Here is a 115,343-nt window from a genome sequence, read left to right as displayed (position 1 = left end):
TCGAGCTGGTCCTTGGTCAGGCCGGCCTGTTTGAGCGCCTTGGGGATCGCCGCGATCGGGCCGATACCCATCACTTCCGGACGCACGCCGGCCACCGAGAAGCTGACGAAACGCGCCAGTGGGGTCAGGCCGTAATCCTTGATCGCCTGTTCCGAGGCCAGCAGCACCGCACCGGCGCCATCGCTCATCTGCGAGGAATTGCCGGCGGTGACGCTGCCGCCGAACTGGCCATTGCGGAACACCGGGCGCAGCTTGGCCAGGCCTTCGAGCGAGCTGTCCGGGCGCGGGCCTTCATCGGTGTCGACCAGGCGCTTGCGCAGTGCGATGACATTGCCGGCTAGGTCGGGCTGGTGCGAGAGGATCTCGTACGGAGTGATCTCGTCGCGGAACTCGCCGGCGGCAATGGCGGCAATCGCCTTCTGGTGCGAAGCGAGTGCAAACGCATCCTGATCCTCGCGCGAGACCTTCCATTCCTCGGCGACCTTCTCGGCGGTGATGCCCATGCCGTAGGCGATGGCGACATGGTCGTCGGCGAACACGTTTGGCGACATGGCGACCTTGTTGCCCATCATCGGCACCATCGACATCGACTCGGTACCGCCGGCCAGCATCAGGTCGGCATTGCCCAGGCGGATCTGGTCGGCGGCCATCGCCACCGCCTGGATACCGGACGAGCAGAAGCGATTGATGGTCTGGCCGGCCACGGTGTTGGGCAGGCCGGCGAGCAACACGCCGATGCGCGCCACGTTCATGCCTTGCTCGCCCTCGGGCATTGCGCAGCCGATGATGGCGTCGTCGATGCGCGACAGGTCGATGCCCGGCGCCTGCGCCACCACTGCGCGCAAGACGTGCGCCAGCATGTCGTCGGGACGGGTATTGCGGAACACGCCCTTGGGCGCCTTGCCCACCGGCGTACGCGTGGCGGCGACGATGTAGGCTTCTTGAATCTGCTTGCTCATGGCTATCTCCGATAGCCGGGATTGGGGATTCGGGATTGGGGATTCGCAACTGCGGATCCTGATTCCTGAAGGTTCCTGCCCGGCGGATGAATTTGGTGGAAGCGAGAAGGTTGGAGGGCAGGGGAGCCGCTGTTGCGAATCCCCAATCCCGAATCCCGATTCTCAGTTCCTGAGTGGCTTACCCGTCTTGAGCATGTGCCCAATCCGTGCCTGGGTCTTTTCCTGCTGGGCCAGTTCGACGAAGTGCTTGCGCTCCAGCTTGAGCAGCCATTCTTCGTCGACCAGCGCGCCGCGATCGACCTCGCCGCCGCACATCACCGTGGCGATGCGGGTGGCGATTTCATAGTCGTATTCGCTGATGAAACGGCCTTCCAGCATGTTGACCAGCAGCATCTTGAAGGTGGCGATGCCGACGTCGCCGGCGACCTGGATGCGGCGTGCCGGCAGCGGAGCGCGGTAGCCGCCCTCGGCCAGTGCGCGCGCTTCGGCCTTGGCGATGTGCAAGGCCTCGAAGCCGTTGAACACCACCTTGTCGGTGGCGCGCAGCAGGCCCAGCTCCTTGGCATTGACCGCCGAATTGGAGACCTTGGCCATCGCGATGGTTTCGAAGGTCTTCTTCAGCTCGGCGAACACGTCGCCGCCCGGACCTGCCGCCACCGAGGCGCGCGCGGCGATTTCCTTCAGCCCGCCGCCGGCCGGCAGCAGGCCGACGCCGGCTTCGACCAGGCCGATGTAGCTTTCCAGCGAGGCCACGGTCTTGGCGCTATGCATCTGGAACTCGCAGCCGCCGCCCAGCGCCAGCCCGCGCACCGCCGAAATCACCGGCACCTGCGCATACTTGATGCGCTGGCTGGTGGCCTGGAAGTTGGCGACCAGCGCTTCGAACGCATCGACCTTGCCTGCCTGCAGCAGACCCAGCGCACCGGCCAGATCGGCGCCGGCGGAGAAGGGCTCCTTCTGCTGCCAGATCACCAGCCCGGCGAAGTCCTTCTCGGCGCGGCCGACGACCTCCTGCAGACCATTGAGCACGTGATCGGAGACGGTGTTCATCTTGGTCTTGAAGCTGACCACGGCGATGTCGTCACCGTCGTGCCACATGCGCACGCCGTCGTTTTCGAATACCGTCTCGCCCGGCGAGAACTGCTCGCCCAGCAACGGGTCGGGGAAGCGCTGGCGCTTGTATACCGGCAACGCCGAACGCGGCAGCTTGGCATCGCGTGCCGGGCTGTACGAGCCCTCGGCTGCATGCACGCCGTCGCGGCCGTCGAACACCCAGTTCGGCAGCGGTGCGCTGCTCATGCTCTTGCCGTTGGAGATGTCTTCGGCAATCCACTGCGCCACCTGCTTCCAGCCGGCGGCCTGCCAGGTCTCGAACGGCCCGAGCGACCAGCCGTAGCCCCAGCGGATCGCCAGGTCCACGTCGCGCGCGGTCTCGGCAATATCGGCCAGGTGGTAGGCGCTGTAGTGGAACAGGTCGCGGAACGTGGCCCACAGGAACTGCGCCTGCGGGTGCTGGCTCTCGCGCAATTTGGCGAACTTCTCGGCCGGGTTCTTGATCTTGAGGATCTCGACCACTTCCGGCGCGGCGCTGCGGTCGGCGGTCCTGTAATCCTGCTTCTGCAGGTCCAGCACCACGATGTCCTTGCCGACCTTGCGGAAGATGCCGGCGCCCACCTTCTGACCGAGCGCGCCCTTGCCGATCAGCGCATCCAGCCACTTGGGCGATTTGAAATATTGATGCCACGGATCGTCGGGCAGGGTGTCGCCCATGGTCTTGATCACGTGCGCCATGGTGTCCAGGCCGACCACGTCCGAGGTGCGGTAGGTCGCCGACTTCGGGCGCCCGACCAGCGGGCCGGTCAGCGCATCGACTTCGTCGAAGCCCAGACCGAACTCGGCGGTGTGGTGGATGGTGGACAGGATCGAGAACACGCCGATGCGGTTACCGATGAAGTTCGGGGTGTCCTTCGCATACACCACGCCCTTACCCAGCGTGGTGACCAGGAAACTCTCCAGGCCTTCCAGCACGGCCTTATCGGTGCCCTTTGCGGGAATCAGTTCGGCCAGGTGCATGTAGCGCGGCGGATTGAAGAAGTGCACGCCGCAGAAGCGGTGACGCAACTGCTCGGGCAGCACGTCGGAGAGCTTGTTGATGCCCAGGCCCGAGGTATTGGAGGCCAGCACGGCGTGCTCAGCCACGAACGGGGCGATCTTCTTGTACAGGTCCTGCTTCCAGTCCATGCGCTCGGCGATGGCCTCGATGATCAGGTCGCAATCGCGCAACTGCTCCAGGCCGCTCTCGTAGTTGGCCGGGGTGATCGCCTCGGCCAGCGCCTTGCTGGCGAGCGGGGCAGGGCTGAGCTTGCCGAGGTTGGCGATGGCCTTGAGCACGATGCCGTCGGCAGGACCCTCCTTGGCAGGCAGGTCGAACAGCACGGTGTCGACACCGGCGTTGGTGAGATGCGCGGCGATCTGCGCGCCCATGACGCCGGCACCGAGCACGGCAGCACGACGGACTAGCAACGGATTGGACATAGCGATGAGCCTTTGGTGTGAGCGACTACGGTGTGGAATGGGTACGGAAACCCGGTTCTGCAAAACGAATCAGTTCGCGCGCGGCGCGCGCGCGGTGGTCGGCCTCGCTGACGCCGGCCGGCCGCTTGATGAGGCCGAAATCGGCCATGGCATAGGTGAGCGCACCGGCGAGGAAATCCAGGCGCCAGTAAAGCTCCTCCTTGCTCAGGCCCGGCACGCAGGCAGCGATGGCCTTGCCGAATTCGCGCAGCACATGCCCGTAGTGGTCGGACAGGAACTTGCGCAGGTTGTCGTTCTTTTCGGCGTAGGCGCGCGCAATCACGCGCACGAACGCGCCGCCGCTCTGGCGGTCCTGGGCCATCGCCAGGGCCGGCTCGACGAAGGCCGCGAGCACCGCGGTGAGCTCGCCCGGCTGTGACTTGCTGGCCGCCTCCAGTTGCTGCAGGCGCGCTGCGGTCATCTCGTCCATGCGGCGGCGGAACACCTCGTTGACCAGGTTTTCCTTGGAACCGAAGTGGTAGTTGACCGCGGCGATATTGACGTCGGCCTGGGTGGTCAGCTGGCGCAGCGAGGTCCCGGCGAAGCCATGCTGGGCGAACAGCTCCTCGGCCGCGCCGAGGATGCGGTCCTTGGTGGAGAAGTGGGCGGGCTTGGGCATGCGCGGGAGGAAACTCAATCAAACGATTGTTTGAGTCTACGGGCTGGCCGCCGCGCCGGTCATGCGGCAGCGCAGCACGATTCAGGGGGCGGTGTGCAAACGCAGCGACGAAGAGATAGAATTGACCATCGCAAAGAAGCCTAAGCCCGCGTTTTGACGCGGGTTTTTTTCATGATAATCTCGGGCCTTCAGTGGCCCGCCCAACGGAGATCTTCCCATGGCGCTGGAGCGCACCCTGTCCATCATCAAGCCCGACGCCGTTGCCAAGAACGTCATCGGCGAAATCTACAGCCGTTTCGAAAAGGCCGGCCTGAAGATCGTGGCATCCAAGTACAAGCAGCTGTCGCGTCGCGAAGCCGAAGGCTTCTATGCCGTGCACCGCGAGCGTCCGTTCTTCAACGCGCTGGTCGAGTTCATGATCTCCGGCCCGGTGATGATCCAGGCGCTGGAAGGCGAGAACGCCGTTGCCGCACACCGTGACCTGCTGGGCGCGACCAATCCCAAGGACGCCGCGCCGGGCACAATCCGCGCCGACTTCGCCGACTCGATCGATGCCAACGCCGCCCACGGCTCGGATTCGGTCGAGAACGCTGCCAACGAAGTCGCGTATTTCTTTGCCGCCACCGAAGTGGTCTCGCGCTGAGGCCGAGAGAGTCGAATCGTGAATGAGGTCGTGATCCCCTCCGTGCTGCAGGACGTTCCCGTCCGTGCCCCGGAACTGCGCAAGCAGAACCTGCTCGACCTCGACCGCGAGGGACTGGAGCGCTTCTTCGCCGACACGCTCGGCGAAGCGCGCTACCGTGCCCATCAGGTGATGAAGTGGATCCACCATCGCTACGTCACCGATTTCGACCAGATGACGGACCTCGGCAAGGCGCTGCGTGCGAAGTTGCACCAGCATGCCGAGGTCCTCGTCCCGAATGTCGTGTTCGACAAGCCGTCCACCGACGGGACCCACAAATGGCTGCTGGCCATGGGCACCGACGGCAAGAACGCGATCGAAACCGTCTACATCCCCGACAAGGGGCGCGGCACGCTATGCGTGTCGTCCCAGGTCGGCTGCGGCCTGAACTGCACCTTCTGTTCGACCGCCACCCAGGGCTTCAACCGCAACCTCACCACTGCCGAGATCGTCGGGCAGGTGTGGGTGGCGGCGCGCCATCTGGGCAACGTGCCGCACCAGCAGCGCCGCCTCACCAATGTGGTGATGATGGGCATGGGCGAGCCGCTGATGAATTTCGACAACGTCGTGCGCGCGATGAGCGTGATGCGCGACGACCTGGGCTACGGCCTGGCCAGCAAGCGGGTGACGCTGTCGACCTCGGGCCTGGTGCCGATGATCGACCGGCTCTCGACCGAAAGCGATGTCTCGCTGGCGGTCTCCTTGCATGCCGCCAACGACACGCTGCGCGAAAGCCTGGTGCCGTTGAACAAGAAGTACCCGATCGCCGAGCTGATGGAGTCGTGCGCGCGCTATCTGCGCGGCAACAAGAAGCGCGATTCGGTCACCTTCGAGTACACGTTGATGAAGGGCATCAACGACCAGCCCGAGCATGCGCGCCAGCTGGCCCGGTTGATGCGGCAGTTCGACAATGCGGTGCAGTCCAAGGACGCCGGCAAGGTCAACCTGATCCCGTTTAATCCATTCCCGGGCACGCGTTATGAGCGCTCGGGCGAGACCGAGATCCGCGCCTTCCAGAAGATCCTGCTCGATGCGCAAGTGCTGACGATGGTGCGCCGTACCCGCGGTGACGACATCGACGCCGCCTGTGGGCAGCTCAAGGGGCAGGTCATGGACCGTACCCGTCGGCAGGCGGACTTCCTGCGCACCCTGGAAGGGCAGGCCGGTCGAGATGCGGCAGCGTGATCTTGCCGTCATGGCGGCCGCGGCGATCGCGCTGAGCGTGGTCGGCTGCGGTGGTCGCAATGCCAAGGCGGGCTCGGTCCAGACGGTCGAGGAGGTCGCGCAGGTGCACTCGTTCCGCGACAGCAACGCAACCAAGAATCGTCTGGCGGTGCAGGAAAAGCTCGGTCTGGCCAATAACCGGCTGCAGATAGGCGACTATGCCGCTGCCGAGGAACAGGTCCGTGCAGCCTTGAAGAAAGATCCCCAATCGGTGGATGCCATTGGGTTGCTCGCGCTGATTCAGGGTGCCAAGGGCGATGTTTCCGGCTCCGGTGCCTCTTACCGCCGGGCTGCGGAACTTGCACCCCAGCGTGGCGATGTCTTGAACAATTACGGCGCATGGTTGTGCGCGAACGGCTCGCCGGCCGAAGCCTTGCTCTGGTTCGATCGCGCCCTGACCGACAGAAACTACGCATCGCCCGCCTCTGCATTGGGCAATGCAGGCGGTTGCGCGCTCAAGGCCGGGCAGCCGGAACGTGCAGCCAGTGACTTGCGGAAAGCGCTGGAACTGGATCCAGTCAATCCGTACGCACTCGAGTCGATGGCGCGTTCGGAAGCGACACGTCGCAATTATTTCGAAGCGCGCGCCTTTATCGAACGACGGCTTGCGGCTGCACCGGCAACCGCTTCCGTGTTACAACTCGCCATTCAGATTGAGCAAGGGCTGGGCGACAAGGTAGCTGCCAGCCGTTACCAACAGCGGTTGGTCAGGGAATTTCCTGACGCAGCGACCGCCAACTCCGGGGCCAATGCATTGTGATCAGTGATTCCAATCCGAACCCTTTCGAGCAGGAAAAGGGCTGCGGACAGCATTTGCGCGACGCGCGCGAAGCGGCAGGTCTGAGCGTGGATGAAGTCGCCGGCAAGCTGCGCATGCCGGCGCATGTGGTGCGCTCGCTGGAGCAGGAAGAATGGCAGCGCCTGGGCGCGCCGGTCTTTGTGCGTGGTCAGTTGCGCAGCTATGCGCGCCTGCTGCATGTGGACCTGGAGCCATTGCTGAAGCAGGCCACCATTGCGCCGATCGAGCCGGTCAAGCTGGTCAGTCATACGCATACGCCGCGGGCGCGGCGCATCCTGGAAAGTACGGCGCGCAAGGCGATGTATGTGGTGATCACCGGCGTGTTCGCGGTGCCGGTGTGGTATGCGACCCGCTCGCACCTGGATGGCACGGTGCCCAGCACGGTGTCGCTGGACAGCATGCCCGAAACGCCCAGGGCCGGTACCCCGGCCAACGCTGCAACACAGCCGGCCGGCGCGCCGCGCGAGCAGCCGGCCCCGTACATCGCCTCGATGACGCCAGTGCCGCGCGCCACGCCCGAGGTCGAGACGCCTGCAGCGGCGTCCGCCACTGGCGGCAGTCTGTCGTTGAGCTTCAGTGGCGACAGCTGGGTGCAGATTCTGGCGCCCGATGGCAGCGCGGTCGAAAAAGCACTGGTGCGTGCCGGCGAGCGTCGCAGTTATTCGCCCGGGCAGGTGGGCCGGGTCGTGCTGGGCAACGCGTCGGCGGTAGAGGTTCAGCAAGGCGGCAGTATCGTCGACGTGAGACCGTTCCAGCGCGCTAACGTCGCCCGTTTTGCGGTATCCTCCGACGGCTCCGTGGTACCTGCTTCCGAGTGAAGCGGACTGCGGTTTTTCATTTTTCCCTATTGATGTTCCGCGCCTCCGGGATGACGGAGCGAGAGTACGCATGGCGATCGACGATCTGCTGGACGAACACGAACAAGGCGAACGCGTTCGTTCCTGGTTGAGAAAGAATGGCGCAGGGCTGATTGGCGGCGTCGTACTGGGCCTGGCCCTGATCCTGGGCTGGCAGTGGTGGCAGAAGCACACCGCCACTCAATCGGTGGAAGCCAATACCCGTTACGAGGCGGTGGTGAAGTCCATCCAGGGCAAGGACCTGGACAAGGCGGCCAAGGACATCGTGGCGCTTGATGACGGCAAGGGTGGAATCTACGCCGAGCTGGCTGCATTGCGTCTGGCCAAGGCCCAGGTGGATGCCGGCAAGCATGCCGAGGCGATCAAGACCTTGCGCGACGTGCCCGCCGAAGGCGAGCTCAAGCAGATCGTGCAGCAGCGCCTGGCGCGCGTGCTGACCGAAAGTGGCAAGCCGGACGAAGCGATCACGCTGCTGGCCGATGCGCAGGATCACACCAGCCTAGAGATCCGCGCCGATGCGCTGGTGGTGCAGGGCAAGCCGGATCAAGCACGTGCGCTCTACGCCAAGGCCCTGACCACGGTGGACGTGGCCTCGCCGCAGCGCCGTTTGCTGGAAACCAAGCTGATGGATGTGGGCGGCAAGGTGCCCGATCCGGCGGAGCCGATTTGATGAAGCAGGTTGATATGTACAAGCGCATTGCATTGATCGCCCTGATGGGCGTGTCGCTGGCCGGTTGCAGCACCGTCAAGGGCTGGTTTGCCGGGAAGGACGCTGCCGCCAAGAAGGCGCAGGAACCTGCCGAGCTGGTCAAGTTCGAGCCGTCGGTCAAGGTCGACAAGATCTGGTCTACCGGCGTGGGCAAGGGCGAAGGCCATATCGGCGTGCGCCAGCGTCCGGCGGTGGCCGATGGCAAGGTGTACGCCTCGGCGATCACCGGGGGCGTGCAGGCACTGGACCTGCAGACTGGCAAGCGCGTGTGGGAATACAAGCCCAAGAAGGAAGAGCGCAACGATCGCAAGTTCAAGCAGCGCCTGTCCGGCGGCCCCGGCGTCGGCGAAGGCCTGGTGGTGATCGGCACGCTGTCTGGCGACGTGATTGCGTTGAACCAGGCCGATGGCACCGAAAAGTGGCGTGCCAAGGTGCCGAACGAAGTCATCGCTGCACCGGCCATTGCACAGAACCTGGTGTTGGTGCGCAGCAACGATGGTCGCGTCACTGCCTTCGACGCAGCCACCGGCGAGCGTCGCTGGTTCCATGCCGAAGAAGGCCCGACCCTGTCGGTGCGCGGCAATGCACCGATCGTGACCGGCCCGGGTGTGCTGTTCGTCGGTAACGATAGCGGCACCTTGAGCGCGCTGGCGTTGCAGGACGGCCGCCCGTTGTGGGAACAGGCAATTGGTGTGCCGGAAGGCCGCACCGAGCTGGAGCGCATGTCCGATGTGGACGGCGCGCCGGTGCTCGACGGCACCACGCTGTATGCGACCAGCTTCAAGAACGAGACTCTCGCACTGGAAGGCCCGAGCGGTCGTCCGCTGTGGACGCGCGATCACGGCGGTGCCGGTGGCGTCGGCGTGTCGTCCGCGGTGGTGGTCGTGTCCGACAACGCCGGCTCGGTGTGGGGCCTGGACAAGAGCAGCGGTGCGGCGATGTGGTCGCAGGCCGCGCTGGCGCGTCGCTCCCTGACCGGTGTGGCCATCCAGGGCGATTACGCCGTGGTCGGCGATTACAAAGGCTATCTGCACTGGCTGAAACTCAGCGACGGTGCACTGGCCGCGCGCGCGCGCGCTGGACGCGACACGCTGCTGGCGCAGCCGATCGTCGTGGATGGCATTCTGTTGGTACAAAACACCGATGGCGATATCACCGCCTTCCGGTTGGCACAATAAGGACTTCGCGATGCTGCCCCTGGTCGCCCTGGTCGGACGGCCCAATGTCGGCAAGTCCACCATCTTCAATGCGCTGACGCGCACCCGTGACGCGCTGGTCCACGACCAGCCCGGCGTCACCCGCGACCGTAACTACGGGGTCTGTCGTCTCGACGAGGAACGCCCGTTCATCGTCGTCGATACCGGCGGTATCGCCGGCGATGAGGAAGGCCTGGCCGGCGCCACCGCGCGGCAGGCCCGCGCCGCTGCCGGCGAAGCCGATCTGGTGCTGTTCGTGGTCGACGGCCGCGAAGGCGCCTCCTCGCTGGATGACGAGATCCTGGCCTGGCTGCGCAAGCTGGCGCGGCCGACCGTGCTGGTCATTAACAAGATCGACGGCACCGACGAGGAGACCGTGCGCTCGGAATTCGCGCGCTACGGCTTCTCCGACGTGGTGGCGCTGTCTGCCGCCCATCGGCAGGGCATCGACGAGTTGCTCGAGGAAGTCGGCGCACGCCTGCCCGAGGAAGGTGCCGGCGAGTTGCTGGATACCGACCCGGCACGTGTACGCATCGCCTTTGTCGGCCGCCCGAACGTGGGCAAGTCGACGCTGGTCAATCGCCTGCTCGGCGAAGAACGCATGATTGCCTCGGAAGTGCCGGGCACCACGCGCGATTCGATCGCCGTGGACATGGACCGCGACGGGCGCCAGTACCGCTTGATCGATACGGCCGGCCTGCGTCGCCGCGGCAAGGTCGAGGAAGCGGTGGAGAAATTCAGCGCGTTCAAGACGCTGCAGGCGATCGAGCAATGCCAGGTCGCGGTGCTGATGCTGGATGCCGGCGAAGGCGTCACCGACCAGGACGCGACCATCCTGGGGGCGATCCTTGATGCCGGTCGTGCCCTGGTGGTGGCGATCAACAAATGGGACGGGCAGAGCGACTACCAGCGTGCGCAGGCCGAAGACCTGCTGTCGCGCAAGCTGGGCTTCGTCAGCTGGGCCGAGGCGGTGCGGATTTCCGCGCTGCACGGCTCGGGCATGCGCGAGTTGTTCCAGGCGATCCATCGCGCACACGCGTCGGCCACGCACGAGTTCAGCACCAGCGAAGTCAACCAGGCGCTGGAAATCGCCTACGAGACCAATCCGCCGCCGAGCATCCGTGGTCACGTCTCCAAGCTGCGTTACGTGCATCCGGGTGGCGCAAATCCGCCGACCTTCATCGTGCATGGCACGCGCCTGAAGGTGCTGCCGGAGTCCTACAAGCGCTATCTGGAAAACTTTTTCCGCAAGCGCTTCAAGCTGGTCGGCACCCCGGTACGTTTCATCTTCCGCGAAGGTGCCAATCCGTACGAGGGCAAGAAGAACACGCTCACCGAACGGCAGGTGGCGCGCAAAAGACGGTTGATGAAGCACGTCAAGGGCAAGTAAGCAGGGCACTTAGGGCATGTGCGGGTGCCGGCAGGGCGGCAGGCACCAGCCACGCCTGGCGCGCGATCGTCAGCTGGAGTGAGTGCCGGACCCTTTCTTGCCATGGCGATGCGGCGCGTACCACACCGGGGTAGCGGCATTGACCTGCTTGCGGCACCTGCACGCGCGGTGCCGGGCGCTCCGGTCCGTCGTGTCGCACTGGTATCCTGCGTGCCATGACCGACTATCCTTCCCGCATTCCCTATGCGCAGGCATTGCAGATCCTGCAGGCCGTTGCGGCCAACAACCGTCCGCCTGACGAAAACATCGCCACCTCGCGTGCCGATGGGCGCATCTGCGCTGCCGATCTGATCGCGCCGCTTGCATTGCCGCCCTTCGCCAACAGTGCGATGGATGGCTTTGCGTTGCGGCATGCCGATGTCGCTGCTGGCGATGCGTCATTGCAACTGGTCGGTGAACAATTCGCCGGCGAGCGCTGGACCGGCACGCTGAGCGCGGGCCAGTGCCTGCGCATCACCACCGGTGCGCCGCTGCCCGATGGCGCCGATACCGTGATCCCGAAGGAAGATGCGCAGGAGCGCGATGGCGTGGTGCGCTTCCGCACGGCGCCTGCCTTGGGTGCGGCGGTACGCCAGGCTGGTAGCGACGTGCGCGCGGGCGACCTGGTGATACAGAGCGGGCAGGTGTTGACGCCAGCCCGGATCGGACTGGCGGCTGCGCTGGGCCTGTCGCGACTTGCAGTGGCGCCGCGGCCGACCATTGCGGTGCTGGCCACCGGCGATGAGCTGGTGGAGCCGGGCATGCCATTGGGGCCGGGACAGATCTACAACAGCAACCGCGACATGCTGATGGCGCAGCTGCGGGCACTGGGCTATGCGCCGACCGCATGGCCGACCCTGCCCGACGATCCACAGCGTATCCGCACGATGCTGGAAGATGCGGCTGCGGCCTTCGACGTGGTGATCACCTGTGGCGGCGTCTCGGCGGGAGAGAAGGATCATCTGCCGCAACTGATCGGCGAACTGGGCCGCATCCACTTCTGGCGCGTGCGCATGCGCCCGGGCATGCCGGCGGTGCTGGGCCAGATCGGCCGCTGCCTGGTGCTGGGCCTGCCAGGCAACCCGGTCTCGGTGCTGGCGACGTTGATCGCCTACGGCGTGCCATTGCTGGATGGCCTGCAGGGACGTAGCGAGCCGCGTCCGTCCTGGCATGCGGCGCTGGCAAGCCCGTGGGAAAAACGCCACGAGCGCCTGGAGTTCCTGCGCGGGCGCCTGGAGTGCGGCGAAGACGGACGTCTGAGCGCGTTGCCGCACCGCGGCGATGCATCGCATCTGTTACGTGGCGCGGCCGACAGCAATGCCCTGATCGTATTGCCGGAACAGGCGCGGCGCTTCGAGGCGGGCGAGATCGTGCGGGTGATTCCCTACGCGCTGTGATCCCTTGGTGAACCAGGCGCCGCCAGCAGGAAATACCGTGCCTGACGCCAGCGGGCGCGGCCGCTGCACGATGCGGCAGGTGCCCCGGTTTCTGGTCCATGCCGTTGCTTTCGTGTCATTCGCACGCATCCGCCAACGGTGCGTCACATGGTGTCGGCGACGCTGAGGGAGCGACGACACGCAGCGGAAGACATCGCCTGTCTACCCAGCAAGCCGGCGCGCGGGGATCGGCGGCAACCAACGCCGCCGATGTCCGTTCGGTCGCCGCCCTCAGCCGATTGCGCTGCCGCAGAACGCGGCGTAATCGGCATAACCGGCGAATGCGACGCCAGGTGCGCAGACCGGGCACTGCGGATCGGGCGGCAGGCGGATCTCGCGGAACCGCATCGCCAGCGCATCGAAGCTGAGCAAGCGTCCGGTGAGTGTGTCGCCGATACCGAGCAGCAGCTTGATCGCCTCGGTGGCCTGCAGCAGGCCGATCACGCCGGGCAGCACGCCCAGCACGCCGGCTTCGGCGCAGCTGGGCGCGAATTCGGCTGGCGGTGGCTCGGGAAACAGGCAGCGATAGCACGGTGCCTGGCCGCGCTTGCGGCCGGCATCGAACACGCTCAGTTGCCCTTCGAACTGCTGTACCGCGCCGTAGACCAGCGGCTTGCCGAGTTTGACGCAGGCGTCGTTGAGCAAATAACGCGCAGGAAAATTATCGGCTCCGTCGACCACGACATCCACGTCCTCGAGCAAGGCGTCGACATTGTCGGCAGTCACGCGCGCCTGCCGCGCTTGGACCTGCACGCGTGGATTGAGCGCGGCAATGCGCTGCGCGGCCGAGCTGACCTTGGCAATGCCGACGCTGTCCTCGACATGCAGGATCTGGCGTTGCAGATTGCTGCGGTCCACGACATCGTCATCGACGATCCGCAGCTGGCCGACGCCGGCGGCGGCGAGATAGAACGCCGCAGGCGAGCCGAGCCCGCCTGCACCGACGAGCAACACGCGCGAACGCGCCAGGCGCTGCTGTCCTTCAAGACCGACCTGCGGCAGGCGCAGATGGCGCGAATACCGCTCGAGAAAATCCTGCTCGTCGGGCGGCAGGGTCGGGCGCACCAGGGGGAGGCCGGCGCTCGTCCATGCGGTGGTGCCACCGAGCACCGAAGACACTTGCGTATAGCCCTTCGCGCGCAGGATCTCCGCCGTGTGTGCCGAGCGCTTGCCACTCTGGCAGATCAGCACGATCTCGCGCGCCTGCTCCGACAGGTGCTGTGCGGGTGCGGTTTCCAGATCGCGTTGCGCAATGGCCAACGCGCCTTCGGCCTGGCCGCCGGCACGCTCGTGCAGCTGCCGGATATCGACCAGCAAGGCACCTTGCAGGGCGCGCAGGCGGGCGTTTGCAGGGGAGATGTCGTGGCTGCTCATGGCGCCATTGTCGCGCAAACGCAGGGCATGCGATGCACGGGATTGCCATGTTGGCATCAGGCTCACCAGCACGGCGGTAGCGTGGTCGTACAAGGAGACCCTCAATGACACCTGATATCGACGCGCAACTGAAACAACTTGCCGATGCATTGCCTGATATGCGTCGCCAGCATCCGGACGACTTCTGGGATGTCTTCCACGCACGTGCAGAGAAGATCACCGCTGCCGCGGGCTCGCAGGAGCAGGCGGCGCAAATCGTCAAGCGGATCGACGACATCCTGGCGGCCAATCAGCTTGGACCTGCGGATCCCGGCGCCTGAGCCCCGCGGTCCTCGATGTGTGGGCGCTGCGGTGAGCTAGGTTGGCCTACGCTCGATCCGCGCATCTCCAGCATCGACCGGCAGCAAGCCGGCGCGGCATAGTTGTAGCGCCGGCTTGCCCGCAGCGGTGCCTGCACCGGTTCAGCCTGGCGGTCGCCGTATCGGCATGCAATTACTGCCGGCACAGCGTCAGGCCGCCACGCGGAACCGATGGAGACTCGAGCCTGCGGCGCGTGTGCGTCCTGCGTTCGATTGCAACGCGGGTGTCGGGCTGCCGAGGATTGCAAGCAGTCTGACGATCCGAGCTATACGCGATCGCCACGGGATTCATTGGCGCACCGCACTGCAGCCGACGACGCCGTAGAAAAACTTCGTGACCTTCGCTTGATGTGAAGTGCGGTGCGGTGCAGCAAGGTTTTTTCTCCGATCGTCGACACCGGTTCGACGATCGGGTCACGCGAGGAGGTCCAGCATGGAGGCACATCCTCTAGCGTGGAGATTCTCATGAAAGCACGTCACCCGATGTTTGCAGCGCTGGCCCTGTGTTTGAGCGTCACCGTCGCTGCGCATGCGCATGCGCAGACTGCAACGCAGGCCGACATGCCGGCCGCCCCCCAGCAACAGGCGGCCAACAGCATGCCGAGCGCGAAGGAGCGCGAGGCGCTGGGCACCTTGAGCGCCATCAATACCAGCGAAATCAACGCGGCCAATCTCGCGTTGCAGCAGCAGGTGCAAGGCGGCGTGCGCGACTATGCGATGCAGATGGTCAAGGAGCACACCGAGAACAATCAGAAGCTGGCCAAATGGTCGCCGGACGTGTCTGCTGCCAGTGCCAAGGCGCAGATGAGCAAGGGCAAGACCGAACTGGCGACGCTGCAGAAGCTCGACGCCAAGGCATTCGAGGCCGCCTACGTCACGGCGATGGTCAAGGACCACACCGATGCATTGTCAGCGCTGGACAAGCAGCTGATTCCCGCTGCCAAAACGCCGCAGGTGCTGACGCATCTGCAGACCACGCGTAGCCATGTCGCCGACCATCTGGCGGCAGCCAAGGCCCTGCAGGCCGGCATGAGAGGTGCTGGACGCTGAGGTCTGTGCGCATTGCCGGCAAGTGACTGACCGCCCGGTTGCTGCTGCAACGGGCGGTCAAGGTTTCGAGTGTGTCGGTCAAGACCGGCGGCACAGGCTGATCGTCTGCTAGGCGTGGGCACCTATGCCAGCACGCGATGGAGCTTCACTCCGCTTGAGCATCTGCTTAATGCCAGGCCGGCAATGCTGTTCCATTACGCTCATCTGGCCGTTCGCCCATGCCCGCCACCACCCGCAAGATCGCGACCTTCAACGTCAATGGCATCACTAGCCGGCTGCCGCATTTGCTGGAATGGTTGCAGCGCGAGCAACCGGACATCGTCGGCTTGCAGGAACTGAAAGCCACGCAGGATGCCTTTCCGGAACAGGCGATCCGTGATGCCGGGTACGGCGTGATCTGGCAGGGCGAGAAGTCGTGGAATGGCGTGGCATTGCTGGCGCGCGGCGCCGATCCGGTGGAAATCCGTCGGGGGTTGCCGTGGGGTCCTGGCGATACGCAGAGCCGTTATCTCGAAGCGGCAATTCACGGGGTCGTGGTGGCCTGCCTGTATCTACCCAACGGCAATCCGCAGCCCGGGCCGAAGTTCGACTACAAGCTGGCATGGTTTCAACGCCTGATCCGGCATGCCAGGACGCTGGTGGACCTGCCACACCCGGTCGCACTGATCGGCGACTTCAACGTGGTGCCGACCGATGCCGACATCTATGATCCCAAAGGCTGGCGCAAGGATGCATTGCTGCAGCCGGAGAGCCGCCAGGCGTACCGGGCCCTGCTCGACCAGGGCTGGACCGACAGCCTGCTTGCCGTCCACGGCCAGACGCCGATCTATACCTTCTGGGACTATTTTCGCCAGCATTTTGCGCGTGATCGCGGCTTGCGCATCGATCACTTGCTGCTCAATCGCACCCTGGCGCCCGGACTGCAGGACGCCGGCGTGGACAAGTGGGTCCGTGCACTGGAAAAAGCCAGCGATCACGCGCCGACATGGATCAGCGTGCGTGTGCCGGACGTGGTAGCCGGGCCGGCACCGCAGGCCAAGGCTGTGTCCAAGCCGCGTAGACGGCCCGTCGCAAAGGCAGCTGCGGTGCGCAAGCCGACGGCGAAGACGGCGCCCAAGACCGGGACGAAGAAGACGCCAACGCCGCCCGCCACCAGCACGTCAACCGCACCCGCCAAGCCGCGCAAGCGGGCGAAGAAACGCGCTGAATAATGCGGCAGGCTTAGCCGGTCCCGCTTGCATGGCGACGCTCCATCCGACGCTGCTTGATCCGGTGCAGCACATGCCCGGTGAGGGCGGTCAGCAGGATCAGTACGTTGCTGACGATAAACACTGCATTGCCGACCAGGTAGCTGTAGAGGATGAACAGCACCGAGGCGCTGATCTGGCCGATGAACAGCCAGCGCGACACGCCGTGCGCTGCGTCCGAGCGCCATTGCTTGTAGATCTGGCGGATCAAGGTGGCAATCAGGATGGTACTGGCGAGCCAGCCCACAAGGTCGACGGGTTGCATGCGGAACGGCTACCGTGGGGAACGGCGTGCAATAGTGCGAGGTGCCATGTGGGCATGGCGTTCTAGCGGCTTCAAGCGACGCGCGCCATCGGCCAGACAGGCTTGTGCGTGCAGCAGGACGCAGCGATGCCGCAACCGCCATGCCTGTACCGGCCGCGCCGGGGGCCGGTATCCTAGCCAGGTCATCCATCGCTCGACCGTGCCTTGCTCATGATCAGCTACGCCGACGCACTTGCGATTGTCCACCAGCAGATCGCCGTGCTTGCCGGCGAGTGGGTGGACAGTGCCGATGCCGAGGGACGGGTGCTTGCGCAGGCCTTGTCGAGTCCGGCCGAGCTGCCGGTGTTCGACAACAGTGCGATGGATGGATTTGCGTTGTCCACCGCCGGCCGCGGTGCAACCGCCGGCAGCGAACACGTCATCGGCGGCAGCGTTGCCGCAGGTGAAGATGCCGGTGGCATCGCGGCTGCCCACGCTTGGGAAATCATGACCGGTGCCGGCTTGCCTGCGGGTGCCGATGCAGTGGTGCCGATCGAGCAGGTGGACGTGCTGGCGCATGATGGCCCACGGCCCAGCCGCATCCGTCTGCGCACCGATCTTCACGCCGGCCAGCACATTCGGCGACGCGGAGAAGATGTGGCTTTGCACGATCGCGTGATCGCGGCCGGCACCGTGCTGCGCGCCGCCCACCTGATGCTGTTGGCCGCGCTGGGGTGTGCGCGTGTGCAGGTGGTGCGGCGTCCGCGTGTGGCCCTGATTGCGACCGGCCGCGAACTGGTCGGCGATCCGGCGCAGCTGCTGCAGCCTGGTCAGATCCGCGATGGCACCAGCAGCTATCTGCTCAGCCAGCTGCGTGCAGCCGGTGCCGAAGTCGTGTGGCATGGACAGGTGGGCGATGACGCTGCCGGCTTCGATCCGGCGCTTGCGCAGGCGCGCAATGCGGGCGCCGATGTGATTCTGAGCACGGGCGCGGTGTCGCGCGGTCGCTACGATTTCGTGCCGGATGCCTTGGCACGGCATGGCGCGGCGGTGCTGTTCCACAAGGTTGCGGTGCGGCCGGGCAAGCCGGTGTTGCTGGCGCGCTTCGAGGACGGCGTGCTGTATGTCGGCCTGCCGGGCAATCCAATGGCCAGCGCCGCCGGGCTGCGTTTTTTCGTCGAGCCGGCGTTGCGCGGCTTGCTTGGCATGCCGGCCGAGCGCGGCTTGCAGGTTGCGCTGGAAACGCCGATGCAGGCACGGCCACTCTGGCGGCAGCACCTGCGCGCACGCTTGACCTGCAGCGCTGCCGGCGTGCTCTGCGTGCAGATCCTGCCGCAGCAGGAGTCGTTCCGCGTGGCGCCGTTGCTGCAGGCCAATGTCTGGGCAGTGCTGGAACCGCAGGACGCGGGCGCCGCGCCCGCGACGACGGCGCAGGTGTTCGGGCTGGGCCATCTGCAGCCGGCCGCACCGGCGCTTGTGCCATGAGCGTGCGCCGGCACGTGGCGCGATGTGGTGCCGGCGGGCAGGCGGCATGAGCGCCACGCCTGCCTGGACGGGTGTGGTGCTGGCCGGTGGCCGGTCCTCGCGGATGGGGCAGGACAAGGCGCTGCTGCAGTGGCACGGCCGTCCATTGCTGGAGCACATGCAGGCCTTGCTGCGTGATGCCGGCGCGCGCGATGTGGTGATCAGCGGCGATCGCCCGGGCTATGCCGGGATTGCCGACGTGCAGCCGGACCTGGGGCCGCTTGGCGGCCTGGCCAGCGTCATCGATCGGCTGGCCGATGCAGTGACGCTGGTGGTGGTCCCGGTCGACATGCCACTGCTGTCCAGGGCATTGCTGGAGCGGCTGCTGGCCCCGCCACATCAGCGCTGCGTTGCCTTCGAAGACCAGATGTTGCCGATGCGGCTGTACCTGGATGCCGCTGTGCGTGAGGCACTCGCTGCGCTGATGGCCGGCGCCGGGCCGTCACGCTCGCTGCGCGCCCTGCAGACCGCATTGCAGTGCCATCGCGTGGCTGTCACCGCCAGCGAACGCGCCGCGTTCGTCAATTGCAATACGCCCGAGCAGTGGAGTCAGCTCATCCATGAAAATCCAGATTGAAGGTCAGCAGCTGCGCTTTCGCATCGACGAAGCCGAATTGGCCGAGTTGCTTGCCGGGCGTAGTGTTGAGAATCTGAGCCGCTTGCCGAGCGGGCAGGGCGCGCGACTGGTGCGCCACAGCGTGAGCCTGACCGGCGGTCACGCAGCCTGCAACTGCGCCACCGACCATTGGCAGTTGTCGGTGCCGCGCGATGTGCTGGAAGACCATGCACGGCAATTGCCCAGCCGCGAGGGACTGCGCTTCAGCTTCGACGCCGGTGCTGGCCACGCCGAACAGACGGCGTTGCAGGTGACCTTCGATATCGATGTGCGCGACAGTGCGCGCAAGCGCTTTCCGAAAACCTGAGGCGGTGGCTACACGCGCACACCGCTCATGCGTCGGCTTCGAGCCGCGCAGCAATGCCGGGCACCCGCTCGCACGCCAGGCCACGCGCCTGCAGCGCGGCATCGATTGCGGCAGCATCGGTATCGCTGTAACCGACGCCGCTGCGCAACGCGACCACGTGCAGGCCTTCGGTGGCCAGTTCCAGCAATAGATCGTGTTGTGTAGCGGCATCGTGCGGCAAGCCGCGGCGTGAGGCATCGCGCCTTGCCAGTTCCAGCACTGCCTCGGGGATGTCGTCGCCGATCAGCAGGACGTCGGCCAGATTCATCGCGCGCAGCGCCTTGAGGGTGAGCAGGCCGGGATCGCCCGGGCCGGTGCCGACCAGTTGCACGCTGCCACGCGCCGGCACCGCGCCGGCGTCGTCCAGTGCGGCGATGAAGGCGCTTTCGGCCGCGTCGTCGTTGCCGGCCTGCAGCAGCAGCGGCACGTTGCCGTCGATGACGCGGTCGAACCAGCGCCGGCGCCGATTCATGTCGGGGAACTGGCTGCGGATGCGCTCGCGGTGACGCGCAAACAGGCCGGCGAAGCGACCGACCGAGACATCCAGTTCGCGCTCGAGCCGTTCGCGCAGGCGGCGTGCCAGCATCGGTGCGGCACCGGCGGAGGAAATGGCGATGACCAGCGGATCGCGGTCCACGATGGCCGGCACCTGATAGGTCGACAGCTCCGCATCGTCCACCACGTTGACCAGGCGCTGACGCGCACCGGCGGCAGCGGCGACACGTTGATTCAACTCCCCATCATCGGTGGCGGCGACCACCAGCCATACGTCATCGATCCAGGCGGGATCGAACTGGCCGCCCAACTGTTCGAAACGGCCGGCCTGCATCAGCTCTGCCAGTTCGGGCGAGAGCGCATGCGCGTACAGGCGGATGTGCGCACCGGCCTTGAGCAGCGCCAGTACCTTGCGCGTGGCGACTTCGCCACCGCCGATGACCAGCACGGCGCGCGCCTGCAGGTTTGCGAACAACGGGAACAACGGCATCAGACGTACTCCGAAAGGATGGCTCGCATCGACGGCATGTTGCATGGCACCATCAGGCCACGTCCACGCCTCGCTGCCGCCAATGCGTGTCCTGCTGGTCAACGATACCGAAAAGCCGATCGGCGAACTGCGTCAGGCATTGACGCGCGCCGGCTACACGGTGCTCGACGATGTGGCATCGGTCGGTGCCTTGCTGCATGCGGTACAGAGCCAGCAGCCGGACGTGGTGGTGATCGATGTCGACTCGCCCTCGCGCGACACCCTGGAGCAACTGTCGATGCTGCATGCCCACGCGCCGCGCCCGGTGGTGATGTTTTCCGGCGATGGCGACGATGCCTTGATCCATGCGGCCGTCGGCGCTGGCGTCACTGCCTATGTGGTCGATGGCCTGGCGCCGGCGCGGTTGGCGCCGATCGTGCAGGTGGCGCTTGCGCGGTTTGCGCAGGAAAGCAGCATGCGCAAGCGCCTGGACGATGTGCAGCAGGCGCTGCAGGACCGCAAGCTGATCGATCGCGCCAAGGGCCTGTTGATGGAAAAACGCGGCCTGAGCGAGGCCGACGCCTACGCGGCGCTGCGCCAGCAGGCGATGAAGCAGGGCGTCAAACTGGCCGAAGTGGCGCGACGCATCGTGGCCATGGCCGAGTTGCTGGGATGACCACATGAGCCAAGCCGACCTCCCCGTACTGCGCGTGGCCTACATGCCGCTGATCGATTGCGCGCCCTTGGTGGCGGCGCAACGACTGGGCCTGGATCACGTGCATGGGCTGCAGTTGCATTTGCAACGGCAGGCGTCCTGGGCCGGCGTACGCGACCGTCTGCTGGCGGGCGAGGTCGATGCAGCGCACACCCTGGCCAGCCTGGTCTATGCGATCGACCTGGGCATTGCCGGGCCGCAGTGCCCGATGGCGCTGTTGCTGACGCTCAACCACAACGGCCAGGCGATCACGCTGGCACCTGCGCTCGCACAGGCCTTGGCCGACGGGCAGACCTTGCCACAGGCGCTGGCCAGCCTGGGTCGCCGCGCCGTGTTCGCGCAGACCTTCCCCACCGGCACGCATGCGTTGTGGCTGTACTACTGGCTGGCCGCACGCGGCGTGGACCCGATGCGCGAAGTGGAGGTGCTCAGCATCCCGCCGCCGCAGATGCCGGACGCCTTGGCCAGTGGCCTGGTCGATGGCTATTGCTCCGGTGAGCCATGGGCGGCGGTTGCGCAGGCGCAGGGCAGTGGTCGACGGGTGATCCGCAGTGGCGAGCTGTGGGCCGGCCATCCGGAAAAAGTGCTGGCCTGCCGGCGTGAATTCGCCGCGCTGCAACCCGAGTTGACCGAACGCCTGACCGCCTGCGTGCTGGAGGCCTGCCGCTGGCTGGATGCGGACCCGGCCAATCGCGCGCAATGTGCGCAGTGGCTGGCCGAGCCGCAGCATATCGGTGTGTCGGCTGCGCATCTGGCGGCCTGCCTCGACGCCGATGCCGATGCCGATGCCGATGCGAAGGCATCTGCGAACGATGGGACGGCGCTGGCCTTTCACCGCGATGGCGCGGTCAACATGCCTTGGCTATCGGACGGCGAGTGGTTCCTGACCCAGTTTCAACGCTGGGGCTGGCATGACATCCAGGAAGACGACATCGCGCGGCTGCGCGACATCCATCGACTGGACAATTATCGGCGCGCGGCCGCACGCATCGGCGTGGCCGTGCCGGAGGGCGATCACCGCAGCAATCGGTTGTTCGATTCGCGCTGAGCGTGGCTGACAAGAGGGTCGTGCGGCCAGCCAGCCGGAGTGCATTGGCTGGATGCATTGGATCGGGCAGAAGCGGAAGCAGCGGCAAAAATTACAACGGCAACGGCAACGGCAACCGCAACGGCAACCGCAACGGCAACCGCAACAGCGCGAGGCATGTGGTCTGCCGCTTGGTTGCAGGCCCTTGCCCGCCCACCATCGCAGGACACGCCGCAAGTACGTCCTTGTAGGCTCCGGCGCGGCATCCATGCCGCTCAGGGTCCCGCGACGGTGAGCGGGCAAGGGCCAGTCGAGATGGTCGGTGTGTGGTTGCAAGCAGGGCATGAGATGCGTTGTTCGGATCACAGTGCGTTAGATCGACTTCCCAACGCAGGCCGGGCGGCAGACAGATCTTCGATACGCACCCCACAAACTTCTCATCTGCCCGGCGCAAGTTGAATAAAGACTCTAAGAAAGGGCAGCCGATCAACTTCCTGGTGCGGTGTCCTCGCCGGTTGCGGGACCGTCTGGCGGCATGGAGGCCGCCACCGAGCCTCCACGGATGGATTCACGGCATGTCCCGCAGGCGGCGAGGGCATCGCGCCCTCGACTAGCCAAGCTTTTGACCTGAACATTTGACTGCATCTAATAAGGACAACTCGCCCTTGTAGTGCACCAGATGTATTCGGCGCTCTTAGCCATGCGATGGGGCAGGGCGCGCACCAACCGACGCACGCTATTGGTGCATCGGCGCACGAAAGCCGGGAACGGCACGCTGCATCCGTTCCTCGACAGATCGTTGGCGAACTGCAGGCATTGCAAGAAAGCTACCATTTTCCAGTGACTTGCAACGGCATGATGCCCGGGTGCGCAAGTTGGCACGTTGATTGCTTGGCACTCACGTGCAGGTGCAACGGCGTACCTGCAACAACACGCACACGATGCAGCGGATCAACGGAGATCCGCACGCATCCAGGACAACGGCGTCCTTCCGGTTTTACCGGAGGGGCGCCGTTTTTTTTGGCCATCGCATTCGAAGAGGTCTCTATGCAGCGCTCGTTCTGGCGATCCGGGCACACGCCCACCTTGTTCGCATCCTTCCTGTATTTCGACCTGAGCTTCATGGTGTGGTATCTGCTCGGTCCGCTGCAGGTGCCGATTGCGCAATCGCTGGGACTGGATACGCAGCAGCGCGCCCTGATGGTGGCGGTGCCGATCCTGTGCGGCGCCGTGCTGCGGCTGGCGCTGGGCATGCTGGCCGACCGTATCGGTGCCAAGCGTGCCGGCGTTGCCGCACAGCTTGCGGTGATCGCGTCGTTGTTTGGTGCCTGGCAGTTCGGCGTGCACAGCATGGGGCAGGTGTTGCTGCTGGGCGTGTTGCTCGGCATTGCCGGTGCCTCGTTCGCGGTTGCGCTGCCGCTGGCCTCGCGCTGGTATCCGCCCGAGCATCAGGGCACGGCGATGGGCATTGCCGGTGCGGGCAATTCCGGCACGGTGCTGGCGGCGTTGTTCGCACCGATGCTGGCGTTGGCGTTCGGTTACCAGAATGTATTCGGACTGGCATGCATCCCGTTGCTGCTGACGCTGATCGTCTTTGTCTTGATTGCGAAGGAGGCGCCGGCACCGGTCGCACGCAAGCGCTGGTCCGACTACGGCCGCGTGCTGGTGGGCAACCGCGATGCCTGGCGCTTCATGTTTTTCTATTCGGTGACCTTTGGCGGTTTCTCCGGGTTTGCCAGCGCGTTGCCGGGCTACTTCCACGACCAGTTCGGCTTCGATGCGCGCACTGCGGGCTGGGCGACCGCTGCCTGCGTGCTGGCGGGGTCGGTGATGCGCCCGTTGGGCGGCGTGATTGCGGACCGCGTTGGCGGCACGCGTGCCTTGCTCACCGTCTATCTCCTGGTGGCTGCGCTGGTGGGCATCGCAGGTGTCGGTGCGGGCGGTGCGATGGTGACGCTGGCCTTGTTCGTGCTGACCTTGTTGTGCCTGGGCGCCGGCAATGGCGCGGTGTTCCAGCTGGTACCGCAGCGGTTTGCGCAGGACATCGGCGTGATGACCGGCTTGATCGGCATGGCCGGCGGCATCGGCGGGTTTGCGCTGGCTGCGGGCCTGGGCGTGCTCAAGCAGCACACCGGCAGCTACGCGATCGGCATGTGGGTGTTCGCTGCGTTCGCACTCGGTGGTTGGGCGTTGCTGGCCGGGGTCAAGACGCAGTGGCGTAGCGAATGGTCCAGCGCCGGCGCGGCGCGGGTCTGACATGTCGACAGGAATCCAGGCAATGAAGCAACCCAGACTCGTCGTCATCGGCAATGGCATGGCCGGCATCCGTACCGTGGAGGAACTGCTCAAGCTGATGCCGGGCATGTACCAGATCACCGTGTTCGGGGCCGAGCCGCACCCCAACTACAACCGCATCCTGCTGTCGCCGGTGCTGGCCGGCGAGCAGGAGTTCGACGATATCGTGCTCAATCCGTTGCAGTGGTATCGGGACAACGGCATCCAGTTGCACTTGAACAAGGAGGTCACGCGCATCGATCGGGTGCGTCGCCGCGTGATCGCCGCCGATGGCACCGAGGCCGGCTACGACCGCTTGTTGATCGCCACCGGTTCGGTGCCGTTCGTGTTGCCGATCCCCGGCAACGATTTGAACGGTGTGATCGGCTACCGCGATATCCAGGACACGCGCACGATGATCGAGACCGCGCGCAGCAAGCGGCACGCCGTGGTGATCGGTGGCGGCCTGCTTGGGCTGGAAGCGGCCAATGGCCTGAAGCTGCGCGGGATGGACGTGACCGTGGTGCATCTGGCCGGGTGGTTGCTGGAGCGCCAGCTCGACCCGGTGGCCGGCAATCTGCTGCAGCAGGCACTGCGCGCGCGCGGGCTGGAGTTCAGGCTGAGCACGGCGACCAGTGCATTGCTGGGCAATGCGCAGGGCGAGGTGATTGGCGTGAAGTTCGCCGATGGCAGCGAGATCCCGGCCGATCTGGTGGTGATGGCAGCGGGCATCCGCCCGAACACCCGCCTGGCCGAAGAAGCCGGCATCCATTGCGCGCGCGGCATCGTGGTCAATGACAGCCTGCAGAGCTTCGATCCGCGCGTGTACGCAGTGGGCGAGTGCGCAAACCACCGCGGCATCGCGTATGGCCTGGTGGCACCGTTGTTCGAGCAGGCCAAGGTGTGCGCGAACCACCTGGCGCAGTTCGGCATCGGCATCTACCGCGGTTCGGTGGCCTCGACCAAGCTCAAGGTCACCGGGATCGACCTGTTTTCGGCCGGCGATTTCATGGGCGGCGATGGCTGCGAGGAGATCGTGCTGTCCGATCCGGCTGGCGGGGTCTACAAGAAGCTGGTGATCCGCGACGATGTGCTGGTCGGTGCCTGCCTGTACGGCGACACCAGCGATGGCGGCTGGTACTTCAAGCTGCTCAAGGACGGCACGCCGATCCAGGCGCAGCGCGACCAGTTGATCTTCGGCGAGAGCGCACTCGGCGATGCCGGCACCGGCGGACAGGACCGCGCCAGTGCGATGGCCGACAGCGACGAGGTCTGCGGCTGCAACGGCGTGTGCAAGGGCACGATTGTCAAAGCCATCAGCGAGCAGGGGCTGTTCACCGTCGATGAGGTGAAGAAGCACACCAAGGCGGCCAGTTCCTGCGGCTCGTGCACGGGGCTGGTCGAGCAGATCCTGATGAACTGCCTGGGCTCCAACTTCCAGGAAACGCCGAAAACCAAGGCCGTCTGCGCCTGCACCGATCTGAGCCATGGCGAGGTGCGTCGCGCCATTCGCGAGCACAGGTTGCTGACCCATGCACAGGCCTACGCCTTCATGGAATGGCGCACGCCCAATGGTTGCGCGACCTGCCGGCCGGCGATCAACTACTACATGTTGTCGAGCTGGCCGCACGAGGCCATCGACGATCCGCAATCGCGCTTCATCAACGAGCGTGCGCACGCCAACATCCAGAAGGACGGCACCTTCTCGGTGATTCCGCAGATGAAGGGCGGGGTGACCAATGCCGGCGAGCTGCGCCGCATTGCCGATGTCGCCGACAAGTACGCCGTGCCGATGGTCAAGGTGACCGGTGGCCAGCGCATCGATCTGCTCGGGGTCCGGAAGGAAGACCTGGTGGATGTGTGGCGCGATCTGGGCATGCCCTCCGGCCACGCCTACGGCAAGTCGATCCGCACGGTGAAGACCTGCGTGGGCAGCGAGTTCTGCCGTTTCGGTACCCAGAACAGCACGCAGATGGGCATCGACCTGGAAACCATGCTGGCCAATATGTGGAGCCCGCACAAGGTGAAGCTGGCGGTATCCGGCTGCCCGCGCAACTGCGCCGAGTCCGGCATCAAGGATGTCGGCATCATCGCGGTGGACTCGGGGTGGGAGCTGCATGTCGGCGGCAACGGCGGCATCAAGACCGAAGTGGCGCGCTTCCTGGTCAAGGTGAGCACCGCCGAGGACGTGCGCGAATACACCGGCGCGTTCCTGCAGCTGTACCGCGAGCAGGCGTATTACCTGGATCGCACCGTGCACTACATCGCACGGGTGGGGCTGGATTACATCCGCGCACAAGTGGTGGATGACGCGGCCAACCGACGTGCCTTGTACGAGCGCCTGCTGTATTCGCTGGAAGGCCTGGTCGACCCGTGGAAGGCGCGTATCGCCGGCGAACGTCGGCAGGAGTACCAACCGCTGCGCATCGCCGCGCCGGCCGTGACGGTGGAGGAATGAACATGCAGCAGACCCCGTGGATCCGCGTGTGCGCGCTGCAGGACCTGCCTGCATTGGGCGCGCGCGTGCTCGAAGTCGACGGCATTGCGCCGATCGCCTTGTTCCGCACCGCCAGCGACCAGGTGTTTGCGTTGCGCGACCGCTGCCCGCACAAGGGCGGGCCGTTGTCGCAGGGCATCGTGGCCGGCGAAACGGTGACCTGCCCGTTGCACGGCTGGGCGATCGCCCTGCAGAGCGGCCAGGCCTGTGCACCGGATGTGGGCTGCGCGCCGCGCTACCCGGTCAAGGTGGAGGCCGATGCGGTGTGGATCGTGTTGCAGCCGGTATCGCTGCCGGATGCCGTCGCCGAGCCGGCCGCATGAGCGACGGCCAGCAGCGACCCTTGACCGGTGAGGCGGTGCCGCTGCAGACGCCCGCGCCGATGCATCGCATCACGCGCTCGACCTGCTGCTACTGCGGCGTGGGCTGCGGGGTGCTGATCCACAGCGAGCACGATGCCACTGGCGAACGCATCGTCGGGATCGAAGGCGACCCGCTGCATCCGGCCAATCATGGCCGCTTGTGCAGCAAGGGCCTGGCCTTGCCGCAGACCGTCGCCAGCACCCAGGGGCGCGTACTCGCGCCCGAACTGCGTCGTCATCGGCAGGCGCCGCGGGCGGCGGTGAGCTGGGATCAGGCGCTCGACCACGTCACCGGCAAGCTGGCGGCGATCATCGAGCAGCATGGCCCGGATGCGGTGGCGTTCTATCTCTCGGGCCAGTTGTTGACCGAGGACTACTACGTCTTCAACAAGCTCGCCAAGGGCCTGCTCGGCACCAACAACATCGACACCAATTCGCGGCTGTGCATGTCCAGTGCGGTCACCGCCTACAAGCTCGCGCTGGGCGCCGACGGCCCGCCGACCTGCTACGAGGATCTGGAGCTGGCGCAGACCGTGCTGTTTGCCGGCAGCAACATGGCGTATGCGCATCCGGTGCTGTTTCGCCGCCTGGAAGATGCACGCGCGCGCAATCCCGGGATTCGCTGGATCGTGATCGACCCGCGTCGCACCGACACCGCGGCCATGGCCGACCTGCACCTGGCAATCGAGCCCGGAACCGACGTTGCGCTGTTCAACGGCATGCTGCATCACCTGATCTGGGAGGGTCTGGTGGATGCGCGTTTCGTTGCGGCCCATACCGAGGACTTCGACGCACTCAAGCACCTGCTGCGCGAATACACCCCGCGCATGAGCGCCGAGATCTGCGGTATCTCGCATGAGGACCTGGTGCAGGCGGCCGAGTGGTTCGGGCGCAGCCCGGCGGCCTTGTCGCTGTACTGCATGGGCCTGAATCAGTCCGCGCAGGGCACCGACAAGAACCTGGCCCTGATCAACCTGCATCTGGCGACCGGGCAGATCGGCAAGCCGGGTGCGGGCCCGTTTTCGCTGACCGGCCAGCCCAATGCGATGGGCGGGCGCGAGGTCGGCGGCATGGCGACGATGCTGGCGGCGCATCGCGAGATCGGCAATGCCGAGGACCGTGCGGAGCTGGAACGCCTGTGGCATCTGCCGGCCGGCCGGCTGAGTGCCACGGCCGGCACATCGGCCGTGCAGTTGTTCGAGCGCCTGCGTGCCGGCAGCCTGAAGGCGGTGTGGATTGTGTGTACCAACCCCGTGCACTCGATGCCGGAGGTGGATGGCATTCGCGCCGCACTGGAACAGGCCGAGCTGGTGATCGTGCAGGACGCGTTCTCCGGCACCGACACCGTGCCGTATGCCGACGTGCTGTTGCCGGCCACCAGCTGGGGCGAGAAGGACGGCAGCGTGACCAACTCCGAGCGTCGCATCACCCGCGTGCGCAAGGCGGTGGACGCGCCGGGCCAGGCGCGCGCGGACTGGTGGATCGCCAGTGAAGTGGCGCGCCGGCTCGAAGCGCGTCTTGCACCAGCGAGCGGCGCAGGCCTGTTCGGGTTCGACAGCGCCGCGCAGATTTTCGACGAGCATCGCGCGTTGACGGTGGGCCGTGACCTGGATATCGGCGGGCTGGACTACCCGATGCTGGATGGCGGGCCGCAGCAGTGGCCATTCCCTGCCGGCGCCGCACACGGGCAGGCACGGCGCTATACCGACGGCGTGTTCGCCACCGGCAACGGGCGCGCGCGCTTCCACGCCACGCCGTATCGCAAGGTGGCCGAGCCGACCTCGGCACGTTTCCCGATGCGGCTGCTGACCGGACGGCTGCGCGACCAATGGCATGGCATGTCGCGCAGCGGACGCGTGCCGGCAGCGTTTGCGCATAGCCCCGAACCGGCCTTGCGCATGCATCCGGACGATGCGACGCGACGCGGCCTGGTCGCTGGCGAGCTGGTGCAGATCGCCAGCAAGCGCGGTGCGCTGGTGCTGCCGCTGGAACTCTCCGACGAGCTGCGCTCGGGCACCGTGTTTGCCGCGATGCATTGGAGCGGGCAGCACCTGTCCAGCGGCGGCATCAACGAAGTCAGCAGCCCGGCGGTGGACGCGCGCTCGCAGCAGCCCGAGCTCAAGCATGCGGCGGTGCGGGTGGAGAAGGCGGTGTTCGGCTGGCATCTGCTGGCGGCGCGGCGCGGCGATGCGTTGGCCCTGCAACAGGCGCTGCAGCCGCTGTTGCGCGATTGCGGCTATGCATCGCTGCGGCTGCATGCCGAGCCGCTGGCCGGGGCCGGCGGGCACTGGGCGGTTTTGCATGCGGCCTGCGAGCGCGCCCCGGATGCCGGCTGGCTCGATCGTCTGGTTGCGGCGCTGCAGTTGCCGGCCGGCGCCGACGTGCTGGAGTACCGCGACCTGCGCCGCGGGCTGATGCGTCGCGTGGGCTGGCGCATGCAGGATGGCCACAGCCATATCGACGGCCTGCTGCTCACCGCAGCGCAGCCCAGCGAGGCCAACCAGGCATTACTGCGCACCGCATTGGCAGGCTTGCCGTGGCGTGGTCCGCGGCTGGCGGTGTTTGCGCAGACGCAGGGCGCGCCCAGCGACCCGATCGTCTGCAGCTGCATGCAGGTCTCGACTGCTGCGATCCATGCCGCCATCGACGACGGTGCCGATCTGCCCCAGCTCAAGCAACGCCTTGGCTGCGGCACGGTCTGCGGCTCCTGTGTCCCGCAACTCACCCGGCTGTGCCGGCAACCACGGCACGCCTGAGCGGCCTTCCTGACCTCCACATCCTGCGAGACCTTCTCATGTCAGTCCTTCCTTCCTGCGTACGTGATGTGGTGTTGTTGTCCGCCGGCCCCGGCGATCTGGACCTGCTCACCGTCAAGGCGGTCAAGGCGCTGGCGGCCGCGCAAGTGGTGCTGCTGGACGATCTGGCCAACCCGCAGATCGTCGACCTCGCGCCACAGGCGCGGGTGATCCGGGTCGGCAAGCGTGGTGGTTGCCGCTCGACGCCGCAGGATTTCATCTGCCGGCTGATGCGGCGCTACGCCTTGCAGGGCCTGCGCGTGGTGCGCGTCAAAGGCGGCGATGCGCTGCTGTTCGGGCGCGCCGGCGAGGAGATCAGCTTCCTGCGCCGCGCCGGTGTGGGCGTGCAGATCATCAACGGCGTCAGTGCCGCATTCGCCGCGGCATCCGCGCTGGAGGTATCGCTGACCCATCGCAGCCATTGCCATGGCATCACGTTCGTCACCGCGCATACGCACGATCACGGCGAACCGAACTGGGGCGCACTGGCCGCCAGCGGCACGACGCTGGGCATCTACATGGGCCTGCGGCGTGCCGAGGCCTTGGCCAGCGCCTTGCTGGTGCATCTGCCGGCCAGCACGCCGGCGGCCATCGTGCAGGCCGCCACCCGGCCCGAGCAGCAACGCCGGCTCACCACGCTGGGCGAGCTGGGGATTACCGCTGCGGCAATGCTGCCCGGTTTGCCGACCCTGCTGCTGGTGGGCGCTGCCTTATCCGAGGCGGCAGCGCAGTGCGACGATCGCGTCGGCAGGGTACTGGAGCAGGCGGTGGGCTGAGCGCGATCTGCGGACCGCCGCGCGCGCCAATCCACGCGCGGCGGCATCGTGACGCTTCAACGCAGAACGCGGCGCGCATGCCGCAACACGATGCGCTCGTAGCACAGGTGATAGAGCACGCCGAGCAGCAGTGCGGCGCCCACGCTGAGCAGCAGGTTCACCGGCCAGGTGGCCAGCGGCCCCATCCGCCGCGTGGTGCGTGCCACCAGCGACATCAGCGGCATGTGCACCAGGTAGATCGCATACGACGCATTACCGAGCAACAGCAGCACCGGGCCGATACGCAGCCAGCCACGCCACTCCGCGCGCACCAGGCCGACCACTGCGCCGGCGAGCGCCAGGCCGAACAGCGGCGAATGCACGCGTTGCATGCCATCGAGCACGAAGCACGCGGACGCGACCACCGCAACTGCATGGCTGACCCACACCATCCACGGTGCAGCGCTCAAGACCGCGCGTGCCGCCAGCATGCCGAACACGAATTCCAGCGTGATGGGATGCAGCAGCAACGCCCGCCAGGACAGCTCCACCGGCTGCGCGAACGGCGCGCCAACGGCGGCATGCAACAGCGTCAGGCCCGCCCAGAGCAGCGCGCAGCGCAGCGGATGCCCGCTGCGGAAGAACAGCCACGCCAGTGCGTAGAACACCAGCTCGTAGCCCAGCGTCCACGCCACGCCCAATGCGGACTGGCCGCCGACCGGCAGCAGGGTCAGCGTGGCAAGCCATGACCAGCCGGTGTCGCCATCATCCAGGCTGGGCCGCAGCGTATAGGCCAGCGCCAGCGCGATCCCCACCGGCCAGTACGGCAGATAGATGCGGCTGAGACGGCTGCCGGCGTAATCGCGGCTCCAGCCCGGCGTGCCCGCACCGGCATGGTTGACGTAGTAGATGATGAAGCCCGACAGCACGAAGAAGAAATCCACGCCCAGGTAGCCGTGCGCCAGCGCCGCGGCCAGCCATGCCGGTAACGGCTGCACCAGGTGCGTGGTGGGCAGCACGCTGTGGCTGAGCACCACCATCGTGGCGGCCAGCGCACGCCCGGCCTGCAGCACGCCGATGGTGGGACGGGCAGGCAGCACGGCCATCGGCTGCGGCATCGGCACGCGGCCGCAGTCCGCTGTCTGCGCGCTCAGGCAGCCAGTTCCGCAGCGTCGGCGAAGACGCTGGCCTGCTCGGCACGCAGGCGATCGATCAGGCGATTGGCCGGCAACTGCACGTCGTCGTAGGTCAGCACCTGGTCCTTGGGCACCGCATGGCGGAGCACACAGCCTTCGGCCACGCCCATCGGCAGCAGCCTTGCGTTTGCGGTGACGTCGGCGCGCTCGCACTGGCCGTAGCTCATGTAGCCGCCGAGCCCGTCGATGGTCTCGCCGATGGCCAGGTCGCGCTTGGCGGTGGCAATCACTTCCACCAGCGGCGCGCCCAGGGGTTGCAGCACTGCATCGCCCAGCAGCACCACCCGCGCCACCGACAGCGGCACCTCGAAGTGGCACAGGTGGTACGGCGTGTAGAAGCTGTACAGCGGGCCTTCGCCGAGCTTGTAGAGATTGAGGTAATGCTGCTGCCTGGCATCGTCGTGGCTGGCCAGCACGAACACGCCGGGCGAGGGCAGGGCGCCGACCACGTAATCCACCGCCCCGCCCACCGCACGCAGGGCCTCAATGTCGTAGCGCCGGGTCAGTTCGTCGACATGTGCGCGATGCTCATGGCCGGTCATGCCGCGTTGCAGGATCGACATGCCGGTGCCATTGGCCACGATCGCCTGCTCGAAGCTGATCTTGGTGCCATCGGCAAAACTGGTGACCATATGCGGGTCCTGGCCCCATTTCGCGGCGAAACCGGCCTGTGTCGCCGGTGTGCGATAGGGGTCCTGCAGGCCCTTGATGTTGCCGCACAGCAGCGGCGTCAGACCGATCGAGCGTACGAACCGGTACAGGTTCATCTGCACGCCGGGCTGGTCGCCATCGCAGGCGCTGAAGATCACCCCGGCCGCGTCGGCCTTGCGCTTGAGCAGCGGGCCGACGGTGCCGTCGAGTTCGGCATTCATCGTGACCATGTGGCGACCATGGGCGATGGCGCCCAGGCTGATGCGCGCGCCGTAGTCGATGGCTCCGGTGGCATCGATCAGGCAATCCAGCCCATCGCATTCGTAGAGCAGTGCGGGGTCGTCGGTCACCGCAGGAATGCCGGCAGCGATCTGGCGCTTCAACTCGCCGGCGCCATCCACCACGCGCGCGTGCTGGCCGGCCTGGCGGTAGGCCTCCAGTGCCTTGTCCACGCTGCGGTTGCAGATCGCCGACACCCGCATGCCCGGCACCGAGTGCGCGATCTGGTTGACGATGCCGCGTGCCATGAAGCCGGCGCCGTACAGGCCGACACGCAATGGGCGGCCTTCGACAGCACGGGCCTGCAATAGACGATCGATGTTCATGCGCGCTCCCGCTGGGTGAGTCCGGCAAGGGTGGGGATGCCGTGTTGGTGTTCGTTGAAGTCCGGCCAGGCGGCATCCTTGTCGGACACCAGCTGTGGTTCGAGCGGCCACTGCACGCCCAGGCGCGGATCGTTCCAGCGCAAGCCGCGCTCGGCCTGCGGCGTGTACATCGCACTGGCGAAGTAGAACGCCTCGGTCTGCGGCTGCAGGGTGATGAAGCCATGCGCAAAGCCGCGCGGCACGTAGAGGGCCAGGCGATTGTCGGCAGTCAATTCAATGCCGTACCACTGCAGATACGTGCGTGAATCCGGGCGCAGGTCCACGATCGCATCCCATAGTGCACCACGGATGCAGCGCACGATCTTGACCTCGGCGGCGGGCGGCAGTTGGTAATGCATGCCGCGCAGGGTGCCGGCCTGCGCATTGAACGAGTTGTTGACCTGCACGAACTGATCGACCAGGCCGGCCTGCGCCATCTCCTGGGTGCAGAACACGCGTGCGAACCAGCCGCGTTCATCGCCACGCTGCTGCGGCTCGACCACGAACGCGCCTGCCAGCGGGGTGGGGTGGAAGATCATGCCGCCACCCTCAGATCCGGTGCCAGGGCGCCTGTGTCGACCAGCTGCTGCAGGATGCGCAGACGAATGAAGTCCGACCGCTGGCGGAAGTCGCCATCGTTGAACCCGGCACGCTGCAGGTCGTCGCGCAGCTCGGTGATGGTCGAACGCAGGGTTTCCTGCGGCTGATGTTCCGGCGCCAGGCGTTCGAACAGGGAGAAGTCCACGCGATAGGAGCGGTTGTCGGTCGGCGCGCTGGTGGAGATTGCAACGTGCGCACTGGGAATCGCCACGCCGACTGCATGGGCCAGATCGCGGATCTGCACGTTCCATCGCTCCGACCCGGCATTGACGAACAGGAACTGCCCGCCGGCCGCGGGCGTACGGCTCACTGCCCAGTCGATGGCGCGCGCCATGTCGCGCACATGGATCAACGGCCGCCAGGGCGAGCCATCGGACAACACCTCCACGGTGCCGTTGGCCACCGCGCTGGCGACGAAATCGTTGAGCACCAGATCCAGCCGCAGACGCGGCGAGGCACCGCAGGCGGTGGCAAAGCGCAGGCAGGTGATCACCATGTCGGTGTCCAGCTGTGCGAGCGCACGCTCGGTATCGATCTTGGAATGCGCATACGCCGTCAGCGGTGCGATGGCGCTGGTTTCCGACCGTGGCGTGCCATCGGCGGCGGCGCCATACACGCTGCAGCTGGAGGCGAACACGAAGTGCCCCACGCCGGCCTGCGCGGCCGCCTGCGCCACCGCCACGCTGGCGCGGCAGTTGATCGCATCGGTGACCAGCTCGAAACGCTTGCCCATCGCATCGTTAGAGATCGCCGCCAGGTGCACCACCGCGTCGAAGCCCTGCAACTGCTGCGCAGTGAGATCGCGCACGTCGCCGAACCATTGCTGGTCCAGCACCACTTCCGGCAGGCGGCGTGGGTCGGACAGGCAGTGCGCGAACCAGCCGCGATCCAGCCCCACCAACCAGGCCTGCGGATAGCGCTGACGCAAATGCGCGGCCACGACCGGGCCGATGTAGCCCATGTTGCCGGTGATCAGAATACGCATGTTGTTACTCCCACACGCGCCAGGGCGCGCGATTGGACGACCAGAGGGTTTCGAGATGATTGCGGTCGCGTAGCGTGTCCATCGGCTGCCAGAAGCCGTCGTGGCGATACACGCTCAGCTCGTCGCGATCGACCAGCGTTTCCAGCGGGCTGTTCTCCCACACGGTGGCATCGCCCTCGATCACGTCGATCACGCGCGGATCGAGCACGAAGAAACCGCCGTTGATCAGGCCATCGCCATCCAGCGGCTTCTCGCGGAATCCGGTGACCTGCTCGCCTTCCACCCGCAGGGCGCCAAAGCGGCCGGGCGGTTGCACGGCGGTGACCGTGGCCATGCGGCCTTCGCGCTGGTGCAGCGCGATGGCGGCAGTGATGTCCACATCGGCCACGCCATCGCCATAGGTCATGCAGAACGCGGCCTCCTCGCGCAGATGTTCGCGCACGCGGCGCAACCGGCCGCCGGTCATGGTCTGTGCGCCGGTATCGACCAGCGTCACGCGCCAGGGCTCGGCGCGGGTGTTGTGCAAGGTGGTGGTGTTGCTGCCGAGGTCGCAGGTGACGTCGGATTCGCGCATGTGGTAATTCATGAAGAAATCCTTGATCACCTCACCGCGGTAGCCCAGGCAGACGATGAAATCCTGGATGCCGTGGTGCGCGTAGATCTTCATGATGTGCCAGAGGATCGGCTTGCCGCCGATCTCCACCATCGGCTTGGGGCGGATGGCGGTTTCCTCGGAAATGCGCGTTCCCAGGCCGCCTGCCAGAATGACTGCTTTCATTGCTGATCCTTGAACTGAGGCGCCGCTGGTCGCGGCGCAGTGCGATAAGGCGCTAGGCGGTCATGCTCAGCGCGATCGCCGGCGGGCAGGCGGCCTGTTCGGCCATCGTGGCCAGGTTGTCGAGCATGGCAAGGCGCTCGGCCATCAGCGGCGGGGGCGGCAACTGCAGCGTCTGCAGGATCTGCGCCCACCGGTGTGCCCAGTCGTGCCGTCGCAGGCACTGCACGGCATTGTGCAGACGGGCACGCTCCAGGCGCTCGGTCTGCTGCTCCAGATCGCGTAGGAACGGGCCGATCTCCGCGCCATCGGCCGGCAGCTCGATCACGGCGTCTTCCCAATCGAAGTACTGGGCAAATTCCGGACATGCCTGCGCGGAGCCGAGGATCACCGCGCCGCCGGCGGCACCTTCGAAATAGCGTGTTGCCAGCGCCTGTTTTTTCACACCCTTGAAGACTCCCTGGGTGTCGACCACGAAGTCGTGCGCCATGAAGAACTTGGCGCGCTTGATCATGGCGGCCGACTGCAGCCGATGTGCCGCCCAGTCCTGCACCGCGCCGCCGCGCAGCACATCGTGCAGATAGAAGAAATCGGGGTTGGCCTGTGCATGTGCCAGCAAATGCGCATGCACCTGCGGCATGCGCCGGCCGATGCTGACCACATCGATGCAGCGCTGTGGCGGCCGCGGCAATGGCGTCGCCAGCAGTGTGTCGCAGGCGCTGGCCAGAAACGACACCGGGGTGCTGGTGTAGCGGCGCAGCGCATCGACGCAACTGGCGTTGAGCACGAAGACATGGTCGAACTGGTCCAGCAGTTTCAGCTCGGCCTTCTGCGAGTCCAGCAATTCCGGCCAGGTTTCCAGCAGATACACCACGCGGGTACGGCAGCGCTCGCGCCATCCCTTGATGCGGGCCAGCGTGCCCAATTCCCTGGGGAACTGGCACACGTAGAAGAACAGGTCATGGTCCTGTTCGACCACCCGGGGCTGTGCGTTGGACAGCGCAGGCCGCCCACTCAGCCGTTGCAGCGCAGAGGCGCCACGGTGTGTGAGTTCGTTGAGCAGATACGACACGCCGGGATTGACGCCGCGTCCGCGGGTGTACTCGGCCGCGGGTGGACACAGCAACTGCGCGTGTTCCAGACTGCGGATCACGTTGAGCAACGCATACGCCTGCCCATTGAAGGCCTCTGGCCATGCCTCGTAATTGGAGGCAAGCAGGACCGAACGCGTTGCGTCCATTCAAACTCCTTCGGTGATTGCAGCTTCGAACCGGACGCGACAGCGCGCGCTCGGGTGGGGGAAGAATGCACACCGCAAATGCGGGAAACGTCTGTAGCGTCGAGTAACGTGATTTACGTCATGTGTCGAGCCGAATATAGGGTTGGTTTGTGAGAAAAAAGTGATGGCGATCACAACAATCCTGTGCGTTCCAGCAGACGTATAGACTGATCGACCCTCGTGTGAGAACGGCCATGCAAGACGTCGAGTGCATCGTGATAGGTGCCGGAGTGGTGGGGCTGGCAATTGCGCGCGAGCTGGCGATGCGGGGGCACGAGGTGTTGGTGCTGGAATCCGAAGCCGCCATCGGCACCGGGACCAGCGCACGCAATAGCGAGGTGATCCATGCCGGGCTCTACTATCCGGCCGGTTCGTTGAAGGCGCAGTTATGCATCAGCGGCAATGCACTGTTGTACGCGTACTGCCAGCAGCGCCACGTGCCGCATCGGCGCTGCGGCAAATTGATCATCGCCTGCGACCACGGCCAGCGCGAGCAGCTTGATCGGCTGCACCGCAGCGCCATTGCCGGCGGCGCGCACGGGTTGCTGCCGCTCGACGCGGCACACATGCAGGCGCGCGAGCCGGCCCTGCGCTGCGTCGCGGCGCTGGAGTCCACCACCACCGGCATCATCGACAGCCATGCGCTGATGCTGGCGTTGCAGGGCGATGCCGAAGCGCATGGCGCCACCGTGGCGCTGCGTGCATACGTCGACCAGGTCGAGCCGCTTGCGCAAGGGCTGCGCGTGACCGTCGCAGGTCAGCCATCGGCACGGCTGTCCTGTGCCTGGCTGGTGAACGCAGCAGGTCATGGTGCACCGCCGCTGGCCGCGCGGATCGATGGCCTGCCAGCGCATGCGCAGGTGCGCGGCTATTTCGCCAAGGGCAGTTACTTCACGCTGGCAGGGCGCTCGCCATTCCAGCAGTTGATCTACCCCATGCCCGAACCCGGTGGCCTGGGTGTGCATCTCACGCTGGATCTGCACGGGCGTGCGCGCTTCGGCCCCGACGTGGAGTGGGTCGCGCAGCCCGACTATCACTGCGCGCCAGGCCATGCCGCGCGGTTTGCCGCAGCGATCCGGCGTTACTGGCCTGGCCTGCCGGACGGCGCGTTGCAGCCCGGCTATTGCGGCGTCCGCCCGAAGATCAGCGCACCAGGCGAGGCGGCGGTCGACTTCCGTATCGATGGTCCGTCCATGCACGGCATCGCCGGCCTGGTGAACCTGTTCGGCATCGAGTCGCCAGGCCTGACCTGTTGCCTGAGCATCGCGCGGCATGTGGCCGCATTGCTGGCTGCCGGGCGCACCGTTCCCGCGCTGCCGGCCTGACGTCGCCGCGCCCTGGCGTTGATTCCGGCTCGCTGGTTCCTTGGGCGAGCGAGGACATCGATGCTCTGCCGATGCTGCATGCCGAGATGGTGTCGGGCAGCATCGGCATCGGCGCGATCAGGCGCGCGCGCCGGGGCACTGGTAGCGCTATCTACATCTGGCCTGCGACGCGTCGGCCAGCCATCACCGGGAGTGCAAGATTTGCACAGCGAGCGCAGCTGTTTTTTCCTGCAACGTGCGGCCCTGCACCGTCTCGCCTGGCTTTGCGTGTTGGCACGATAGTTGCGTTACCCCCCCTACCAGTGGCGTGATCGACGCATCGAGAGGAGGCACAGTGGAAGACGGACAAAGCAGTACTCGTAGCCGGCGCGGTTTTGCCGCATTGGATCCTGAAAAGCGCCGCGTGTTGGCGAGCAGTGGCGGCAAGGCAGCGCATGCCAGTGGCAATGCGCACGAATTCACCAGCGACGAAGCACGCGAAGCGGGCCGCAAGGGCGGCCAGGCCGTGAGCCGCGATCGCGATCACATGTCGCGGATCGGCAGCAAGGGGGGGCGTTCCAAGCAGGCCAAACCTCAGGAAGAGGCCGTCTAGGTAAGAGTGCGGCGCGCATCCGGCGCGCCGTTCTTGCTGCAGCGGGACCGCAGGCCCTGCACGCGACGTGCGGGGCCTGCGTCGTTTTGCGGACGTGGCCGCCAGGCCACCAGAAAGGCATGAACAATCGATTGCAGCTGCGCAGCGTGTTCGACGACTTTCGCCTTGCTTGAGTTGTTCCAGACGTGACGCAGATGTTGATGTGCAATGCATCACCGGGGTGTCGGAAGTTTTTTCACTGATTGCCGTGCGCACGCTATCGATTGCAGGGAAATATTTCGCAATTGCCTGCTGTGTTTTCGCAAGCGAATGCAGGATTTGCATCCGCTGCAGAATTTTCAGCAGCGCCGGCCTGCAACCGGACTCGGCCTTGCGGGCCATGGGCGTCGCGCCAGCCGCCGAATGGACCACCCAGCGTGAAGCGCTTACCCTGGCCGTCTTTTCATTGGATGGCACTTGGAATGACAGACCGCTTGGCGTATCCGATCGGCACTGCAGGGCAACCCTGGGGCGATGCAGAGCGCGCCGCATGGCGGGCACGCCAGCGGCGTCAGCGCAGTCATGCGACGGATGTGGTGCAGGTGATCGATGCGCTGGATGCCAGCCTCGAGCGCGTGCCTTACGGAACGATCCAGGCGGCGTCCGAGCACTATCCGCTGATTGCGCTGCGCAGCGCAGGCTGGGACGCCGCGTTGCCGTGGGCGCTGGTGACCGGTGGCGTGCATGGTTACGAAACCAGCGGCGTGCAAGGTGCGCTGCAATTCCTGCAGCACCGTGCCGCAGCCTACGCAGGCAAGCTCAATCTGTTGGTGGCGCCCTGTGTCAATCCGTGGGGCTACGAGCGGGTCCAGCGCTGGAATGCCGATGCCATCGACCCCAATCGTGCGTTTCGCCCGGACAGCCCGGCCGCCGAGTCGGCGGCATTGATGCAGCTGGTCGCCGCAGTGGCCGGGCAGGCGCTGGTGCACATCGACCTGCACGAAACCACCGACAGCGACGAAAGCGAATTTCGCCCGGCCCTGGCCGCACGTGACGGCGTCGACTTCGTGCCTGGCAGCATTCCCGATGGCTTCTACCTGGTGGGCGACAGCGAAGATCCGCAACCGCAGTTTCAGCAGGCAATCATTGCCGCCGTCGCCGAGGTCACTCATATCGCACCTGCCGATGCAAACGGCCAGATCATCGGCGCAGCGGTGGTCGCGCATGGCGTCATCAATTACCCGGTGCGGCGTCTGGGTTTGTGCGCGGGCATCACCGGCGCACGGTATCGCACCACCACCGAGGTGTATCCGGACAGCCCACGCGCGACACCTGCGCAGTGCAATGCCGCGCAGGTGGCGGCCATCTGCGCGGCGTTGGACTACGCGCTCGCACATCACTGACAGCACGGGCCGGCAGCGCGCATCGGAGCTGCCGCCACGGCGACGTCAGCATCTGCACCGCTGCGCAAGCGCATGCGCGTTGACCCACTGCGCGGCTAGACTATGCAGTTCGTCAAATGCATGGAAGACACTGGATGACCCACGATGCGATAGACAGTGCACGCAGACGCCTGCTGGGCGGCGCGATGGGAATGGCCATCAGCGGCGGCGTGCTTGCCAGGCAACCCAACACGGAGAACACGATGGCACAGCACACGCAGTGGCAGGATGGCAGCTGGCTCAATCGGCCACGCACCGTCGCGATCGACGGCGGCACACTGGATGTGGTCACCGACAAGGCCACCGATTTCTGGCGCAAGACGCATTACGGGTTTACCCGCGATAGCGGGCATTTTCTCGGCCTCACCGCCGCGGCGCGCTTCACTGCACAGCTGCGGGTGCGCGCGCAATACGAGTCGCTCTACGATCAGGCCGGCATCATGGTGCGCGTGGACGAGCAGCATTGGGTCAAGGCGGGTATCGAGCTCAGCGATGGCCGTGCGATGCTCAGCAGCGTGTTGACCAACCCGGTCTCCGATTGGGCGACCGGCCCCTACGAGGGCGACCCCAAGGATTTCTGGATCCGCGCCACCGTTGCCGACGGCGTCCTGCGTCTGCAGGTATCGGCCGACGGAAAGACCTGGCCGCTGGTGAGGCTTTGCCCGTTTCCCGTTGCCGAGGCATATCAGGTCGGGCCGATGTGCTGCACGCCGGAGCGTGCCGGGCTGAAGGTGCGTTTTTCCGACTGGACGCTTGGTCCGCCGCTGGGCAAGGACCTGCACGATCTGAGTTGATCGCCGCGTGGCAACGCAGCATGCGCGCTGCGTTGCCACGTGTCTCACTGCAGGAGGCGAGGGCGGTACTGCGCGCATCGATCACTGCAGATGCGCGCGCATGGCGCGCCCCGGATACATCGCATCACGGCAAGCGCTGCTCGGCCACCGCGTTTGCCACATACGCGGCGACCAGCTCCGCCTCCATCGGCCGGGCCAGCAGATACCCCTGTGCTTCGTCGCATCCCCAACTGCGCAGCAGTGCAATTTCGTCGGCGTGTTCGATGCCTTCTGCCACGGTGCGATATCCCAGCGCACTGGCCAGGCGTACCACCGCCTCGGCGCGCATCTGCATGCCGGCCTTGGTGGCGATGCCGGTCACCAACGAGCGATCGAGCTTGAGGACGTTGACCGGCAGCTCGGTGAGGTAGCCGAAGTTGCTGTAGCCGGTGCCGAAGTCGTCGATGGCCACACTGATGCCGGCGTCGCGCAGGGTGCGCAGCCGCGGCACCGCCTCCACATTGCTGCGCAGCCAGCGGCCCTCGGTGATTTCCAGCTCGATCCGCTGGGTGGGAATGGCCAGTTCCCGGCAGCGGTGGATGAGGTCTGCGGCAAGATTGAGGTTGCCAAAATCGCGCGAGGACAGATTGATCGACATGGAAAAATCCAGCCCCTGCGCGCGCCAGCTGGCCAATTGCACCAACGCGTGCTCGATCACCCAGTTGGTGACGGTGCACATCAAGGCGGTCTTTTCGAACAACGGGATGAATTCGTCCGGGCCGATCGGGCCCAGGCTGGCATGCCGCCACCGCAGCAGTGCCTCGAAGCCGGTCACCGACAGGTCCTCGAGATTGATCCGGGGCTGGAAGACCAGGCGGAAATCACCCGCTTCCAGGGCTTTTTCGGCGTCCAGCGCCAGCCGGTACGAGCGCTGGATCGCATCGTCGTGGGAGGCGCTGTACCAGCACACGATGGCGTGGTTGCTGATCGCATCGCCCAGCGCCACCAGCCCCTTGCGCATGACATCGTTGGTGTCCGGCTGCTGCGGTGCAAAGCGCACCACGCCGGCATGAAAGGTCAACGACATCGGGATGCCGGCCGCATCCATCGGTGCATGCAACATGTCGCGCAGATCGAGCAACAGGTCCTCCATCTCGTCGGGCGCGGAATTCAACAGGAAGAACGCAAAACGCATCGGTGCCACGTGATAGACGGTGGCCTTGCCGCGCAATGCGCGCGTCAGCACATAGCTGGCGTGGCGCACCAGTTCCTCCAGTGGCTGCATGCCCAGCGCCTGACGCGCTTCATTGGCTGCCTGGGTGTCATAGACCTCGATGAAGGCGGCAATGGTGGGCACGCAGTGGCTGCCGAAGGCGAGGGCATCCAGATCCGACTGCAGCTGGCGTGCATTGAGCAAGCCGCTATGCGGTTCGCGCCGCCCGGCACCGAACTGCAGCTCCAGCTGCGCCGCTGCCACGTTGGCGAACATCAACAGCTGCTGGTGTTCCTGGCTGGCCAGGAGACGCTCACGCGTGTCGATCACGCACAAGGTGCCGGACACGCCGGTCTGCGGCGCACCCACCGGGACGCACGCGATAAACCGTGCCGGCAGGCCCGGAAAGGCAGCGTCGCCCAACTGGATCGGCGCAAGTGCGGCAGGTTCGATCAGTTCCCTCACCCCGTTGGCCGCGGCAGACGCATGCCGGCACAGTTCGATGGCTTGCTCGACATGCTCGGTACTGATGCCGCGCGCCGCCAGCACGCGCACGCGACCACCTTCGACGATGGTCAATGCAGCCGCGGGCGCAACCAGTGCATGGCAGAGCAGGCGCGCGATCTGATCGAGCGGCTCCATGCCGCCCAGGTCGATCGGCACACCTGACCAGTCGAAGTGCTGTTCCTGCCGTTTGGGGTCCAAAGCAAGCGTCATGTCGTCAGATTCCGTGTTGAACATCACACACCGCATGGCTACTAGAAACAAACCGAGGTCATCGACAGGTGACGATCATCCGGTGTCACGCCGTTGAAGTAATCCGGCTCGCTTCAATAAACTCCGTCCGCACTATCGAGCACGACCATAAACCGGACCGACGGAACGCCTGCACACAAATACCGTAATCGCTGATCGGCGTCGACGGTTGGCGGTGGTCTTAATGATGAAAGCGGACTCATTCATCGGCAGAGTGTGATAGCCGATGCCGGAAATTGCTTCTGCAGCGCAGCATCAAGTGCGCGATCGTCAATCAAATGGTCCGGTTCGCCAGCAGCTCGGTGGCCGCATCAAATCACCGTCAGGTATTCGGACTCTTCCAGGCATGGTTCGCTCCTTATGCGAGCAAATGCCTTTTTTTTAGCGAGATGCAACCAGCCAGACGTGCGGTGACCATCGCATGAGGCGGCTGGATAACGTTGGCGGGCACGAGCAAACCAATCGACAATTTCGACGTGCGTCGTGGGCAGTGTTGTGGTTAGTGATATTCAGCACAGTTTCAAGCATGGCGATTTTCTTATTAATCTCCCACTATTGCTCGCAGGGAGTGGTATTAAACGCACTCATCCGCAAGACGATAAAAGCGGGCGCAGCTTTAATTGCTTTAAACCGACTCGACAGTAAATCAACTTTCTGCTGTTGGAGAGCGCGTGTGTGTGTGCGTGAGTCTCTGCACGGCGATACAGGGGGAATAAAATGAATCGTGCATTTGCGCTGGTCTGGAACGCAGCAATTGGCAATTGGGTCGTGACGCACGAACTGGTGCGGCGGCGGCGCAAGTCCGGGGCAACCCGCCGCAGTGTGTCGAGCCTTGTCGTCCTGGCGGTGGGAGTGGCCGCCCCGATGCTGGCCTGGGGAGCATGCACGCCTGCGATTCCTGCAGCGGGCGCAACCGTCACCTGCACCGGGCTGCCAATCACCAGCAATAGCTTCACAAGCGGCACCAACAACCTGACCGTCAACGTGGCGGCAGGCACGCAAATGACCGCCGGCTTGCTTGGCGGCACCGCCGTTGCGCTCAGCGGCACCAATTCCACCCTCAACAACAGCGGCACGATCGATCCATCCGTGCTTGGCCTGTTGTCGGTGCTGAGCACCGGCGTCACCATGGGCAATGCCAGTTCCACCGCGGTGACCGCCAACAATCTCGCCGGCGGCGCGATCTACGGCACCGGCGGCGTGCTTGGAGCCAACCTGCTCAATCTCGACGGTATGGCGCTCGGCATCACCTCGGCCAGCAATGGCGTCGTGCAGATCAACAACGCCGGCCTGATCGATAGCCGTGCGTTGTTGAACCTGTCGGTCCTGAGTGCGGATACGCCGGTGATTGCGGTCAGCGGCGGCGGTACCGTCAATGCGGTCAACACCGGCACCATCAACGGGCGCGTGGGTTTCCAGAGCTCGGCCACCGGTAACAGCTTCGTCAATTCCGGCACCATCAACGGCAGCGTGTCGTTGGGAGCAGGCAGCACCAATACCTTCACTGCGGTGACCGGCGGCAGCGTCAACAGCGGCGGCGGGCTGGCGCTCGAATTGCTTGGACCAGGCGGCTTGCTGAGCTTTGCGCAGACCGGTGTGGTGGATGGCGGTGCAGGCGGTACCAATACGCTGATCCTGCAGAATTCGGCCAGCGGAACCGGCAGCGGCAGCACCGGCGTAGGAACGCTCAGCACGGCCCAGTACATCAATTTCGGCAGCCTGCGCGTCAACAGCGGCACCTGGTCGGTGGGAGGCGCAGGCAACTTCGGCAGCAGCGCGCTCAATGGCGGCGTATTGCAGTTCGCCAATCCCACGCAGCTGGGGACTGCCATCAGCGCCAACGGCGGCGCGCTGGAGGCAACAGCCGCCGGCCTGAGCCTGTCACCGGCCGCCGGCATCACGTTGGGCACCGGTGGCCTGACCTTGCAGGGCGCCAATGCGTTGACCGTGGCCAGCCCCATCAACGGCACCGGTGCGCTGACCAAGACCGGTACCGGTACGCTGGGCCTGACCGGCACCAATACCTTCAGCGGCGGCGTCAACCTGCTCGGCGGGTCACTGACCGTGGGCACCAACAGCGCGTTGGGAACAGGCACCGTCAACGCATCTGCCGGCAGCGTACTTGCGAGTGCGGCCGTCAACCTGCCGAACGCGTTCGTGCTCAACAACGTCATCGGCATCGGCGGTGCCAGCAATCTGCGGCTCGGCGGCGGCGTCAGTGGCGCCGGAGCGCTGAACAAGATCGGCACCGGCACGCTGACCCTTGGCGGCAACAACACCTATGCCGGGGGCACGACGCTGGGTGCCGGGACGCTGCTGATCGAAACCAATACCGCGCTCGGAGCGGGCACGGTGACCGCCGCCGGCGGACAGCTGGAGACCAGCACTCCGCTGACCCTAGCCAACAATTTTGCACTGACCAACACACTGGGCGTGGGCGCCAGCGGCAACACGCTCACGTTGACCGGCACGCTTGCCGGTGCCGGTGGCATCAACAAGACCGGCACCGGCACGCTCGCGCTCGGCGGTACCAACACCTTCACTGGCGGCACCACGCTGGCATCGGGCACCTTGCAACTGGGTACTGCTTCGGCACTGGGCACCGGTGCCTTGAATGTCACTGGCGCGTCCAACCTCAGCAGCAGTGCGCCATTGACGGTGGCCAACGGCATCAGCCTGGGCGGGCCGTTGAACTGGACCGGCGCGCAGGCGCTGACGTTGAGCGGTGCCATCAACGGTGGCGGCAGCCTGATCAAGAGCGGCGCGGGCGACCTCACGCTGAGCGGCAACAACGCCTACACCGGCGGCACCACCCTGGGTACCGGGCGCCTGGTGGTGGGCGCGAACGCGGCACTGGGCACCGGTACATTGACCGCAAGCGGCGGCGAGCTGGATGCCACCGCAGCGGCAACCCTGGGCAACACGATTGCACTCACCGGCACCTTGGGCGTGGGCAGCAGCGGCAATGCCGTGAACCTGACCGGCGCCATCGGCGGCACCGGTGCGTTGACCAAGCTTGGCACCGGCACCCTGACCCTGGGCGGCCTGAATACCTATACCGGTGGTACCAACCTCAATGCCGGCACCTTGCAGGTGGCCAGCGGCACCGCACTGGGCACGGGTGCCTTGAACGTCACCGGCAATGCGGCCCTGCAAAACATGGCGGCCACCTCGCTGAGCAACGCGATCGCGTTGAGCCCGGGTGCGTTGACACTCAGCGGGGCGCAGGCACTGACGCTGAGCGGCGCGGTCAGCGGGACCGGAAGCCTGGTCAAATCCGGCAGCGGCGATCTCACGCTGAGCGGCAACAATCTGTACAGCGGCGGCACCACGCTCAGCGCGGGCAAATTGACGGTGGGCAGCGACACCGCGCTCGGTGTCGGCGCGCTCAACGCGGCGGCTGGCACCACCCTGGACACTGCAACTGTCAGCACGCTGGCCAATGCCATTGCATTGGCGGGCCTGGTCGATGTGGGGGGCAGCAACGCGCTCACACTCAGTGGCGCCATCACCGGTGTGGGCAGCCTGGACAAGCTGGGTCCCGCCAGCCTGACCCTGGCCGGCAACAACAGCTATGCCGGGGGGACGCGGCTGAGCGCAGGCAGCCTGGTCCTGGGCAGTGACACGGCCCTGGGGCTTGGCACCCTGACCGTCGGCGGCGGGCTGCTCGACAGCACCGCCGCACGCGTGCTCGCCAATAACGTCGCGCTGGAAGCGGATCTGCAACTCGGCGGCAGCCAGGATCTCGCCCTCACCGGCGCGGTCAGCGGCGTGGGTGGCGTCATCAAGGACGGCGCCGCTGCACTGACGCTGGCTGGACCCAACAGCTTTGCCGGTGGCGTGGATCTCAATGCAGGCGCCTTGTTGCTCGGCAACGGCGCAGCACTGGGCACCGGTGTGCTGACCGCTGCCGATGGCACGCAGCTGCAGGCTACCGTCGCGACCACGATCGGCAACGACGTCGCCCTGAACGGTGCGCTCTCGCTCACCGGCAATACCGATCTTGGCGTCACCGGCATCGTCAGTGGCGCGGGCAGCCTGATCAAGCAGGGTGCCGGTGTGCTGACGCTCACCGGCAACAATCTCTACACCGGCGGTACCCTGGTCGACACCGGCACCCTGGTGGTCGGCAGCGATACTGCACTGGGCACCGGCGCGCTCACGGCTGCCGATGGCACGCAGCTCACTGCCAGCACTGCAGTGACCTTGCAGAACGCGGTCAACCTCACCGGTCAACTCGGTATCGATGGCCAGGACCTCACGCTCGATGGCGTGGTCGACGGCGCCGGCAGCCTGATCAAGAACGGCGCGCAAACGCTCACCCTCAACGGCAGCAATACCTGGGCCGGCGGCCTGCAGCTGCAGGGCGGCGCAGTGGTGGTCGGCAGCGACACCGCGCTGGGGCTGGGTACGCTCAGCGCCGCCGACGGCACCACGCTGGATGCCGGCACGGCGGTGACACTGGGCAATGCGCTTGCCTTGAATGGCGCCCTCACGCTGCCAGGCACGCAGGACATCACGCTCAATGGCGTCGTCAGCGGGATCGGCAGCCTCGACAAGCAAGGCGCTGCCACGCTGACCTTGACCAATGCCAATACCTTCAGCGGTGGCGTTGCGCTCGATGCCGGGCGTCTGGTGCTCGGCAACGACACTGCCTTGGGCGTGGGTGCGCTGCTGGTCGGCGGTGCTGCCGAACTGGATGCCACTGCCGCATTGACGCTGGGCAATACGCTGCAGTTGAACGATCAGCTCACGCTGATCGGCAGCAACGACCTGGGCTTGAACGGTGCCATCACCGGCACCGGCAGCCTGATCAAGAATGGCGCCACCACGGTGTCGCTCAACGCCGGCAACAGCTATAGCGGTGGCACCACGTTGACGGCCGGCAGCATCGCGGTCGGCGCCAACGGTGCACTCGGCACCGGCAGCCTGTCGGTCGTCGGCAATGCGGCGCTGAGCAATGCGATTGCAGTGGCATTGGGCAACGACATCGCGCTTGGCGCAGCGCTCACCGTGGACAACGGTGCGGACATGTTGGTCAGCGGCGCCCTCAGCGGGACCGGCGACTTGATCAAGACCGGCGCCGGCACCCTGACCTTGAATGGCAGCAACAGCTACACCGGCCCGCTGGCGATCCAGGCCGGCACGCTGGTGGCCAGCACAGCCGCATCGCTCGGCAACGCCAGCAATGTCGATGTCGCTGCAGGGGCGGTGCTGAATCTCAGCACCGGTGGCCTGATCAGCGCGCTCAGCGGTGCCGGCAACGTCACTACCGATGCCGGCGCCACGCTGCAGTTGGGGAGCGGCGATTTTGCCGGCAGCCTGGGCGGTGGCGGCAGTCTGGACAAGGTTGGCGCGGGCACGGTGCGCCTGCTCGGCAGCAGCGCGATTGGTGGTGCCACCCAGGTCAGCGGCGGCACCCTGGATGTGATCGGCAGCCTGGATACCAGCGCGTTGAACGTGGCGCTGGGCGGCAGCCTGACCGGCACCGGCACCACCGGCAGCGTGGCCAGCAACGTGACCATCGCCGACGGCGGCCGGCTGGCATTGAGCAGTGGCTCCTCGCTCAGCGTGGGTGGCCTGACCCTGGCACCGGGTGCGTTTTTGGACGTCGCACTGGCAGCGCCGAGCACTACGCGGCTGCTCGCGGTCAACGGCGACCTCACCCTGGACGGCACGCTCAACATCAGCGACCTCGGTGGGTTCGGCACGGGCGTGTATCGCCTGATCGACTACACCGGCCTGCTCACCAACAACGGCCTGGCGATCGGCCTGTTTCCGGGCAGCGTGGATCTCAGCCAGCTTGCGCTGCAGACCGCCATCGGCCAGCAACTGAACCTGGTGGTGACGGCGCCGGGTAGCATCGTGCAGTTCTGGGATGGGGTGCAGACCACGGCCAACGGCACTGTCGATGGCGGTGCAGCCACGTGGGGGGCGGCGACCAACTGGACCACCCAGGACGGCACTGCCAACAGCACCTGGCAAGGCGATTTTGCGGTCTTTGCCGGCAGCGCCGGCACGGTGGGCGTGGCGGGCACGCAGGACATCGGCGGCCTGCAGTTCGTCACCGATGGCTATCAGTTGACCGACGCCGGCGCGGGTGGGCTGGCGGTGACCGCCCCGTTGACCGCGATCCGGGTGGATCCAGGTGCAACCGCCACCATCGATGTGGCGATCTCCGGCAGCGGTGGCGTGGAAAAACTCGACGCCGGCACGCTGGTGCTCGATGCGGCCAACAGCTACACCGGCGGCACCGCACTCAGCGGAGGCACCCTGGTGCTGGGCGACGCGCAGGCACTTGGCAGCGGCGCGTTGACCGCCGCAACCGGCACCAGCCTCGATAGCAACCAGGCATTGGCGCTCGGCAATGCGGTGGCGCTCACGGGTGCGCTCACCCTGGTCGGCAGCAACGACCTGAGCCTGTCCGGCCCGATCAGCGGTGCGGGCAGCCTGATCAAGAACGGCACTTCCACGCTCACGCTCGATGGTGCCAACAGCTACGTCGGCGGCAGCGTGTTGAACGCAGGCACCCTGGCGGTGGGCAGCAACACCGCGCTGGGCGTCGGCAGCCTGTCGGTGCTGGGCAATGCCACCTTGAGCAATGCGATTGCGCTGGCATTGGGCAATAACGTCAACCTGGGCGCGGATCTGACCATTGCCAGTGCGGACGATCTGGCCTTGACCGGGGTGCTGAGTGGCGCGGGTGCCGTGACCAAGACGGGCCTGGGCACCTTGACCTTGTCCGGCGGCAACACGTTCACCGGCCCGGTGTCGGTGCAGGCCGGCGTGCTCGCCACCGCCGCCCCCGGCGCGTTAGGCAACACCAACGCCGTGGACGTTGCCGCAGGTGCCGGGCTCTCGCTCGGCAGCAATGCGGCCCTGGGTGCAGTGACCGGGCAGGGCAATGTCGCCGTGCTGGGCGGCAACACGCTGCAGCTTGGCGCCAACAACGTCGGCAGTACTTTTGCCGGCAGCCTGAGCGATGCAGGCAATCTGGACAAGGTCGGCACCGGCACCTTGCAGCTCACCGGCACCAGCGCGCTCGGCGGCACCACCCAGGTCACCGCCGGCACGCTGGATGTGGATGGCACGCTGGCCAGTGCCGGCGGCCTGACCGTGGGCAGCGGTGGCAGCCTGAGCGGCAGCGGTGTGGTCGATGCGGCGGTCACGGTGAGTGATGGCGGCCGCCTGGTGGTGAGCAGTGGCGCAGTGCTCACCACCGGCAGCCTGAGCCTGGCTCCCAACGCCACGCTCGACGCGTTCCTGGGCGTCCCCAGCCAGACCGGCGTGTTGGCGGTCAATGGCGATCTCACCCTGGACGGCACGCTCAACATCACCGACATCGGCGGGTTCGGCACCGGCGTGTATCGCCTGATCGACTACACCGGTGGGTTGACCGACAACGGGCTGGGCGTTGGCACGCTGCCCGGCAACGTGGACCCGGCCCAGCTGACGCTGCAGACCGCGCTGGCCCAGCAGGTCAACGTGGTGCTGGTGTCGCCCGGCAGCAACGTGCAGTTCTGGGACGGTGCGCAGACGATCGCCAATGGCAGCATCGACGGTGGCGCAGGCATCTGGGCGGCCGGCCCCAGCAACTGGACCTCGATCGATGGGCTGAGCAACGGCAACTGGCAGAACAGTTTTGCCGTGTTCGCCGGTACCGCCGGCAACGTGGGCGTGCAGGGCACGCAAGGCATCACCGGCATGCAGTTCGCCAGCGACGGGTATGTGCTGAGCGATGCCGGCGCCGGTGCAGTGAGCGCCAATGCGGCCACCACCATCATCCGGGTCGATCCCGGCGTCACCGGCACCATCGACGTCGGTATCGGCGGCACGGGCACGCTGCAGAAACTCGATACCGGCACGCTGGTGCTGGGCGCTGCCAATACCTACACCGGCGGCACCGCGCTCGGCGGCGGCACGCTGGTGCTGGGCGATGCGCAGGCACTGGGAACCGGCACCTTGACCGCAGCAGCCGGCACCAGCCTCGATACCGATCAGGCATTGGCCGTGGGCAACGCGGTGGTGCTCGACGGTGCGGTGACGCTGCTCGGCAGCAACGATCTGGCCCTGACCGGCGCGATCAGCGGTGCCGGCGGCGTGATCAAGGCCGGCGCGTCCACGCTCACGCTCAGTGGCAACAACAGCTATACCGGCGGGACCGTGCTGAGCGATGGCACCTTGTCGATCGGCAGCAACGCCGCGTTGGGCACCGGCACCTTGGCGGTGGTCGGCGATGCGGTGCTGACCAACCCTGTTGCCGCAGCGGTGGGCAATGCGCTCACCCTGGGCGCTGCGCTGCGCGTCGACAACCCGGCAAACCTCACGCTTGCCGGCGATATCGGTGGCAGCGGCGCGCTGATCAAGACCAACACCGGCACGCTGACACTGGACGGCAGCAATGGCTACAGCGGTGGCACCACGGTCAATGCCGGCACCCTGGTCGGCGACAGCGCCAGCCTGCAGGGGGCCATCGTCGATAACGCGACGCTGGCATTCAACCAACTGGCTGACGGCGTGTTCACCGGGTCGATCACCGGCACCGGCAGCGTGATCAAGGATGGCGCCGGCGCGTTGTTGCTCAACGGTGCAAACGGGTACACCGGCGGCACCACGATCACGGCCGGCACCTTGATCGGCGACACCACCAGCCTGCAGGGCGATATCGCCAACAACGCGGCACTGGTGTTCAACCAGAACACGGCCGGCGTCTATGCCGGCACGCTCAGCGGCACCGGCTCATTGCAGAAGGCCGGCACCGGCGCGCTGCAACTGCTCGGGCCCAACACTTACACCGGCGGCACCGTGATCAGCGCCGGCAGCTTGATCGGCACCACCACCAGCCTGCAGGGCAACATCGTGGACAACGCCACGCTGGTGTTCGACCAGGCCAGCGATGGTGTCTTCGCCGGTGCAGTCAGTGGCACGGGCAGCGTGGTCAAGCAGGGGGCAGGGGCGTTGACGCTTGCCGAGGCCAGCAGCTACAGCGGCGGCACTGCGCTTGCCAGCGGCAGCTTGGTGCTGGGCGATGCACAAGCACTGGGTAACGGGACGTTGACCGCCGCGATCGGCACCACGTTGGATACCGATCAGGCACTGACAGTCGCCAACGCGGTCGAGCTGACAGGTGCAGTCGCGGTTGCGGGGAGCAACGATCTGACCTTGACCGGTCCGGTGACCGGCACCGGCGGGTTGATCAAGAATGGTGTTTCCACGCTGACACTGGACGGCAGCAATAGCTACAGCGGTGGCACCACGGTCAATGCCGGCACCCTGGTCGGCGACAGCGCCAGCCTGCAGGGGGCCATCGTCGACAACGCGACGCTGGCATTCAACCAGCTGGCCGACGGCGTGTTCACCGGGTCGATCACCGGCACCGGCAGCGTGATCAAGGATGGCGCCGGCGCGTTGTTGCTCAACGGTGCGAATGGCTACACCGGCGGCACCACGATCACGGCCGGCACCTTGATCGGCGACACCACCAGCCTGCAGGGCGATATCGCCAACAACGCGGCACTGGTGTTCAACCAGAACACGGCCGGCGTCTATGCCGGCACGCTCAGCGGCACCGGCTCATTGCAGAAGGCCGGCACCGGCGCGCTGCAACTGCTCGGGCCCAACACCTACACCGGCGGCACCGTGATCAGCGCCGGCAGCTTGATCGGCAATACCAGCAGCCTGCAGGGCAACATCGTGGACAACGCCACGCTGGTGTTCGATCAGGCCACCGATGGTGTGTTCGCCGGCGCGGTCAGCGGCACGGGCAGCGTAGTCAAGCAGGGGGCGGGGGCGTTGACGCTGGTGGCACCCAATACCTATAGCGGTGGCACCACCATTGCCAGCGGCAGCCTGATCGGCACCACCACCAGCCTGCAGGGCAATATCGTCGACAACGCGACACTGGTGTTCGACCAGGCCGGCGATGGCACGTTCGCCGGCAACATCACCGGTAGCGGTACGGTGATCAAGAACGGCGCGGGTGCGTTGACGCTGGATGGTGTCAACGCCTATCTCGGTGGCACCACGATCAACGCCGGTACATTGATCGGCGATACCGACAGCCTGCAGGGCAACATTGCCAACAACAGCGCGCTGGTGTTCCAGCAAGCCAGTAATGGCACCTACGCGGGAATCCTGTCGGGCAGCGGCAGCCTGCTCAAAGATGGCGTGGGCACCTTGCTGGTCACTGCAAACAGCGGCGGCTTCACCGGGCCGATCACAGTTGCTGCGGGCACCCTGAGCGTGGGCAATCCGGCCAATCCGGGTGCCGCGTTGGGCGGGCCGGTCACGGTGGGCCCGGGCGGCACGCTCACCGGCAGCGGCAGCGTCGGTGGCCTGAGCTCGGGCGGTACCGTGGCGATCGGTGGCGGCGTCGGCACCATCAGCGTCGGCGGCGATGCCACGCTCGGCAGCGGGTCCACCTTGCAGGTCACGCCGGGCGCAGGCGGTGCGGTCACACCCATCAGTGTGGGCGGTGCGGCCACGCTGGCGCCGGGCAGCACCCTGCAACTGGTGCGTGCGACGGATCTGCCGTTGTTTACCGAGATTCCGGTCATCAACGCCACTGGCGGGCTCACCGGGCAGTTCGGCAGTGTCGTCTCCGACTATGCCTTCGTTTCACCGAATGTCAGCGCCAGCGCCACCGCGCTGTCGGTGTCGTTCGGCCGCAACACCGAGGCCATGGTCGATGCGGTCACCGCGCCGAACCAGCAGGCTGCCGCAGCGGCCGTGGATGGCTTGCCAACCACCAGCCCGGTCTACCAGGCGGTGGTGCGTCTGCCCGACGACCCGCAGGCGATCAGCACGGCGTTTGCCTCGTTGTCGGGCGAAAGCCATGCCAGCACGGCGACCGCCTTGCTGGATAGCCGCTTCCTGCAGAGCGGGGTCGGCAATCACCTGCGTGGCGACACTCAGGATGCGCGCGTGGGTGACACCACGGTCTGGATCACCGGCCGTAGCCTGCCCAACCGTGTCGATGGCGATGCCAACGCCGCCTCGGTGCGACGCGAGGACAACGGCATCATGGCTGGTGCGGAGCGGCGCATCGGCGAGCGCAGTGTGGTCGGTATCGCGGTCGGTAACCAGGACATCGAAACCCGCTCGCGCGAGTCCCTCGATCGTTCCGATATCGATGGCACCCATGCCGGCATCTACGGCCAGGCCGATTGGTCCGCGTTCGCTCTGCAGGCGTCGGTCGACTACGCGGACTACAGCGTGGACAGCAGCCGCCGGGTGATGCTGCCCGATGTGCTCGAAGAGCGGCTGACCAGCGATTACGACGCGAAGGCCATCACCGTGTCGATGGAAGCGGCATGGAACCTGCGCACCGGCAATGCGGTGTACAGCCCCTTCGTCGCGGCGGACTACACGCATCTGAAGACCGATGGTTTCAACGAGCGTGGCGGGGTTGCCGGGCTGTTGGTCGACAGTGCCAAGGACGAGTACACCACCAGCACGGTGGGTCTGCGCGGGCGCTGGCAGTTGGGTCCGGCCGCCGGGGTGTATGCCTCGGTCGGGTGGCGCCATGCATTCGGCGACCGCGCCGTGCAGCGGTCGGCCGGTTTCATCGGCACCGGTTCGCAGTTCTCGGTGCAGAGCGTCACGCTGGCGAAGAACGCGGTGGTCGGCGAACTGGGCGTGAGCCTGATCACCTCGCCCAACAGCCGCATGGCGCTGTCGTTGCAAGGACTCAACGGCGATGGCCAGACCGCATACGGCGGCCAGGTCACCTGGGGCTGGAACTTCTGATGCACTGCAAACCAGAAAGCCCCGGCACTGCCGGGGCTTTTTTTCGACACCAGCGCAGGCACGCCCATCGCAACGACTGCACCGCCAGGTGCGGGTCGGCTGCCTCGGCAACCGCACCCCGGGCGTAGCGCGTACCGATTTTGCACGCCAGCCACGCAGCCTTGCCGCTGCACCGCGGGTTGCGGCCGGCGCTTAGAACTGCCAGCGCAGACCGACATTGGCATTGATGCTGTTGGCATCCGAACGACCGCGCTCGGCGCCCACGTTGCCGTAGATGGAGAAGGCATCGTTGAGCTGGTAACGCACGCCGACCGAGGCACGTGCCGACTGCTTGGACAGCGGCTCACCGGCCACGTTGAAGCGCGCTTCCGGCAGGCCGGTGAACCACGCGGTGAAATCAGAGTTCGGGTTGCCGAGCAGCGAACGGTAGGCGATCAAGCCATCGAAGCCCCACTTGCCGCGCACCAGATGGCCGCGTACGCCCACCTCGCCGTAGCCGGCGCGCAGCATATCGCTGTTGGCGCTCAACCCCAGGCCGGTGGCCGATGCCTCGCTGAAGGCATCCTGGGTCTGGCTGACCACGCCTGCGGCGATGAACGGCGACAGCCCAGCCTGCGGCATCAGGCCGACTTCGGCGCGTAGCGACCAGTTGGTGTCGTGGCGGCGATCCTGCAGGCGCTCGCCGATGCTGCCGGCCTGCACCGTGCGTTCGGTGTCCACGTTGCTCATGCCGTAGGAACCGATCCCGGACACATATGCCTGGCCGATCGGCTGATACAGGTACGCGGTCATCGCATAGCGGTCCGAGCGCAGGCGGCTGGCCGATGCGTCGATATGCGCACGATCCTGACCCGAACTGAGCGCCGCACCCACGATGGTGCCGGCGCTGCCCATCGGCAGATCCACGCCGACGGTGGTGGCCTGCTGGGTGTAATCGGCCGAGTCGAACCCCTTGCCGCCCAACTCGCCGTCCAGATAGCTGCCCTGCATCCAGGTGGTCAGCGACGTGGTGTCGGCCAGGTAGGGCAGGCGATCGGCTGCCACGCGCGCATCGTTGAGCGCGGACTGGAAGCCCAGCGTGCGCTCGATGCCGTGCACCTGACCGGCCAGGGTCGGCAGCGATGCGGCCACCTGCGCATCATTGGCCGCCAGCAGCGCGCCGGTGGCGCTGATCAGGCCACCCAGGTTATCGGTATCGCCGGCAGCCACACGCGTGTCCAGCACCTTGACCAGCGTATCGGCCTGGGTGGCACCGTTGACCACCGACTGCGGCGCACCGGCCGCCTGCGCGCTGGCAGCGGAGGCATTGCGGGTCAGCGTGGCGGTGACGGTGGTGGGGTCGTAGGCAAGCGAGGCGGTCCAGAAGAAGTTGTTGGCGTACTGCACGCGGTCGAAGCTGCCTTGCAGCGCGCCGGCCTTGACGATCCTTTCGCTGCTGCCGACGCTGTAGCCAGCCGCTTCCGGCAGCAACAGCAGGTTGCCCTTCAAGCTGGCCTGGCCGGTGACGGTCAGCCCCTTGCCCAATTCGATGGCGGTGGTGCCGGTGGTGTTGGCCAGGCTGTAGCCACCGTTGATGACCCCGCCACGCGATTCGAATGTGGCCGAGTTGAGCACGATGACGTCCGAGCGCAGGCTGCCGGACAGGGCGAGCACGCCGTCGCTGACGCTGGTGCCGCCGGTGTAGCTGTTGTTGCCGCTGAGCGTGAGCTTGCCTGCGCCGTTCTTGGTCAGGTTGCCGGCGCCGGAGATGTCGTTGCTGAAGGTGCTGTCGTAGCCGGACGTCACGTTGGCCGACCAGTTGTTGATGAACTGCGCCGGGCCCTTGATCGCCTTGGCCGCATTGACCAGGCCGAAGCCGTACAAGGCGTCCACGCCGGGGTCGCCCAGGTCGGTGGCGGTGGTCAGCAAGGTCTGCTGCAGGTTGGAGGCGCTCATCCACGGATACACACCGAGCACCTGCGCCGCGATGCCACTCACTGCGGCAGTGGAGAACGAGGTGCCGGCGATCTGGCCCTGCAGTTCGGTACCGGCCAGCGCCGGTGCGAAGTAGCTGCCCGGCGCCACCAGGCACCACTGCGCCGCGGCGCCGCAATGGTTGGAATAGCTGGTCAGGCCGGCGGCATTACCGGCGCTGTCGATGTTGACCGCGCCCACGGCCAGCCAGTTATTGCGCAGGCTGGCTTCCTGCACCGGCGTCGCGGCCGGGTAGGAGGCTTCTGCCGCGCCGTCGTTGCCGGTGGCGGCCACGATCAACGCATCGGCCTGCACCAGCGGGGTCAGCGCGTACTTCCAGGCCAGGGCCGCATTCGCGCTGCTGGCCGCATCCGCATACGAGGCACCGATCGACAGGTTGGCGATGCGCACGCCGGCAGCAGCCAGGTCCACCGCAGCGTTGCGGGTCTGCTGGGTGCCGCAGGAATTTTCGGCGCAGATACGCGCATAGAGCAGGTCCGCATCCGGGGCGATGCCGCCGGCGAAGCCGTCCTGCGCATTGCCCAGCACCAATGCCGAGATGACGGTGCCGTGGCCGCGCAGCGCGTTCGACGCCGATTCCGGTGTGCCGGGGCTGGCGGTGTAATCGGTGAACCCATCGACCTTGCCGCTGACCGGCGCGTAGCTGCCGTAGAGATTGTCGTCCAGCACGGCCAGCTTGACGCCCTGACCCTTGGCACCGGCCTGCTGCGCCAGATCTGCGTTGGTCGGCACCAGCAGGTTGCTGCCCAGGCCCTGGTAGCGGGCGGGCGCAGGTGCAGGCGCCGGGGCGGCCTTGGGCAGCGGATCGGCTGTAGGCGTTTCCGACGGCGTCGGGGTCGTGGGGGTCGTGGGGGTCGTTGGCGCGGTCGGCGTCGTCGGCGTCGTCGGCGTGGTGGGTGCAGGCGTCGACGGGGTCGGGGCGACCACCGTGGTCTGCGGCGGATCACTGCGGACATTGCCGCCACCGCCACCGCCGCCACAGGCGGTCAGGACAAGGCAGGAGGCGATGGTGGTTGCGAGTAGCGAGCGATTCATGGGTTGGTCGATTCCGATAGTGGCGCGCCGCAACTGCAAAAAACCTAAAATTTGGCGCAGACGATTCCAGCACCGGCGATCGCCGGCGTGGCATATTGGTTTCACGCGTTATTCACTTTATCCGCCGCGAATCTGTCCCCTCAGATAAGCGCTCCGGATAACACGGTAATGCGCCAATGCATTCGACCGTGTGCTTGCGAGATTGTTTAACGGCGCTAGCGATAAACTCTAAAACCTGAACGGACAGTTGCTATTCAGAGAAAAACGCTACGCATAGGATTCAACGATCTAATCCATAGCTAAATTGGATTAAAATCCCGCTACCAAGCCCAACCGCAAAGGAATGTCGGAGCGAACACAACAATAAGTGGTCACGAATCTCCAGGGGCGGCAATCCTAGATGCGATGCATATCGCAAGTAATCAGGAAATCCGTCGAAGATGTCGGTGAATGACCCACACGTTGTAGCGGATTCGACTGTAAGTTAGCAATGCTGGCAGACTCTTCCGTAATGCGTTCGCCGGATTTAGGCCTATCGAAAATCGCCTCGGCGTTATATTCACTTCCTGCCGAAGAATCATTATATCCGCTCGATTTATACTGACCGAAAGCGAGCGACCCCAGCCATTGTGCTTAATTCCTCGCATATTCCGCGAAAAAACGCGGGGGGCGCAATCGATGAAGCAATGGATATGCGGTGTTCCTCCGGCGCTGATAAGTGTCGTTCTGAAACCGTCAAGCTGAATGCAGGGGGAATATTCAAGCCAGTATTTCCGGATTCGTACGCGAAATTCTGCATTCCCCTACACCAGGTTTTCAGCGGTCTTCAGCTCGTCGAGAGGGGGCGCATCCACAAGTGGGGCGTGGCTACAGTGCCATCCCGGCACGGGCTGGCCGGTCTGGGCGCATGCCCACGTTGGCAGTAAGCCGCTGTCGCAGCGCTAGCGTCTGCATAAATGGTTCAAGTTCCGCCGCCACCGAATTTGGGCATGGCAGCTATGCTCGAGTCCGATGAGTACCCACAGCACCGAAAGCATGTCAGCCGAAGGCACCGACCAGGGCCTGCCGTACCGCGTGGTCGCTCGACAGCTCGGGCACCGGCGCATCGTCCTGGAGACCTTGCAGGTCTGTGGACATCCGGTGCCGCTGCCGACCGCGCCCACGTTCGGCTCGCTGCAGACCGCGCTGGAGATCGGCACCAGGCTGGCCGAGCAGTACATCGGCCAGTTGATCGTCAAGCAGGCCGGCGCAAGGTCTGCGCTGGCGGCGGGCCCGGCGCCGCGTTAGCGGCGTGCGACCGGGTTCGACCCGGCGCCGCCATCGGCAGCTGCATGCGTAGCGGCAGCACGCGCTGCGGTCATCGCAGCGTGCCGCAGGCTCACTGTGCCCTGGCTTTGGCCAGCGCCGCCTTGGCGCGCGTGCCCGCGGCCGCACCGACGCGCTTGTCCAGCACCTGGGCCAGCGCGTGCAGCTGTGCCTCGGTCACACCGATGTTCAAGCCGATCTTCAAATGCGACTGCAGTTGCGCCTCCACGCCTTCCAGGGCGGCGAGCACGCTGATCGTGGCCAGTTCACGGCTCACCCAGTCCAGGTTGTCGCGGGCAAAGATGTCGCCGAACAGATGCGTCTTGAGGTATTGGTCGATTGCCGGTGCAAACACGAACAACGGCCCGGTCACCGGCGCGCCGGTCAGGCGGGTCTGGTTGGCGGCGCCCAGTGCGAGCAACGCATCGCCGCTCGGTACCGGGCCAGGGTCGTGTCCAGGCGCATCGGCGATGCCGCGCAGCTTGCGTGCATCGGTGACCTGCATCAACGCGGCCAGTGCATTGAGGCTGCGTGGAAAGCCGGCGTAGGCATACAGCTGGACCAAGAGTTCCTTGCAGTCGCCGATGCTCATGCCTGCATCAAGGCCCGCCTCCAATGCAGTGTTCAAGCGCTCGATGTCGCCAGTGGCCGCAAACGCGGCAATCGGCGCAATGGCCTGCTGCCTTGGCGACAAGGTGGCGTGGGTCGTCATGGACGTGATCTCCGAAGGATGTGCTGCCGTGGGGGAGGGGCAACAGAGAACTAAGGCAGCTGCGCTCCACACCAGCGCAGCCGTGGGCAGGAGAGAGCGACGCAGCGCGCTCGCGCATGGCATCGCATCCCTCCACCGATCTAGGGGCAAGGCAGCGCGAATCCAAGCATCCGACGCCAAGCCGTCCCGCGTAAAAAGCGCCTTGGCGATGCACACATCACGCCGATCGAACGCATCACGGTTGCGCGTTTCATCGCTGTTGCCTTGCCATGGATGCCGGCAGCCAGCATGAGGCAGACGCAACGCCGCGCCATCCATCCAGCTTGCATGGTCCTATGAGCGGTGCTCATCACTGCAGACCCGCATCGGACTTCAAACCATCCTGAAAGCCTGCTGCCGATACTGCATGTAGGCGGCATAGGGCTGTCCGGATGCGCGCTCGATCGGGTGGGTCAGCACGCTTTAGTTGGAATCGTTGTAGCGAAACTGCGTGCCCGGATCGACTCCGGGTGGCAGATCCTTGAAGTCGTTTGTCAGGCTCAGCGCGTCGGTGTCTTCCCCTCGTGCCGCACGCGAGGCCGCGCGGCATCCGGCTGCATCGCCTCCCGATTCCCGACATCGGTCATTGCGGAGTCTGGCGCACTACGACCTCGTTCCCGGGGGTGACCAGCACGACATCGCCGGGCCGATGGCCGTCGAAGAAGGTAACGGCCTCACGCGCCAGTGCGGCGACCGTACGCGTCGTGGCCGCGGTGTCGGTCGCGCTGGCCGTGCCGGCCATGGTCGACGCGGTTGCCGGCAACATCATTGCGACTGCTTTCCTCTGCCTGCTCCTTCAGTGGATGGAGCCCAGCGTAGGGAGCGGCCTGGAGCACACATAGGGTTCCATGACCTACGTTCTATGACCTACGGTCGCGCCGGCGATCCAGGAGTTGCTCGGCGGGATGAGTGGTCTAGGCTTCCGACTTTTGTCGGTGCGGTCCATCGCACAGAAAAGACCCAGCATCACCGCGCTCATCACGTGGCAGCTGGCAGCATCGGGGCACGTTTCACCAACGCTCCCAATGAGTCCGCCATGAATTCCACTGCCATGCCCGCCCGATCCTGGGCCATCCATCCGTTCCACGCAGCCGTGCTCGGCGGTGTGTGGCCGCTGTTTCTCGGTACCTTGCTGAGCGACTACGCGTACTGGAGCAGCCATCAGATCCAGTGGGCCAATTTCGCCGCATGGCTGCTGATCGGTGCGATGGTGTTGACGACCATCGCGCTCCTGTGTGCGATCGTCGGCTTCGTTCGCGGAAGCCGCAACGTGATCTATGTGATCGCGCTCGGCGCCGCATGGATCGTCGGCTTCTTCGACGCCTTGCATCATGCGCGCGACGCCTGGGCGATCATGCCGGCGGCGTTGGCGTTTTCGTTGATCGCGACCGCGTTCGCCCTGGTTGCAACCTGGTCGGGGCTGTCCAGCCTGCGCGTGGGAGGTGCCCGATGAAGCGTCATACCCTGACCATCCTGTCGGTTTCCGTTCTCGCTGCCGCGCTTGCATCCTGCGGCAAGGCCCCCGAGCTCGCGCAACATGGCGCCAGCCCCGAATTGCCAGCGCCGGATCGTGGCCTGTTGCCCGACATGACCATCGCCGAGCCGACCGCCTGGGGCGATCGCAAGCCCACCGTGCCTGCGGGTTACCGCATCGCTGCGATCGCCACCGGGCTGGGCATTCCACGCCAGACGCTGGTGTTGCCCAACGGCGATATCCTGGTTGCCGAAGGCCGTGGCGGCAGCGCACCCAACCTCAAGCCCAAGGACGTGATTGCCGGAGCAATCAAGGCCAAGGGCAACACCTCGGTCAAGAGCGGCAACCGCCTGACCTTGCTGCGCGACGCCGATGGTGACGGCACGTATGAACTGAAGACCGTCTTTGCCGACAAGCTCAATGCACCCTATGGATTGGCACTGATCGGCAACGCACTTTATGTGGCAAATCAGGACGCACTGGTACGCTTCGACTATCAGCAGGGGCAGACCAAGGCCAGTGCTGCGCCCAGCAAGGTCACCGACTTGCCGTCGGCCATCAACCACCACTGGACCAAGGCCCTGACCGCCAGTGCGGATGGACGCTATCTGTATGTTGCGATCGGCTCCAACAGCAACATCACCGAGCGCGGCATGATTGCCGAGGTCGACCGCGCCCAGGTCTGGCAGGTGGATCCGGCAACCGGCGCCCACAAGAGTTATGCCACCGGCTTGCGCAATCCCACTGCATTGGCGATACAGCCCGGTAGCGGCGCACTGTGGGCGGTGGTCAACGAGCGTGACGAGATCGGTCCGAATCTGGTGCCCGACTACCTCACCTCGGTGCGCGAAGGCGGTTTCTACGGCTGGCCCTACAGCTACTGGGGTAAGAATGTGGACACGCGGGTCATGCCGCAGGATCCGCAGAAGGTTGCATCGGCCATCGTGCCCGATTACGCGCTGGGCTCGCATGTCGCCGCACTCGGTGTGGCGTTCTCGGCGACCGCAATGGGGACGCAGTTTGCCGACGGCGTGTTCGTCGGCGAACACGGCAGCTGGAATCGCGACCCACCGGTGGGCTACAAGGTGGTGTTCGTACCATTCCGCGATGGCCGCCCCGCGGGCAACCCGATCGACTTCGTCTCCGGCTTCCATGGCGACGATGGTCTGACCCGCGGCCGTCCGGTCGGCGTGACGCTCGACCCGCGGGGTGCATTGATCGTTGCGGACGATCTGGCCAATACGATCTGGCGCGTGACGCCGGATGCGGCGCCTGTGTCGCCACAACCGGCAGCGCAATAAGTCTGCCTGCATGCCCGGTTCCGCAAGGGACCGGGCGGCGCGTGGTGCTTGCGCGCGCCAACGGCGCACTGGGGCAGGGATGACCTGTCTCTCGGCAACGGCGAAACAACTGTCCAGAGATACACATCAAGGAATGACACCTTGTCCGTTACCTCGGGCACACCGCGTGTGCCCGGCCTTGAATGCGGCGGTTTGAACGAGATTCGATGAACGCCCCATGCCATGGCCTTCTCGCAGGCCGCGGCAAGGGATAGGCAGCGCCTTCCCGTTGGCATACAGTGCCGCCCCGCGTCGCTTGGTCGATGCGGGCACCAGCGCGATGGAAGCTGGTGAGCCAGCCGGCTAGACGCTGTCACCCAGGCAAGAACAGACGGACCACGCTCTGCCGATCACCCGAGGCTTGTTGTTGATGTTGTCCAGATGTTCGGTGGTTGTTGTCGTTGCGCTGTTCGCCTCACCCGTTATCGCAACAGAGCTGGTTGGCCGGGCAACCGTCACCGATGGTGACACCATCACGCTCGCGCAGAAGCGTATCCGCCTGTGGGGCGTCGATGCCCCCGAAAGCGCGCAGCAATGCACCAGCGATACCGGCAGCGCGTGGCCTTGCGGCCGGCGTTCCGCCGCTGCCCTGGATGGCTATCTGCGTGTTAGGACGGTTCGCTGCCAACCCAAGGATACCGATCGCTACGGACGAGTCGTTGCCGAGTGCTACGTGCAGGGACAATCGGTCAACCGCTGGATGGTGCAGTCCGGTTGGGCGGTGGCCTACCGCGAGTACGCCACCGCGTTTGTCGCCGACGAACGCACCGCGCAGCAACAGCGGCGCAACCTCTGGGCCGGCACCTTCCAGATGCCAGCCGACTACCGTCGCGGCAAACGCAACCAATCGGCACGGCGGGCTCAGGCGGCAGCACAGACGCAGCTGCCTGCGCACTGCGCCATCAAGGGCAATATCTCGAGCAAGGGCAGCAAGATCTTCCACATGCCCGGGCAACGCGACTACCAGCGGACCAGCATCTCACCTGCGAAGGGCGAGCGCTTTTTCTGCACCAGCCAGGAAGCGATCAATGCAGGCTGGCGACGTGCGGCAAGATGATGCCGGGCAGCGATCGGGGACCGATCGTGATCCACGGATTTCACGACGACGGCGATGGTTTCACCGGGTTGTCGCGATCGATCGATCCGGCCTGCGCAATGCCCCTGCCTTGAAACCTGCGCATGCTCGATCAGGACGAGGGGAAGGTTGCCTCGCCAGCCGGCCACGCTAATGGCCGACGAATGCCTCGATATTCTGGACCAGGCTGCGGCGATTGTAAGGCTTGCTTAAAAACATCGTCCGGCTGGGCAATCCCTTGGGAGAATGCCCTAACCCCGATGTCAGGATTGCCGGCAGATTGTTGCCGTCGGCACGCAGATACGAAATCAGGCCGTATCCATCCAGGAGCCCCGGCATCTGAAGGTCGGTGAACACGAGCGCTATCGCAGGACAATGATCGATTTGCTCCAGCGCACCTTGGGCATCGCTGGCAGTCACGACCGCATAGCCACTTTCGGTCAGCAACAAGGTGGCGATCTCGAGGGTATCGGCATCGTCCTCGACAATCAGGATCAGTTTTTCGTTGTGAGAGCCCATAACGCAGTTTTCCGAAGATGCATGCACCACACTACGTTTCCCACGCGAAAAACGCGTGATCGATTCGGCCACACTGAACAGCGCACAGGATTTTCCCGTCCATTGCTTTAGCTGAGTCGTCGTGCCGTTGCTGGATTCCACCAGGGAAGTGTCCTGGATGGACGCGTCAGCGACGTCAACGTGCATGCATTGGCATATCTGGCGCGTGTCGATGCCGCATACAGTGGGGCGGCTCCGGGCAGCATGATGGCCAAAGCGGTTCAGGCGACACGTGCGGCAAGCAGTCGCTGCCGCCGAGCGCGGCGCGTTGTCTGACCAAGCGAACGTCGCAGCACGGCGAGGCGGTCGCCCAACCGTTGCTCGGTGTCGTCCATACCCTGAAACAATGTGCTGGCTGGCAGCGACGCCGCCTGGTTGCCGACATCAGACATGCCGGAAACAGCTAGACGCTCTCGAGAATGCCCAGCGGCGTCACCGTGCATCGGTCCATCCATTGTCTGGCGTAATGGTGCGCGGCAAGCTGCGTGTCGAATCGCACTGCATGTCGTTGGCCGTACAAGGTGATTCCATCATCGAACGACACCAGGATCTCAGGGGAGAAAACGCCGTCCACCGGAAACGTATGTGCAGTCAATCGGTAACGACCGATTTGCCGAAACATCGTGGGGGTCATCATAACCTCGGTAGCGGCAGCGGCCGCCTTGCCGGTTGCAGTCAGTCAATACGCAATTGCACCTTGATCGCTATTTTTTCAATATGCAAGCGATATGGAGAATAATCTGCAGGCGGCAATGGAATCAAAAGAACGCGACCGCAACAGTATATGCACAGCCCGCTTATACAGATAAACATACTGTCTTGTGGCGCGGCAGCTAGCGCTGATCGACTAGCGATCAGCGGGATAAACTGATTTATCTACGCTGCCTGCAAACGCGATCGCTTCCAATGCGGGCAGGCGATCGATACGGGCTGGCGGTTCGGCTGCTTGCTGTCGCATGACGCGGTAAGGCGCTCAGCGACGCCATTAATTACCCAGCACCGGCTCGCCTGCCAGCACGGCCATTTCCAGGCGCGCCAGGTGATCGCTGAATCCGCCGGTCGCGCGGGCGATACGGCGTGCGCTGGTATTGACGACCGGCTTGACCAGGCGGGCAATCTGCATGCCCGCACGCTCCAATGCCGACACCAGCGCCACGTCTTCGCTGCACTTCAGCGCAGAGAAGCCACCGGCTGCCACATAAGCGGCCACACTCATGCCCAGATTGGCGCCATGCACATGCGGGTGACCGTCGCGACGAATCTCCTTGGCCAGGAAGGCTTGCCGTGTCTCGGGGCGGAAATCGTGCCAATCGGTCACTTCCACCACGCCACAGAACACATCGGCGGCACAATCGAGCTGCGCCGAGAGCCAATCCGGCGGCACGCAGGTGTCGGCATCGGTAAACGCAAGCCAGCGCGCCCCGCGCGCGATCGCGGCCGAGGCCGCCGCTGCACGCGCAATGCCGACGCCCCCGCAGGTAGTAACGGTTCTTGCGCCATGCGCGCGGGCGATCGCGCCGGTGCCGTCGGTGCAGCGATCAAGCGCGACATGGATTTCCACGCGCTCTCCACACAGGTGCGGATGCGCGGCTGCCACCAGAATGGACTGCAGGCAGTCGCTGATCAGATCCGCTTCGTTATGCGCCGGGATGGTGACCGCGATCATCGCAGCTGCTCCTGTTGCGCAATCGATGGGCCCGACATCCAGGCCTGCAACACGAAGTCCGCGTCCTGATAAACGCACAACGTGTCCATTGCCAATGCATGGTTCAGCGCGCCGTGGACCTGCTCGGCGCTGCGCAGCGCACCCTCGAAGGCATGCCGCCAGTGACACGCCACAAGACAGCCCCGGGCGGTGAGCGAGCGGGCGAACAGCGCGACGGTTTCTTCGAACGCCGGAGCTTCGAGGTAATAGCCCACCTCACTGAAGACAATCAGGTCGAACAGACCCTCCGGCCAGTCCGACGGATGCGCCGCCTGTTGCAGCGTGACCGCAGGCAGCCCCTGCACGCGCGCGCTCGCCAGCTCGACCGCCTGCTGCGACAGATCCGTGGCCAGCAGCGTGTCGCAGCGCGGCGCCAGTTGCGCGGTCAGCTCGCCGTTGGAACATCCAAATTCCCAGCCACGCGCGAACCTTGCGTAGGGCAGGGCACCGAGCAGGATGTCGCGCTTGCGCTGCTCGTACCAGCGCGAGCGATAGCCGAACGGGTCTTCATCGGCATACATCTGCTCGAAGTGCTCAACGCTCAGCACCGTCATCGGATGAAGACCTCAAACGGCCGCGCGAAGCGCTCCAGCACCGACGGCGGCAGAATCGGGTCTGCAACCGCCGGCGTGCAATGGCCCAACTGCGTGGCAAAGCAGGCGATGGCATCCTGCTTGGCACGCAGCACTGCAGGCGCCAGATCCAGGCGCACCGCAGAGCCATCGGCAAACACGGCGTCTTCCGGACGCGCCCAATGCCACGCCCAGACCGGGTACTGCAGACGCCGGGCAGACTGCGCCTTGCACGCAGCACGGGTCGCACGCGACGCCGCCTCATGATCGGGATGGCCATCGCGCTCCCAGGTCACCAGCACCGTGTCCTGCGCAGTGATCAGACTGCCGATGGTTTCTGCCATGTGCGCTTCGGACGCCGCCAGCGCACCATCGCCCAAGGCGAGGTGGATCAGTGCGCTCGGCAATACGCCCAGCTGCTGCGCCGCTGCATCCAGTTCCAGGCGCCGCGCCGGGCCCAGCACCTGCGGACGCCAACCGGGTTCATCCGGATAGGCCTGCTCGCCGTCGGTCAACGCGATGATCAGCACCGGCATGCCGGCGGCACGCGCGGCAGCAATCAATCCGCCACAGCCGAGCACTTCATCGTCCGGATGTGGCGCAACCACCACCAGGCGCTGGCTGCCTTGCAGCAGCTGCGGCAGGGTGACGCGTGGCAGCGCACTCAGACACGGCGCGGCGCGCCATGCCGCTTCCGGCGTGCCTGCGCCTTCGATGGGCCGCCCGGCTAGATCTTCCATGGCGATGCCTCCTGCTGGCACAGCTCGCCCAGGGCCTGCAGGTCGCGTTCGGCATGATGTTGCCGAATGAATACCGACACGTCGGCGCAGCGCTGCGCATGTGCGCGGTTATTGCACAACGGCCCTGGCCCCAATGCGCGAGCGACCCGGTCCAGCGTATCGCGTGCGACCGCTTCGACCACGCTGCGGACCTGCAGGACGCCACGCAGATGTGCCTGCTGCGGCTGCGCATCGATGCGCAAGGCAAGCTGACGCAACAACGCAGCGGCAGATGCCAGGCCTGCATCGATGGCGCCCAGATGCGCGGCCGCGTGCGGGTCCTTGCTCAGGCGTGCAGAGGCGCGCAGCACATCGGCAACTGCGGCGGTGGCGCCGAACCAGCACGCAGCGATGCCGGCGCCTCCATGCCAGAAGCCAGGTCGGGTCAGGTACGCGTCGGCCGCGCCGATCTGCCGCGCCGGCGTATCGGAGAAGCGGACATTGGCCGTCTCGATGCCTTGCATCCCCACTGCCTGCCACGCACTGCTGTCGATCTGTATACCGGGCTGATCCAGTGCCACCGCAAACAGGCAACTGCTGCCTGCATGGGACGTGGTCACCAGCGCATGCGTCACCTGCGCGGCGCCGGAACACCACGCCTTGGTACCGCTGAGCGTCTGCCCGGAAAAACGCATATCGGAGCCCGGCGGCTCGGCCGCCCACACCGCCCAGCGCTGTGTCGGCGTCATGATATCCACGCCCAGGTCGGCGCAGATGGCCTGTGCGTCGTAATGGGCTTCCAGCAACTTGGCCACGCACAGGTCTTCTGCCGCGATATCGGCCAGCGTCTGCCAGCGCTCCAGGGTGTGGCCGCGTCCGGGAAGCGGCAGCGTGGGATGTGTGCGGAGCCACCTGTCCGCAATCGAATGCTTGAGCCCGTCATTGACGGCTGAATCCGTGCTCGCCGTGAAGGCAAGGGTGTTCGATGAAATACGTGCGCTCATTCAAACAAGCTAAGCAGCACACGGTGCAAGGGGTGTGAGGCGTGAGGCGGGTTCTGGACCAGCGAAGCGAGCAGAAGTGCGGGCAGATCGTCACACCTCGCCGGGCGGATCGATACGCTGGAGACCGTTTCGTCGTAGCCGAACGTGGCGCCGCTGACGCGTCTGTATGCATGACCAGCCAGGCTCAGCAGCGCTGTTCAGTGCAGTGTTTGCCCATCTGAGTCGCGTTGCAGGCCATAGGGCGACACGGTGACGCACGTGCCTGCCTGCGTGCTCGACACCAGCACAGTGCAATGTCGCTCGGGTTCGGGATGCAGGAAGCGGCCACGTGTGCAGAACAGCCGCAGCAACCGGCGGCGGACTTGATTCGATAATTGACAACATACTGTCAAATGAGCAGCATGCTGCGGATGAGCACCCAAAACGATTTACTGGCTGTCCGCAACCTGGTCATCAAGATCTTCGAAACCAACGGCCGCCTGGTCGAGACCGGTAATGCACTGGTGCGTTCGGCCGGGCTGACAACCGCGTGGTGGCAGGTGCTGGGCGCCCTGGGCTATTCGCCGATGCCGCTGCCGGTGGCGCATATCGCGCGCAACATGGGCATCACGCGGCAGGCGGTGCAGCGCGTTGTCGATCTATTGCTGGAGCAGGGATTCGTCGCGCTCCAACCCAACCCTCATCACCAGCGCGCAAAGCTGGTGGTGCTCACGCGCACAGGCCGCGCTGCACTGGACGCCGCCGAAGCCGCCGCCGCTCCGCTCGACCAGCGGATGCTGGATCGCATCGGAGCCAGGCGCGTGGCAACCGCGCTCGCGGTGCTTGGCGAAATGAACCAGGTGATGGCGCAGGACCTCGCTGCGCCGACCGCGCCCGCTGAGGCACCACGCGTTTCCCAAAGAAAGGGCAAGCCATGAACACTGCCGTGCACCGCGATGTCGACACCGACGTCATCATCGTCGGCGGTGGCCCGATCGGCCTGACCACCGCCTGCGCGCTCGCCCATCACGGCGTCGACTTCCGTATCGTCGAACAACGCATGCATGCCAGGCCGCATTCGCGCGCCAACAATCTCTGGGCGCGGCCGCAGGAGCTGCTTCACAGCATTGGCATCCGCGATGCGCTGGCGGAAAAGTCGTATCGGATCACCAAGGTTAGCACCTTGCTCAATGGGCAGACCGTCGACCCGGTCGACATTGCCGATGTCCCCAGCCCGTACGCGCAGGTGCTCTACAGCGGCCAGGACGTCATCGAAACCGTCCTGGCCGAGCAGCTCGCGGCGAAAGGTGGCAGCGTCGAGCGCGGCCGCAGGATGGTCGGCTTCGAACAGGATGCCGACGGTGTCACCGTCACGCTGGCAACATGCAGCGACGATCACGTCGATGGCCCGACCGAGCAACTACGCTGCCGTTACCTGATCGGCGCCGATGGCGGCGACAGTGTCGTGCGCAAACAGCTCGGGCTGGATTTCGAGCCCAAAAAGTTGCCCAACCGCATGAACCGGCAGGTGGATGCCAAGCTGCGCTGGCGGCGCTCCACCGATTTCGATCAACTCTGGTTTTTCTATTACCCCAAGGGTTTTTGTGGTGTCTTGCCGGTCTGGGGCGGCTACCACCGCCTGTTTTTCCTGGCCGATGACGCCGGCATCCCGGAACGCGACCCGACGCTGGAGGAAATGCAGGCCATCGCGCGCGAGGTGACCGAAGACCCGACACTGACGTTGAGCGATCCGATCTGGCTGACGCACAGCCGCTTCCAGCATGGCACTGCAGCGCAGTACGCCAAGGGGCGCGTGCTGCTGGTCGGCGACGCCGGCCATCGCACCTTGCCGATCGGCGGGCAGGGCATGAATGCAGGCCTGCACGATGCGATCGGCCTGGCATGGCGGCTGGCGATGACCCTGCAAGGCAAGGCCGCGCCGGTGGTGCTCGACTCCTACAATGGGGAGCGCGGCGGCGAACACCGTGCGCTCGACGCGCGACAAGCGCGTGGCTTCCACACCAGCGTCTACCGCGGCCCGGTCACCGATGCAGCCATGGGCATCGCCGCCAAGCTCATTCCCACCATCGGCACGCTGATTCAGGGCTCGGACGATCTGCAGCAGTTGTCGGTGGCCTATCCGCAAAGCCCGCTCAACGACGATCATCTCGGCGGCCTGCGCGAACTGCTTCAGCGCCGCGTCCCGCACTGCGGCGACCGCGCACCCGATGCGGCAATCGTCGCCGCCGATGGCAGCTCGACAACGCTGTTCGCGCACCTCTACAACCCGGATGGATGGAGCTGGGGATGGTCGCTGCTTGCCTTCGACGGGCGGCAGCCCGATGCCATGCCACGGCTGCGCCTGGCGCTTGCCGAGCTGGACGCGTGGCCGTGGGTGCGGCCCAGGCTCATCCTGGCCGCCGCCGTACCACAGCCCGACGATGCCACCGCATTGTCGGACCTGGATGGTGCCGCGCATGCCGCCTACGGCATCGCGGACACCAGCGCGCTGATCCTGGTGCGGCCGGATGGCCACATCGCCTTCCGCGGCCGTGCCGATGCGCCGGAACTGCTGCGCGCCTACTGCGAACGCATCTTTGTCCCGGCGGTGCAAGGCACTGCAGGCTGAGCCTGCCGCGTCCCGTCCAAACCGGCCAACGCCGCTGCAAGCTGGCACCACCTGGAACGCTGGTCCCGCTTTGTTAGGATGCGCACCTGCGACCCAGGAGCCAAGCGCATGCCGCCAGCCGTGTTTCCCGAGCCCGAGCTGTTCCTGCCGGAGCGCGGCGAGCCGTCGTTGCGATGGGGTGTGCTGGGACCTGGATCGATCGCCTCCGCGTTCGTGAGCGCGCTGCGCAGCCATACCGGGCAACAGCCATTCGCGGTGGCCTCGCGTACGCGTGCGCGTGCCGAGGCCTTTGCAAGAACGTGGGCGATGCAGCGCGCCTATGACAGCTACGCGGCGCTGGTCGAGGACCGCGATGTCGATATCGTCTATATCGCCACCCCGCACAGCGAACATCTGCAACATGGCTTGCTGGCGCTGCGCGCGGGCAAACATGTGTTGATCGAAAAGCCCATCACCACGCGCGCCAACGATGCGCGCGTGCTGGTGCAGGAGGCGCGGCAGCGCGGTCTGTTCCTGATGGAAGCCATGTGGAGCCGCTACCTGCCGCACACTGCGGTGCTGCGACAACTGCTGGCCGATGGAGCGCTGGGCGAGCTTCGGCATGTGTTTGCCGACCTGAGCCAGCGCGGCCCCGACGACGCCGCGCATCGACAGCGCAATCCCGCGCTCGGCGGCGGCGCGCTGCTGGACCTGGGCGTGTATGCGGTGCAGCTCTCCTCGATGATCCTGGGCGCACCGACCACGATCGCGACGACCGGCGCGCTGACCGACACCGGCGTGGATGCCTTTTCGACCATGGTGCTGTCGCATGGCGGCACCGCGCAATCCACGCTGATCAGTTCCATCGTGGCCCGCAGCAGCTCCAGCGCCTATGTCACCGGCGGCCGAGGCCGCATCGATCTTGCCGGCGAGTTCCATAACCCGACTTCGCTGAGCCTGGTCGGCAACGACCACGCCAGCACGCCGGCGGTGTGGAGGGATCCCACCGGAATCACCGGCTACGCAGGCCTGTCGTGGCAAGCGACAGCCGCCGCGCGCTACATCGGGGAAGGGCGCACGGAATCGCCGCTCCATCCACTGGACGAAGTGATCCAGATCATGACCACCCTGGATGCGGCGCGCGCGCAGCTGGGATGACAGGCAGCGTTCTGCCTGGGCACATCCTCACGTCTGGACTGCATCGCCTGGCGCGTTGGCCGCAGGTTCGATCCCCAAACGCAAACGGCCCGGACGAGCCGGGCCGCTTGCAACGTGTGCGATCAGAACTCCTGCCAGTCGTTTGCATCGTGCGCAGCGCCTGCGGCCACCGGCCGGTTGACCGCAGGTGCCCGGCGTAGCGGGTTTTTGACAGCAACGGCGGGGCGGCCAGCAATCACGCGGGGCGGTGTCGCAACCGGCGTTGCCGGACGCGTGGTGCGTGTGCCGTCGTCGCTGATCTTGAACACCGACACTGCCTGGGTCAGCTGCACGGCCTGTTCTTCCATCGAGCGTGCCGCCGCGGTGGCTTCTTCCACCAGCGCGGCGTTCTGCTGCGTGGTTTCGTCCATCTGCGTCACGGTGGTGTTGACCTGTTCGATGCCGGCCGACTGCTCCTGCGATGCCGCGGAGATCTCGCCCATGATGTCGGTCACGCGCTGCACACTGGCCACGATCTCGGCCATGGTGGAGCCCGCCGTATGCACCAGCGTCGAGCCTTCGGCGACCCGCTCGACCGAATCGTCGATCAGGCTCTTGATCTCCTTCGCCGCCGCGGTGGAGCGCTGGGCCAGCGTCCGCACTTCCGATGCCACCACGGCAAAGCCGCGGCCTTGTTCGCCGGCACGTGCCGCTTCCACCGCCGCATTCAGGGCCAGGATGTTGGTCTGGAACGAGATGCCGTCGATGACGGAGATGATGTCGGCAATCTTCCTGGACGAGGCCTCGATACCGGCCATGGTCCCCACGACCTTGCTCACGATCTCGCCGCCTTGCGACGCCACGCCCGCCGCACCGATCGCCAGCTGATTGGCCTGGCGGGCGTGTTCGGCATTCTGGCGCACGGTGGAGGTCAGCTCTTCCATCGAGGCGGCGGTCTCTTCCAGATTGGCGGCCTGCTGCTCGGTCCGCTGCGACAGGTCCTGATTGCCGGCGGCGATTTCGCTGGCGGCAGCATTGATCGACACTGCAGAGTGCTGGATGCGGCCGACAATCTCCGCCAGTTGCGCGGCAGTGGCGTTGGCGTCGTCACGCATTTGCGCGAACACGCCCTTGAAGTCACCGGTCATCCGTGCGGTGAGATCGCCTGCGGCGATGGATTGCAGCAGCGACGACAGCGATTGCAGGTTGCCGTCGGCAGTGGCCATGAGCTGGTTGAGGCTATCGACCATCACATGGAAGTCGTATTGAAAACGCTCGGCATCGCCACGTGCGCTGAAGTCGCCATTGGCCGCAGATTGCGCCAGCTGCTTGATCTCGTGGTTCATCGCAGACAGGTTGGCCTTCACCTCGTCCATGGTCTGCGTCAGCACGGCTTTCTCACCGGGCAGGCGCTCCATGCTCTCGCTGAGGTCGCCGATCGCATAGCGCCCCATGATGCGTGCCAGGTTCGCCTGCACCGCCAGGTGCGAGGCCACCAGCGTATTGGTGTCCCCGGCCATGCGGCCGTAGTCGCCAGGAAACGCCGTGGCATCGATGCGGAAACTGGTCTGGCCATCATCGTGGCGCCTGGCCATGTCGCTCTGCGCGCTGAGCAAGGATTGCAGCTGCGTCTGCATGCCACGCATGGCGCGCAGCAGCCGGCCGGCTTCATCCCTGGCGTCACTGTCCACGTCGTTGTCCAACTGGCCGTTGGCAATTGCCTCTGCGGCCCGGGTTGCGCGTGCCAGCGGCTGGGTCAGGCTGCGGGTGATGAGCCAGGCGAGCAGGCTGCTGATCACCACCACGGCAATGCCACCGCAGATGATCAGCAGCTTGCCGCGATTCATCGACGCCACGGCGTCGGCGTAGGCTTGCTGGCTCTGGCCTTCCTGTCGCGTCACCAGCTCGCGGATCTTGTCCTGCCATGCCATCGTCGCCGGGCGCGCTTTTTCGCTCAGCAAGGCCTGCGCGGGCGCATTGTCGTTTTGCGCGGCCAGCGCCATGACCTGATCGTTGATCTTGCCCGAGATCGCGCGTCGTTCGTCCATCTCGGTGCGAATCTTGCGACCTTCCTCGGAGCTGGGCAGCGTATCGAGCTTGGCCCGCAACTCGTTGTAGCGCTGGCGCTGCGCCTTGATGGTGGTGAGCGCTTCGTTGTTGAGTTCATCGCTGGTGGCCATGGCATAGGTGCCAAGCGCAATCAGGATCGATGAGTTGGCATCCAGCATGCCGTTGCCGATCTGGATCTTGGCCATGCGGTCGAGCACGATGAAATCGAATTGCTGCCTTGCGTTGGCCAGGGTGACCAGGCCGGTTGCCACCAGCAGGCTCGACAGCAGGATCAGGGCACCGAAGGCGATGCCGAGACGGCGGCCGACGTTATAGCGTTGCAAATAAGCAGTCATGCGGGTCGTCCTGATGTCCAGTGGGTGGCACCGGCCGGCACCGCGTGATGTTCGCGTGAATGCCTCGGCAACGTGATAACGACGCGACAAAGGCAAACTTAAACCTTCCGCTCCAGCCCGCATTTAGCTGATATTTTCGTTCACGCAGGTCAGGGAAAAACCGACTGGCGGCGCCGCGACGATCCACGTGACACTGCTGACGCTGTTGCATCGGCAACATCGCGCTCGGTCCTGGCGCGTGGGTACACCCCAGGCATCGGAGACGGCGAACGTTTCGTAGCCGGCGTCGGGGTCGAGTTGTTCGGGGGCACCGTTGGTGGGTCTTGCAGCGCGGTCGCCGCCCATGCTCCGGACGCCATGTCGCGCGCCATCCCTGACTCACTCAGCCGCGACGCCCCAAGCCTGATCATGCGTGCCATGAACAGCAGTACCCAGATCACCGCGCGAACGATCACGATCACCCCGGCAGGCCCAGCATCGGCTGGCAGCGAGGTCGTGGTGCACTTGTCGGCCAGCCCGGACCCGCGCTGGCAGGCATGTTTCAATTTCATCGTGCAAGGCCGCGATGGCTTCTTCCTGCAGGGCAGGCCGGTATTCGACAACGCGAGCTTTCACGGAATCTTGCAGGCCGGGCAGGCCGAGGCCTTTCGCCAGGAGTTGCCGGATCTGCTGGTATCAACCGCTGCGCTTGCGCGTGCCCAGGTGAACAAGGACGCGGCGCGATAACCGGGCGGGGGCGCCCGTGCGAGATGCCCAGAAGGCCGTATCTGTGGGGTCAATCGGTGGCCAGCCTGAAGAAGCGGCATCTCGCAACGGCTATTTGTCCGCACGAACGAGGCTACCCGTCTGCACGCTGCCCGCACATCCGCAAGCGATGCACCACCGCTTTAGCGTGCGAACCGGGCGCGGCCTGTAGGCGTTGCGCGGGGCTGCAGATCCAGCGCCATGTCCCACCGCTCCAGTCCGGGCGCATAGCCGTCCACCGTCACCTGCTGCACGACAAAGCCGAAGCGGGCGTAGAACTGCTGGGTATGTTGACTCGTATCCAGTACGACGCGCCGGATGTCCGGCCTCTGGCGCAATGCGTCGAGCCGGGCCAGGAGTAACTGCGTTCCCACGCCGCGGCGGTGCAGGCTCGGATGGACCATGCCCCAGCACAAGCTCGCCGTGATGCCATCGGCATTGATCGCATAACCGGCGCAGCCAGCAATCTCGTTGCCACGCTCCAGCAGTTGGTAGTGCCACGCCGCGGCGTGCTGGATCAGGAAGCCAGCGAAGTCGACGCGTTCCCCGACACTGAAGAACGCCGGCACATTCGCGTCGAACAGGGCCATGCACACATCGAAGTCCTGGGAGTGGTACGGCCGAATCGTGTCCATGTGCGTAGTCTGCCCCAGACGCGCAGGCGATGTAGCGGCATGGCATCGCGTGCCGTCTGAACACAGCTCGCCAAGGAGCGACAGCCTCAGGTCCATCTGTCACCCTGGCCACGCGGCAGCAGGGCGAGGGCGCGGCGCACCTGCTTGCATGCTGTCGCCAATGCCTTGATCGCAGCGACGCATGCGTTCGACACAGCAGCGGCTTCGGCGTGCTGCTGATCGCTGTGGAGCCAACCGGGCGGATCACGCGCATCGACGCGCAGTTTGAGTGCCGGCGGCATCGGTCTGGATGAGACGGGCCACGGCTGCATGACCTGCAGACCAGGCCTTCTGCGGTGCGCAACAAGCGGGGACACCCCGCGCTTGTTGCGTCGCCTGGGCTCAGGCCCGGTCCGTCGCCTCGCGCACGAAGTCTGCATAGCTGCGCAGCGGTCGCCCCAGGATGGCCTGCAGTTGTTCCACCGTGCCGTCGGCCGCCTGCATGCCGTGGGTCTGGATGCCGGCCATCATCAGGCGCATGTCGTAGGCCAGCCAGGATGGGCCGTACGCGGCCAGCTGCGCTTCGAAGGCGGCCACGTCATCGCCCGCGTAGGCGATCTCGCGGCCAATCGCCGTACTCCAGACCTTCGCCGCGGAGGCTCCCGTCACTGCATGTGGTCCGACCAGGTCGAGCGTGATGCGCGCAAGCGCGGCAGGTGCGCGGTCGCGTCGCAGCAATTCGACCACCGCGATGTCTGCGATATCGCGCGCATCGATCATGGCCACACCGGCCGCGCCGATCGGCATCGGGTAGATGCCGTACTGCTGGATCGTCTGCTGGATCACCGCTTCGTTCTGCATGAAATACGCAGGACGCAGAATCGTCGCAGGAATGTCGAGGCTTTCGATCATGCGCTCGACGGTGTGCTTGCCGGTGAAGTGCGGCACGTTGGTGAACTTGTCGGCATGGATGACCGACAGGTACACGATGCGTTCGATCCCTGCGTCCTTTGCCAGGTTCAGGGCGATCAACGCCTGCGTCACTTCGTCGGGAGTGACTGCGTTCAACAGGAACAGCGTGCGCACCGACGACAACGCGGCACGCATCGACGCGACGTCGGTGAGATCTGCGATCACTTCGGTGACACCCGTCGGAAAGGCGCGCTTGCCAGGCTGGCGAACCAAGGCCCTGACCTTTGCGCCTGCGTCGGCAAGGCCCTGGGTCACGAGGGAACCGATGGTGCCGGTGGCACCGGTAACGAGAATGCTCATGTGAATCTCCTGCTGTGAATGGATGGGTGCATCAGCGCGACATCTCCGCAGCGACTGGCGTTGCGGTGACGAGACGATAGGCCGTTGCATCGCCAATACGAAGACGCCAGGATGTAGATGCCCGGTTTCAAAAATGGAACACTATGGATCTCAATGCGTTGATCGATTTCGCGCTGGTCGCAGCCAACCAGGGCCTGGGAAAGGCCAGCCGTGCCAGTGGCAGATCCAAGGCGACCTTGTCGCGCCGCATCGCCGAGCTGGAGGAGCAGCTGGGCGTGCGGCTGGTCGAGCGCAGCGCACGTGGCCTCAGGCTCACCGAGGCCGGGCAGCTGCTGATGGACCGCACCGAAGTGCCGTTGAGCGAGGTGGCCGAGGCCATGGCAGCCGCACGCGAAGGGCTCTCGACCCCGCGCGGACGCTTGCGGGTGGCATCGCCGGTGCTGTTCTCGCAACTGGCGATGGGACGCATTGGCGCGGAGTTCTGTGCGGCCTATCCGGAGATCACGCTCGAGGTGGTGGCAGAGGACCGCACGGTCGATCTGGTGGAGGAGCAGTTCGATGTGGCCATCCGGATCAATCCGAGCCCGGACAGCAGCCTGGTCGGGCGCTGCTTCGCCAGGGATCGGCTGGTGGTCGTGGCCGCACCCGGGATCGCCATGCCCACCGGCGGCGCAGTCACGCCGGTTCCCGCCGTGGTGATGTCCAGCTTCCAGCCGACCACATGGACGCTCGATGACGGGCATTTGGTCCTGGAACCCGTGCCAAGGCTGCGGTTTTCCTCGTTCCTGATGGTCCGCGACGCAGCGATGGCCGGCGGCGGCGTGGCGCTCATTCCACAATCGATCGCATGGAACCAGCTCGCGCGTGGCGAACTGCTGCAATGGGGCACCATCGCCGGCGTGGAGCCGGCGCTGTGGGTGTTGCACACGTCCAGGCGCCTGGCTGCCCCGAAGGTGCGGGCCTTCGTGGAGTTCATGTGCGACAGGTATCCGGATGCGGCGCTTGTATTGAAGGGGTAGGGCGCTGGACCTCGCTTGCGTTGGCCAGGCGCTCGCCCGGCCCTCACACGCGCAGCAGCCGCCTTGCCAGGCTACGGCCGGGCGCTGTGCCTGCCTGGTCGGCATTGCTGCCCAGGATGGGGCGACGCAGATGGGGCGGCGGCAGGCAGATCAGCACGCACGGCGTTTTCGCCAGTGCGGACTGCAGCGAGGAGCGCCAGACGCCGCGGCGGACGACGGCGTCGTGTTCGACCACCAGCACATCGGCGCAGGCGCGTTTGAGCAGGCCGGCGATCTCGCGCCGCGGGTTGCCGACGGCCACGTGGATGCGCACGCGCAGGTCCTCGTCGGGCACTTGCTGGACCAGGTCGCCGAGCCAGCTGGCGGCCGCGTCCTCGCCCAATGGCTTGTCGTGGAACAGGCTGTCCACCAGCAGGCCTTCGCTGATCTCCGGCACCACGTGCAGCAGGTGCAGGTCGGCGCCGCGGCGGCGTGCCAGGGCGGCGGCATCGCGCAGCGATTCCAGGCTGGTTTCGCGGCCGGTGATCCAGCAGGCCACATGGCCGCCGACCGCCCCGTCGCGCGGGATCGCATCGGCATACGGCAGGGTCAACATGGGCGTGGCCACGCGCTGCAGCACGCGCGCGCGCAGCGAGACGTGCAGCGGGCGCGGCAGGCCGGTGCGTTCGGACGGCGGCATGATCAGCAGCGCGTCCTCGCGGCTGCGGCAAAACGAGACGATGCCGGCGGCGGCAGGGCCACCGGCGAGTGCGCGTTCGCAGCCCGGGTAGTTGGAGGCCTCGGCAAAGAAGGAATCCAGCGACTGCTGGGCTTGTGCGCGCTTGCCCTTGGCGTGCACGTGCAGGATGGTCAGGCGCGCGCGCAGGCGGTCCACCAGTTGCGCCACGGTCGGGATGGCGGCATGGCAGGTCTCGGAAAAATTGGTGGCGAAGATCAGCTGGGTGGGGGTGGTCTGCATGGCGGGCTCCGTGGTCAGTAGATGAAACCGTCGATGGCGCGCACCTCGCGCAGTGGCACGCGCTGGCCCAGCATCTCGCGCAGGGTCAGTTCGATGCCGCGCGACAGCGCGGTCATCGGGGTGTCGTGCACGGTGTTCTCGAACGGGTCTTCGATGGCGCTGCTGGCGCTGTCGATGGCGATCAGGGTGAAGCTGATCAGCACCGAGGCGATCGGCATGGCCAGGCCCATGCCGGCGATCAGGCCCAGCGGCACCAGCCAGCAATACATGTTCACCAGCGTGCGCGGCAGCGAGGAGAACTGCCGTGGCAGCGGGGTGTTCTTGATGCGTTCGCAGGCGCCCTGGATATTGGCCAGCGTGGTGAGGTTGGCGTCCAGCGACGACCAGCGCAGGCTGTCGAGCATGCCCCAGTCGCGCGCCTGCTGCAGTTGCTGGCCCAGCCGCAGGGTCAGCGCGTTGGGGATGTTGGCGTAGCCGCGCAGCTCATCGGCGCGTGCCTGGCCGAGCAGCCCGGCCAGCTCGGGAAACGGATTCTGTCGGCGCAAGTGGCAGCGCAGGGCGTGCACGAAGGCGACCTGGTGCACCACGATGTCGTCGCGCAGCGTGGCCTGGCGCGGGTCGGCAGCATCCACGTCCAGCGCGGTCAGGGCCTGGCGTGCGATGGCGCGCGAGGTGTTCACCAGCGTGCCCCAGAGCTGGCGCGCTTCCCACCAGCGGCCATAGGCCGCATTGGCGCGGAACGCCAGGAAGATGGTGAGCGCCGAGCCAAGCTGGGCCAGCGGCAGGGCTTCGATCGACAGCCACTGCCAGCCGAAGAAGGTGTAGAGCACGGCCACCGCGCAGTCGAACGCCAGCAATACCAGCAGGCGCTTGTAGGTCTTGGGCCAGATGCGTCGCAACGGAAACGTATCGCGGGTGATCATGGGAAGGGCAACATGGACGTGGGGTAGGGCCATTACACCCAGCCTCCACGGTCGTGTCTGCCATCCTTGCGCCAGCGTTGGACAGTGCACGCACCGTCCGAACGATGCGGACGGACTATCTTTCGATAGGGTGAAATCCGCAGGCCTGGCCACGATGCTGTGGCATCAACCACAGCGAGAGAGGAGCGGCATTGCAGCGCAGGTGCATGGGGTGGCAATGGACAGGCTGAGACTGCCATTCAAGTGGCGCGGGCAGGTGGTCAAGCTCAATCGCGGCCCGACGCTGTGGGCGTCGCTGGCGATGCTGGCCTCGCTGGTGTGGGCGGAGTGGTACTCGCACCTGGGCGTATCGCTGGGGCTGCTCTACATCCTGCCGGTGGTACTGGCGGCCACGGTGCTGTCGCGGCGCGACATCGTCATCGCCGCGATTGCCTGTGCGGTGCTGCGCGGCCTGTTCGTGACCGACGAAACCCTGGTCGAACAGGCGCTGCGCTTTTTCATGGCGACGATCGCCTATGCCGGCTGCGGCCTGCTCGTGGCCGAAATCAGCCGCACCCGCCGGGTGATCCTGGCCCATTACGTGCAGCTGCGCGCCGAACAGCGGCTGCGCCGGCGGCTGGAGCGGCAATTGCGGCTGCTTGCCGAGAGCAGCCCGGCCGCCTTGCTGACGGTGGCCGGCGACGGCCGCATCGTGGCGGCCAACCGCGCCGCACACGAAATCCTGGACATGGCCGAGGAGGGGGGGCTGGAGGGCCGCGCGGTCCGCGAATTCCTGCCGCTGCTGGACGACGCCTTGAGCATGAGCGCCAACCTGGACGGCATGCGCACCTCGGCCAGCACCTGGGGCTGCCGTAGCGATGGCACCCGCTTCCCGGCCACCACCTGGTTCTCGGTCTACGAGGACAGTGAAGAGCGGCACCTGGCCGCGATCCTGGTCGACACCAGCGAGGAAGTGCGCGCGCGCGAATCGGCGCACTTCGACGATGTGCTCAAGAACAATCGCCTGCTGGCCGGCGCGGTGTCGCACGAGATCCGCAACCTGTGTTCGGCGGCGGGCGTGGTCACTTCCAACCTGGCGCGGCATCCGGCCATTGGCGCAGATCCGGACCTGGCCGCACTGCGCAGCCTGGTGGCGGCATTGATGGAACTGGCGTCCTTCAACCTGCGTCGGCAGATGCCCGACGAGGCGCACGAAACGCGGCTGCAGACGCTGTGCAGTGAACTGGACGTGATCATCCGCTCGGACTGGGAGGACGTCGACGGCCAGCTGGTGATCCAGATCCCGGCCGAGTTCCCGTCGGTGCATGGCGACCGCCATGCGCTGCTGCAGGTGCTGCTCAACCTGGCACGCAATTCGTTGCGCGCGGTGCAGGCGCTGCCCCCGCAACGCCGCCAGTTGATCGTCAGCGCACGCCTGGAACAGCAGCGTGCCGTGCTGAGCGTGCGCGACACCGGGCCGGGCATCGCCGAGCCGGGCCGCCTGTTCCAGCCGTTCCGCAGCGACAGCGACGGCTCCGGGCTTGGCCTGTACATCTCGCGTGCGCTGATGGCCAACCAGGGCGGCCTGCTGCGCCATGCGCCCGGCGGCGAAGGCGCCTGTTTCGAGCTGCATCTGCCGCTGGCGCATGCACCGTATGCGGAGGCGCTGGATGGATGAGGCGCGGCGCGAACCGGTGCGCCTCTACCTGCTGGACGACCACACGCTGTTCCGCGAGGGCCTGCTGCGCCTGCTCGGTGCCGACGCCCGCTTCGAGGTGGTGGGGCAGTCCGGCACCTTGGCGCAGGCCATCGTCCAGATCGCGTCGCTGACGCCGGACGTGGTCATCCTCGACTACGACATGGGCGAGTACAACGCGCTGGACTACATGCGGCGCCAGGCCGAGCAGGCGCGCCGCCCGGCCACGCTGGTCGTCACCGCCGGCCTGCCCGAGCGCGACGCACTGGCCTTGATCCGGCTCGGCGTGTCCGGCATCTGCCGCAAGGATGTCTCCACCGACGAACTGATCGACAGCATCCATGCGGTGGCGATGGGCCGGGTGCTGATCGACCAGCGCTACCTGCAGTCGCTGGTTGCCCAGGGCACCCAGGAAAGCCGGCCCAGCTTCACCGACCGTGAGCGCGAAGTGCTGCGTGGCTTGTTGCGTGGGCAGTCCAACAAGTTGATCGCACGCCAACTGGGCAGTTCGGAGAGCGCCATCAAGGCGACGTTCCAGCAGCTATTCAACAAGCTCGACGTGCGCTCGCGCAGCCAGTTGGTGATGGTGATCCTGCAGGATTATCGCGACCTGGTGTGAGGCGTCCTGTCGCTTTGAGCAATGCCGCGCGAACGATGCAGATGCAGATACAGACGCTTAGCGATTGAAGCCAATGCAGTTGCGGTGGCACGGGAACGTATTGGCCCGTGCAACAGGGCAGCAGATGTGACGCAGGGCTACCACCCGGCAAGCACGCCAACCAGGATGCGACGGGTGGTGTTGACCGCCAGCCGCAGGGCCTGGAACCATCACACCGTGTCGGACTCATCTGCACGAGGCGTGGACGAAGCGCCGGTCATCATGCGCGCCTGATGGATTGAGGTGTTACATGGCGAAGCCGACGCTGTTCTTCCTGCATGCCCTCGGGTCCAGCAGCAACGAGTGGTCTGGGGTCATCCAGCAACTGGATGCGCGTTTCGACTGTGTGGCAATGGATATTCCCGGTTTCGGGGACGCGCCGCCGCTACCGCATCTCGACACCGCCGCACTGGTTGCCTGGTTCGTCGACGAGGTGATTCGGCGGCAACCGACGTGCTGGCTCGCGATCGGACACAGCATGGGCGGAAAGATCGCCAGCCTGGCAGCAGCGCAGGCACGCGAGGGCGTGGCCGGGCTTGCCGGCCTGGCCGGCGTGATCCTGGTCGCCGCATCGCCGCCGGCGCCCGAGCCGATGGACGAAGCGCGGCGACGCACGATGCTGGCCTGGTTCGAGAAGGGCCATCCCACGCGGCAGGAAGCGGAGCAGTTCATCGACGACAACTGTGCGGCGACGTTGCCAGCGCCGGTCAGGACTGCCGCTGTCGACGATGTGCTGCGAACCAACGCCAACGCGTGGATCGCCTGGCTCGCACATGCCAGTCGTGAGGATTGCAGCGCACAGGCCGGCTGCATGCATGTGCCGGCGTTGATCATCGCCGGCAGTGACGACGGCGACCTCGGCGAAGCGGCGCAAACAGCATTGAACGCGCCGCACTATCACGATGCGCGCATCGCCGTGGTGGCCGATGCCGCGCACCTGATCCCGTACGAACAACCGCAAAATCTCGCGCAGCTGATCGCAGCGCACGCGGATCGCTGCGTGGGCATGCACATGCCCGAGGACTTCATCACGCTGCTCAACGCGGACAGGGTCTCCCCACGCATGCGCAAGCTGCTGCTTAGTCGTCACGCGGGCCCGCCCGCCAGTGCGCAGGGCGTGCTGAGCCAGCATCAGCTGAAGCTCCTCGGCGAAGTGGTCGCGCGTGTCCTGGATGGGGCCGGCGATGCGCGCGCGATTGCTCGGCGCATCGATGTCCAGCTTGCCGAAGGCGCCGGCGATGGTTGGCGCCATGCGGCGTTGCCACCGGACCGGCTTGCGGTGCCGCTGGGGCTTGACGCGCTCGACGCGCTGAGCAATGGCTTCGCTGGATTGCCTGCCGAGACCCAGGACCGTTGGCTGCGCGCGGTATCGCTCGCGACGGCCGGTGATCCCTCGGCACACGGGCTGGATGCAGCGCAGCTGGCGCACTGGTTCGAGGACATCCGCGCCGAAACCGCGCGGACCTGGGTCAGCCTTCCCGCCACGATGGCGGCAATGGGATACGACGGCTTCGCAGTTGGCGGCGCTGGTATCGACAGCCCGGGCTATCAGCAGACCGCAGCCGACCGGCAGGAAGCCTGGCAGCTTCCTGCCAAGGGTCTTCGATGAGTCCCGACGCTTCGGTCGATGCGGTGGTGGTGGGGAGCGGGGCAGGGGGCGGCCCATTGGCTGCACGGCTCGCGCAGCGAGGTCTTTCAGTGGTGGTGCTGGAGGCGGGTGCGGCCTTCAGCCCTGCGTCCCATCTGCCCGATGAGCTGACGACCGGCATCTACTGGATGGAAGAGCGCCTGAGCGGTGGGCAGACGCCCACCGCATTCGGCGCCAACAATTCCGGGTCGGGCCTGGGCGGTTCGACCCTGCATTGGGGCGCCTTCTGCCCGCGTCCGGACAAGCGCGACCTGAGCCTGGCAACGCAGACCGGGCAGCGCGGCATGGACTGGCCAATCGCGCATGAAGAGCTGCTCTCCTATATCCGCCGCGTCGAGGAGTTCATCGGCGTGTCCGGGCCGGCGCACTATCCCTGGGATACGGAGCGCAGCTACGCGTATCCGCCGGCGCAGCGCAATGCGTCGGCCGGCGCGATGGAACGCGGCTGCCGCACACTGGGCATCACCGCTACCGATGCGCCTGCCGCATTGGTGACCAGGGCGCACGAGCAGCCGCACCACGGCAGGCGCGCGGCCTGCAACAACTGCGGCGCATGCCATCAGGGTTGCAGCAACGGCGCCAAGGTGAGTGTCGATACCACCTGGCTTCCACTGGCGCGCGCGCACGGCGCGCAATTGCGACCCGATTGCCGGGTCATTGATATCGAGCGCGACGCCCGTGGCATGGTCAGCGCGGTGGTCTACCAACAGGACGGGCGCGAACTGCGCCAGCGGTGCGCGAGCCTGTTCCTGTGCGCAGGCGGCGTGGAGACACCGCGCCTGCTGCTCAACCTGGGCCTAGCCAACTCCAGCGGCCAGGTGGGGCGCAATTTCATGGCGCATGTGGCCACCCAGGTGTGGGGGGAGTTCGATGCCGACATGCGCATGAACCGTGGCTACCCCTCGTCGCTTATCACCGAGGACATGCTGCGCCCGGCCAATGCCGATTTCATCGGCGGCTATCTGGTGCAGAGCCTGGGCGTGCAGCCGATCACCCTGGCCAACACGCTGGCGCGTGGCGCGGGCCTGTGGGGGAGGGAACTCGTATCGACCATGACACGCTACAACCGCCTGGCCGGCATCGGCATCAATGGCGAATGCCTGCCGCAGGACGGCAACCGGCTGAGCCTGTCCGACGAGCGCGATGCCTTCGGCCAACGCAAGGCGCGTATCGACTTCAGCTACGGACCCAACGAACGCGCGATCGATGCCCACGCGCGCGCATCGCTGCACGCAATCTGGGAGGCGGCAGGTGCGCAACGCATCTTCGCCGCCGCCCGCTCCGCACACACGTTGGGCACCTGCCGCATGGGTACCGATCCGGAGCAGGCCGTGGTGGACCCGGACGGCCGCGCATTCGATATCGCCAACCTCTACATCTGCGACAACTCGATTTTTCCAAGTGCACTGGCAGCCAATCCCGCGCTGACGCAGATGGCACTTGGCCTGCGCACGGCGGAGCGCTTTCTCGCCCGCTAGTGGCGCGCCTACCACCACCTCTTTCTACCACCAGGAGTTCAGCATGGATCTCGGAATCAACAATCGGATCGCCCTCATCAGTGGCGGCGACTCGGGAATGGGCAAGGAGACTGCGCGGCAGCTACTCGAAGCCGGCGTGCGCGTGGCGATCACCGATCTTCCGGACGGTACGCTCGACCAGGCAGTGGCCGAGCTGTCGGGCCTGGGGCAGATCATCGCCATCGAGGGCGATGTCACGCGCGAGCAGGACGTCACCGCCATCTGGACACAGGTGCGCGAACAACTGGGCGACCCCGACATCTATATCAACGCAGCAGGCGTGACCGGCGCAACCGGCGATTTCCTGGAGGTCAGCGATGCGGGCTGGCTCGAAACGCTGGACATCAACCTGATGGGCGCGGTGCGCATGTGTCGCCAGGCCATTCCCGCGATGCGCCGCAAGCAATGGGGCCGGATCGTGCTGTTCGCATCGGAAGACGCCGTGCAGCCCTACGTGGACGAACTGGCCTATTGCGCATCGAAGGCAGGCATCCTTAGCCTGGCCAAGGGCCTGTCCAAGGCCTATGGCCCGGACAACGTGCTGGTCAATACGGTGTCGCCCGCATTCATCGCCACCCCGATGACCGACAAGATGATGCAAAAGCGCGCCAGCGAAAACGGAACCACGTTCGAGCAGGCGATCGAATCGTTCCTGGACGAAGAGCGTCCCGGCATGGTGCTGAAGCGACGCGGCCGCGCGGAGGAAGTGGCCTCGGCCGTTGCCTTCCTGTGCTCCGAGCGCGCCAGCTTCATCAACGGCGCCGGGATCAGGGTGGATTCGGGGTCGGTCTTCACCATCGCGGGTTGAGCGATTGCTGGCTGCGTTGATGCAGACATCATCAACGCACCAGCGGAAGCGCCTGCTTGATCGCAGATCGCATTCTGCGATCAAATAAATTGAGGCATGTCTTTAGTGCATCGAGTAACGCGTAAGCGTGTGAGGCTTTGCCCAAATGCATGTTCGAATTTTCAGTTTGGCGTCAATCGCATATCCGGACTTCAAGATTTGCGCGGATGCAGGGGGTAGTGCAGTTAGCGCGACATGATTAAAGAGCGTTGTGGGCGGTAAGGGAGGCCGCTTTTCGCCGAGGACAGGCGTGACGCACACGGCGTTGATATCTTGCCATGGCAATATGAATTCAATAACTAACAATTTCGTGAGCTAGGCTATTATCGTAGCCTTCAGGTTCAACGAACTTTGTGGTCTGAATCTAGCGACGTCGCGGGTGGGAGGCAGTCCGAACAAACGCGCATATTCGCGGCTGAACTGGGATGCACTCTCGTAACCCACTTCAAATGCGATGGAGGCAGCGTCGCGAGGTGCGAACAGCAGCAGCCATCGCGCGCGCAGGAGGCGCAACCGCTTCTGATACTGGATAGGGGTCATCGCCGTCACTGCCCGGAAATGGCGATAGAACGCCGCGACGCTCATGTCAGCCATCGCCGCCAGGGTCTCGACGCGGAGAGGCTCGGCGAAGTTTCCGCGGATCCAATGAATCACGCGCCGGATCTGGGTCAGGTGGCCATCGGAGCGAGCGATTTCACGTAGCAGTCCTCCCATAGACCCCTGCAGCACCCGGAACAGGATCTCCTGCTCGATCAGGGGTGCCAGCATCTCGATCTCGCCAGGCTTGTCGATCAGTCGCATCATGCGTAGCCATGCGTCGATCAACTCAGACGGTGCTTGTGTGGCAGAAAAGCGCTGCCCCGCTGGCTGTCCAGCGGGCCATTTAGTGCCAGCCAGGACGTTGGCAATTAGGCTGGAGTCGAGTGTCAGGCTGGTGGCCAAGTAAGGCTGGCCGGCATCACCCGGCCGTATCTCCCCGGTTGCGGGTACGTCTACCGGCACGATGAAATAGGTCGCTGTGGCGTACTCAAGGATCTGCTCACCCACCGACAGAGTCTTGGAGCCCTGAAGCACTAGGTGCAGCATTGGTTGATAGACCTGACTGGAGCAGGCCTCGGCCTGCACCATCGAGACGCGTGGAATGCCCGTGTCGGTCCATTTGTCACCCGCACGCATGACGATGGCGCGCAGTTCCTGCATCTGATTGTTCATGTCCCCGATCATGGACCCAGCAACCAAGTAAAAACAGCTGATTGGAAAGATTGGGCAAGGATCGGAGGAGAAGGGGCACGTGTTGGGCCGTCCTTTGGCTCAATACTGACGTTCCAGCAAACAGCACACGGGACAGGGATTCAAGCCCTGGCACCATGCGCTGACTGGGTCACCTTCCATAATGCAGAGCAAATAACACATGAAACTCAACGGAAAAATTGCCGTGGTCACTGGTGCATCCAAAGGCATCGGTGCGGGTATCGCAAAGGGCCTGGCTGCTGCCGGCGCAAGTGTTGTTGTCAACTATGCTTCCAGCAAGGCGGACGCTGACGCGGTGGTTGCGCAGATCCTTGCTCACGGCGGAACGGCACTGGCCGTCCAGGCCGACATGAGCAAATCGGCGGATGTAGCGCGGCTGTTCGATACGGTGCGGCAGGAATTCGGCGGTCTGGACATCCTGGTCAACAATGCCGGCGTTGCTGTCTTCGAGATGATCGAAGATCTGACCGAAGCTGCGTTCCACAAGCAGTTCGACCTCAATGTGCTGGGCTACCTTCTGGCGGTGCGCGAAGCCACCAAGCTGTTCAAGGAGAAGGGCAGCATCATCAACATCAGTTCGATCCTGAGCACCGATCCGTACCTGGCATCGAGTGTATACGCGGCGACCAAGGGTGCGGTCGACACCTTAACGTTCGCCCTGGCCCGCGAGCTGGGCGGCCGTGGCATCCGCGTCAATTCCATACTGCCAGGCCACACCAACACACCGGGGACGAACGGCAACTTCGCCGGCGACTTCGGCGCGAAGCTGATCGCAGGCACGCCGCTTGGCCGTTTTGGCGAGCCGGAAGACATTGCGCCACTGGCAGTCTTTCTAGCGTCGGATGATTCGCAGTGGGTCACCGGCGAATCCATCAGGGCTGCCGGCGGTGTACGCGGCGTGGGCTACTGAGTCCATTGGGACTGCACCAAGAGGCCGATGGCACGAAGATCCACCCGTGTTTCGACCTGGGCGCCAAAGTGATGGTGCAGAGCAGGCAGAGTTCGCCGCAGTCCGGCCAGGGCTTGTGCCAAGCTCAAGGCGCAATTCTCAGTGCGCGGCTTTCCCTCGCCAGCTGGCGACCATCCGCGCCGCATCCTGGGAAGGGGGCAACCCAAACGCACGGGCGTACTCCCGGGTGAACTGCGTTGGGCTTTCATATCCCACTTCCAGCGCCGCCGTTGTAACGCTCTTTCCCTGCGTTGCCAGAATCTGGCGCGCCTGCAGCAGGCGCAGCTGTTTCTGGTACTGAAGCGGGCTCAGCGCGGTGGCGGATTTGAAGTGGCGGTGGAAGCTGGATTCGCTCATCGCCACCTGTTCGGCCAGCGCGGCGATGCGCAACGGTTTGGAATAGTCGCGGCGGATGCGCTGGATCGCGCTGCTGATGCGCGCCAGAGCCGAATCCGGCGTGGCCAGCTGGCGCAACATGTAGCCCTGCGGCCCCTGAAGTACGCGGTACAGAATCTCGCGCTCGTAGGCGGGAGCCAGCGCAGGGATCTCGCTGGGGCGCTCCATCAGGCGCAGCATGCGCACCCAGGCGTCCATCAGTTCGGGAGTGACGGCGGCCACGTTGAAGGCCTCCGTCTGCGAGGAAGGTTCGCCACAGCCGATGGCGGGATCGGTGGTGTCGCACAGCAGCGCGGAGACGACGTTCGCGTCCAGCGTGAGGCTCACGGCGAGGTAAGGCTCGCCGGTGCTGGCCGGGTGCACGGCACCCACTGCGGGCAAGTCCACCGACATGATGAAGTAGGTCGCAGGATCGTAGTGGAGGGTCTTCCCGCCCACCGTCATCGATTTGCTGCCCTGCAGGATCAGGTTGATCATCGGCTCGTACACCGCAGCCAGGGCATGCTCGGGAATCTGCCCCTGCACCATGGCGACGCGCGGAATGCCGGTTTCCGTGCGGCGGTTTTCGGCATTTGCTGCAAGCCGGCGCAGTTCATCCAGTGCCTTGTCCATGGCTCATTCGACACCCGCTAGCTATGGCTGACAAGGCCGAAAGCAGGAATAGGCAGGAATCGGCGAGGATCCGGGCGGCGCTCCTGGGCAGGCGGCCCTAGCCTGTGCATCACCCCTTACGGCACAGGAGCACTTGCATGAAACACGTACTGATCACGGGTGGCAGCCGCGGCATTGGCGCCAGCGCCGCTCTGCACTGCGCGCAGCGCGGTATGGGCGTCATCCTCACCTACAACACCCAGCCGGAAGCGGCCCAGCGCGTAGCGGAGCGTATCCAGGCAGAAGGCACCGCCGCCGTGGCGCTGCAGCTGGATCTGAGCAACAGTGGCGCCTTCGCGGCGTTTGCCGCCCAAGTGGCGCAAGCGCTGCAGGCCACGTGGGGCGTGTCCACGCTCGACGGGCTGGTGAACAATGCCGGCTTCGGGCTGTTCAATCCGATCGAGACGGTCACCGAGGCGCAGTTCGACAGCCTGTTCAACGTGCACCTGAAAGGACCGTTCTTCCTGACCCAGGCGCTGCTGCCGCTGCTGGCCAACGGCGCGAGCATCGTCAACGTCACCAGCGCCACCACGCGCGTGGCAACGCCGGGCGTGGCACCGTATGCCGCCTTCAAGGGCGGGCTGGAAGTGCTCACGCGCTACATGGCCAAGGAGTTCGGCGAGCGCCGCATCCGGGTCAATGCGGTGGCACCCGGTGCGATCCGCACCGAACTGGGCGGCGGACTCAACGATGAATTCGAAGCCCTGCTGGCTTCGCAGACAGCATTGGGCCGGGTAGGCGAGCCGGACGACGTCGGCCGCGTCATTGCCGGGCTGCTCGGCGATGAGCAGACCTGGGTGAACGCGCAGACCATCGAAGTGGCCGGCGGCTACAACATCTGATTCGCAACGGAGCACGACATGCTCGACCACATCTTTCTCACCGTAACGGACACCACGCGCTCGATCGCGTTCTACACGGCTGCGCTGGTCCCATTGGGCATCGTCGACCGGCTCGACTACGACGGCAGGCAGGGGGCCTCCCGACCACCCGGACCTGAAAGGCTTCGGCGCGCAGGGGGCGTGTTCTATGAAAGCTGGCAGCACGGCCATGAATGACCCCGCCAGGCCGCACCCGCTGCAGGTGACCGTGGACGCCTTTATTCAAGCCGCCAACGACTTCGATATCGAAGCGGCGCTGGCGCTGTTCGCACCGTCGGCCGTGATTGACGACCCTTCCACCGGCCACACCTTCACCCATCACGCCGGCGTGCGCGACTATCTGGAGCGCTACTTCTTGGGCTATCGCACGGTGACCCGCTTGCTGTCGGTGGCAGACCTGGGCAAACGCCGCATATGCGCCCGCGTCGACTTCACTGGCGACTTCGGCCATGAGATCGGATTGCTGGACGTGGTGGCCGACGTCCGGGGCCGCATTTCCCGCATCGATGCCGAGCTCGAGTGAGCCGGCGAGGAACACGCAATGAAAAAGTTCATGATCTACGGTGCGCTCGGCTACACCGGGCGCATGGCCGCCGCACGCGCGAAGGAGACCGGGCTGGCCCTGGTAGTGGGCGGGCGCGATGGAACACCGCTGCAGACGCTGGCTGCGGCCCTGGGTGTGGAGTACCGCGTGTTCGCTCTGGATGCTGCGGCCGATGTGGAGCGCGCACTGCAAGACATCGCGGTCCTGCTGAACTGCGCAGGGCCGTTCGCACACACCGCACGCCCGCTGATGGAAGCGTGCCTACTGACAGGCACGCACTACCTCGATATTGCCGCCGAACTGGACAGCTACCAGCTGGCCGAACAGCGCGACCGGGAAGCCGTTGATGCCGGCGTGATGCTAATGCCGGGCAGCGGCGGCAGCGTGGCGATGCTGGGCAGCCTGGCCGCACGTGCCGTGGAGCGGGTCGCGGCCCCGGTTTCGCTCCGCATTGCCCTGCATGTCTCCGGTACGATGTCGCGCGGTTCGGCCATCAGTGCTAGCCAGTCCCTCACGGCGCAGTGCCTGAGGCGCAAGGGCGATGTGCTCATCGCACGCGATCCGGGCGAACTGCGCGACTTCGATTTCGGCAACGGCCTCGCCAGCTGCTTCCCCGTGATCCTGCCTGATCTGATCACCATCGCACGCCAGACCGGGATCGGTGACATCGACACCTACGTGCACGTTTCCGGTAGCGCATTCCCCGAAGGCGGCATCGACGCGTTGCCGGATGGACCCACCGCGCAGGAGCGTGCCGACAACCGCTACCAGGCGGCGGTGGAAGTGGCGTGCGCCGACTGCACCATCACCCGCGCCGTGCTGGATACCGTGAACGGCTACACCTTCACCTCGTTGGCCGCGGTCGAGGCCGCGCGCCGTGTGCTGTCAGGCGAAGCGCGTCCTGGATTCCAGACTCCTGTAGGCGTGTTCGGCCGCGGGTTTGCCGAGACCATCGCCGACACCTGCATCACCGCGCCGGCGTCAACCAGCGCCGCGGCCGATTAAGGAATCCACTCATGACGCCGCTTACTGGCAAGAAGATGGTGAGTACCTCGGCCGGAGAGCCTGAGTCGATAAGAATCTCGTCTAGCGGCAAGAACTCCGTGGCCACATAGCGATTCAAAGCATGTTCGAACAGCGCCAGCTTGCTGCCGTAGGCGGCATACAAGCTCGGCGGAACGATTCCCATCGCTTGAGTGAGCTCCGCCACGCCCACGGCATCGTAGCCCCGGACGTGGAAAAGCTCCTGTGCGATCTGCACCCAATGTTCGCGCTCGAACGCTGGCCTGCGCTGACGCGCTGTGGGTTTCGCTACTGCCTTGACTTGCTTGGACATTTCACTTTGTTCCTGACGCGTCGGGCCGATCGGCTAACGGTCGCCATATAGCAACGAAGGGCAGGGGATTTGGGAGGTTTATCGGGGCTAGGGCAGGGTCGTTTCCAGCCAGAGAAAGCCGGCCTCCACCTGCGGATCAAGCCGAAGAAGCGGCTTGTGCGGGAGAGGCCCGAGCCACTCTCGGTGCCAGAGACGATCAACCAGGTCTGGTCGATGGACTTCATGCACGACCAACTCAGCGACGGCCGCAGCTTCCGGCTGTTCAACGAGCTAGACGACTTCAACCGCCAGGGGCTGGGGATCGAGGTCAACCTGTCGCTGTCCTCGGCACGCGTGGTCCGTTCACTCGAGCAGATCATCGAGTGGCGTGGCAAGCCGGGCGCCATTCGCTGCGATAACGGCCCCGAATACATCAGCGGTGCGCTGCTGAACTGGGCGCAGCGGCAAGGCATCCGGATCGAGCACATACAGCCTGGCAAGCCACAGCAGAATGCCTACATCAAACGCTACAACCGCACTGTCCGATACGCCTGGCTGGCACGCACCCTGTTCGACAGCATCGAACAGGTGCAGAACAAAGCCACGCGCTGGCTATGGTCCTACAACCACGAGCGCCCAACATGGCGCTTGTAGGCGTCTGCGCGCGGCTTCCCAGACAAGGATGAATACGCTACTCATGCCGACCCAAGGAAGGGCCCAAGGTGAGAGGGCGTGGCGCGGTACTCGTTTGCCGATGATTGCGTGGCCCGGTGGTGCGTTGCGCGTGACGCGGGAGGGGAGATCGGGGGTTAGCCCTAATCCACGCGCTGCTTTGCCGGCTCATACGGATTGAAATCAATCATTGCTAGTGTTCCCTCTGCGATAGAGGACTCCAGATGCAATCGCCAACCGAAGCGCTCGCATATACGCCGTGTTAGGAATAGCCCTAGACCAGAACCGCCGCCTTGTTTGACGGAATATCTCAAGGACGCGGTGTAGTGTTCGGCCGCCTTGGCGGTGTCGAAGCCTTCGCCCGAATCTCGGATGTAGAGCCTGTCCTTGACCAAGGAGACGCGAATTTCGCCAACATACGTGTGATCGGCCGCATTACGAAGTAGGTTGCCAACTGCAATGCGCACCATCGATTCAGGTGCACGTAACGTCAACGGCTCCAGGTCATTGACTCGGTATTCAACGGGCTTTGCAGAAACCAGGTAGAGATGGTCATGCACCAAATCAGGAAGTAATCCATGCAGGACCGTGATTTCCTCACGCTCCGCTGGTGTAGGTTCGCGTGACAGATACAGCAGCGCTTCCATGATCTGCCTTAGATTGGCTACTGCTTCGTCGATTCGATTGAGCGGACGCTGCGAACGCTCGGGCAACTGCTGCTTGTGCAACACATCGGCGGCGCCTGAAATGACCGCCAGCGGTGTACGGAATTCATGGCTGGCCTGATCTAGCAGGCTGCGTTCGCGCTCGATGGCGCGCTCCACCCGCTCCAGATGCGCATTGGTCTCGCGCGCGATCGTATTGAGCTCGCTCTTGCGGTAATCGGTGGGCAGGCGTTGTGCAGGTTGTAGCGGATCGAGCCGCCGCATGCGCCCGGCAAGATCCTTGACGGGCCGGGTAAGACTGAGGAATAGCCACCAGATCACCAGGCCGACCATCGCCAGATTCAACAGCATAAACAGCACGCTCAGTTGAACGCTCTGGTTCTGCTTGTCTTCGAGCTCGGTCATGTCGATGCTCATGACCAAGCGACCTTGCGGCAACTCGGTGATCAATGCCGAGTAGCTGCGGTCCTGCCGTGGAGTGTCATGCTTATTGGCGAAAGGCCCCCAGTGCGGGGTGAGGATGGCGATGAACTTGCCCAGCGATGATGCATCCCTGCGTGTCTCCAGTTCGCCCTCCTTGTAATAGCCCGGTGCCAGCTTAGTGAAGAAGGCGGGCATATCCGGCGGCGGCGGCGCGTGCTGGGAGAGCAGCCAGCCCTTCACTGGCCCTCCTCTGGGAAGTGCTCCCTGCAATTCGGCAGCCGGCAGGCGCGCGACACTCTGGGTGCTGGAGGTGAGCAGTTGCCGCCAGATCGGGTCTTCGATCAGCTCCTGACTCAAGAATCCCTGCACTGACAGACCCAACGCCAGCATCGCGGCGGATACGAGCAAGCTGCAACTGATCAGCCACTGCAGACTTCCCAGGCGCCCGCCAAATCTCATTCTGCTGCTCCGCCCAGGCGATAGCCGGCACCGGTGACGGTATGCAGCAGCTTGCTCTCGCCATCCTGATCCAGCGCTCGCCGTAATACATGCATGTGCGAGCGCAGTAGATCGCCTTCCGGCAATGCGTCGCCCCAGATCAGGCTCTCCAGACGATCGCGTCGCACAACGCGCGGCGATTCACGCATCAGCAACTCCAGCACGTTGCGCAATGTGCCGGAAAGCACCACGCTGCGGTCGCCACGCACCACCTGCTGACTGTCCAGATCGTATTTCAGATCGCCCACCTGCAGCATGTTGCCCGCCGCTGCACTTGCCCTGGCGCGACCGACCATCACGCGCAAGCGGATCTCCAGCTCCGGTAGTGCGACTGGTTTGACCAGATAATCGTCAGCGCCGTTTTCGAACCCGAGCAGCTTGCCTTCCAGCTGGTCCTTGGCAGTGAGCATGATGATAGGCGTGCGGCAGCCATGGTCTTCGCGCAATTTCCGCAACACGCTCATGCCATCCATTCTGGGTAGCATCCAATCCAGAACAATGGCGTCGTAGCGATTGTTGATCGCCAGATTCAAACCTGAGTTGCCGTCAGGTGCGGCGTCAGGCTTGTGCCCACAAGCCTCTAGATAATCGAAGATGTTTGCTGCCAATGGGCGGTTGTCTTCGATGATGAGAACTTGCAGAACCTGGGCACCTTGGATTGAGCTAGAAGTCATCGTATCCGGACTTTTTAGAGGTGGAAGTATCATACGCAGCATCGTGTCCATGGCGTCCACCATGTCTCGCAATAGCCTGCAAACCGAAGACAATAGGGCAGGGGATCGATCAGACATGTAGGAGCCATCGCCCTGCCTGGATCATGCCGGCCAGTGCTCCCAGGGCAGAACAGATCAAGATCGTATTGATAGCCCATTTGATGGCGTTGTAGGTGGCACGATGACGCGCTCGCAGCTGTCTTCCATGTGCCGTCAGCGGGCTGATCCAGGTAAACAACGTGCTCGCCGGGCCGCGCTTGTCACGTGTGTCGTTAGGCGTCATCGCAGACCGTGCAAGCTGCGAGTAAAACAGGTTGAACAATCGTCCCGGCCAGGTCATTGGCCTTGCGACGTCACACATCAGGATCAAGCGTGGCGCGTCAGTGTCGTTGCGGACGAAATGCAGATAGGTTTCGTCGAAGATGAAAGCCTCGCCATCACGCCAGGAACGCGTCTGGCCATCCACGTCGATAAAACATTGCGCGGCATTTGGTGTAGACAGGCCCAGGTGGTAACGCAACGAGCAGGCCAATGGGTCGGCATGTGGTGTGAGCACCGAGTGCGGCGGCAGGATCGCAAACATCGCCGCCTTGACCTGCGGATACTGCGCCAGAATCTGCAGTGTCTTCGGGCAGCTGGCACGGGCAGAGGCATGTGTGTAGCCATACCAATGCAGGTAATAGCGGCTCCAGCCATATTTGTAGAACGTGCGAAATCCCACATCGAACGACGCGACCGATCCTTCCCGGCGCGCCTCGTCGAAACTGCCACCTGCCTGGATGTTCAATGCCTCATCGCGTATGACCTCCCAATGCTGCGCAAGCGATGCCAGCATTGGATTCGACTCCAACGCGACAAAAGGGCCGCGTGCTGTGCGTTTGGTAAACGTATAGATAATCACGTTAGGCAAGGCGAACACCGGCCAGCTCTTGCGCAGATATTGCCTCAAGCTGGTATAACGTGCTTTGCCGCGATAGCGGTACACGTAGGTCATCGCTGCGATCCAGCTTGCCACCAGGCATAGCAAGGTCCAGGTGATCATGCTGCGCTCGCCCGTACGCATCGCCTACATTGCCGCTGCAGGGCGGCGCCACGGCCCGGTTGCATCAAAATCCCCGAGAGAAACCGATCAACACAGTGCCAACACCGTTGGTGTCCGGTTCGAGCAACGGGCTGTCGCTGAGCTCGCTGGGTAACACGCTGTACTGTAGGCGAGTCATGAATTGCCAGCGCTTGCCGATCGGTCGCACATAAGTAATACCCACGGTCGGCACGGTAGCCGAACCTGGCTTGTAATCCACCACCCCGCGCGCGACTTCTTCGTCCAGCGTGCCGTAGTAGTAATTGGCCATGTCCTTGGAGAGATGGCTCACGCTGACGCTGGGCGTCAATTGGCCGCGTCCCACCCGGATCGGATAGCCGTAGCGCGCAATCAATTCGTAGCCTTCGCTAGCACCGGTGACGTCGGCCTTGGCGGTGAATTCGAACTCGCCTGCAGCGCCTTGCCAGGTGCCGACCATGCCCAGATCGAGACTGTCGTCGCGATCTTCCAGCAGCGAGCGATCGATGCCGTTGCGCGCCAGTTCTTCGATGCCAAGGTCTTCTGCTGCTACACCATCCATGCGCAGCGCTGCAATCGCATCCAGGCTGAAGGTCTCGCCTTTGATGATGTGGTAACCGCCGGTGATACCGCGCAGGAACACCCGCTCGCCTTCGAACAGGATCAGCGGCACCGGATTGGTGCGCGTGCCTTCACCGGCAAACGGGCTGTCCGACGCTACCACGCCCAGACCCAGGCCCCAGCGGTAGGGCGATTGTTCGGCCAGCGAGGGGTCTGCTTCCGGCGTGGTCTGCGCTGCGGCGAGGGACGGGAGTACCAACAGGGTGGCGAGGACAAAACGGGAACAAGTCATTGGCATTGCCTTGAGTAGAGGGGGGGCGGACTACCAGCCGAGGTGAAGGCGATCGGCGGAGCGGTGGCGCGGCGGCAGCGTGCGCCACGCATGTCGGCCAAATGTCGGCGTTGCATTTGCATGCCGCCCTCGCCAGTCGCACGAACCGTGTCGCGACGTTCTGCCGACATCGGCGTGGCACGGTTCGGCGCTGTCGCCCTTGCCTACGCCAGCCTCCGCGTCGCGATTGCCTTGTTCACGGACACATTTATGACCACCTGCCGCTCCATCTCGCCGCTGTCGTTCCTGCTCGTGTCACTTGTCAGCCTTGCCGGCTGTACGCGTGCTTCTGATGCCGCCAGTACGCCGCCAGCAAGCCTCGGCGCGCACCCGGGTTCCGCCGTACCAGCAGAGTCGGAGACGCCCATCAATGTGCGCGTTGCATTGCCCACGCCACTACCGGCCATGCAAGGTAAGTCACTGATTGGCAGGGTCGAAGCCGGCGAAGAACTGCCGCTTGCCTTCCTCGCAGCCGGGGTGGTGGATACCGTGCAGGTGGACATCGGTGACCGCGTTCGTAAAGGGCAGCTGCTGGCGTCGCTACAAGCCATCGACTTGGATGCGGCCGCAGTGTCGGCGCGCACGCAGTCCACGTTGGCCGGGCAGCAACTGGCACGTTTCCAGCAGCTCTACCAGCAGCGCTACGTGTCCTTGCACGACCTGGACACCGCGCGCAGCAATGCAGCGGTAGCCGAGCAGGAACTGCGCCGGGCCAGTCACTTGCAGCGTTACGCCCGCATCGTGGCACCTGTCGATGGCATCGTTCTGGCCCGTCAGGTACGCCCGGGCGAGATCGTCAGCCAGGGACAGTCGGTGCTGACCGTCGGTGGTCTTGGCAAGGGCTGGCTGGTACGCACCGAAGTGCCTGACCGTGCGGCCCCAGAGATGGATATCGACGACCCGGTACGCATCCTGCTGGATGGCCTGCCTGGGACCGCGCTTGCAGGGCGCGTCGTGCGCATTGCCGGCGCAGCAACGGCCAGCAGTGGCAATGTTGTCCTGGAGGTCCGCGTCCTTGAACCAGTCGCACCGCTGCGCAGCGGCATGATCGCGCGCATCCTGCTGCCGACCAGGTCGCTAGCGACGTCGCAACTATCCGTGCCGATGAGTGCACTGGTCGATGTTGAAGGAAGCAACGCTACGCTGTTCATTGCGCGTGCCGGACGTGCGCAACGCACCTCGGTGGCACTGGGCGATTTTTCCGAAGGCAGGGTGGAAATTGTTTCCGGTTTGCACGCCGACGACCGTGTGGTGGTCGGTGGTGCCTCGTACGTCATCGATCAGGCTCGTTTGCGTGAGAACGTACTATGAGGCGTCCGTCCTGGGCGATCTGGTCGCTGGCCATCCATCGGCCGCAATTCATGCTGGTGCTGCTGGCTTTGGCATGCGCACTCGGTGCGTATGCGGTACTGATGATTCCGCGCCAGGAAGATCCCAGCTTTTACAACCCGTCGGTCGACATCACCGTGGTCTACCCGGGCGCTGACCCCGCCGACATCGAGCGCCTGGCCGTAGATCCGATCGAGGATGCGCTGGTCGAACTGGACAACGTCAAGGAGTTGCGCTCTACCAGCGAAAACGGTGTCGCCGAGCTGATGGTCGAATTCGCTTGGGGAGAAGATCCTCTAAGGCGGTATGACGAGGTTGTGCGTGAAGTCAATGCCTTGCGACCGCAGCTGCCCGCCGATATCACCGAGATCCGCTTCCGGCGTTTCAATCCGAATTTGGTCAACATCGCCCAATTTGCGATCACCGCGCCAGCGGCCACACCGCTTGAGCTGAAAAATCTGGCCGAGGATCTGGAAGAATTGATCGAAACCGTTCCGGGTATCCGGCGTGCCGACATCAGTGGCATTCCATTGCCGGAAGTAACCGTCACCCTGGATCTGGCGCGGCTCGCGGAACTGGGTCTGGCCCCGGCCGACCTGCTGGCAAAAATACGCAGCGATGGCGTCGCGGTGCCTGGCGGCGCGGTCGAATCGGGCGGGCGTCGCTTCAATTTGACCACCTCCGGTGATTTCGCCAGCCTGGACAGCATCGGCGCGACGGTATTGCGCGCCAGCAACGGCAACGTTCTGCGCTTGAGCGATGTGGCGATGATCACGTGGGGCACCGAGACGCCGTTGGTGCAGGCGCGCTACAACGGCGTGCGCGCCGCGTTCGTTTCGGCAAGCATGCAGGACGGGATGAACATCTTCGACGTGCAGGCGTCGATCGCTGCCAAGGTGGCCGATTTCAGTAAGCGCCTGCCATCTGGCGTGGCGGTGGTACAAGGCTTTGATCAGGCACGGAATGTCGATGAGCGTCTGACGCGATTGCTGCTGGACTTCGCCATCGCCCTTGGCTTGGTGTTGCTCACCTTGGCACCGCTGGGATTTCGCGCATCGTCGGTGGTGGTGGTAGCAATTCCGTTGTCGCTATCGCTGGGCGTGGCGGCAATGTGGATGCTTGGCCATTCCATCAACCAGATCTCGGTTGCTGGCTTCATCCTGTCGCTAGGATTGCTAGTGGATGACGCGATCGTGGTCATCGAGAACATCGCTCGCCATCTGCGCGGTGGCGCCAGTCGGACCGAGGCTGCAATCCGGGGTACTGGCGAGATCGCTTTGGCAGTACTCGGTTGCACGTTTGCGCTGCTATTTGCGTTCCTACCGCTGCTCAATCTTCCCGAGGCCGCGGGTGAGTTTCTCCGCGGCCTGCCGCTGGCCGTGGTACTCACCATCGTTGCTTCACTGCTGGTCGCGTTGACCGTGGTGCCATTCCTGGCCAGTCGTGTCTTGTCGCGTAATGAGCCGGAACATGGTAACCGCCTATTACAGTGGCTCAGGCGCGCAATTCACCGTCTCTATCGACCGTTGATGCGAGGTGCGCTGCTTGCACCCAAACGCACTCTGGTAATCGCCGGTGTGCTCGTCATTGCGAGCCTGACATTGTTGCCGGCGTTGGGGTTTACGCTGTTTCCAATCGCCGACAAACCACAGTTCACCGTATCGATCCGGGCGCCTGAAGATGCTTCGTTGGCCAGCACTGATCGGGCACTTCGTTTCGTGGAGCACACGCTAAAGGAGATGCCTCAGATGACCCAGCGCATGAGCACGCTGGGCGCAGGCAATCCGTGGATTTACTACAACATGGATCCGCTGCCGGACAATCCTAGCGTAGCCGAGGTCTTCGTCAGCATGGATGCCTGGCGCGGCCAGACCAGCCAGGTACTGCTGGATTCCCTGCAGAAGCGCCTGGCCACCTACACCGATGCGCATATCCAGGTGAAGCAATTCAAGAACGGGCCGCCAGTTGAAGCGCCGATCGAGGTGCGCATTCTTGGCCCCGAGCTGAGCACGCTAAAGGCTTTGTCGGCCGAGGTGTCGCGGCGTATCGCAACGGTGAAGGGCACGCACGATGTGATCAACCCGCTGCGTGTGCCACGGCTGGATCTGGCACTGAACTACGACGTTGCCAAGGCGGGTCTGGTCGGTGTCGGGCCGAACCAATTTGATGCCACCGTGCGGATGGCCCTTGCCGGCGTGCAGGCTGCCACGTATCGCGACGGGCGTGGAGATCCATATCCGGTGGTCCTGCGCATGCCGAGTGCCGAGCTACCGCAGCTGCACGACCTTGAGCGCATCTGGTTCCAAAACGAGCGCGATGGCAGCAAGGTGCCGTTCGCGCAGATTGCCTCTCCACAATTAGAGGCCGGACCGACCCGTATTGAGCGTTACATGCGCGAACGCATGGTCATCGTGACTGCTCAGATCGATTCGGGCCTCCCGATGGATGGTGTCTCCAACGCGGTCTACGCAGAGCTCGCGAAGATGCCTTTACCAGCAGGCTACCGGCTATATGCCGGGGGGGAGGCTGAAGTAACCGAGTCCAGCATTGGTGGGCTTGGCACAGCCTCGCTAATCGCGCTATTCGGTATCGTCGCCATCCTGGTGTTGGAGTTCGGTAATTTCCGCTCCACGCTGATTGTGCTCGGTGTGATCCCGTTCGGTATCGGCGGGGCCATCGTCGCGCTCTGGATTGCCGGCTATCCGCTCTCCTACACAGCAATTCTTGGCTTCGTCGCGCTGGTCGGTGTCGAGATCAAGAACTCCATCCTGCTCGTGGACTTCACCAATGCGGCACGTCGAACTGGTATGCCGCTGCTGCAGGCGATCGAGCATGCTGGCGAAGAGCGCTTCCTGCCCGTGTTGCTGACATCGATCACCGCAATCGGCGGCCTGCTGCCGTTGGCGACTTCTGGATCTGGACTGTATGCGCCGATGGCGATCGTGATGATCGGTGGGCTGCTGGCATCCACCCTGCTCGCACGTATCGTGACCCCGGTGATGTATTTGTTGCTGCCACCGACGGTGGACATGCGATGAATCGTCCGCGCGTGTTCCCAAACCTGCCTGCAAGCGCGGCAGTCGATGAGCATCTGCAGGCATCAGGCGAGGCAACGATTTTGCAACTGGCGCTGATGGTCGTGCCAGCTGCCGAGGCGTTGGCGTGGCTTCGCGAGGACCCGATTCGCGAGTTGGGGGAGCGCACGGCAGCCCAGCTCAACGCGCTCGGGCAGCAGGAACAGGTCATTGCATTCTTGCAATCGATTCTGCTCGGACAGCGCGACTGAAGCAGCGCACAGTCGATCGCATTGACTGTAAATTTCACATTTCTGAATTATGTGCTTATTGCACTCTTTCCAGGACACTGTATGATCCGCAAAAATCAAGTGCAAAATGCACATATTGGAGCAGCAATGAAAGACCCTGATGACCTCGATGTGTTGATCTGCGGCGCTGGTGCGGCCGGCTTGACCTTGGCGCTAGAGCTGGCGCGCCGGGGTGTTCGCTTCCGTCTGATCGACAAGATCAGCGAGCCCTTCGGCGGCTCACGCGGTAAGGGCATCCAGCCAAGGACGCTGGAGATCTTCGAAGACCTGGGCATCGCAAACCGCCTGGCAGCTTTAGGTGGTCCGTATCCGCCAGAGCGAACCTACGCTGAAGACGGCAGTTTCACGACCGCCGCCTCCGAACGCCTGGAAGCGAAGACCGCCGAGCCCTTTGCGCAGCCATTGATGGCCCCACAGTTCCTGACGGAACGCGTTTTGCGTGACCGCCTTGCCGAGCTCGGGCACGCTCCGCACTATGGGTGCGAGCTGGTCAGCATGGAGCAGGATGCCACTGGCGTCACTGTAGAGCTGCGCGAAGGGAACGCAGTGCATCTGTTCCGCAGCCGCTACCTGGTGGCGACTGACGGTGGGCGCAGCTTCGTGCGGCAGGCTCTGTCCATTGAGTTCCCAGGCGAGACACTTGGCGTGCGTGCGATCGTTGCCGATGTGGTGATCAGTGGACTGGATCGCGACTACTGGCATCGGTTCAACCAAACGTCAATGGAAACGCAGATTTCGTTCTGCCCACTGGCAGGAACTGATTGGTTCCAGATCCAGGCACCCGTACCACTGGAAGGCGAGATCGATCTGTCGGTCGGTGGACTCAATGAGATGATCACCTCGCGCATCGGCGACCGCGCGATCCGTGTCGAGCAAGTTTTTTGGGCATCGAGCTATTCGATGAGCGCACGATTGGCCGACCGTTACCGTGTCGGACCCATTTTTTTAGCTGGTGACGCTGCGCATATCCATCCGCCGACCGGTGGGCAGGGCCTCAACACCAGTGTCCAGGATGCCTACAACCTTGGTTGGAAATTGGCTGCTGTCATCCGTGGAGCGTCCGAGAGCTTGCTCGATAGCTACGAGCAGGAACGCCGGCCAATCGCTGCCGAAATGCTGGGCTTGTCAGCCAAGCTGCTCGATGCAGCAAAGCAGGGCGACCTGCGCCGTGGTCGGCAGACGCAACAGCTGGACCTGCACTACGATGAGTCTGCGTTGGTTTGGCCAACATCGTCTACGACGGCGATCACTTCAGGTTCCCGCGCACCAGACGCGCCGTTACTCGGAGCCGCTGGACAGGCAACTCGATTGTTCGAGCTCTTCAAAGGGCCGCACTGGACATTGCTGGCTTACGAGATTGCTCCAAAGACGCTGCCGCGTTACTCAGGCGTTCGTACCTATTCAATCGGAACGGACGGTGATCTACAGGATCTGGGTCAGCACATAGAGCGCGCTTATGGTCTTGTAGCGGGCGACCTGGTGCTTGTACGACCGGATGGCTACGTCGCCATTGCCGGCAGGATCGACCAATTGCCACGCATCACCGACTATCTGCATACCGCGGGTGTTCTTCAAGCCTAGCGCATGCCTCTGCTGCCACGCAGCTACCTCATCTGCGCCTTCGATCCCGTATCACCCTAGTTGCACCACCGTCAGTGTGCAGCTCTGATCAGGAACTATCCTTTGAACGCTCGTTTGCATAACTATGTCGTCATCTTTGGCGGTGGCATTGCTGGCGCCTCACTGGCTAAAGCACTGTCCGCGACCCAGCAGGTGACGCTGGTGGACTCCAACGATTATTTTGAAGTTCCCATGTCAACACCACGCAGCCTGGTGGATCCGTTCTTCTCGCACAGTGCCGTGATTCCGTTCGCCAAGGCACTGCCACGGGTACGGCATGTACGTGGCACATTGGAGACAATGACACCGCGTGTCGGCATCGTACGAACACCGGACGGTCAAACCATCAACATCGGTGGAGATGTCAATGTACTTGCAACCGGTAGCGCATTCGCCAATGACTTGATGCGTGGTCAAGGCATGAGCACGGCCCAGCGTAGAACGTTCTATGGCGAGTTCCATGCACGGCTGTTCGCCGCACAAAAAATTGTGTTGGTCGGAGGTGGCCCTATCGGTATCGAGGTAGCTGGCGAGATCGTGGACAAGTATCCGGACAAGCAAATCACCATCGTCGAAGCAGGACAGCGCATCCTGGCAAGCACCTCCGAAGCTGCAGCCCGATTCGCACATGATTTCCTCACTCATAGGGGCGTTGAAATCATCACCAACGATTGCCTTCTCACTGCGGATGGCGCGTCGGATCAGGTCTTCAGCACACCCGGGCAGGCGACAACGCAGAATGGACATATGTTGGAGTACGACCTGCTGATCTGGTGCACAGGTGGGAGTCCTAATACAGCCTACATGCGTCCCCAGCTGGAAACCACGTTGAACGAGCATGGGCGCGTACGCGTAGAGCCGACGCTACAGGTCGTTGGCCACGATACGCTATTTGCCCTAGGCGATATCACCGATCTTGATGAGAACAAGATGGCTTGGCACATCAGTGGGCAAATCGCACCTGCTGCCATCAACATTCGCCGCGTACTGGCCGGGCAACGCAACCGCAGTAAGCTCAAGACTTACTGTCCCAAGACAAACAACGCCAACATGACCGTCACCCTCGGAAGCGGGCAAGGCATCATCCAGCTACGTGGCCTGGGTTTGATCCGTTCGCCGCTGCTGACACGCAAGATCAAGGCGGAACACATGTTGGTGCCTCGATTCAGGAAGATGTTTGGGCTGATGTGAGCATCTCGCTAGCAGAGCCGCATTGTCGAGCTGCGCACAGCTAGTCGACTGTGCTTATTCAGGGTTCTGCGGGACCTCACGCTGGATGTCGTCTGCAAACTTACGCATCAAACGTGCCAGCTCGTCCAGATCATGCTCTTCCCACTCGGAAAAAATCGCGAATCCGATTCTCTTGCGCGCCTTGTCGACGAGGTCGGTCATCTCCTTTCCTTTTTTACTGATCACCGCTTCGCGTACGCGACGATCGAAAGAGTTTTCCCGTCGAATGATCAGATCCTGTTCTTCAAGCTTGGCCACCTGTCGGCTAACTGTGGTGTAATCGCGTCCCACCCGGTCGGCAAGTTCGACAACTCCGATAGGCCCAAATCTCTCTATTAGTACCAACAGCGGAAACTGGGCGCGATCCAATGAAATACCGGCCTCTCGAATGATCGCTTCATCTCGCTGGGGCCTATTCATGACGCCAACGATCTCTAATAACGCCCCGTGAAGCTCTCGGAGTCGGCTCGCGGGGGAATGCTTTTTCTTCATTCGGGTCAAATGGGCATGAGATAGATGCATGATACATGCATATTGCCAAGCCTTTAAAGTCGAGCCTAAAGGGTTAAACCAAGTAGCACCTGCGGCACAGTTGCCATTGCTAAGACGTTCACAGTCGGGCGCCTGGCCAAGCTCCAGGATGGCACGGCCGGCGCGCAGATCTGCTTGCTGCCGGCGCTGACGTGCTAATTTCCGCATTGCCTAAACAAGACTTGAAATTGCCAAGGTACCTGGTCTCTTCCAGAGGATCGACCAAAAAATTGCAGCGCGGTGCACAAGGTAACTTACTTTGGCGGCCGAGTAAGATAGTTCTCGAGAAGCGTTACTAACTCCTCGACAAATATAGCCTCGTCTAGCAATTTTGGTCGCTCTGCGGTAACAGTATGGATGATCGCGTGGGCAGCGATGCTCATCATGTAGGTCGCGAGATCCGGGTCCGGGACATGGTGCATGAAGGGCTCAATGATCTCCAGGAACTGCCTGCGTAGCTGTTCTTTGTCCTCCTCTAGGTAACGCACTGTGCGCGGCAGCTCGTCGTAGATCGCTCGATGTACCGCGGGTGCGATGCGATGTTCTTGAACGGACAGCTCCACCAGCGCCTTCAGAACATCCCGCAGCGAGGGGCGCTTTGGTAATTGTTCCAGGGCTTTGCGTGCATCAGATCGTGTTTCTATGGCGTGTCTACGCTGGAGCTCTGCAATTACCGCTTCTTTATTTGGGAAATATTGATAAAGCGAAGCGATGTTGACTCCCGCTCGCTCGGCAATCGCATTAGTGGTCAGCCCCTCCCAGCCAACCCTGGTCAAAATGTAAGTTGCTGCTTCAATGATCGCGTCCACCGTCGCTCTGGACCGTGCTTGAGCCGGCATCTTCTTGGGTTTCAGTGAAATTTTTTTCATGACATTTGCCGAGCCGGAATGTGAGTTTTATAAATCCAAGTATCAACTTACTATTTGGTCCATGAACACACAAGAGCCGGAGCGTCATTGGGACGCCTTTCAAGCCGCGAACCGCTTTCGCAGGGCGATTCGTAAATTTCAAACAAAACCGATTTTCGAGGAGGATATCTATGCGTTGCTCGAGGAAGCGGCGTTAGCCCCGTCAAGCGGCAATCTCCAGCCCTATCAGCTCCACTGGATCCGTAGCGCGCCTATGAAGAAAAAGATTGCATTGGCATGCAAAGGACAGAAAGCCGCAGCAACCGCAGCGGATTTTGTGGTCTTCGTCGCGAGTCCGGCCCTGGGCAAAAGAACCATCGCAGCGCAACTTGATTACGTCGAACACGAATCGACGCTTGCCTCTGAATCTAAGGCCTACTACCGCAAGCAACTGGGTATGTTTCAGCGCATCTTTGGTATCGGATCGTCGGTGTTGTGGTCGCCGCTGCTGCTGCTTGCGACATTGGCACGTCCGACCTTGTCCTTGTTGCCTGTTGGTCACACCGGCGGTCGCCACTGGGCCGCGCGCAATGCGATCTTCGCCGCCCAGACGCTCATGCTTGCAGCCGCTGCAAAGGGAATCGATTCTTGTCCGATGGAAGGATTTTCAGCTGGCGATGTCGCCAAAGTGCTGGAGCTTCCCAGAGGGTCGGTCATACCGCTGGTCATCGCATTGGGTTATCGCGCGGATGACGCAAGAATCGAACAGCGATGGCGTCTTCCTACTTCCGAATCGGTCATTCGTCATTAACTAATTCGGCGCGGAAAAGGGCGAACTGCTGGATGTGCGAAACCACGCCCCTTCATTTGGCAGCGAAATGCATGGCGATGATGGCTCTAGCAGACTTCCGTAAATCAATTGACGCCACCGAAGCCCGATCGACAGGCTTTCGCCGAGATTAGACGCTGACTTCTCAGGTCTTCACACAATGACTCCAATACAGAATAAATACGCCCGCAGTCCTAGTGGCAACGCATGTTGTCGCCTAGTTGGGCGGTCACTGCCGCTTGCACTCACCGCGCTGATGCTTGCCATGACCGGCTGCGCGTTACAGCCCGCGTACGTCATGCCTGACCTGCCGATGCCTGAGAGCTGGTCGGTTGCGCCGTCTCAACCAGGTGAGTACACGGATTTGCATGAACATGCATGGTGGCGCGAACTGGGTGACATGGCGATCGATAATTTGATCGAGGCGGCAATCGCCGACAACCCTTCGCTTCAGGAAGCTGCAACACGCATCGATGAAGCCAGAGCGACACTGCGCGTCAGCGCAGCGTCCAGGGCGCCAGCGGTCGATGGCAACGTCAGCATCAGCAGAGCCAAAGGCCTGAACAACTCGCAGCCGTCGGCCGGCGAACGCATCTTGAGCACTTCGACTGCGGCGGGCCCGACGCTCAGCTGGGAGCTTGATCTGTTCGGACATCTACGGTATTCGATCGAAGCGGCACGCAGCCGCCTCGACGCACGGACCGCCGATGCGGCCTCCACGCGTCTTGCGCTTGCTGCGGAGGTCGCCGACGGCGTGCTGTCGCTGCGTGCGTGTGAAAACACCAGAGGGGTCTATCTCCAGGACATCGCCTCCCGCGAAAAGACCCTGGCGTTGACCCGCCTGCGTATCAATGCCGGCTCTGCCGCTCCGGTCGACGATGCACGCGCGGTAGCGGGCCTCTCCACATCACGCGCTAGCCTGGCGAGCCAGCAGGAACAATGTACGCGGCAGGTCAATGCCTTGGTCGCCTTGAGCGGGAGGGATGCAGCGACGGTACGAACAATGGTTGGCGTCGTCGACCGTGCGGCCCACGCGGCAGCAATCTTCATGCCACAACCACCCGTGTCCGCGCCCAATCTGCCGGCGACAGTGCTGACCCAGCACCCCGATGTGATCTCGGCCGAGCGGGAAGTTTCCGCCACCTGGGCGGAGATCGGTGCAGCCCGTGCGAACCGTCTACCGCGCATTAACTTAGCCGCGGCGCTGACCGGTCAATGGATTCGCGCCGCCGGATCGCAACTGGACACTACCGGTTGGTCGATTGGACCCAGCGTCACAGGTCCGCTGTTCGACGGTGGAGCAGGGGCAGCGAACGTCAGGGCCGCCGACGCGCGGTATCGCCGGGCGGTCGCGGCATTGGACAGCACGCTGCGCACGACGGTACAGGATGTGGAAAACGCATTGGCTGCGCAGGCCTCCGCTGCCTCCAGGCTCGCTTCGACCCAGGCCGGCGTGCGCGCCGCCGGCCTCACGCTGCAGGCATCTGAGGCGCAATGGAAGCTGGGTGCGGTCAGTCTCTTCGAACTTGAGGACACCCGCCGTCAGTTCGCATCCGCGCAGGATGCCGAGATTTCTGCTCGCCGCGACCAGGCACAGGCCTGGGTTGCGCTTGTCAAAGCGACCGGCGGCGCCGTGGTTTTCACTTCGGACATCGCATCCCATGACTAATTCCTCTCACGCTCGACCTCGTTTTGGTCGCACCTCAGCCATCGCTGCCGGACTATGCACCGTGGCAGTGCTCGGCAGCATTTTTCTACTAGCTCCCCGATCCGCCGCGACCCAGCCACCACCGACCTCTATTGCTGCGTTGACGGTGACCGCCGCCGAGGTTGCACAGGCGCGCTGGCCCATCACGGTCGAGGCCAGCGGTGCGATCGCCCCATGGCAGGAAGCGGTGATCGGCGCCCAGGTCTCCGGCCTGCAACTGGCCGATGTTCGCGTGAATGTTGGTGATCAGGTCCGGCGTGGACAAGTACTCGCCAGGTATGACGCGGCATTGCTTCAGGCCGACGATGCCCGACTTGATGCGGCCTGGAAGCAGGCAGATGCCAACCGTGTCAGAGCGCTGCAGCTGCAAGGCTCAGGCGGTATCAGCGAACAAGACGTGCTGCAATACGTGACTCAGGCCGACATGGCTAAGGCTCAACTTCAGTCCACCCGGCTACAGGTGCGTTATGCCGTCGTCACGTCTCCCGACGATGGCGTCATCAGTAGCCGTAGCGCGACGGTAGGCACCGTGTCAGCGACCGGACAGGAACTGTTTCGCGTGATTCGTCAGAATCGGCTGGAGTGGCGGGGCGAAATGACTGCTTCCCAACTGGTCAGGCTTGCACCAGGTCAGCCGATCGAGGTGATCTTGCCGGATGGCAAGAGCGCGATCGCCAAGGTGCGACAGGCCGCTCCCAGTTTCGATAGCCAGACCCGGCTAGGTATTGTTTACGCCGATATCGCGCCCGGTAGCACTGCCCGCGCCGGCATGTATGCGCAAGGCAAGGTGACCCTGGCCGAAAGTCCTGCCCTGGTCGTGCCCGCCACCAGCGTGGTGATCCGGGATGGTCGCAGCTATGCGGCGACGTTGCTGGCTGGCGATCGGGTTCGCCTTCAGCCGGTGAGCGTCGGTCGTCGTCAAGGGGACGCCGTCGAGATCGTGTCAGGGCTGCATGCCGGCGAGAAGATCGTCGCGCAAGGCGCCGGCTTCCTCAACGATGGCGATCTGGTGCATGTGACAGCGGCGCCTGCAGCGGCGAGGAGCAAGTCATGAACTTTGCCACCTGGTCGATCCGCAGCCCGATCCCCGCGATCCTGTTGTTCATCCTGCTGTCGCTTGCCGGCGTCCTTGGCTTCCGAGCATTGCCCATCGCCAACATGCCCGATCTCGATCTGCCTACCGTGGTGATATCGCTGGTCCAACCTGGTGCCGCACCAGCACAGCTTGAAACAGAGGTCGCACGCAAAGTGGAGGATTCGTTGGCAACGCTGTCGGGCATTAAGCACATCAGCACCTCGATCGTCGATGGCCAGGTAAGCATCAATGTCGAGTTCATTTTGGAGAAGAAGCTTTCCGATGCGTTGATCGAGACCAAGGACGCGGTGGACCGGGTGCGCTCGGACTTACCTACGGATCTGCAGCAGCCCTCTATTAGCGCTGTGCGCGTCGGTAGCGATGAGGCAACCTTGCTGTACGCGGTTGCGTCTTCACATCTGGATGAAGAAGCGCTGTCGTGGTTCGTGGATGACACCGTCAACAAGACCATACTGGGCGTTCCAGGCATCGGCAAGTTTGAGCGCGTTGGTGGCGTACAGCGACAAGTGCGTGTAGAGGTGGACCCTGCACGCTTGTCTGCGTTTGGTGCTACTGCTGCTGACGTGTCCCGTGCGCTGAAGAGCGTGCAACAGGAATCTTCCGGTGGCCGTGGGCAGGTCAACGGCAACGAGCAAGCCGTCAGAACCATCGCAACCGTAAAGCAAGCCGATGAACTCAATCATCTTCCCGTGGTGCTGGAGGATGGGCGGCGCATCAATCTGGATCAGATTGCTGTTGTAAGGGACACCACTTCAGACCGCACCCAGATAGCAACACTGGATGGTAAGGCAGTGGTCGGTTTCCGGATTTTTCGGGCAAAGGGTTTTGATGAGACGCAGGTAGCTTCAGGCGTTTCCGATGCCCTAAACAGCCTGCATGCTGCCGACGGGACCCTCAGGTTCACTAAGGTCTCCGGTACGGTCGACTACACGCATGAGCAGTACGAAGGCTCCATGCACATGCTCTACGAAGGCGCATTATTGGCTGTACTGGTGGTGTGGTGGTTCCTGCGTGATTGGCGTGCGACGCTGATCTCTGCCTCCGCGTTGCCACTGTCGATCCTTCCTACATTTGCAGCCATGCATTGGTTGGGCTACTCGCTCAACACGCTCACCCTGCTTGCTTTGGCCGTAATCGTGGGAATCCTGGTGGATGACGCGATCGTCGAGATCGAAAACATCGAGCGCCATAGCCGCATGGGCAAGCCCATCAAACAGGCGGCCGGCGAGGCGGTGACCGAGATAGCTCTGGCCGTGATGGCCACCACGATGGCCCTGGTGGTAGTGTTTCTGCCGACCGCCATGATGAGCGGTGTGCCGGGGTTGTTCTTCAAGCAGTTCGGTTGGACGGCGGTGGTGGCTGTGCTGTCCTCCCTCTTGGTGGCGCGTATCTTAACGCCCATGATGGCGGCTTACTTCCTCAAACCGCATACACAGTGTGTGGAGGAAAAAGACGGCACATTGATGACCCGCTACCTGGGTTGGATGCGCTGGTGTCTAGATCATCGCCGCCTCACCCTGATTGGAACCGTTTGCGTGTTCGCGACCACAATTGCGGTGGTGCCGCTGCTCAAGACCGGACTGATTCCTGCGTCGGACAAGGGCTACAGCAACATCAACGTGGAGTTGCCGCCGGGCAGCAGCCTTACGGCCACGCGCGCAACGGTGGAAGCGGCCACCCGCGCAATCGAAAAGATTCAGGGAATCGATCATGTGATGGCAACGGCCGGTGTCTCGCAGCCCGCCGGACATGGCCAAACCCAAGCTGGCGAATTGCGCCGCGCAACTATGACGCTGGTGCTTTCGGCGCGCGGTTCACGCCCGGCCCAGATCGAGATCGAGAGCCAAGTGCGCGCAGCGTTGCATGGGGTGCCCGGTGCGCGCTTCTCCATGGGCACGGGAGGCTTAGGCGAAAAAATGTCGCTTATCCTGGCCGGAGACGACAAGGCTGCCTTGAAAGCCAGCGCGCAGGCACTGGAGCGGCAATTGCGTGATGTGCCGGGCTTGTCCAACATCACCTCGACCGCCAGCCTTGAGCGTCCGGAAGTTGTTGTGCGGCCTGACCCGCAGCGTGCAGCGGAGCTGGGAGTCTCCACCGCAAGCATCGGCCAAACGGTGCGCATCGCGACCAACGGCGATTTTGACGCCCAGATGGCAAAGCTCAACCTCGACAACCGCCAGGTCGCAATCCAGGTGCGCATCCCGGATGCCTCGCGACAGGACATAGACACTATATCTAATCTAAGAGTTCACGGACGCAATGGGTTGATTCCCTTATCGAGCGTTGCCGACATCACACTTGAAAGTGGCCCGACCCAGCTTGATCGCTATGATCGACGCCGATACGTCAACGTCACTGCCGATCTTGGTGGTATGCCTCTAGGTCAGGCGCTATCTATGGCCAAAGCCTTACCCGCCATCCACGCGATGCCCTCAAGCGTCAAACTGATCGAAACGGGCGATGCGGAAGTGATGGCAGAGCTCATGCAGGGCTTCGGTATGGCCATCGTGATTGGGGTGCTGTGTGTCTACTGCGTCCTGGTGCTGCTGTTCCACGACTTCTTTCAGCCATTGACCATTCTTTCGGCAATTCCACTGTCCGTTGGCGGTGCATTCGTGGCGCTGCTAGTGAGCCGAGGCATGTTGAGCCTGCCGTCCATGATCGGGCTGGTCATGCTGATGGGCATCGTCACCAAGAACTCCATTCTATTGGTGGAATATGCTGTGATAGGGATCAAACAGCATGGATTGTCGGTTCGTGAGGCACTGGTTGATGCCTGCCACAAGCGAGCTCGTCCAATTATTATGACGACCCTGGCTATGATTGCGGGCATGTTGCCGATCGCTCTGGGATTGGGCGCCGATGCCAGCTTCCGCCAACCGATGGCGATCGCAGTGATCGGCGGACTAATCACGTCAACCGCGTTGAGTCTGTTAGCAGTGCCAGTCGCCTTCACTTATATCGATGATCTTGAGCGTGTCTTGTCTCGATGGCTAGGCGCCAAAAATCATCGGTCAACTGAACAGCAGATCCTTCATTGAGATGGTGATTTCGCCAAGCGGCAGCATCAGCAATGCACGCTGTTTCTCAGCCTTTTTCCCGTCCGGAAGCGCATGGTCATTTTAAAACGAATATTCGAAAATCTATTTTTTGGACTAAGAAACGCAAGACATTCGGACAACGGCAAGACTCTCTATTCGAGGAAAAGCACGCTCGCAGAAATTAAATCTAACTGCAGCGTGTAATAAGCCATACGCTGGACGCTATCACCAACGCCATGGATGTAAAACTCCACATCAGTGAATTTTTATAGCCAATTTTACGCAATCATTATTTATCACTAAGTTGTTGCAAACCTTAAAAGTCACGCAAAGGTTTAATTATGAGTGAAAAAAAGAAACTTTTACTTACTGGTGCTAGTCGAGGAATTGGCCACGCCACGGTTAAGCATTTCAATGCAGCCGGGTGGGAGGTTTTTACCGCTTCCCGTCAAGATTGGGTTGCTGAGTGCCCTTGGGCAGAAGGCCTGCTTAATCATATTCACCTCGATTTGGAGGATATCAACAGCGTTGGCGATAGCATGGCCGCTATTAAAGAACGAATGGGAGGGCGGTTGGATGCGCTAGTGAATAATGCGGGCATCTCGCCGAAAGGGCCTGGGGGAACTCGGCTCGGCGTGCTGGAGTCTGATTACGCCACCTGGATCAAGGTTTTTAACGTTAATCTTTTTTCCACAGCACTACTTGCTCGAGGCCTTTTCGACGAATTGAAAGCCGCTAAGGGAGCCGTTATTAATGTGACCTCTATCGCGGGATCCCGAGTGCATCCATTTGCGGGCGTCGCGTATGCAACCTCGAAGGCAGCCCTTTCTGCTCTAACTCGAGAAATGGCCTTCAGTTTCGGTCGACATGGAATAAGGGTCAATGCAATTGCCCCAGGAGAGATTGACACCTCAATTCTGTCGCCGGGCACCGTCGATATCATTGATCGGCAGGTCCCTATGAATCGCTTAGGAAAGCCAGAAGAAGTTGCATCACTGGTTTATTTCCTCTGCACCAGCAGCGCGTCCTACGTAAATGGTGCAGAGATTCACGTAAACGGTGGTCAACATGTGTGAGAAATTGACTGTCGGTTTCTGGCGTAAATATAGTAAGCGATTAGGCGCGCCGGGGGATCCGTAGAGTGACGAAATATCATCATCATCGGACGGGCCCCACAACTCCGAAAATTGCTTGTTTCCTGCCCTGATTAGTAGGTATAGCCAACGCGGGCAAGATCGGAGATGGAAATGCCTAAAAGGAAGATCTGCCCCCAGCACACTGAGCTGCTAGGACGCGACTGTCGCTTCGGAGGCGTGAGGCCCGCAGGGACTAGCAAGAAAGTGGGCCCACGTGCAGTGGAGGAATGGACGAGCACTGGGTGTGCGTTTCAGGCCAGGTGCGGCCGCGCCCCACCCGCGGCAAGCCCTACACGTATGCCGGCGCAGGCCGCGTTGGCGGCTGCCTCCGACTGCAACAGCATTCGGTCGCCAACCAGACCTGAGGGACGTAGCAGCAGGATGTCCCGAGGAACTGCCGCAAGCGGCAGGCCCAGGAACTGCAGCAGCGGGATAGGAAAGGCTCGCCCACTTAAATTCGACCAACCGTACCGTAGGGCTCGGCCGGCTGCTAGTGGCCCTAATCTTAACTCGCCTTTTTCCTGAAGCCGACATGTCGCAAAGCAGGCCCATTTTCGGCCGGGAGCGGATGCCGGTCCGAAAGGCGGGGAAGGGCACGGGGGTAAACGATATTAGGATCAGGAAGACTTATGCGACTACGTCAACTGCGGGCAGGGATGTAACATAGGAGACAGTTTCAGTGGCCAGAGGCATCACCGAATCCGAAATGCACGGCGCTGCCTGTGCACTTGCAGATGGCGAGCGACCCACGGTCGAGCGCATCCGCGCCCATCTGGGCACGGGGTTACCGAACCGAGTTGTTCGCTGGCTGGAGACTTGATGGCAGGTTTTGGGTTCTCGTTGATCGTGCATCCCTCCTAGACGCCCGAGAAACCTTAGAGCGAGATCGGTACATCATGCAGGCCGAACTTGCCCGGCTGAAAGCTTGACCCACGAGGCTCACCAAGCGGAACAGCTCGCTGCCACAAGGGCCTCAGAGCTGGAGCGTCTTGTTTGGCCAGCAGCGCGACGCCTTAGCTTTGCGTGCCACCCGGTGCAGAAGGCACCAGTGAAACGCTGCAGATCCAGCTCCAGGAATTGCAGGATGCGGGCGCGTGCCGAACGCGACACTTTGAGCCAACACATGCGCACCACTGAAGACCGGGCACATGCTGAGATCGACAGTGCGCGTCAGGAGTCCAAGCAGGCCAGGCAGCAGCTTGCTACGAGCCGGCGGGAAGCAGCCCTGACTGAACGCCAGCTTGAGGAAACGCTAGAGCGCGCACAGGGCAATGTTTCCGAGCTCCGCCAAGACCTCACGATCCAGCAGGCAAGCGCCGATGCACTTGAGGCACAACTGGCCAAATTGAACGGTCTGCCGGCAGCACTCGAAGCAGCCTGGCAGCAACATGTTGGACGGAGTCAGTTCAAGCGCCCAGAAGCTATGAGTTCTAATGGTGCCGCGCTGAATGCGCGTGAGCACCCAGGCGTTACTTAGGATCGTGTCCCGTAGGAGAGAAAGTCCTTTGTACACCGCACTCTAAAGTGCGCTCGCTATGTCCTTGATTTTTCTTAGCACTCCTCATTTTGGAGCATGTAACAGTGCGTGAGCCTGTGCACTCTCGATGAACCATCCTTGCGCGCTACGCATTCA

The 115,343-nt window shown here is 64.3% G+C and carries 91 protein-coding genes and 1 pseudogene (1 of these 92 running past the window's edge); 57 read left to right on the top strand and 35 right to left on the bottom strand.

Annotated features, from left to right (window positions below; all coding sequences use genetic code 11):
- The 3 genes from EO174_RS16455 to EO174_RS16445 form a co-directional block, all read right to left on the bottom strand.
- Positions 1–959, bottom strand: the 5' portion of a protein-coding gene (locus tag EO174_RS16455; protein ID WP_016901771.1) for an acetyl-CoA C-acyltransferase. The gene continues 247 nt to the left of window position 1, outside the view; 959 of the gene's 1,206 nt are visible here — the first part of the coding sequence; the start codon lies at positions 957–959; its stop codon lies beyond the left edge, outside the window.
- A gap of 162 nt (positions 960–1,121) precedes the next feature.
- Entirely contained in the window at positions 1,122–3,494 is a 2,373-nt protein-coding gene (locus EO174_RS16450; RefSeq protein WP_126945749.1) for a 3-hydroxyacyl-CoA dehydrogenase/enoyl-CoA hydratase family protein, read from the bottom strand.
- Positions 3,495–3,519: 25 nt separating this feature from the next.
- Positions 3,520–4,152: a TetR/AcrR family transcriptional regulator gene (locus tag EO174_RS16445; protein WP_126945957.1), complete on the bottom strand. Its 633-nt coding sequence runs from the start codon at positions 4,150–4,152 to the stop codon at positions 3,520–3,522.
- Positions 4,153–4,369: 217 nt separating this feature from the next.
- Here EO174_RS16445 and ndk point away from each other — a divergent pair, with 217 nt between their 5' ends.
- The 8 genes from ndk (at position 4,370) to glp (ending at position 12,445) form a co-directional block, all read left to right on the top strand.
- Positions 4,370–4,795 (top strand): nucleoside-diphosphate kinase, encoded by a 426-nt coding sequence (gene ndk, locus EO174_RS16440; RefSeq protein ID WP_024940120.1) that lies wholly within the window; start codon positions 4,370–4,372, stop codon positions 4,793–4,795.
- An 18-nt stretch (positions 4,796–4,813) separates the two neighbouring features.
- The gene (gene rlmN, locus EO174_RS16435) at positions 4,814–6,019 is read left to right on the top strand and encodes a 23S rRNA (adenine(2503)-C(2))-methyltransferase RlmN (RefSeq protein ID WP_104582654.1); all 1,206 of its coding nucleotides are present in this window, start codon (positions 4,814–4,816) and stop codon (positions 6,017–6,019) included.
- A 10-nt stretch (positions 6,020–6,029) separates the two neighbouring features.
- Complete coding sequence (gene pilW, locus EO174_RS16430; RefSeq protein ID WP_126946081.1) at positions 6,030–6,818, top strand: type IV pilus biogenesis/stability protein PilW; 789 nt, start codon at positions 6,030–6,032, stop codon at positions 6,816–6,818.
- The gene (locus tag EO174_RS16425) at positions 6,815–7,675 is read left to right on the top strand and encodes a helix-turn-helix domain-containing protein (protein WP_104582653.1); all 861 of its coding nucleotides are present in this window, start codon (positions 6,815–6,817) and stop codon (positions 7,673–7,675) included. The genes pilW and EO174_RS16425 overlap by 4 nt, the downstream gene beginning before the upstream one ends.
- Before the next feature lie 70 nt (positions 7,676–7,745).
- Positions 7,746–8,384: a tetratricopeptide repeat protein gene (locus tag EO174_RS16420; RefSeq protein ID WP_104582652.1), complete on the top strand. Its 639-nt coding sequence runs from the start codon at positions 7,746–7,748 to the stop codon at positions 8,382–8,384.
- Positions 8,384–9,601, top strand: a complete 1,218-nt coding sequence (gene bamB / locus EO174_RS16415; protein ID WP_164740240.1) for an outer membrane protein assembly factor BamB — start codon at positions 8,384–8,386, stop codon at positions 9,599–9,601. The genes EO174_RS16420 and bamB overlap by 1 nt, the downstream gene beginning before the upstream one ends.
- Before the next feature lie 10 nt (positions 9,602–9,611).
- Positions 9,612–11,009 carry a ribosome biogenesis GTPase Der gene (gene der, locus EO174_RS16410; protein WP_016904421.1) on the top strand — a complete coding sequence of 466 codons (1,398 nt, stop codon included), beginning with the start codon at positions 9,612–9,614 and terminating at the stop codon, positions 11,007–11,009.
- A gap of 215 nt (positions 11,010–11,224) precedes the next feature.
- Positions 11,225–12,445 (top strand): gephyrin-like molybdotransferase Glp, encoded by a 1,221-nt coding sequence (glp, locus tag EO174_RS16405; protein WP_126945954.1) that lies wholly within the window; start codon positions 11,225–11,227, stop codon positions 12,443–12,445.
- A gap of 270 nt (positions 12,446–12,715) precedes the next feature.
- Here the strand turns inward: glp and moeB are convergent, their stop codons facing one another.
- The gene (moeB, locus tag EO174_RS16400) at positions 12,716–13,858 is read right to left on the bottom strand and encodes a molybdopterin-synthase adenylyltransferase MoeB (protein ID WP_126945951.1); all 1,143 of its coding nucleotides are present in this window, start codon (positions 13,856–13,858) and stop codon (positions 12,716–12,718) included.
- A gap of 104 nt (positions 13,859–13,962) precedes the next feature.
- On the opposite strand from moeB, the gene EO174_RS16395 reads away from it, so the two are divergent.
- The 3 genes from EO174_RS16395 (at position 13,963) to xth (ending at position 16,478) form a co-directional block, all read left to right on the top strand.
- Positions 13,963–14,178, top strand: a complete 216-nt coding sequence (locus tag EO174_RS16395) for a hypothetical protein (RefSeq protein WP_104582649.1) — start codon at positions 13,963–13,965, stop codon at positions 14,176–14,178.
- Positions 14,179–14,682: 504 nt separating this feature from the next.
- A complete protein-coding gene (locus EO174_RS16390) occupies positions 14,683–15,267 on the top strand; it encodes a DUF4142 domain-containing protein (RefSeq protein ID WP_126945948.1) in 585 nt (194 codons plus the stop codon).
- 218 nt (positions 15,268–15,485) lie between these two features.
- Positions 15,486–16,478 carry an exodeoxyribonuclease III gene (gene xth / locus EO174_RS16385; protein ID WP_126945945.1) on the top strand — a complete coding sequence of 331 codons (993 nt, stop codon included), beginning with the start codon at positions 15,486–15,488 and terminating at the stop codon, positions 16,476–16,478.
- Between the two features lie 10 nt (positions 16,479–16,488).
- Here xth and EO174_RS16380 read toward each other — a convergent pair whose 3' ends face one another.
- Positions 16,489–16,779: a hypothetical protein gene (locus EO174_RS16380; protein ID WP_115677146.1), complete on the bottom strand. Its 291-nt coding sequence runs from the start codon at positions 16,777–16,779 to the stop codon at positions 16,489–16,491.
- Positions 16,780–16,989: 210 nt separating this feature from the next.
- Between EO174_RS16380 and EO174_RS16375 the strand changes: the two genes are divergently transcribed.
- From EO174_RS16375 to EO174_RS16365, 3 genes are read left to right on the top strand one after another with little or no spacing between them, the layout of a single operon-like run.
- Positions 16,990–18,243: a molybdopterin molybdotransferase MoeA gene (locus EO174_RS16375; protein ID WP_126945942.1), complete on the top strand. Its 1,254-nt coding sequence runs from the start codon at positions 16,990–16,992 to the stop codon at positions 18,241–18,243.
- A 46-nt stretch (positions 18,244–18,289) separates the two neighbouring features.
- A complete protein-coding gene (locus tag EO174_RS16370; protein WP_115677144.1) occupies positions 18,290–18,859 on the top strand; it encodes a molybdenum cofactor guanylyltransferase in 570 nt (189 codons plus the stop codon).
- The gene (locus tag EO174_RS16365) at positions 18,843–19,205 is read left to right on the top strand and encodes a hypothetical protein (protein WP_126945939.1); all 363 of its coding nucleotides are present in this window, start codon (positions 18,843–18,845) and stop codon (positions 19,203–19,205) included. Before EO174_RS16370 ends, EO174_RS16365 begins: the two co-directional genes overlap by 17 nt.
- 25 nt (positions 19,206–19,230) lie before the next feature.
- Here the strand turns inward: EO174_RS16365 and EO174_RS16360 are convergent, their stop codons facing one another.
- The gene (locus EO174_RS16360; protein WP_126945936.1) at positions 19,231–20,229 is read right to left on the bottom strand and encodes an NAD(P)-dependent oxidoreductase; all 999 of its coding nucleotides are present in this window, start codon (positions 20,227–20,229) and stop codon (positions 19,231–19,233) included.
- Between the two features lie 82 nt (positions 20,230–20,311).
- Here EO174_RS16360 and EO174_RS16355 point away from each other — a divergent pair, with 82 nt between their 5' ends.
- The 7 genes from EO174_RS16355 to cobA all read left to right on the top strand — a co-directional run bounded on the left by EO174_RS16355 (position 20,312) and on the right by cobA (position 30,654).
- A complete protein-coding gene (locus EO174_RS16355) occupies positions 20,312–20,884 on the top strand; it encodes an ANTAR domain-containing protein (RefSeq protein ID WP_024940396.1) in 573 nt (190 codons plus the stop codon).
- A 4-nt stretch (positions 20,885–20,888) separates the two neighbouring features.
- Positions 20,889–21,971 carry a CmpA/NrtA family ABC transporter substrate-binding protein gene (locus tag EO174_RS16350; protein WP_126945933.1) on the top strand — a complete coding sequence of 361 codons (1,083 nt, stop codon included), beginning with the start codon at positions 20,889–20,891 and terminating at the stop codon, positions 21,969–21,971.
- Positions 21,972–23,036: 1,065 nt separating this feature from the next.
- Positions 23,037–24,206, top strand: coding sequence for a nitrate/nitrite transporter (locus tag EO174_RS16340; RefSeq protein ID WP_180497010.1), 1,170 nt, complete (start codon positions 23,037–23,039; stop codon positions 24,204–24,206).
- 58 nt (positions 24,207–24,264) lie between these two features.
- A complete protein-coding gene (nirB, locus tag EO174_RS16335) occupies positions 24,265–26,682 on the top strand; it encodes a nitrite reductase large subunit NirB (RefSeq protein ID WP_241240036.1) in 2,418 nt (805 codons plus the stop codon).
- A complete protein-coding gene (nirD, locus tag EO174_RS16330; protein ID WP_164739054.1) occupies positions 26,679–27,044 on the top strand; it encodes a nitrite reductase small subunit NirD in 366 nt (121 codons plus the stop codon). The genes nirB and nirD overlap by 4 nt, the downstream gene beginning before the upstream one ends.
- On the top strand, positions 27,041–29,839 hold the full coding sequence (locus tag EO174_RS16325; RefSeq protein WP_164740239.1) for a nitrate reductase: 2,799 nt from the start codon (positions 27,041–27,043) through the stop codon (positions 29,837–29,839). Before nirD ends, EO174_RS16325 begins: the two co-directional genes overlap by 4 nt.
- Positions 29,840–29,907: 68 nt before the next feature.
- Positions 29,908–30,654 (top strand): uroporphyrinogen-III C-methyltransferase, encoded by a 747-nt coding sequence (gene cobA / locus EO174_RS16320; RefSeq protein ID WP_181901222.1) that lies wholly within the window; start codon positions 29,908–29,910, stop codon positions 30,652–30,654.
- 56 nt (positions 30,655–30,710) lie between these two features.
- On the opposite strand, the gene EO174_RS16315 is transcribed toward cobA, so the two are convergent.
- Genes EO174_RS16315 through EO174_RS16290 form a run of 6 tightly spaced genes read right to left on the bottom strand, consistent with a single transcriptional unit; the run spans position 30,711 to position 36,724 of the window.
- Complete coding sequence (locus tag EO174_RS16315) at positions 30,711–31,751, bottom strand: acyltransferase (RefSeq protein WP_241240035.1); 1,041 nt, start codon at positions 31,749–31,751, stop codon at positions 30,711–30,713.
- Positions 31,752–31,783: 32 nt separating this feature from the next.
- Positions 31,784–33,085 carry an SAF domain-containing protein gene (locus EO174_RS16310; RefSeq protein ID WP_104648736.1) on the bottom strand — a complete coding sequence of 434 codons (1,302 nt, stop codon included), beginning with the start codon at positions 33,083–33,085 and terminating at the stop codon, positions 31,784–31,786.
- Complete coding sequence (gene rfbC / locus EO174_RS16305; protein ID WP_126945921.1) at positions 33,082–33,663, bottom strand: dTDP-4-dehydrorhamnose 3,5-epimerase; 582 nt, start codon at positions 33,661–33,663, stop codon at positions 33,082–33,084. Before rfbC ends, EO174_RS16310 begins: the two co-directional genes overlap by 4 nt.
- Positions 33,660–34,709: an SDR family oxidoreductase gene (locus EO174_RS16300; RefSeq protein ID WP_119131977.1), complete on the bottom strand. Its 1,050-nt coding sequence runs from the start codon at positions 34,707–34,709 to the stop codon at positions 33,660–33,662. The genes rfbC and EO174_RS16300 overlap by 4 nt, the downstream gene beginning before the upstream one ends.
- A gap of 4 nt (positions 34,710–34,713) precedes the next feature.
- Entirely contained in the window at positions 34,714–35,487 is a 774-nt protein-coding gene (rfbF, locus tag EO174_RS16295; RefSeq protein WP_047125361.1) for a glucose-1-phosphate cytidylyltransferase, read from the bottom strand.
- A 52-nt stretch (positions 35,488–35,539) separates the two neighbouring features.
- Positions 35,540–36,724, bottom strand: a complete 1,185-nt coding sequence (locus EO174_RS16290; protein WP_126945918.1) for a glycosyltransferase — start codon at positions 36,722–36,724, stop codon at positions 35,540–35,542.
- A 233-nt stretch (positions 36,725–36,957) separates the two neighbouring features.
- On the opposite strand from EO174_RS16290, the gene EO174_RS16285 reads away from it, so the two are divergent.
- The 4 genes from EO174_RS16285 to EO174_RS16270 all read left to right on the top strand — a co-directional run bounded on the left by EO174_RS16285 (position 36,958) and on the right by EO174_RS16270 (position 40,895).
- Entirely contained in the window at positions 36,958–38,088 is a 1,131-nt protein-coding gene (locus EO174_RS16285; protein ID WP_126945915.1) for an NAD(P)/FAD-dependent oxidoreductase, read from the top strand.
- A gap of 334 nt (positions 38,089–38,422) precedes the next feature.
- Positions 38,423–38,680 (top strand): KGG domain-containing protein, encoded by a 258-nt coding sequence (locus EO174_RS16280; protein ID WP_024940389.1) that lies wholly within the window; start codon positions 38,423–38,425, stop codon positions 38,678–38,680.
- Between the two features lie 461 nt (positions 38,681–39,141).
- Positions 39,142–40,062, top strand: a complete 921-nt coding sequence (locus EO174_RS16275) for a M14 family metallocarboxypeptidase (RefSeq protein WP_126945912.1) — start codon at positions 39,142–39,144, stop codon at positions 40,060–40,062.
- Between the two features lie 134 nt (positions 40,063–40,196).
- Positions 40,197–40,895 carry a DUF1349 domain-containing protein gene (locus EO174_RS16270; protein ID WP_104648743.1) on the top strand — a complete coding sequence of 233 codons (699 nt, stop codon included), beginning with the start codon at positions 40,197–40,199 and terminating at the stop codon, positions 40,893–40,895.
- A gap of 124 nt (positions 40,896–41,019) precedes the next feature.
- Here EO174_RS16270 and EO174_RS16265 read toward each other — a convergent pair whose 3' ends face one another.
- Positions 41,020–42,831 carry an EAL domain-containing protein gene (locus EO174_RS16265; RefSeq protein ID WP_126945909.1) on the bottom strand — a complete coding sequence of 604 codons (1,812 nt, stop codon included), beginning with the start codon at positions 42,829–42,831 and terminating at the stop codon, positions 41,020–41,022.
- Positions 42,832–43,560: 729 nt separating this feature from the next.
- Between EO174_RS16265 and EO174_RS16260 the strand changes: the two genes are divergently transcribed.
- Positions 43,561–54,591: an autotransporter-associated beta strand repeat-containing protein gene (locus EO174_RS16260; RefSeq protein WP_126945906.1), complete on the top strand. Its 11,031-nt coding sequence runs from the start codon at positions 43,561–43,563 to the stop codon at positions 54,589–54,591.
- 192 nt (positions 54,592–54,783) lie between these two features.
- Here the strand turns inward: EO174_RS16260 and EO174_RS16255 are convergent, their stop codons facing one another.
- The gene (locus tag EO174_RS16255) at positions 54,784–57,600 is read right to left on the bottom strand and encodes a S8 family serine peptidase (RefSeq protein ID WP_126945903.1); all 2,817 of its coding nucleotides are present in this window, start codon (positions 57,598–57,600) and stop codon (positions 54,784–54,786) included.
- A gap of 1,011 nt (positions 57,601–58,611) precedes the next feature.
- Here EO174_RS16255 and EO174_RS16250 point away from each other — a divergent pair.
- The gene (locus tag EO174_RS16250) at positions 58,612–58,887 is read left to right on the top strand and encodes a hypothetical protein (protein WP_104648747.1); all 276 of its coding nucleotides are present in this window, start codon (positions 58,612–58,614) and stop codon (positions 58,885–58,887) included.
- Positions 58,888–58,978: 91 nt separating this feature from the next.
- On the opposite strand, the gene EO174_RS16245 is transcribed toward EO174_RS16250, so the two are convergent.
- Positions 58,979–59,617: a carboxymuconolactone decarboxylase family protein gene (locus tag EO174_RS16245; protein ID WP_104582625.1), complete on the bottom strand. Its 639-nt coding sequence runs from the start codon at positions 59,615–59,617 to the stop codon at positions 58,979–58,981.
- Positions 59,618–60,239: 622 nt separating this feature from the next.
- Positions 60,240–60,425, bottom strand: coding sequence for a hypothetical protein (locus EO174_RS16240; protein WP_164740238.1), 186 nt, complete (start codon positions 60,423–60,425; stop codon positions 60,240–60,242).
- A 267-nt stretch (positions 60,426–60,692) separates the two neighbouring features.
- On the opposite strand from EO174_RS16240, the gene EO174_RS16235 reads away from it, so the two are divergent.
- From EO174_RS16235 to EO174_RS16225, 3 genes are all read left to right on the top strand, one after another.
- Positions 60,693–61,109, top strand: coding sequence for a hypothetical protein (locus EO174_RS16235; protein WP_104582623.1), 417 nt, complete (start codon positions 60,693–60,695; stop codon positions 61,107–61,109).
- On the top strand, positions 61,106–62,431 hold the full coding sequence (locus EO174_RS16230; protein ID WP_126945897.1) for a sorbosone dehydrogenase family protein: 1,326 nt from the start codon (positions 61,106–61,108) through the stop codon (positions 62,429–62,431). The genes EO174_RS16235 and EO174_RS16230 overlap by 4 nt, the downstream gene beginning before the upstream one ends.
- Before the next feature lie 409 nt (positions 62,432–62,840).
- On the top strand, positions 62,841–63,527 hold the full coding sequence (locus EO174_RS16225) for a thermonuclease family protein (RefSeq protein ID WP_126945894.1): 687 nt from the start codon (positions 62,841–62,843) through the stop codon (positions 63,525–63,527).
- A 168-nt stretch (positions 63,528–63,695) separates the two neighbouring features.
- Here the strand turns inward: EO174_RS16225 and EO174_RS16220 are convergent, their stop codons facing one another.
- The 5 genes from EO174_RS16220 to EO174_RS16195 all read right to left on the bottom strand — a co-directional run bounded on the left by EO174_RS16220 (position 63,696) and on the right by EO174_RS16195 (position 68,103).
- On the bottom strand, positions 63,696–64,064 hold the full coding sequence (locus tag EO174_RS16220; protein ID WP_104582620.1) for a response regulator: 369 nt from the start codon (positions 64,062–64,064) through the stop codon (positions 63,696–63,698).
- 1,024 nt (positions 64,065–65,088) lie between these two features.
- Positions 65,089–65,769: a glycosyltransferase family A protein gene (locus tag EO174_RS16210; RefSeq protein WP_115677044.1), complete on the bottom strand. Its 681-nt coding sequence runs from the start codon at positions 65,767–65,769 to the stop codon at positions 65,089–65,091.
- Positions 65,766–66,362 carry a class I SAM-dependent methyltransferase gene (locus EO174_RS16205; RefSeq protein ID WP_115677043.1) on the bottom strand — a complete coding sequence of 199 codons (597 nt, stop codon included), beginning with the start codon at positions 66,360–66,362 and terminating at the stop codon, positions 65,766–65,768. Before EO174_RS16205 ends, EO174_RS16210 begins: the two co-directional genes overlap by 4 nt.
- The gene (locus EO174_RS16200; protein WP_115677042.1) at positions 66,359–67,120 is read right to left on the bottom strand and encodes a PIG-L deacetylase family protein; all 762 of its coding nucleotides are present in this window, start codon (positions 67,118–67,120) and stop codon (positions 66,359–66,361) included. The genes EO174_RS16205 and EO174_RS16200 overlap by 4 nt, the downstream gene beginning before the upstream one ends.
- A complete protein-coding gene (locus EO174_RS16195) occupies positions 67,108–68,103 on the bottom strand; it encodes an acyl-CoA dehydrogenase (RefSeq protein ID WP_164740237.1) in 996 nt (331 codons plus the stop codon). Before EO174_RS16195 ends, EO174_RS16200 begins: the two co-directional genes overlap by 13 nt.
- Before the next feature lie 392 nt (positions 68,104–68,495).
- On the opposite strand from EO174_RS16195, the gene EO174_RS16190 reads away from it, so the two are divergent.
- The 3 genes from EO174_RS16190 (at position 68,496) to EO174_RS16180 (ending at position 71,848) form a co-directional block, all read left to right on the top strand.
- Positions 68,496–69,020 carry a helix-turn-helix domain-containing protein gene (locus tag EO174_RS16190; protein WP_241240032.1) on the top strand — a complete coding sequence of 175 codons (525 nt, stop codon included), beginning with the start codon at positions 68,496–68,498 and terminating at the stop codon, positions 69,018–69,020.
- Positions 69,017–70,711, top strand: a complete 1,695-nt coding sequence (locus tag EO174_RS16185) for an FAD-dependent monooxygenase (RefSeq protein ID WP_126945891.1) — start codon at positions 69,017–69,019, stop codon at positions 70,709–70,711. The genes EO174_RS16190 and EO174_RS16185 overlap by 4 nt, the downstream gene beginning before the upstream one ends.
- A gap of 108 nt (positions 70,712–70,819) precedes the next feature.
- The gene (locus EO174_RS16180; protein WP_126945888.1) at positions 70,820–71,848 is read left to right on the top strand and encodes a Gfo/Idh/MocA family oxidoreductase; all 1,029 of its coding nucleotides are present in this window, start codon (positions 70,820–70,822) and stop codon (positions 71,846–71,848) included.
- A 122-nt stretch (positions 71,849–71,970) separates the two neighbouring features.
- On the opposite strand, the gene EO174_RS16175 is transcribed toward EO174_RS16180, so the two are convergent.
- Positions 71,971–74,232 (bottom strand): methyl-accepting chemotaxis protein, encoded by a 2,262-nt coding sequence (locus EO174_RS16175; protein ID WP_126945885.1) that lies wholly within the window; start codon positions 74,230–74,232, stop codon positions 71,971–71,973.
- Between the two features lie 417 nt (positions 74,233–74,649).
- On the opposite strand from EO174_RS16175, the gene EO174_RS16170 reads away from it, so the two are divergent.
- Entirely contained in the window at positions 74,650–74,958 is a 309-nt protein-coding gene (locus EO174_RS16170; protein WP_126946073.1) for a hypothetical protein, read from the top strand.
- Between the two features lie 161 nt (positions 74,959–75,119).
- On the opposite strand, the gene EO174_RS16165 is transcribed toward EO174_RS16170, so the two are convergent.
- The gene (locus EO174_RS16165) at positions 75,120–75,566 is read right to left on the bottom strand and encodes a GNAT family N-acetyltransferase (protein ID WP_126945883.1); all 447 of its coding nucleotides are present in this window, start codon (positions 75,564–75,566) and stop codon (positions 75,120–75,122) included.
- A gap of 426 nt (positions 75,567–75,992) precedes the next feature.
- Positions 75,993–76,862, bottom strand: coding sequence for an NmrA/HSCARG family protein (locus EO174_RS16160; RefSeq protein WP_126946070.1), 870 nt, complete (start codon positions 76,860–76,862; stop codon positions 75,993–75,995).
- A gap of 143 nt (positions 76,863–77,005) precedes the next feature.
- Here EO174_RS16160 and EO174_RS16155 point away from each other — a divergent pair, with 143 nt between their 5' ends.
- On the top strand, positions 77,006–77,881 hold the full coding sequence (locus tag EO174_RS16155) for a LysR family transcriptional regulator (RefSeq protein WP_126945880.1): 876 nt from the start codon (positions 77,006–77,008) through the stop codon (positions 77,879–77,881).
- Positions 77,882–77,924: 43 nt separating this feature from the next.
- On the opposite strand, the gene EO174_RS16150 is transcribed toward EO174_RS16155, so the two are convergent.
- Both EO174_RS16150 and EO174_RS16145 read right to left on the bottom strand, forming a co-directional pair.
- Positions 77,925–78,839: a universal stress protein gene (locus EO174_RS16150; RefSeq protein ID WP_126945877.1), complete on the bottom strand. Its 915-nt coding sequence runs from the start codon at positions 78,837–78,839 to the stop codon at positions 77,925–77,927.
- A gap of 14 nt (positions 78,840–78,853) precedes the next feature.
- Positions 78,854–79,762 carry a bestrophin family ion channel gene (locus EO174_RS16145; RefSeq protein ID WP_104582611.1) on the bottom strand — a complete coding sequence of 303 codons (909 nt, stop codon included), beginning with the start codon at positions 79,760–79,762 and terminating at the stop codon, positions 78,854–78,856.
- A 217-nt stretch (positions 79,763–79,979) separates the two neighbouring features.
- Between EO174_RS16145 and EO174_RS16140 the strand changes: the two genes are divergently transcribed.
- The 5 genes from EO174_RS16140 to EO174_RS16120 all read left to right on the top strand — a co-directional run bounded on the left by EO174_RS16140 (position 79,980) and on the right by EO174_RS16120 (position 86,068).
- A complete protein-coding gene (locus EO174_RS16140; protein ID WP_126945874.1) occupies positions 79,980–81,419 on the top strand; it encodes a PAS domain-containing sensor histidine kinase in 1,440 nt (479 codons plus the stop codon).
- A complete protein-coding gene (locus EO174_RS16135) occupies positions 81,412–82,056 on the top strand; it encodes a response regulator transcription factor (RefSeq protein ID WP_126945871.1) in 645 nt (214 codons plus the stop codon). Before EO174_RS16140 ends, EO174_RS16135 begins: the two co-directional genes overlap by 8 nt.
- 289 nt (positions 82,057–82,345) lie before the next feature.
- Positions 82,346–83,704: an alpha/beta fold hydrolase gene (locus EO174_RS16130; protein WP_126945868.1), complete on the top strand. Its 1,359-nt coding sequence runs from the start codon at positions 82,346–82,348 to the stop codon at positions 83,702–83,704.
- Positions 83,701–85,221, top strand: a complete 1,521-nt coding sequence (locus EO174_RS16125) for a GMC family oxidoreductase (RefSeq protein ID WP_126945865.1) — start codon at positions 83,701–83,703, stop codon at positions 85,219–85,221. The genes EO174_RS16130 and EO174_RS16125 overlap by 4 nt, the downstream gene beginning before the upstream one ends.
- 43 nt (positions 85,222–85,264) lie before the next feature.
- The gene (locus EO174_RS16120) at positions 85,265–86,068 is read left to right on the top strand and encodes an SDR family oxidoreductase (RefSeq protein ID WP_119131954.1); all 804 of its coding nucleotides are present in this window, start codon (positions 85,265–85,267) and stop codon (positions 86,066–86,068) included.
- 354 nt (positions 86,069–86,422) lie between these two features.
- Here EO174_RS16120 and EO174_RS16115 read toward each other — a convergent pair whose 3' ends face one another.
- Positions 86,423–87,319 carry an AraC family transcriptional regulator gene (locus tag EO174_RS16115; protein ID WP_241240031.1) on the bottom strand — a complete coding sequence of 299 codons (897 nt, stop codon included), beginning with the start codon at positions 87,317–87,319 and terminating at the stop codon, positions 86,423–86,425.
- Positions 87,320–87,518: 199 nt separating this feature from the next.
- On the opposite strand from EO174_RS16115, the gene EO174_RS16110 reads away from it, so the two are divergent.
- Positions 87,519–88,268 (top strand): glucose 1-dehydrogenase, encoded by a 750-nt coding sequence (locus EO174_RS16110; protein WP_126945862.1) that lies wholly within the window; start codon positions 87,519–87,521, stop codon positions 88,266–88,268.
- Positions 88,269–88,406: 138 nt separating this feature from the next.
- On the opposite strand, the gene EO174_RS16105 is transcribed toward EO174_RS16110, so the two are convergent.
- Complete coding sequence (locus EO174_RS16105) at positions 88,407–89,315, bottom strand: AraC family transcriptional regulator (protein ID WP_126945859.1); 909 nt, start codon at positions 89,313–89,315, stop codon at positions 88,407–88,409.
- 137 nt (positions 89,316–89,452) lie between these two features.
- On the opposite strand from EO174_RS16105, the gene EO174_RS16100 reads away from it, so the two are divergent.
- From EO174_RS16100 to EO174_RS16085, 4 genes are read left to right on the top strand one after another with little or no spacing between them, the layout of a single operon-like run.
- Positions 89,453–90,196, top strand: coding sequence for an SDR family oxidoreductase (locus EO174_RS16100; RefSeq protein WP_104582603.1), 744 nt, complete (start codon positions 89,453–89,455; stop codon positions 90,194–90,196).
- Between the two features lie 18 nt (positions 90,197–90,214).
- Positions 90,215–90,412, top strand: coding sequence for a hypothetical protein (locus EO174_RS16095; RefSeq protein WP_206515080.1), 198 nt, complete (start codon positions 90,215–90,217; stop codon positions 90,410–90,412).
- A complete protein-coding gene (locus EO174_RS16090; RefSeq protein WP_126946063.1) occupies positions 90,405–90,758 on the top strand; it encodes a nuclear transport factor 2 family protein in 354 nt (117 codons plus the stop codon). Before EO174_RS16095 ends, EO174_RS16090 begins: the two co-directional genes overlap by 8 nt.
- An 18-nt stretch (positions 90,759–90,776) precedes the next feature.
- Positions 90,777–91,784, top strand: a complete 1,008-nt coding sequence (locus tag EO174_RS16085) for a saccharopine dehydrogenase NADP-binding domain-containing protein (RefSeq protein ID WP_126945856.1) — start codon at positions 90,777–90,779, stop codon at positions 91,782–91,784.
- Here EO174_RS16085 and EO174_RS16080 read toward each other — a convergent pair.
- The gene (locus tag EO174_RS16080) at positions 91,747–92,115 is read right to left on the bottom strand and encodes a TetR/AcrR family transcriptional regulator (RefSeq protein WP_104582601.1); all 369 of its coding nucleotides are present in this window, start codon (positions 92,113–92,115) and stop codon (positions 91,747–91,749) included. The genes EO174_RS16085 and EO174_RS16080 overlap by 38 nt on opposite strands.
- A gap of 123 nt (positions 92,116–92,238) precedes the next feature.
- Here EO174_RS16080 and EO174_RS16075 point away from each other — a divergent pair.
- A pseudogene (locus EO174_RS16075) lies at positions 92,239–92,748 on the top strand (DDE-type integrase/transposase/recombinase); the annotation flags it as partial.
- 161 nt (positions 92,749–92,909) lie between these two features.
- Here EO174_RS16075 and EO174_RS16070 read toward each other — a convergent pair.
- The 4 genes from EO174_RS16070 to EO174_RS16055 form a co-directional block, all read right to left on the bottom strand.
- Positions 92,910–94,313 carry a HAMP domain-containing sensor histidine kinase gene (locus EO174_RS16070; RefSeq protein WP_104582600.1) on the bottom strand — a complete coding sequence of 468 codons (1,404 nt, stop codon included), beginning with the start codon at positions 94,311–94,313 and terminating at the stop codon, positions 92,910–92,912.
- On the bottom strand, positions 94,310–94,993 hold the full coding sequence (locus EO174_RS16065) for a response regulator transcription factor (RefSeq protein WP_206515082.1): 684 nt from the start codon (positions 94,991–94,993) through the stop codon (positions 94,310–94,312). Before EO174_RS16065 ends, EO174_RS16070 begins: the two co-directional genes overlap by 4 nt.
- Positions 94,994–95,135: 142 nt before the next feature.
- Positions 95,136–96,107 (bottom strand): aspartyl/asparaginyl beta-hydroxylase domain-containing protein, encoded by a 972-nt coding sequence (locus tag EO174_RS16060; protein ID WP_126945853.1) that lies wholly within the window; start codon positions 96,105–96,107, stop codon positions 95,136–95,138.
- Positions 96,108–96,171: 64 nt separating this feature from the next.
- Entirely contained in the window at positions 96,172–96,978 is an 807-nt protein-coding gene (locus EO174_RS16055) for a MipA/OmpV family protein (RefSeq protein WP_104582598.1), read from the bottom strand.
- A 147-nt stretch (positions 96,979–97,125) separates the two neighbouring features.
- Here EO174_RS16055 and EO174_RS16045 point away from each other — a divergent pair, with 147 nt between their 5' ends.
- The 5 genes from EO174_RS16045 to EO174_RS16025 all read left to right on the top strand — a co-directional run bounded on the left by EO174_RS16045 (position 97,126) and on the right by EO174_RS16025 (position 104,482).
- Positions 97,126–98,328 (top strand): efflux RND transporter periplasmic adaptor subunit, encoded by a 1,203-nt coding sequence (locus EO174_RS16045; protein ID WP_164740236.1) that lies wholly within the window; start codon positions 97,126–97,128, stop codon positions 98,326–98,328.
- Complete coding sequence (locus EO174_RS16040; RefSeq protein ID WP_126945845.1) at positions 98,325–101,384, top strand: efflux RND transporter permease subunit; 3,060 nt, start codon at positions 98,325–98,327, stop codon at positions 101,382–101,384. Before EO174_RS16045 ends, EO174_RS16040 begins: the two co-directional genes overlap by 4 nt.
- Positions 101,381–101,632 (top strand): hypothetical protein, encoded by a 252-nt coding sequence (locus tag EO174_RS16035; RefSeq protein WP_104582595.1) that lies wholly within the window; start codon positions 101,381–101,383, stop codon positions 101,630–101,632. The genes EO174_RS16040 and EO174_RS16035 overlap by 4 nt, the downstream gene beginning before the upstream one ends.
- 81 nt (positions 101,633–101,713) lie before the next feature.
- The gene (locus EO174_RS16030) at positions 101,714–103,252 is read left to right on the top strand and encodes an FAD-dependent oxidoreductase (protein WP_241240030.1); all 1,539 of its coding nucleotides are present in this window, start codon (positions 101,714–101,716) and stop codon (positions 103,250–103,252) included.
- A gap of 102 nt (positions 103,253–103,354) precedes the next feature.
- On the top strand, positions 103,355–104,482 hold the full coding sequence (locus EO174_RS16025) for an FAD-dependent oxidoreductase (protein ID WP_126945842.1): 1,128 nt from the start codon (positions 103,355–103,357) through the stop codon (positions 104,480–104,482).
- A 54-nt stretch (positions 104,483–104,536) separates the two neighbouring features.
- Here the strand turns inward: EO174_RS16025 and EO174_RS16020 are convergent, their stop codons facing one another.
- Both EO174_RS16020 and EO174_RS16015 read right to left on the bottom strand, forming a co-directional pair.
- Complete coding sequence (locus EO174_RS16020; protein WP_241240029.1) at positions 104,537–105,220, bottom strand: MarR family winged helix-turn-helix transcriptional regulator; 684 nt, start codon at positions 105,218–105,220, stop codon at positions 104,537–104,539.
- An 86-nt stretch (positions 105,221–105,306) separates the two neighbouring features.
- Positions 105,307–105,921 carry a TetR/AcrR family transcriptional regulator gene (locus EO174_RS16015; protein ID WP_104582591.1) on the bottom strand — a complete coding sequence of 205 codons (615 nt, stop codon included), beginning with the start codon at positions 105,919–105,921 and terminating at the stop codon, positions 105,307–105,309.
- Here EO174_RS16015 and EO174_RS16010 point away from each other — a divergent pair.
- From EO174_RS16010 to EO174_RS23075, 6 genes are all read left to right on the top strand, one after another.
- Positions 105,920–106,711, top strand: coding sequence for a nitroreductase family protein (locus EO174_RS16010; protein WP_206515079.1), 792 nt, complete (start codon positions 105,920–105,922; stop codon positions 106,709–106,711). The genes EO174_RS16015 and EO174_RS16010 overlap by 2 nt on opposite strands.
- A gap of 274 nt (positions 106,712–106,985) precedes the next feature.
- Entirely contained in the window at positions 106,986–108,398 is a 1,413-nt protein-coding gene (locus tag EO174_RS16005; protein ID WP_241240028.1) for an efflux transporter outer membrane subunit, read from the top strand.
- A complete protein-coding gene (locus EO174_RS16000; protein ID WP_104582590.1) occupies positions 108,391–109,491 on the top strand; it encodes an efflux RND transporter periplasmic adaptor subunit in 1,101 nt (366 codons plus the stop codon). Before EO174_RS16005 ends, EO174_RS16000 begins: the two co-directional genes overlap by 8 nt.
- On the top strand, positions 109,488–112,574 hold the full coding sequence (locus EO174_RS15995) for an efflux RND transporter permease subunit (RefSeq protein ID WP_126945839.1): 3,087 nt from the start codon (positions 109,488–109,490) through the stop codon (positions 112,572–112,574). The genes EO174_RS16000 and EO174_RS15995 overlap by 4 nt, the downstream gene beginning before the upstream one ends.
- 341 nt (positions 112,575–112,915) lie before the next feature.
- Entirely contained in the window at positions 112,916–113,650 is a 735-nt protein-coding gene (locus EO174_RS15990; protein WP_104582588.1) for an SDR family oxidoreductase, read from the top strand.
- Positions 113,651–114,833: 1,183 nt separating this feature from the next.
- Positions 114,834–115,187 (top strand): hypothetical protein, encoded by a 354-nt coding sequence (locus EO174_RS23075; RefSeq protein ID WP_206515078.1) that lies wholly within the window; start codon positions 114,834–114,836, stop codon positions 115,185–115,187.
- Positions 115,188–115,343: the final 156 nt, after the last annotated feature.

It is taken from the genome of Xanthomonas sp. BRIP62418 (assembly GCF_003993495.1).
GTDB classification, from domain to species: domain Bacteria; phylum Pseudomonadota; class Gammaproteobacteria; order Xanthomonadales; family Xanthomonadaceae; genus Xanthomonas; species Xanthomonas euroxanthea.
The sequence above is the reverse complement of the archived record's forward strand: the minus strand, read 5'-3'. Positions and strand labels throughout refer to the sequence as shown.

Bases quoted from the DNA above. Each gene is read 5' to 3' on its own strand.
- EO174_RS16450 (WP_126945749.1), bottom strand. From the start codon at position 3,494: ATGTCCAATCCGTTGCTAGTCCGTCGTGCTGCCGTGCTCGGTGCCGGC.
- EO174_RS16445 (WP_126945957.1), bottom strand. From the start codon at position 4,152: ATGCCCAAGCCCGCCCACTTCTCCACCAAGGACCGCATCCTCGGCGCG.
- ndk (WP_024940120.1), top strand. From the start codon at position 4,370: ATGGCGCTGGAGCGCACCCTGTCCATCATCAAGCCCGACGCCGTTGCC.
- pilW (WP_126946081.1), top strand. From the start codon at position 6,030: ATGGCGGCCGCGGCGATCGCGCTGAGCGTGGTCGGCTGCGGTGGTCGC.
- EO174_RS16420 (WP_104582652.1), top strand. From the start codon at position 7,746: ATGGCGATCGACGATCTGCTGGACGAACACGAACAAGGCGAACGCGTT.
- bamB (WP_164740240.1), top strand. From the start codon at position 8,384: ATGAAGCAGGTTGATATGTACAAGCGCATTGCATTGATCGCCCTGATG.
- der (WP_016904421.1), top strand. From the start codon at position 9,612: ATGCTGCCCCTGGTCGCCCTGGTCGGACGGCCCAATGTCGGCAAGTCC.
- glp (WP_126945954.1), top strand. From the start codon at position 11,225: ATGACCGACTATCCTTCCCGCATTCCCTATGCGCAGGCATTGCAGATC.
- moeB (WP_126945951.1), bottom strand. From the start codon at position 13,858: ATGAGCAGCCACGACATCTCCCCTGCAAACGCCCGCCTGCGCGCCCTG.
- EO174_RS16395 (WP_104582649.1), top strand. From the start codon at position 13,963: ATGACACCTGATATCGACGCGCAACTGAAACAACTTGCCGATGCATTG.
- EO174_RS16390 (WP_126945948.1), top strand. From the start codon at position 14,683: ATGAAAGCACGTCACCCGATGTTTGCAGCGCTGGCCCTGTGTTTGAGC.
- xth (WP_126945945.1), top strand. From the start codon at position 15,486: ATGCCCGCCACCACCCGCAAGATCGCGACCTTCAACGTCAATGGCATC.
- EO174_RS16380 (WP_115677146.1), bottom strand. From the start codon at position 16,779: ATGCAACCCGTCGACCTTGTGGGCTGGCTCGCCAGTACCATCCTGATT.
- EO174_RS16375 (WP_126945942.1), top strand. From the start codon at position 16,990: ATGATCAGCTACGCCGACGCACTTGCGATTGTCCACCAGCAGATCGCC.
- EO174_RS16370 (WP_115677144.1), top strand. From the start codon at position 18,290: ATGAGCGCCACGCCTGCCTGGACGGGTGTGGTGCTGGCCGGTGGCCGG.
- EO174_RS16365 (WP_126945939.1), top strand. From the start codon at position 18,843: ATGAAAATCCAGATTGAAGGTCAGCAGCTGCGCTTTCGCATCGACGAA.
- EO174_RS16360 (WP_126945936.1), bottom strand. From the start codon at position 20,229: ATGCCGTTGTTCCCGTTGTTCGCAAACCTGCAGGCGCGCGCCGTGCTG.
- EO174_RS16355 (WP_024940396.1), top strand. From the start codon at position 20,312: ATGCGTGTCCTGCTGGTCAACGATACCGAAAAGCCGATCGGCGAACTG.
- EO174_RS16350 (WP_126945933.1), top strand. From the start codon at position 20,889: ATGAGCCAAGCCGACCTCCCCGTACTGCGCGTGGCCTACATGCCGCTG.
- nirB (WP_241240036.1), top strand. From the start codon at position 24,265: ATGGCCGGCATCCGTACCGTGGAGGAACTGCTCAAGCTGATGCCGGGC.
- nirD (WP_164739054.1), top strand. From the start codon at position 26,679: ATGAACATGCAGCAGACCCCGTGGATCCGCGTGTGCGCGCTGCAGGAC.
- EO174_RS16325 (WP_164740239.1), top strand. From the start codon at position 27,041: ATGAGCGACGGCCAGCAGCGACCCTTGACCGGTGAGGCGGTGCCGCTG.
- EO174_RS16315 (WP_241240035.1), bottom strand. From the start codon at position 31,751: ATGCCGCAGCCGATGGCCGTGCTGCCTGCCCGTCCCACCATCGGCGTG.
- EO174_RS16310 (WP_104648736.1), bottom strand. From the start codon at position 33,085: ATGAACATCGATCGTCTATTGCAGGCCCGTGCTGTCGAAGGCCGCCCA.
- rfbC (WP_126945921.1), bottom strand. From the start codon at position 33,663: ATGATCTTCCACCCCACCCCGCTGGCAGGCGCGTTCGTGGTCGAGCCG.
- EO174_RS16300 (WP_119131977.1), bottom strand. From the start codon at position 34,709: ATGCGTATTCTGATCACCGGCAACATGGGCTACATCGGCCCGGTCGTG.
- rfbF (WP_047125361.1), bottom strand. From the start codon at position 35,487: ATGAAAGCAGTCATTCTGGCAGGCGGCCTGGGAACGCGCATTTCCGAG.
- EO174_RS16290 (WP_126945918.1), bottom strand. From the start codon at position 36,724: ATGGACGCAACGCGTTCGGTCCTGCTTGCCTCCAATTACGAGGCATGG.
- EO174_RS16285 (WP_126945915.1), top strand. From the start codon at position 36,958: ATGCAAGACGTCGAGTGCATCGTGATAGGTGCCGGAGTGGTGGGGCTG.
- EO174_RS16275 (WP_126945912.1), top strand. From the start codon at position 39,142: ATGACAGACCGCTTGGCGTATCCGATCGGCACTGCAGGGCAACCCTGG.
- EO174_RS16270 (WP_104648743.1), top strand. From the start codon at position 40,197: ATGACCCACGATGCGATAGACAGTGCACGCAGACGCCTGCTGGGCGGC.
- EO174_RS16260 (WP_126945906.1), top strand. From the start codon at position 43,561: ATGAATCGTGCATTTGCGCTGGTCTGGAACGCAGCAATTGGCAATTGG.
- EO174_RS16255 (WP_126945903.1), bottom strand. From the start codon at position 57,600: ATGAATCGCTCGCTACTCGCAACCACCATCGCCTCCTGCCTTGTCCTG.
- EO174_RS16250 (WP_104648747.1), top strand. From the start codon at position 58,612: ATGAGTACCCACAGCACCGAAAGCATGTCAGCCGAAGGCACCGACCAG.
- EO174_RS16245 (WP_104582625.1), bottom strand. From the start codon at position 59,617: ATGACGACCCACGCCACCTTGTCGCCAAGGCAGCAGGCCATTGCGCCG.
- EO174_RS16240 (WP_164740238.1), bottom strand. From the start codon at position 60,425: ATGATGTTGCCGGCAACCGCGTCGACCATGGCCGGCACGGCCAGCGCG.
- EO174_RS16235 (WP_104582623.1), top strand. From the start codon at position 60,693: ATGAATTCCACTGCCATGCCCGCCCGATCCTGGGCCATCCATCCGTTC.
- EO174_RS16230 (WP_126945897.1), top strand. From the start codon at position 61,106: ATGAAGCGTCATACCCTGACCATCCTGTCGGTTTCCGTTCTCGCTGCC.
- EO174_RS16225 (WP_126945894.1), top strand. From the start codon at position 62,841: ATGTTGTCCAGATGTTCGGTGGTTGTTGTCGTTGCGCTGTTCGCCTCA.
- EO174_RS16220 (WP_104582620.1), bottom strand. From the start codon at position 64,064: ATGGGCTCTCACAACGAAAAACTGATCCTGATTGTCGAGGACGATGCC.
- EO174_RS16210 (WP_115677044.1), bottom strand. From the start codon at position 65,769: ATGATCGCGGTCACCATCCCGGCGCATAACGAAGCGGATCTGATCAGC.
- EO174_RS16205 (WP_115677043.1), bottom strand. From the start codon at position 66,362: ATGACGGTGCTGAGCGTTGAGCACTTCGAGCAGATGTATGCCGATGAA.
- EO174_RS16200 (WP_115677042.1), bottom strand. From the start codon at position 67,120: ATGGAAGATCTAGCCGGGCGGCCCATCGAAGGCGCAGGCACGCCGGAA.
- EO174_RS16195 (WP_164740237.1), bottom strand. From the start codon at position 68,103: ATGAGCGCACGTATTTCATCGAACACCCTTGCCTTCACGGCGAGCACG.
- EO174_RS16190 (WP_241240032.1), top strand. From the start codon at position 68,496: ATGAGCAGCATGCTGCGGATGAGCACCCAAAACGATTTACTGGCTGTC.
- EO174_RS16185 (WP_126945891.1), top strand. From the start codon at position 69,017: ATGAACACTGCCGTGCACCGCGATGTCGACACCGACGTCATCATCGTC.
- EO174_RS16180 (WP_126945888.1), top strand. From the start codon at position 70,820: ATGCCGCCAGCCGTGTTTCCCGAGCCCGAGCTGTTCCTGCCGGAGCGC.
- EO174_RS16175 (WP_126945885.1), bottom strand. From the start codon at position 74,232: ATGACTGCTTATTTGCAACGCTATAACGTCGGCCGCCGTCTCGGCATC.
- EO174_RS16170 (WP_126946073.1), top strand. From the start codon at position 74,650: ATGAACAGCAGTACCCAGATCACCGCGCGAACGATCACGATCACCCCG.
- EO174_RS16165 (WP_126945883.1), bottom strand. From the start codon at position 75,566: ATGGCCCTGTTCGACGCGAATGTGCCGGCGTTCTTCAGTGTCGGGGAA.
- EO174_RS16160 (WP_126946070.1), bottom strand. From the start codon at position 76,862: ATGAGCATTCTCGTTACCGGTGCCACCGGCACCATCGGTTCCCTCGTG.
- EO174_RS16155 (WP_126945880.1), top strand. From the start codon at position 77,006: ATGGATCTCAATGCGTTGATCGATTTCGCGCTGGTCGCAGCCAACCAG.
- EO174_RS16150 (WP_126945877.1), bottom strand. From the start codon at position 78,839: ATGCAGACCACCCCCACCCAGCTGATCTTCGCCACCAATTTTTCCGAG.
- EO174_RS16145 (WP_104582611.1), bottom strand. From the start codon at position 79,762: ATGATCACCCGCGATACGTTTCCGTTGCGACGCATCTGGCCCAAGACC.
- EO174_RS16140 (WP_126945874.1), top strand. From the start codon at position 79,980: ATGGACAGGCTGAGACTGCCATTCAAGTGGCGCGGGCAGGTGGTCAAG.
- EO174_RS16135 (WP_126945871.1), top strand. From the start codon at position 81,412: ATGGATGAGGCGCGGCGCGAACCGGTGCGCCTCTACCTGCTGGACGAC.
- EO174_RS16130 (WP_126945868.1), top strand. From the start codon at position 82,346: ATGGCGAAGCCGACGCTGTTCTTCCTGCATGCCCTCGGGTCCAGCAGC.
- EO174_RS16125 (WP_126945865.1), top strand. From the start codon at position 83,701: ATGAGTCCCGACGCTTCGGTCGATGCGGTGGTGGTGGGGAGCGGGGCA.
- EO174_RS16120 (WP_119131954.1), top strand. From the start codon at position 85,265: ATGGATCTCGGAATCAACAATCGGATCGCCCTCATCAGTGGCGGCGAC.
- EO174_RS16115 (WP_241240031.1), bottom strand. From the start codon at position 87,319: ATGAACAATCAGATGCAGGAACTGCGCGCCATCGTCATGCGTGCGGGT.
- EO174_RS16110 (WP_126945862.1), top strand. From the start codon at position 87,519: ATGAAACTCAACGGAAAAATTGCCGTGGTCACTGGTGCATCCAAAGGC.
- EO174_RS16105 (WP_126945859.1), bottom strand. From the start codon at position 89,315: ATGGACAAGGCACTGGATGAACTGCGCCGGCTTGCAGCAAATGCCGAA.
- EO174_RS16100 (WP_104582603.1), top strand. From the start codon at position 89,453: ATGAAACACGTACTGATCACGGGTGGCAGCCGCGGCATTGGCGCCAGC.
- EO174_RS16095 (WP_206515080.1), top strand. From the start codon at position 90,215: ATGCTCGACCACATCTTTCTCACCGTAACGGACACCACGCGCTCGATC.
- EO174_RS16090 (WP_126946063.1), top strand. From the start codon at position 90,405: ATGAATGACCCCGCCAGGCCGCACCCGCTGCAGGTGACCGTGGACGCC.
- EO174_RS16085 (WP_126945856.1), top strand. From the start codon at position 90,777: ATGAAAAAGTTCATGATCTACGGTGCGCTCGGCTACACCGGGCGCATG.
- EO174_RS16080 (WP_104582601.1), bottom strand. From the start codon at position 92,115: ATGTCCAAGCAAGTCAAGGCAGTAGCGAAACCCACAGCGCGTCAGCGC.
- EO174_RS16070 (WP_104582600.1), bottom strand. From the start codon at position 94,313: ATGAGATTTGGCGGGCGCCTGGGAAGTCTGCAGTGGCTGATCAGTTGC.
- EO174_RS16060 (WP_126945853.1), bottom strand. From the start codon at position 96,107: ATGATCACCTGGACCTTGCTATGCCTGGTGGCAAGCTGGATCGCAGCG.
- EO174_RS16055 (WP_104582598.1), bottom strand. From the start codon at position 96,978: ATGACTTGTTCCCGTTTTGTCCTCGCCACCCTGTTGGTACTCCCGTCC.
- EO174_RS16040 (WP_126945845.1), top strand. From the start codon at position 98,325: ATGAGGCGTCCGTCCTGGGCGATCTGGTCGCTGGCCATCCATCGGCCG.
- EO174_RS16035 (WP_104582595.1), top strand. From the start codon at position 101,381: ATGAATCGTCCGCGCGTGTTCCCAAACCTGCCTGCAAGCGCGGCAGTC.
- EO174_RS16030 (WP_241240030.1), top strand. From the start codon at position 101,714: ATGATCCGCAAAAATCAAGTGCAAAATGCACATATTGGAGCAGCAATG.
- EO174_RS16020 (WP_241240029.1), bottom strand. From the start codon at position 105,220: ATGCGGAAATTAGCACGTCAGCGCCGGCAGCAAGCAGATCTGCGCGCC.
- EO174_RS16010 (WP_206515079.1), top strand. From the start codon at position 105,920: ATGACATTTGCCGAGCCGGAATGTGAGTTTTATAAATCCAAGTATCAA.
- EO174_RS16015 (WP_104582591.1), bottom strand. From the start codon at position 105,921: ATGAAAAAAATTTCACTGAAACCCAAGAAGATGCCGGCTCAAGCACGG.
- EO174_RS16005 (WP_241240028.1), top strand. From the start codon at position 106,986: ATGCTTGCCATGACCGGCTGCGCGTTACAGCCCGCGTACGTCATGCCT.
- EO174_RS16000 (WP_104582590.1), top strand. From the start codon at position 108,391: ATGACTAATTCCTCTCACGCTCGACCTCGTTTTGGTCGCACCTCAGCC.
- EO174_RS15995 (WP_126945839.1), top strand. From the start codon at position 109,488: ATGAACTTTGCCACCTGGTCGATCCGCAGCCCGATCCCCGCGATCCTG.
- EO174_RS15990 (WP_104582588.1), top strand. From the start codon at position 112,916: ATGAGTGAAAAAAAGAAACTTTTACTTACTGGTGCTAGTCGAGGAATT.
- EO174_RS23075 (WP_206515078.1), top strand. From the start codon at position 114,834: ATGCGCACCACTGAAGACCGGGCACATGCTGAGATCGACAGTGCGCGT.